The following is a 114,256-nucleotide window of genomic DNA, read 5'->3' on the forward strand; positions in this document are numbered from 1 at the left end:
TTCCATTCTTCGTCCGACACATCCGTCGGGTAGGGTTTGCGTTTTGCCATCCAGCCAGGATACCAGGTCTGGCCGGAAGTGCCTAACACGCTCTAGCCGTGCGGCGAGCGCGCGCAATGCTGTTTTTTGAATTTTTCCCGTTGAGGCCTTCGGAATTTCGTCGATGAATTCCACCGCGTCAGGCAGCCACCAAGACGTGAAGTGTGTCGCCAAACGGCCGATTAGCTCATCAGCCGTCGCACTGCGGTCAGCTCGAAGTTTCACAAACGCAAACGGCCGCTCTTGCCACTTGGGATCGGGCATCGCCACTACCGCCGCCTCCTGCACGGCGGGGTGGCTCAGTAGAGCGTTCTCAAGTGCCACCGAGCAGATCCATTCCCCGCCGGACTTGATCAAATCCTTGAGCCTGTCGGTGATCTGGATATAACCCTCTGTGTCAATATGCGCGGCGTCTCCTGTTCGCAGCCACCCGTCGCCGCTCCACGAATCCGGTGAGACCGTGTCGTAATATCCTGCTGCGACCCATGGTCCACGAACATGCAGCTCGCCGACGCTCTCGCCGTCCCAACGGGCCGCGCCCTGCCCGGTCATGATCCGCACGTCGACGAACGGAAGTGGCAAGCCCTGCTTCAGCCGATAACGCAGCGAGTGACCGGTATCGGCACCGCCCGCTTGCGTCAAATGCGGTTTGAGCGTCGAGAACGCGCCGACCGGCGACAGCTCGGTCATGCCCCAGGCGTGCGTGGCGCGGATGCGGTGCCGGTCCAACGCGACCATCATCGATTCCGGGCAGGCGGATCCGGCAACGACAAGACGCAGCGACGGCGAAAGCCGCTCACGGAGTTCCGGCGCTGAATCCAGCTTGTCGATCAGGCCATGCCATAACGAAGGCACGCCAGCGGAAAGTGTCACCTGCTCGCTAGCCAGCAGATCGAACAGGCTCCCGGCGTCAAGGCGCGGGCCGGGCAGTACCATCCGGGTGCCTGTCAGCATGGCCGGCAAACGGTAGACACCAGCCATTGACATGAAACATCGGCACCACGGGCGCCAGAGTCTGCCGCATTGACAGATCGAACACGTCGGGTAACGAGATACAAAACGCGTGAAGCACCAGCGCTCGATGACTGTAGACGACGCCCTTCGGCCGCCTGGTCGTGCCCGACGTGTAGCACATGCTTACCGGTGCGTTTTCGTCGGGCCGCCGAGAGGCACGACGATCACGTGCTCGAATCGCGTCGATGTGCGGATTCGCCTGTAGAGCGACAGCAAAACGTCGGCGATGATCAGAATGCGCGCACCCGCGTGATTCGCGATGTAGGAGATGTCGTTCGGAGCGAGCCGCAAATTCAGCGCATTGAGTACGCCGCCCGCTGCAGGCACGCCGAAATATGCCTCGATGTGCGCATAGTGATTCCACATCAGCGTCGCTACCCGCTCGCCCGGTCGAAGCCCCAGATCGCGCAGAGCACCTGCGAGCCGCGCGACGCGGCTCGCCAGATCGGCGACGCAACACCGGTGCGCGCCGCCATCCGGCATGCGCGAGACGATCTCCATGCGGCCGTGCACATTTGTCGCGTGAGTCAGAGTCCCGCGGACGGTGAGCGGAAAATCCATCATCGTGTGTTGCATCATCCGTTCACCCCTTCGTCATATTGAGCACCGGCACCAGCGCCGGCTCGGCATCGGCCGTCGCCGACGCAGCGTAGACTCCGGCCAGCTCCCGCCAGTTCTCGCACCCATCCCCGCGCGCCCTGCCCGGCGACGCGCGTCACACCGACCATACCGGTCGCCATCACTGCACAACGCTGGTCCGATTCCAGAAGCCTGGCCTCAAGAAACACGACGCCTGACGCACGACGCACCGCATGGCACTCGACCATCTGCGCTTTGCAGCGCACCGGCTTCATGAAATGAAGCGATAGCTGTACGGTGCCGCAGGTGCGGCCGCGAAAGTGCAGAATGCCCGCAATCGACATCGCGCAATCCATCATGCCTGCGATCATCGCTCCGTTCAGCCGCTCGGTGCCCAGCCCGCCTGCATGCGCGGGCGTGCCGGCGCTCGAGCACGAGCCGCACCGCGACGTCGTCGGCGAGGTCGAGCCGGACGCCCAGGTGATCGAGGACCGCCATCCGGGAAAGGCGCGCCTGCCAATCTGCCCGCTGCACCGTGGACATCGGAATGGAGAGAGCCGCACCCCCTTCAGGCCTGGCACTCATGCTGGCACACGCTCGACAGCCAGTTCCGTCGGCGTCTGAGCATCGACGAGCGCCGTCGCGGCACGATACGGTGACCAGATGAACCGACGCCAATAGCTCTCCGCAACGTCGACCCACAGTCGCAGCACATCGAGACTTTCGACGGAATTCGCGAGGCTCACCATCAGCCAGCTATAGACCGCCTGTCTGTCGCGACAATCCTCGCAATGTCCCGATGTGCAGCAGCGCTCGAGCGTCTGGAGGTCCGCTTTCCAGGTGTTGAATAACGGCAGCGTCGGGTGGCCATTTTCCATGCGCCGCGCGTTGTCTGGATGATTCTGGCTAACGCTCGGGCACGTGTGGCGACCGAAAGCGCCGGGCCACGCCTTGCCTGTCACCATCGCCTCGATGTGGGCCGGATGGTTGACGACAACCTCGGGATAGGCCGCCTGCACGCGCAGCATTTCGGCGAGCAGCCGTCGCTCGTTCAGCATCTTGAGCGGGTGGCCGGTATTGTATTTGCTGTAGAAGTTGAAGCTGACCACATTGCCATTGTCGCGAATGCGCCTGACCGTAGGCTCGATATGCGTGATGTCGTCCTCGGTGGCTGCATACACGAACGTCGCGCGCGCGTCCTGATAATAGTTCTCAAGCGCGGTGTCGAAGAGTCCGGTGAACGGCACGCCGCTCGGCTTGATCGCGCGCAGCTTGTCGTCGAGCGGGCCGCCGCCGAAAAGCGAGATGAACACCGTCACGTTGCGGAATGGCTCGGCGTTTGGGAACGGCTTCAGCCCGTTAGTCGAGATCGAGACGAAGCGCATCGCGGTCACGAATGCCTCGATACGCTCGGGAAACAGCGTCGGCTCGCCACCGATCAAGAGTGCCGTATTCACGCGATGCTTGCGCTGCGCGTTCGCGAACTCGCGTCATGCGTCTATATCCTTGTTCTCCTTCGCATGCTTGTCGTGGCCGAACTCGAAGAACCAGCATCCCTTGCAGCGGATATGCATAGTACGGCCGCTCCCGGAAGGGCTGCGCGAGCATGTTGCTCGTGTCAACGCCGATGTCCGCCAGCACTTCGGCACTCAGCTGATAGTGCTGCACTTCTTCAGCGGCGCGCGCTCGCAGCAGATAACCTTTTCGTAGGCGTTCGGCGCCAGGCTGTAGAACACCTGTGTGTAATCGTCGGCCCCCGTCAACTCGCCTTCCGTATGCACGAGCATCAGGTGCGTGACGAGTTCCTGGTACTCCTTCGGCATGTTGCGTAAGTCTTCCGGCGTCTTGACCGCATGTTCTCCGAGCGTGGATTCAATCTTTGAGGAATTCATTTCTATTTGAGTTGCCATCGTGGTGGTTAGAATTCGGGAGGATGCTCCAGCAGAAGCCGGGGCTGGCGCATCCACATCGCCGCAGAACCGACAAGAGCATCATCAATAAAAAAGTAGTCCGAACTTATTTGATAGGGTACCGGTCTATCTGCATGTCAATTTTTGCGTTTGAATAAATTCGTCTACTTGCAGGAGTCGGCTAACCAGCACCGATGCGCTCACACTACCGCTGTTCTTTCGCGTGCCCAGGGCCTGAACGTGAGCCAAAGCAACAGGCCGGGGCATTGCAGCGCGAGATTGATGCCGAACGCCCATTGATACGCCTGTACAGGATACGCACCGCCCTGCGACGGCCAGTGCGCGATGACGGCGCCCAAGGCGGCCTGGATCACAAATGCGAGCAGGAACACGAGCAGATTGAATGAGGTGCTGACGCGCCCCGTCAGATGCGCCGGCACGCTCTGCGCGATGATCGCGTAATTCATGGTAGCCGCCGTGCCGAAGAACGTGAACCCGCAGGCGAGCAGTAGCGGGCTCCGCCCGTGGCCCCAGATCATGAGCGCCTGACAGACGAGAAAAACGGCGATGCCCCCTCCGCACACCGTGATCGGATTGACACCGAAGCGCTTGAGCCAGTCGGTCAACCAGCCGAAGCAAAGCGACCCGGCGATCATCGTCACGGTACCGGCAAGCAGCACGTCGGCCGCGCGAGCGCTATCCAGCCCGCCGGCATCGCGCAGCCATGCGCCCATCCACAGACCCTGCACGGCCATGTAGGTCGCGTGCGCGAAAATTGAATAGAGCGATATACGCCAGAACGAGCTGCTGCGAAATAGCTGCCCGATGTCGCGCCACATGTCGCCCAAGCGCGCTGTTTGTGCGACCGGGCGCGGCTCGGGCACAGCGAAGTAGATCAGCGCGCTGACGGCGACTGTACACATGCCGAGGACGACGAACACCTGCCGCCAATCGAGGTGTCGCAGCGCGACTTGCATCGGCGTCGTCGATGCCATCGCGCCAAAGCCGCCGACCGCGAGCAGCGTCGCGGTCGCCAGCGACAGGCGTTCGCGCGGTAACCATTGCGAGCTGGCCTTGATCGCGGCCATCAGCGAGCCGGCGACGCCGAAGCCGATCAGTCCGCGTCCGATTGCAAGCATGGAGAGGCTGTGCGCATACGCGAACACTACCGAGCCGGATGCCGCGATCAGCATCAACGGCGCTTGTCCGCGGCGGCAGCCATAGCGGTCGAGGGCGACGCCGATCGGCAATTGCGCGAGCGCGAAGGCGAGCAGATAGGCGCTCGTCAGCCAGCCGAGTGCGTTGGCGTTCAGGCCGAGTTCACGCGCCAGATCGGGATACACGACGGCGTTGACGTTGCGGTAGAGGTAGGACAAAAAGTGCGCCAGCGTGAAAGGCAGCAGAACGAAGACGACGATGGCCGCTTGCGAGCGGCCGCCGGGTTGCGCGGACGTGTCGGGTGAGGAAGGTGCAGACAGGTTCTTCATGACGTTTGCGTTCCTGTTTCCTGTGTCGAATGTTTCACGCTGCTCCCTCGCGCACTTCGGTGGCCTGCCACGCTGGATCGGCAAGACACACGTGCGAGGTGCGGAATTCGCAGCAGTAGCGCCCGTTCTCGTCGGCGAGCCACAGATCGCCAGGCGCGGGCTGCATCTCGGAGAACAGCAGCGGCTCCCTTTTTCTCGCCCACTTAGCGAGCAGATCGATTGCGAACGGGTTGTAGAAGTCAACGTAGATCGGCTTCGGCTCGCTCGCGCACTTCACGAACACGTAGCGCGGCAAGCCGCTCGCAGCGCCCCAGCCGCGCCACGCGAGGTAGTGACCGGCGTTTTCGAACGAATCGTCAGCCGCCTCGGGAAAACCGCCATCGATGCGCCACATGCGGCGCTTGAGCAGCACGCGGCCGAACGTCAGACGCCGTGGCTCGCTCTGGCCGATCAGCTCGCCCGCCAGGGCAAAACCCAGCCGGTGGAGCTCGGTGGGCATCACCGTAAGCAGGTCCTGCTCCGCTCGCGCGGTGCCGGTATGTCAGAATCCCGTCGCGCAAGGCAACCTCGCCCGCGCCCGCCCGCAAACGCCGCTTGCGGGCCACATGGTCGCCGCCGCTCGGTCGCGACTTGGGCAAGCTCATCGACATCGAGCCAGTCGATGTGCGAGCGCTGATAGTGCCTCGGCGAGTCGGCCGCCACGATCGTCGTGGGCGAAAGCGCCGCCGCGACCTCTTCTCGAATCGCCTCCGCGTACGGGCAGAAGGGTTGAGCTACGGGCTGCGATACCGTATGCACGGCCGGGTGCACCTCACCGATCACAATCTGGAAGTCGCCGCACCCTACCGCTTCGAGGCTTGGCGACGCGACCATGAAATCGGGCGAATGGACCCGCGCAGCGGCCAGCGTAAAGTGCTTCGCGCGCGGTTCGTGCCGATCCGATGCCGCCATCAGGACCTCGAAGTCCGCGCTCGTCAGCGCGATCTGATCCGGTGTCGTGTGCCGCACCGAGACTTGCCCCCACGCATCGCGCACCATCGCGCGAACTGCTTCGGCAATCGGCTCGCATCCGAAAGCCGCAGCACAACCCAGTGCTCGAAGAACGTCTTGCGGGACGTGAGCCGGGGGCCAGGCGCTGTGTGTATGTCGAGGTTCGGCGCGGCGGCGCCCGCAAACCGGCCCCACGCGATCGGGCCGAAGAAGCTCGACGTATCGTTTTTCGCGCACAGCTGCTACAGGTAGTTCCATGCGAGCCGATATCGCTGGCGCGCGCGGCTGTCGTTACGCGCGGCGCCGTGTTCAACTAGCGCGTCGACGCGCAGCATCGACTCCGGATTCGAGAGGTACAGCGCTTCACGCGCTTTGGGCGAACGGAAGAAATCAATGATGCGTTGCCGGCGCTCGGACAGCTCGCGCTCGTACGCTTTGTGCAACGCCGCTTCGCCTACGGCGAGCGGCGCCAGCTGAGCGTCGCACACATCGAGCAGGGGCGCCGCTCCAGCTTCGCGACCGATTCCGGCGCGGCCTTGCGCGCCACCTCCAGCAACGCGTGCTCACCTTGGGCCAACGCGGTCCGCGACTCGTCAACGCCCGCAATGTCGTCCGCACCCTCTCGAACAGCAGAAATGCGCCACCCCAATTCAGCGACTGGTAGATGCGATCGAGCAATTGTTGCCGCACGCGCGGCGCGATGAACTGCACGGTGTAGTACGCAACGATCAGATCGCTCGGCTCGTACTCGAAAGACAGGGCGTCGCCGACGAGATACTGGACGTTGTCCGGCTGCGGCGACACCTGCGTCAAATAGCGCTTCGCCTGATCGATCATGTTGGCTTCGATATCGATCCCCACCCAACGCACCGTGCCAGCATGGCACTGTGCGAGCTGACGCGTAAGCGTGCCTGTCGAGCAGCCGATTTCATAGCAGACCGAATCGCGCTTGACGAAGAAATCGCTCAGCCCGAGGACGATGCGATGACCGTCCGCATAGCGCGGCACCGATTTCGACACATGGGCTTCGAAATGGCGGGAAGTGTCCCCGCCGAAGCTCCATGAGGCATTGCCGGTCACGATGCCGTCACCGGCAATGAGCGGCTTCTCGACAGCGGGGGCTTGCGGTATCTCTTCCATATTGGGCTCGTTTCGAAATCGTCGTCATTCAAGCCGACACAGATTAATCTGCAATCCAAATCGAAACCTAGTCAAAAATTGCCGTAACCCAAAGAATGTTGAAGCGATTTTCGACGGCGAATACGCGCGGCGCCTCGACCCGGCCAGCGCTCAGGATAACCGCGCGAGCGCCGCCGCAAGCTGCGCCACGCCCTCCTCGATGCGCGGCGGCGGCACGGTGACAAACGACAGGCGCAGCGTATGGGTATCGGCTACACCGGCGTAAAACGGAGAGCCGGGCACGAACGCGACGCGCGGTCCGCTCACCGGCGCCAGCGTTGTTTCGAGCAGGCGCGTGACGTCGACGGCGTCGAGAACGCGAGCCCACAGGAACATGCCGCCTTCGGGCACGTTCCAACTCATGCGCGACGCGCAGTGCGACGCGAGCGACGCCAGCATTGCATCGCGCTGCCCCACATAGAGCGCGCGGATCTGCTTCACGTGCGCATCGAGAAAACCCGTGCGCAGCATCTCGTAAACCATGCGCTGCACGAATCCGGATGTGTGCAGATCGGACGCCTGCTTCGTCTGCACAAGCTTCTTCATCAACGGCTCGGGCGCAATCGCGTAGCCGACGCGCAGGCCGGGCGCAACGATCTTCGAAAACGACCCGAGATAGATGACGCCTTCGCCATTCATCGACAGCATCGTCGGCAGCGGCTCACCAATATAGGCCAACTCACCATAGGGGTCGTCTTCCACGATCACGACGTTGGCCTCCCGCATGGCTGCGACGAACTCACGGCGCCGTGCCAACGGCAAGCGCCGACCTGTCGGGTTCTGGAAATTCGGCATCGTATAGACGAAGCGGGCGCCGCGAATCGCCGCCCCTGTCAGCGCTTCGGGTACGATGCCTGCGTCGTCGCACTCGATCGGGACCAGGGCCGGCTCGGACAGCGAAAAGGCCTGCAGCGCGCCGAGATAGGTCGGGTTCTCGACGAGAATCCGGCTACCCGGGTCGACGAGGACTTTCGCAAGCAGGTCGAGTGCCTGCTGCGAACCGGTGGTGATCAACACCCGGTCTGGAGTCACGTCATGACGATCGGCGATCCATTCGCGCAGCGGCGTATAGCCCTCGGTCGGTGCATATTGAAGCGCGGCATCCGGTGCCTCATCAAGGATTCTTGCGCACGCTTCCTTCATCAAGCCGACCGGAAACGTTTGTGGCGAGGGGATGCCACCGGCAAACGAGATAACCGATGGATCTTCGGTGATTTTCAGTATTTCGCGAATAGCTGACGAAGTCAGACGCTGTGCTCGCTGGGAGATATCGAAATGCATATATACGTCTCATGTTTGAGCCGTGGGGCGTTCGGTGACAAGCCCGCAGTGGGCCTGTCACTGTGGATTTCACAAGCCTAATTGCCGCGTCGAGACGCGCCCTAGTCAAAATTTGCGGCGTCTTCGCTTTTTTGCGCTATCCGAGACGGTAGTGAAACGATAGAAGCGGAGCCGGCGCGATGCATCAAGTGATCGAGACGAAGGCGGCACCTTTGCTGACGTGGCGGGCGCGATAGACAGACGGCGTAAAACCACAAGCGCGCCGGAACTGCTTCGAAAACTGCACCGGGTCGCCGAAGCCGCTTGCGAACGCCACGTCCTGAATCGACATGTCATCGCGTTTCAGGCACGCACAGGCGTGCTCGATGCGCTTCTTCAACAGATACTGGTACGGAGACGTACCAGTGGCCTGCTTGAAGCTGCGGCAGAAATAGTATTCGCTGAGCCCCATCTGGCTCGCCAAATCGGCGAGGCCAATCGGCAACGCGATATTTGCCTCGATAAACCGGTCGAGACGGCCGAGTTTCACTGCGTTGATCGACGGCAGCTTGCTGTTCGTCTTACCAGCTCCACGGTAGCGCGTGACAATGTACCCGGCCAAGGTCCGTGCGAACGTTTCCGCGAACAGCTTGCCATGCGGATTTCCGTTTGCCAGCTCGGCGTCGATAAGTTCTGCGGCCTCAAGCACGAAGTGGTCCTCTTCGATAGCGAAGTGCGGCGCGAGGTTCACGCGGCCAAGGCCCATCTCCGAGGCCACGGTGTCAACGATCGACTGCTCGAGTGTAATCAGATGCAGGCTTCCAAGCGCTGTCGAGTACTGCACGCGATGCGAACAGCCGCTGGGAATGAAGGCCGTGGTCCCCCGTCGCTGAATTTCCAGCCGCCGCGTTCCGTCCAGCACCCGATTGGCCTTCGACATAGGGTTAAGCTTAACCATCAGATAGTGCTCCAGGATCACGTGCTCGACTGTCTCGAACAGGCCATCCTCACGATGCTCGAAATATAGGGATCGCCACCCGGATAATGCGCTCGCCCGCACAGCCTCGGAACGCAGAACAGCTAAGCGGCTCGTATCATCGCGGAAATTGAGGATCGGGATCGGCTTGCTCACTAAAATGGCCATCCTTTATGTTGAACAGGTTCCGAATGTTGGAAATGCAAGCTAGAGCTCATGCGCCAGGACATGCGTACCCGTTATGGGGCAATTTGGAAAAAAGATAAACATTATTCTTTGCGAAATAAAGTCGCCGTCCCATGCTGGCCGACCTATCTCCGTGCTTATTCCAATAACGCGACGCACTACATCACATGCAAAATTTTTGGTTGGTAACATTAACTTTCTGCATCAGCCAATTTATATTTAAATATAATTATATGAATCGGGAATTTAATATGCGTCAACATCCCGTTGTGTCGCCATGTTCTCGCGCTAAAAGGGAGTAATTTAGACGAATATATTTAAGCGACAAACCTATCGATTGAGATAGGTTGTTATAAGATAGATATGTGGATTGAAACTGGCCTCAGTGAGCGGGGATAAGTTTACTTTATCAAAAAAAGAACCAATGTGTTGAGTAGTCGCGGAACGGCGAAATGTCGATGCGCAGGTTTTTATTTGGAATAGCTGATTAAGATCTTGAAACGTTCGCCCCGTCGCTCGCAGCTGTCTCTACATGGGAGGGCGTCCGCTGCTACGCGCGGATCGCAGTTCCTCCGCTACGCATCGACTAATTCCCGATAAATCAAAAACTAACAATAAAAAAAAGACCCATAAGCTTTTCAACTTATGGGTCCCAGATTCTCAGGTTATGCGGCTATCTACAACACAAATCAAACGTCAATATTCCCCGCCCGCAATGCATTGCTTTCGATAAACGCGCGACGCGGCTCCACGTCATCGCCCATGAGCGTCGTGAAGATGCCATCGGCGGCAATCGCGTCTTCGATCTGCACACGCAGCAAACGCCGCACGGACGGATCCATCGTCGTTTCCCACAGCTGCTCGGGGTTCATCTCGCCAAGCCCCTTGTAGCGCTGCTTCGACACGTTGCGCTCGGCGTCGGCAATGAGCCACTTCATCGCGCTCTTGAAGTCGTTCACGGCCATGCTGCGCTCGCCGCGCTTGATCACGGCGTTCTTGCCGATCAAACCCTTGAACGTATTGGCCGTGTTCACGAGCTGCTGATAGTCGGCGGTGAGCTGGAACTCCTCGTCGATGACCGACACCTTCACGTTGCCGTGATGGCGGCGCTCCACGCGCAGCGAACGTTGCTCGCGCACCTGGTCGTACATCGGCACCACGCTCACTTCGGGCTTCAAAGGATCGTCGCGCAACTGCGCTTCGAGCGCGCGCGCCGAAACTTCCGTCGACACTTCGGTCGACAGGTCGATCGCCACGCCGTCCATGATCGCTTCGAGCGCGCGCTCGTCGTAGAGGCGCGAGAGACGATCGACCACGCCGCGCGCAAGCTGGTACGAACGTGCAAGCTCACCGAGCGCGTCGCCCGAAATCGGCGTCGCGCCTTCGTTCGGCACGAGCTCCGAGCCTTGCAGCGCGAGGCGCAGCATGTGCGCGTTCAGGTCGGCGTCATCCTTCAGATAGCGCTCGTCCTTGCCCGCCTTGAGCTTGTAGAGCGGCGGCTGCGCGATATACACGTAGCCGCGCTCGATCATCTCCGGCATCTGGCGGTAGAAGAACGTGAGCAGCAGCGTGCGGATGTGCGCGCCGTCCACGTCCGCGTCGGTCATGATGATGATGCGGTGATAGCGCAGCTTCTCGAGGTTGTAGTCGTCCTTGCCGATGCCGCAGCCCAGCGCCGTGATCAGCGTGACGATCTGCTCGGAAGACAGCAGCTTGTCATAGCGCGCCTTCTCGACGTTGAGCACCTTGCCGCGCAGCGGCAGGATCGCCTGGAACTTGCGGTCGCGGCCCTGCTTGGCGGAGCCGCCTGCCGAGTCGCCCTCGACGATATAGATTTCCGACTTCGCCGGATCCTTCTCCTGGCAGTCCGCAAGCTTGCCCGGCAGGCCCACGCCGTCGAGCACGCCCTTGCGGCGCGTCATTTCGCGCGCCTTGCGCGCGGCGTCGCGCGCACGCGCGGCGTCGACGATCTTGCCGCAAATGGTCTTGGCGTCGTTCGGCGTTTCGAGCAGGAACTCTTCGAGCGCCTTCGCCACGACTTCTTCCACGGGCGCGCGCACTTCCGACGAAACGAGCTTGTCCTTCGTCTGCGAGCTGAACTTCGGCTCCGGTACCTTCACCGAGAGCACGCACGAAAGACCTTCGCGCATGTCGTCGCCCGAGGTTTCGACCTTGGCCTTCTTCGCGATCTCGTTGTCGGCGATGTACTTGTTGATGACGCGCGTCATCGCGGCGCGCAGGCCGGTGAGGTGCGTGCCGCCGTCGCGCTGCGGAATGTTGTTCGTGAAGCACAGCACGCTTTCGTTGTAGCTGTCGTTCCACTGCATCGCCACTTCGACGCCCACGCCTTCCTTTTCGCTCTGAACGTAGAAGATGTTCGGGTGCAGCACCTGCTTCTGTTTGTTGATGTACTCGACGAAGCCCTTCACGCCGCCCGCGAACGCGAAATCGTCTTCCTTGCCGGTGCGCTGGTCGGTCAGGCGGATGCGCACGCCGTTGTTCAGGAACGAAAGCTCGCGAATACGCTTGGCGAGAATGTCGTAGTGGTACTCGACGCTGCCGAAGATCGTTTCGTCGGCCATGAAATGCACTTCGGTGCCGCGGTTTTCCGTGTCGCCGAGCAGTTGCATGGGCGACACGGCATGACCGTCGCGCTCTTCGAGCATGCGGTTTTGCGGCACGCCGCGGTGGAACTCCATGAAGCGTTTCTTGCCGTCGCGGCGCACCGTGAGGCGCAGCCAGCTGGAAAGCGCGTTCACGCACGACACGCCCACGCCGTGCAGGCCGCCCGAGACCTTGTAGCTGTTCTGGTCGAATTTGCCGCCCGCGTGCAGTTCGGTCATCACGATTTCGGCGGCGCTGCGCTTCGGATCGTGCTTGTCGTCCATCTTCACATCCGTGGGAATGCCGCGGCCGTTGTCGGTGATCGAGATGGAGTTGTCCGCGTGTATCACCACGCGGATGTCGTTGCAGTAGCCGGCGAGGGCTTCGTCGATCGAGTTGTCCAGCACTTCGAAGACGAGATGGTGCAGACCGGTGCCGTCCGACGTGTCGCCGATGTACATCCCGGGACGCTTGCGCACCGCCTCCAGACCTTCGAGGATCTGGATCGACGAGGCGCCGTAGCTGTTGTCGGGTTGCGAGTTGTTCGTATCAGTCATGGATGTTTTCCGGTTCTGCGTACTGCCTGTGTTACTGCTCTGGACTCTTTCGAAAAGCCATAAAAACGCCAAAGGGGCGCAGCGCCCCCTGGTGTTCTTCTTCTGTCGCGCTTTTTAGATGCGCATCGGCATCACCACGTACTTGAATTCCTCGTTCTCGGGAATCGTGATGAGCGCGCTGGAGCTGGCGTCGCCGAGGCTCACTTCCAGCGTGTCGACCTTCAGGTTCGCGAGGACGTCGAGCAGATACGTGACGTTGAACCCGATGTCGATGGTGTCGCCCTGGTAGGCGATTTCCAGTTCTTCCTGCGCCTCTTCCTGGTCGGCGTTGGTCGACATGATCTTGAGCTGGCCCGGCTCGATGATGCAGCGCACGCCCTTGAACTTGTCGGACGTGAGGATCGCCGCGCGCTGCAGCGAGCGCTGCAGCTCTTCGCGGCCGATCTGGAAGGTGTTCTTGTGCGCCTTCGGAATCACGCGCTGGAAGTCGGGGAACTTGCCTTCCACGAGCTTCGAGACGAGTTCGACCTGGCCGAACGTGAACTTCACCTGCGTGGAGCCGATGTCGATCTTCAGTTCGTCGTCGATGTCTTCGAGCAGGCGCTGGAGTTCGAGAATGGTCTTGCGCGGGATGATGACTTCCTGGCGCGCGAACGCGCCCTCGATCTTCATCGACGAAAACGCGAGACGGTGGCCGTCGGTCGCGACGGCCATGAGCTGGTCGCCGTCCACGACGAGCAGCATGCCGTTCAGGTAATAGCGGATGTCCTGCTGCGCCATGGCGAAATACACCATGCCGAGCAACTGGCGGAACGTCTTTTGCGGCACCGAAAGGCTCGCGCCGAAGTCCTTGGCCTGCGCCACCGTGGGGAACTCGTCCGCGGCGAGCGTTTGCAAGGCGAAGCGGCTCTTGCCCGACTGCACCGTGAGGCGCTTGTCGGCGAGGGTGAGCGTGACCTGGCCGTCGGGCATGGCGCGCAGGATGTCGAGCAGCTTGCGGGCGGCGACCGTCGTGGCGACCTGGTCGTTGCCGACGCCGAAGTCGGCGGTCGTGGTGATCTGCAACTCGAGGTCGGTCGACAGGAACGAAACGTCGGAACCGGTTTTGGTGATCAGCAGATTGGCGAGGATCGGCAACGTGTGGCGGCGTTCGACAATGCCGCTTACCGTTTGCAGCGGCCTCAGCAGGTTATCGCGTTCGGTCTTGACCAGTTGCATAGAGTTCCTTCGTTGATATGACGGTCTGCGCCCGCCTGGCGCCGGTTTTGCCGGCATGCATGACCCCACGAACGTCACGCGGCGAGAGGCGCCGCTCAGGCGGTTGATGCAGCACAGGCCGCGGCGTGGTTACCGCCCCGGACCGCCGGGCGGTTAAACCCATATTGTGCCTGAAAACCGACCGCTTCCCTAAATTGGGGGCGATCCGCAAAATAAACAGGGCAAACCGGCCGGGTTACGGCCTTCGGTCCCGTCATTCGCCGCTGCTCGCCCGCCGTTACCCCTTCAGCGTCTGCTCGAGCACGTGCAGCTCGTGATTGAGCTGGGCGTCCTTGGTACGTTCGTCGGCGATCTTGCGCACGGCGTGCAGCACCGTGGTGTGGTCGCGGCCGCCGAACAGCTCGCCGATTTCCGGCAGGCTCTTCTGCGTCAGTTCCTTGGCCAGATACATGGCGATCTGGCGCGGCCGCGCGATGTTCGCCGGACGCTTTTTCGAATACATGTCGGCGACCTTGATGCTGTAGAAGTCGGCGACCGTTTTCTGGATGTTTTCGACCGAAATCTGCCGGTTCTGCACCGTCAGCAGGTCCTTGAGCGCTTCCCTGGTCAGCTCGATGGAAATGTCGCGGCCGTGGAATTTCGAGTATGCGAGGATCTTGCGCAGCGCGCCTTCGAGTTCGCGCACGTTCGAGCGCAGGTGCTTGGCGACGAAGAACGCGACGTCCTCGTTCAGGCTCACGCCTTCCGATTGCGCCTTGCGCATCAGGATCGCCACGCGCATTTCCAGCTCGGGCGGCTCGATCGCCACGGTCAGGCCCGAGTCGAAGCGCGAGATCAAGCGGTCGTCGATACCCGAGATTTCCTTCGGATACGTGTCGCTCGTGATGATGACCTGCGCCTTGTTCGCGACGAGCGCCTCGAACGCGTAGAAGAATTCTTCCTGCGTGCGCGACTTGCCCGAAAAGAACTGAATATCGTCGATCAGCAGCAGGTCGAGCGAATGGTAATAGCGCTTGAAGTCGTCGAACGCCTTGCGCTGGTAGGCCTTCACCACGTCGGACACATACTGCTCCGCGTGGATGTAGCGGATGCGCGCGCCCGGCTTGTCGAGCAGCAACTGGTTGCCGATCGCGTGGATCAGATGGGTCTTGCCGAGGCCCACGCCGCCGTAGAGGAACAGCGGGTTGTACGAGATGCCGGGATTGTCGGCGACCTGGATGGCGGCCGCGCGCGCGAGCTGGTTCGCCTTGCCGGTCACGAAGTTGTCGAACGTGAGCACCGGGTTCAGCTTCGAGCGCTCGTAGGTCGGGTCGGCTTCGCTGCCCGACGCCGCAGCGGCCGCGCCTTGCCCCGGGCGCCAGGTGCGTCGGCCGGCGGCGGCTTCGTTGGCGTCGAGGCTCGGCAGGTCGAGGTCGGCGGCGTCTTCGGCGGTTGCATGCGCAGCGGCGGCCGAAGCCGCCTGAACCATGCCGGCGAGCCCCGTTCCCCCCGCCACGGCAGCCGGTTGAGGCGCTGCGGCGCTCACGGCGGCAGGCGCGGCCGCCAGCGCCGTGCGTGGCGCGGCGGGCGGCGCCACGTGTGGCGCACGCATGCCCGCCTTCGGGTCGAGGACGAATTGCACGTCGACGGGCATCTGCCAGAAGTCGCGCGCCAGATCGGTGATCCGGCCCGAAAACTGGCTCTTGACCCAGTCGAGTTTGAAGCGGTTGGGAGCGGCTATCTGCAGCGTGTTCGCCGCAGCATCGAAGGCAACCGGGGCCAACGGTTTAATCCACGTCACGTACTGCTGGGGCGTCAGCTCACGCTCCAGCAGTGCGGAACAGTGTTGCCAGAAATCGTTCATCGAGTTGCTGTGGTCGTTTTGTTTGCATGCATTGTTGCGACCGCCCCGCTCTTGCCGCACACATGCGACGAGGCCCTGACGAGGCGACAGCAAATGCTCCGGACGCCCGCGCGGCAAGGGTTTTGCGGCAAGCAGGCGGGCCGGAGCGGCATGCAGGATTCTTGGGATAGCCGAGATTCTAACGCCGAAATCCCCTCGCCAGGAAGTTATCCACAGGGACGGATCAACGCACGGGCGTTCGGCTCGCACGGTAGCCAATCCGGCCTTCGCAGACGGCTCAATCGCCTAACCTATTGACGGCCAACGAAAAACCGGCTTAAATAGCGGGTTCCGCGAAAACCAATCCCTAGTACCACCGGCCATTGCTTTTTTCCGCGATGCTCGCCGCGGTCAAAACTCAACAGTGAGAGCAACATGAAACGTACTTTCCAACCTTCCGTTACCCGTCGCAAGCGTACCCACGGTTTCCGCGTGCGCATGAAGACCGCAGGTGGCCGCAAAGTGATCAACGCACGCCGTGCGAAGGGTCGCAAGCGCCTCGCCGTCTAAGTCGGGCAGCATCGCCATTAGCGAAATCACGGGTAGCGGTCCGCTCGCGGACAAGGCGAACAGGGCGAACCCGGTAACTGATCGGGGCGTCATGCCGTCGCGAACGCAAGCCGCTTTTCCGAAAGCCGCAAGGCTACTGAAAACGGATGAGTTCTCATCCGTTTTTCGTTTGCGCCCCTGGCGCCGCACCGAGCACTTCGTCGTGTATGGGCGGCCCACGGGCAACGAGGCGCGGCTCGGGCTCGTGATCGGCAAGAAGTTCGCGCCGCGCGCGGTCACGCGCAATCTGGTGCGGCGTCTCGCCCGCGAGGCGTTTCGCGTGCGCCGCGCGCAGTTCGAAGGTTTCGACCTGCTCTTGCGCCTGCATACGAAGTTCGACCGCAAGGCGCTGCCGGGTGCGTCGTCGCCGGGGCTCAAGGCTTTGTGCCGCGGCGAGATCGAGACGCTGCTCGAAAAGGCCGCGCGCGAAGTCGCGCGACGCGGCAGCGCTTCGCCTGCGGCAACTGCGCGCACCCCTTGCGCAACGCAGACGCCGGCACCAGTTGCAGAACCGGCGCGTGACCAGGCCGGTAAAGATTTGCCGCCGGACCACGGCAATTCCCGCACATCATGAGCGGGGCGCGCGAGTCCGGCATATCCGACGTAGCTGCCGCGCAAGCGGTATGTCGTCCGTCATCGAGCGCGGCGCAGTCCGGCCGCAACGCCATGCAAACGGTTCTGATCGCACTGCTGCGTTTCTACAAGCTTGCCGTGAGCCCACTCCTCGGCAGCCGGTGCCGTTTTTATCCTTCCTGTTCCGATTACGCGCGCGAGGCAATCCAGTATCATGGCGCCGCGCGTGGGACTTACCTCGCCGCGCGGCGGCTGTGCCGCTGCCATCCGTTTTCGGCGGGCGGCATCGACCTCGTCCCGCCTGTATCTCCGAAAAAGCGCTGACGCGCCATTCCATCGACACTGAGACAACGCATGGATATCAAACGCACCGTCCTATGGGTCATCTTCTTCATGTCAGCCGTCATGCTGTACGACAACTGGCAGCGCGACCATGGACGCCAGTCGATGTTCTTCCCGAACGCGACGCAGACGCAAACCGCCGCCAGCGGCCCTGCGCCCGCTAGCGCCGCCAATGGCGCGTCCGACCTGCCGGCCGCCACGGCCACGGGTCAGGCGCCGACGAACACCGCCCAGCCGGCCGCAGCCGCAGCCCAGCTCGTGCACTTTCGCACCGACGTCTACGACGGCGTGATCGACTCGCGCGGCGGCACGATCGTGAAGCTGGCGCTCGTGAAGGAAAGCGCCGACGGCAAGGGTCCCGAGCAGTACATCACGCTGTTCGACCACACGAAGGACCATACGTACCTCGCGCGCACCGGCCTGCTCGGCGGCGACTTCCCGAACCACAACGACGTGTTCACGGTCGTCGACGGCCCGCGCGAGCTGACCGGCGACGCCAACGCCTTCCAGGTCACGCTCCAGTCGCCCGAACGCGGCGGCGTGAAGGTCACCAAGACCTACACGTTCACGCGCGGCAGCTATGTGATCGGCCTCGATACGAAGGTGCAGAACGTCGGCGGCACGCCGGTTTCGCCTACGCTCTACATGGAGCTCGTGCGCGACAGCCAGCCGGTCGAAACGCCGCGCTTCTCGCACACGTTCATCGGCCCGGCGGTGTATTCGAACGAGCACCACTTCCAGAAGATCACGTTCAGCGACATCGACAAGAACAAGGCCGACTTCGTGAGCCAGGCCGATAACGGCTGGGTCGCGATGGTGCAGCACTACTTTGCGACCGCGTGGATTCCGCAGCAGGGCGCCAAGCGTGACATCTACGTCGAGAAGTTCGACAACGACCTCTACCGCGTGGGCGTGAAGCAGCCGCTCGGCACGATCGCGCCGGGCGCCACGCAAAGCGTGCAGTCTCGTCTGTTCGCCGGTCCGCAGGAAGAGCGCATGCTCGAAGGGGTCGCGCCGGGTCTGGAACTCGTGAAGGACTATGGCTGGGTGACGATCATCGCCAAGCCCCTCTTCTGGCTGCTCGAGAAGATTCACAGCTACGTGGGCAACTGGGGCTGGTCGATCGTGCTGCTCACGCTGCTCATCAAGGCCGTGTTCTTCCCGCTCTCCGCCGCGAGCTACAAGTCGATGGCGCGCATGAAGGAGATCACGCCGCGTATGCAGGCGCTGCGCGAGCGCTTCAAGAGCGATCCGCAAAAGATGAACGCCGCGCTCATGGAGCTTTACAAGACCGAGAAGGTCAATCCGTTCGGCGGCTGCCTGCCGGTCGTGATCCAGATTCCGGTGTTCATCTCGCTGTACTGGGTGCTGCTCTCGTCGGTGGAAATGCGCGGCGCGCCGTGGATTCTCTGGATTCACGACCTCTCGCAGCAAGACCCGTTCTTCATCTTGCCGGTGCTGATGGCCGTCTCGATGTTCGTGCAGACCCGTCTGAACCCGACGCCGCCGGACCCTGTCCAGGCCAAGATGATGATGTTCATGCCGATCGCGTTCTCGGTCATGTTCTTCTTCTTCCCGGCGGGCCTCGTGCTGTATTACGTCGTGAACAACGTGCTCTCGATCGCGCAGCAGTACTACATCACGCGCATGATGGGCAAAGGCAAGAAGAAGGCAGCCTAAGACACATGGGCGGCGGTGATGCCGCCGTCTGAACCAGGGCTCGAAAAAGCCGTCCGGTGCGAACCGGACGGCTTTTCGCTTTTGGGGAGCGGGTTTTGTCTTTTGTTTGACGGCGCAGAGCGCGGTGTGCGCGGACGCGCGTTAATTCTTGTCCGCGTCCCCGTAAAATTGGGCGACCAGTTCCTGCACGAGATAGCGGTGATGCGGGCTGAGCGACTCGATCTTCGAAGCCAGTTCGAGCGTTTCCTCGGAAAGCGGATATTTTTCGTCCGGCTTGCGAGGTCTCGGCACGGACGAAGCCGTGTTGCCGGGCGGCCCGTAGTGCAGCCAGTGGAGATCGACGTCGAACCATTTCGCGAGCGTCTCCAGCTTGTCATGCGTGGGAATGGTGCGGCCGCTCAGCCATTTATGCGCTGTTTGCGGCGAGACCGGATGTTCGCCGTGATGGCGCAGGTTGAACCGGTTGGCCAGATCGGTGCTGCCTCGCAGTTTTTCGGGCGCGCGCTTCATTGCGAACTTCAGACGTTCGGCAAAGGCGGCTTTTTCTTCGGGTGTCGGCATGGGCCAGATTGTGCCGCCGCGGATAGACGAAGAAGACAACCAGTTGAGCTACATTTAACGTGTAAAAGCGATAATTCGCCCGTTTTTGCAAGCTTTGTGACTTTGGTCGGATCACCTCGAATTCCTTTATGAGATTGGAATCCACCCGACAAAGCGAATCTCTCTTAGCAAAACCGACAGAATCTCTTAAGATCAATCTTATCTAATTTGAGATAAGGCGCGATCGTTCCGAAGGCGACAACTGCCCAAAGTTCGCCGTATCGCCGCGTTACAATGCCTCGCGCTTCGCGACCGCGATCAACTTCGATTTCCGCCCTGCCTCACGATCCACTTCCGCCATGCTCGCCACCGATTCCGATCCCATCGTCGCCATTGCCACTTCGCCCGGACGCGGCGGGATCGGGGTCGTGCGCGTCTCGGCCGGGCGTGCTGGCGCGGCGGCCACCGAAGCGCTGATGCAAGCCCTCATCGGCCAGACACTGGTCGCGCGCCACGCGAGCTACGCGCCGTTTCTCGACGGCAGCGGAACGGTGCTCGACCGGGGCATCGCGCTCTCCTTCCCCGCGCCGCATTCGTACACCGGCGAGCACGTGCTCGAACTCCAGGGCCACGGCGGTCCGATCATCCTGCAGCTTGTCCTGCAGCGCTGCATCGAGGCGGGTCGCGCGTTCGGACTGCGCCTCGCGGAACCCGGCGAATTCACGCGCCGCGCGTTCCTCAACGACAAGCTCGATCTGGCCCAGGCGGAAGCGGTGGCCGACCTGATCGAGGCGAGCACCGAGGCCGCGGCGCGCTCGGCGGGCCGTTCGCTCGACGGTGCGTTCTCGCGCGACATCCACGCGCTCGTGGACGACGTCGTCACGCTGCGCATGCTCGTGGAGGCGACGCTCGATTTCCCAGAAGAAGAAATCGACTTCCTCGAAGCCGCGGATGCACGCGGCAAACTCGCGCGCATTCGCGATCAGCTCGACCACGTGCTTTCGGAGGCGCGCCAGGGTGCACTGCTGCGCGAGGGGCTCGCCGTCGTGCTCGCGGGGCAGCCCAACGTGGGCAAGTCGTCACTGCTGAATGCGCTCGCGGGCGCCGAACTGGCGATCGTGACGCCCGTAGCCGGGACCACGCGCGACAAGATTTCCCAGACGATCCAGGTCGAAGGCATTCCGCTGCATATCATCGACACGGCGGGTCTGCGCGACACCGAGGACGAGGTGGAAAAGATCGGCATCGAGCGCACGTGGAGCGAGATTGGTCGCGCCGACGTGGTGCTGCATCTGCTCGACGCACGCACTGGCATGAACGCCGAAGACGAAGCGATCGCCGCACGCTTTCCGGCGGGCGTGCCGGTCGTGCGCGTGCTCAACAAAACGGATTTGACCGGCGTGCCGCCCGAAGTGGAGAAACACGTGTCCGCGGATGGCGCCGAGGTCTGCGAGCTGCGTCTTTCGGCGAAACAGGGCGATGGCATCGGGCTGCTGCGCGCCGAACTTTTGCGCATCGCGGGCTGGCAGGCGGATGCGCAGAGCGTCTATCTCGCGCGCGAGCGGCATCTGATTGCGCTGCGCACCGCGCGCGAGCATCTCGAACAAGCGGCGGCACACGCCGACCAGCATGCGCAACTGCTCGACCTGTTTGCCGAGGAGTTGCGGCTCGCGCAGGAGTCGCTCAATTCGATCACCGGCGAATTCACCTCGGACGACCTGCTCGGCGTGATCTTCAGCCGGTTTTGTATCGGGAAGTAATCCTCCGCCCCGCCCGTTGCAGGAGCCGCGCAAAGAAACGCAAGCCGACGGCTAGCGGAATGTTCGGGTTCGTGCGGCTGTAGATAACCAGGGTCACATCGTTTTGTTGGCACTACTGGCTCACTCCATTCTTCCTCCGCCTGGAACAATGCTTTCGAAGCATAGGGGTTAACCCTCGGCATCGATCGGCCTAGACTTTCACTTGTCGGATGCAGACACGTTGTCGCTCCGAACTAAAAGTCAATGGAGGTAGTTAGCATGAAGTCCCTGATCCAGACCGTAGCCGTTGCCGTTGCACTCGTCGTGCCGGTGGCGTCGTTCGCGCAATCGAATGCGCCCGTCACTCGCGCCCAGGTGCGCGCCGAACTCGTGCAGCTCGAGAAAGCGGGCTGGCGTCCGGGCGCGGGGGCCGATCCGCACTACCCTGACGACATTCTCGCCGCCGAAGCCAAGGTAGCGGCCGCCAACGGCGCAACGAGCGGCTATGGCGGCACGGCAGCCGGTACCTCGGACGCCGGACGCCCGGCAGTGTCGAAGGCCGACTGGAACGCGATGTATAACCATCCGTAACACGGCAACTTTGCGCAAGCGCTTGCCATGAGCCCTGCAAGCGCTTCGCATATCTAAACGAATACCTCCGCCGTCGTTGACTCGACGGCTTCGCTCGGGCCTTCTGGCCTGGGCGCTTTTTCCGGCCACCTTTCCCCGTGACCGTCAGCGCGTGCGGCGCCCGTCTTGAAAGCACGCACATTCACGCGCATCCGCGCACTACGAGCTAACTGCATCGCCATTTAGTTCGTAGTGCCATTCATCCCGATTCATTTCGATTCTTCCAGCGCCGACAACCCCTCCGCGCCCACCGCGAGCGGTATGGCAGCCTGGTTCCCCATCGCGGCCACCGCATGCCGCTGTAATTTGCAGACACACATCGTTGCGATTCCAAACGCTCGCCGCCACGCCGATCGACGACAATTTCAGGCATAGGAGAACGACGATGAAAACACTCTTCTGCGCAATGGCTCTGGTTGCCTTGTCTGCTGGCCTGTCGGGTTGTGTCGTAGCGCCGCCGTATGCTTACGCCCCGGCGCCGGCGTATGGCTACGCGCCGGGCTACTATGCCGCCCCGTCCGTGGATATCGGGGTTGGCGTGGGCGGCTATTATGGCCGCGGCTGGCGACATTAAGGGAACCGTATCAAGGCGGTTGAAAGACTGCTGCCCGACCTATCCGATGTGATAGCTGTACACGTGCAGCCGCCGCACTAAAGTGGTGAGACACGTTCGGACAACACGCTGGACCATCGCACGGGGGCGGTCATGAAATTCATCGACGGAGAAATCGCGCACATCACGCGCGCAATGGCGCCCTCATTGTCCGCCGGCACGACGCCAGCGGTTTTCTCGTTCGACTACTGGTACAAGCGCCTTTCCGCGCTGCTCGACCTCACGCAGCTCACACAGACCCAGTTCAAGACGATCGACGCTCTCATGGTCGAGCTCGAAGCAATTCAGCTCGCTCTCGATACCGTCGGCACCGATGCGGTGGAGATTCTGGCCGCCTGACCCAGCGGTCCGGAATTTCGATCCGCGCTCGCCTGGCGCCGCGAATCCCACCGACCAACCTCGCCATGTCACCCGAGCATGGGTTAGCCCGCGCAAGCGGGCTTCTTTCTTTGCGGGCCACAAGCCGCGAGGCAGGCCGCGGACGAAAAAAAACCGCGGCAGGGGCCGCGGTCAAGAGCTTGCCATTTACTTCATACACGGCGCCGGGGGATGTCGCCGCTCAACCATTCTCATGGCTCCCCCGCGCCGCGGCAACGGCAAACGTCCAGGTTTGACAATCGTTAACCCTTCGGGCGAACTCGCGCCTCCTCTTGAAAACGTCTTGCGCCCCCTGCATGTAGAGCCCACTTTTCCCGGAGATTCGGATCGTGGGCAGACGACCTTCCTTCATTGACGATCTGGCTCGCGGCGTCCCGTCCGGCGGCGCGGACCAGCGTCCGGGCATCGACGACGACGCGCTTCTCGATGCCTATTCGCGAACCGTGATCGGCGCGCTCGAGCGCGTCCAGCCGGCCGTCGCGCACATTGCCGTCGCGCGCCGCCCGTCCGGCCAGGCCGGCGCACGAAGCGGCAGCGGCTCAGGCTTCCTCTTCACCCCCGACGGCTACCTGCTGACGAACAGCCACGTCGTGCACGGCGCGAGCAAGCTGAGCGTCACGCTCACGGACGGCTCGACCCAGGCAGCCGACCTCATCGGCGACGACCCGAGCACGGATCTCGCCGTGCTGCGCATCGGCGCGCCCGAGGCGCTGCCGCACGTGCAACTCGGCGACTCGGCGCGCCTGCGCGTCGGGCAGATCGCGATCGCCGTGGGCAGCCCGCTCGGCCTCGCGCAGACGGTGACGACGGGCGTGGTGTCGGCGCTCGGCCGGTCGCTGCGCTCGGAGTCCGGACGCATGATCTACGACGTGATCCAGACCGACGCGGCGCTCAATCCGGGCAACTCGGGCGGACCGCTCATCAATTCGGCCGGTCAGGTCATCGGCGTGAATACGGCCATCATCCCGGGCGCGCAGGCCATCTGCTTCGCAACGGCCATCGACACCGCGAAATGGGTCATCACGCAGCTCTTCGCGCATGGCCGCGTGCGGCGAGCCTACGTCGGCATTGCCGGCACCACGGTGCCGATCGCGCGCAAGGTGCAGCGCTACTTCGACCTGAGCGCGGCGACCGGTGTACGGGTGATGGAGATCGTCAAGGGCAGTCCCGCCGGTGTCGGCGGCCTGCGCGTGGACGACATGATCGTGACGATCGACGGCGTGCCCGTGGACGGGATCGACGCGCTCCAGCGTCTGCTCGACGCATCGCGCATTGATCGCGCAGTGGAAATCGGTGTAATCCGCTTGACGCAGCGCCTGAACCTGCGTGTGACGCCCGTCGAGCAGACAAGCTAGAAAACGGCGTAGGCGTGGTCGATGCGAGCGCGCCAACCTTGCTCGGGTCTGGCGCGCCTATGGCTGAACTACCAGCCGTAGCCAGGCTGTGCGTAAGCCGGCTGTTGCCCGTAGCCGTCGTCGTATTGCGGCGGCGGTGGCGGCGCGGGCTGTGCCGGAGCGCAAGCCACGTAGCGGCCGGAATACTGGTCGTAGCACGCTGCGCCGCCCGGGGCGGCCGCGTAGACCGGGGCGGGCTGCGCATAGACAGGCGCGGGCTGCACGTAGGCCGGCTGTGCCGGATACGCCACCGCCGGGCCGCCGTTCAGCACCGCGCCGACCGCGGCGCCGATCAGTGCGCCGCCAACCAGCGCTCCCACCACGTCGCCGCCGTGACCGTGCGCGCTCGCCGGCCCGGCCGCGACCGTACAACCCGCCAGCACCAAAACGGCCGCCATCTTTCGCATGTCGTTCTCCCTGAGAACCTTTGAAAACATGCGAGCAATTGTCGGCTCGATCGGTGGATACAGGTGCTGCAAGTGGTAACGACGAATTACGCGGCGCGCGCGCGTGCGCACGCCTCGTCGGCGCCTTGCCGCTAGTGTGCGTGCGCGTCGTCGTCAGTGATGCAGGAAGCTGCGTACCGGATGACGCCAGTCCACATGATGTCCGGCCCCCGCTTCCACGCGCTGTCTGTGCTCCTCGATAATTTCGTCGGAAAACAGGAAGACGACAATGACAAGGGGAATGACCAGAAACGCACCCAGTATTACGTGTTCGATCACGATAACCTCCTGGTTGTCAAGCGGTTTGCAACTGCATTGTAGCCGGGACGCTACAGTTTGCACATCAGGGTACACCGACGCGCGAAAAGAAATGTTCGCCAACCATCAAAGGCGACGCAGAGCAGCGCGCATGCCCGGCGTCCACGGCGACTTGCGCAGCCCGGACAGCCGCTAGACAACAGGGGCGGGACTGGCGCCGGCAGCACCTTAACTTTACGCCCCCGCCTTTCTCCACGCTGCGGCGAAGAGCCCCGCGCCGATGAGCAGCGTGCCGCCCGTGCGATTGATCGCGCGCTGCACGCGCGGACTGCGCACGAGCTTGCGCGCGGCGGCCGCAAGCATGGCGTAGCCGAACGCATTGAGCGTGGCGAGCACGAGGAACGTCGCTTCGAACACGACAATCTGCGGCGCGATGGCCATATGCGGATCGATGAACTGCGGCACGAAGGCAACGAAGAAAATGATGCTCTTCGGGTTGAGCGCGGTGACGGCGTACGCGTGCGCAAAGATCCGGCCGGTACGCGTTTCGGAAGTGTCAGCGGCCGGGCCTTCGCCGGCGGGCGCGCGCCAGAGCTTCACGCCGAGGTAGACCAGATAGGCCGCGCCGATCCATTTGAGCGCCGAGAACAATGCGGCGGATGCCGCGAGGATCACGCCAAGGCCAAGCATGGAAGCGGTCATCGACGTGAAGTCGCCGAGCGCGACACCGGCCGTGGTCGCGAGCGCGTAGCGGCGGCCGTGGCCGAGCGCATAGGAAACGACGAGCAGCACGGTCGGACCAGGAATGGCAACGAGAATCGCCGATGCGATCGCGAACGGCAGCCAGTGAGCGAGAGTCATGGGGGTTCCTCCAGCGGGAAGCCCGATTTATCCATGAAGCCCGGCGCCGCGCAAGCGTGTCGCGCGACGGCATGTCGCGAGGCGCGGTAACGCCATTGGCATCCTTTTTATTCGGCAGACAGTTCATTAACCGGCCTGCTTTCAAACCGCACATTGCCGACTTTAGGTGCGGCGCGTCATTCGCCGATTGGCGCGCTATTAAATCGCTTAAATCACTACAAGCGTGACCGCCCTATTTCCGATATAACCTGCGGCGCCTTGTCGAACAAGGCGCCGGGCTTGGTAATCGATGCTTCGGATTGCTCTCGAAGGCGGGTCAATGCGGCCGCTCGCGGTATGGATAGGCGCTGCGCCACGGTTGCACATCGCACGGCTGTTGCGAATGCACACAAGTCGGGCTTGCAGTCTTTCAGCAGTTATCTATTTTGGAAGACGCGGGTTCGGCATGAGCGTTAAATACATAGCTAACCTGAGTTAAAACCCGCAGGAGGCAAAACATGAAAATGCTATCCGGAATGGTCGTCGTGGCGGCAAGCCTTGCTTGCGCCGCAGCCGTGCAAGCTCAGGATGCCGTGGTCAAGCCTCAGCAAACGGTGCAATTCAAGCCCGGTTCCTATGGCTGTCTGTCGAAGGACAAGCTCGATGCGGTCGCGCTGCACGAGCAGGCCGGCGAGCATCAGCAGATGCAGGAATACTTCAGCGGGTTCCAGTGCCTTTCCACGCCGGATAACCAGTCGTTCCGCGTGGTACAGGTGGTTGGCCACGACGTCGAATTCGTGAACGCGGCCAACGCCGACGAACAAGGTCTCTGGACCAACGACCGCTTCATCAAGCAGTAGCGCCGCCTCCACCGCAGGTTTTACGCGCGCCGTCCCGGAATCCGCCGATACGCCCCTCGCAACATGGCCCGGCGCACGCGCGCCGTGACGTCACATCAAACGCGACGTAGATCGCCGTGCGCCGCTGTCAAACCACCGTCATTTTCGCGTCAGACCATCCGCATTGCGTCGCGCATGCGGTGCGCCGCGCGCGTTGCGCGCCCGTTCAAGCGGCACATGGCTTGCTCCAAATTTCGCTATCATGTGCGGCTTTTGCGCGCCCGGAATCCGGCATGGCACTCAAATCGACCATCTACAAGGCAGAACTGCAGATCGCGGACATGGACCGGCACTATTACGCCGACCATGCGCTCACGATCGCGCGCCATCCGTCCGAAACCGACGACCGCATGATGGTCCGCATCGCCGCGTTCGCACTGTTCGCGAGCGAGCGGCTCGAATTCTGCAAGGGCCTCTCCGATACGGACGAGCCCGACCTCTGGTGCAAGGACTACACCGGCGCGATCGAAACGTGGATCGAGGTCGGCCAGCCCGACGAGCGCCGTATCGCCAAAGCCAGCGGCCGCGCGGGCGAGGTCATCGTGATCGCCTATGGCGGACGCACGTCCGACATCTGGTGGCAGGGCGTGCGCGGCAAGGTGGAGCGCCTGCGCAACGTCACGGTCTGGTCGCTGGGCGAGGGCGTTGCCGCATCCCTGGGTGCGCTGGCCGAACGCACCATGCGTCTGCAGTGTACGGTTCAGGACGGCGCCGCATGGATCGGCAATACGAGCGCCGAGCCGGTCGCAGTCGAATGGACCGTGTTCAAGGCGCCCGAAAACGTCTAGGAGCGTCTGGCTTGCGTGGCGCGCCCGCCGCGGTCACGCGCGCGGCGGCCCCTTGAGTTCCACCATGTTGCCTTCCGGGTCGAACAGATACAGCGACGGTCCCAGCCCCTCCGCACCGTAGCGCTCGACAGCATTCCCGGGACGCGCGCCGTGCCGGTTCAAATGCGCCCGGAGTGCTTCGGCGTCGAACGGCTCGACGCGCAGACAAAGATGATCCATGTTGCCGCCCGAGCCGTCGGCCGGCGCGCCGGCGCCGCGATCCAGCGGCCCGCCTATCGTCACGAGATCGATGAGCGAACGCCCCGCGCGCAACTGCACGAGGCCGAGGTCGCGCTGCTCGCGCTCCGGTTCGCAGCCGAGCACTTCGCAATAGAAGCGCGTCATCGCGGCCGTATCGGCCGTACGGATTACGACGTGATCGATCTCGCGAATGTGGATCCGCATGGCGTCCTCCGGGGCGTGCAGAGTTTTCCATCATGAACCCGAAGGCGAACGACTGCGCGTCATGCGTCCACGGGGAACGCGAGCAGGATGCGAGCGGCAAAAACGAACGGAACGAACCGGCCGAAAATAGCCGCGGTGGCTGTGACCGTGATGGATGATACGAAGCGGTGATACCAAGCGCGGCGAAACCGGCTCGACACGCGCGCAAAATTGCTGGACGAAAAAAAGCCCGCTGCTGTGAGCGGGCTTAATCCATATCAGGAGGAGACATGGAGGAGACAGAAACCACTATACACAGCCGTCTGACGCAACGCAACAACTTTTTAAGGGAAAACCCGCAATTTGTGCATTTCGTCGCACGGGAGCCCGCAAAGCGCCACCAGGGATTCACCGAAGGCCGAAAAAAGTGCCAGTGCGACAGGGTGTCGGCGGTAATGACAGCGCAAGATCCGGCGCGCCGTCGCCCGGAAGCGGGGCTACAGTGAAGCTATCCAGAAGGCCCTACGAGGAGTTGTGAGATGAGCGCCGTCCCCAACAGGAAACCGGCCACGAAACCCGCCGACGATACCCCCGGCGGCGCGTGGACGAGCGACGCCGACCGCTGGCAGGCCGTCACTTCGCGCGACGCCCGCGCAGACGGCGCGTTCTTTTACGCCGTGCGCACGACCGGCGTGTTTTGCCGTCCGTCGTGCGCGTCGCGGCTGCCGCGGCGCGAGAATATCGAATTCTTCGCCGTTGCCGACGCCGCGCGCGCAGCCGGCTACCGCGAATGCAAGCGCTGCCGTCCGGGCGGCCTGCCGCGCGAGCTCGAAATCGTGCGGCGCGCCCGCGCGGCTCTCGAAGCCGATCCACAGCAGCGCCTTACGCTCGCGCAACTGGGCGAGGCCGTGCACCTGAGCCCGTTTCACCTTCAACGCCTCTTCAAGCGCGTGCTCGGCGTTTCGCCGCGCCAGTACCAGGCGGCGCGCCGCGGCGCCGTGCTGCGCGACGCGCTGGGCGAGGGCGCCGACGTCACGCGCGCGAGCGCCGACGCGGGCTTCGGCTCGTCGTCGCGGCTCTATCACAGCGTGCCGGGCGAACTCGGCATGGCGCCCTCGGCCTACCGCCGCAAGGGTGCCGGGCTGACGATCCGCTACGCCGCAACCCCCACGCCGATCGGCTTCGTGCTCATCGCCGCGACCTCGAAAGGCATCTGCCGGATCGCGTTCGGCGACGATGCCGCAACGCTAGCCGCCGCGCTCACCGAAGACTTCTCGAACGCGCGATGCATCGAAGACCATGCGGCGGTCGCGCCGTTCGTCGCCCAGGTCGATGCCTATCTGCACGGCCGGCGCGAACGCTTCGACCTCCCGCTCGACATCGCCGCGACGGCGTTCCAGCAGCGCGTCTGGGACGCACTTCAGCGCATTCCCTACGGCGAGACGCGCAGCTATACGCAGATCGCCGAGACGCTCGGCGCGCCGCGCGCGGTGCGCGCCGTCGCGAGCGCGTGCGCGTCGAACCCCGTGGCGCTGGCGATTCCCTGCCATCGCGTCGTGCAGAAGAGCGGTTCGCTGGCCGGCTATCGGTGGGGACTCGAGCGCAAGGCGGCACTGATCGACGCCGAAGCGCGCGCGGGCGAGATCCAGCCAGGCGCTCCGCGCGCCGATGCCGCGCAAGCGGGCGGCCGCGGCGCATCGGGAACGGCAGCGAAGGAAACCCGTTCGGCCACGGACCGCGCCGGCACCCCGGAGACCGCCGCTTGAGCGCCGTCGCCCAGCCGTCCGACGCCCGCTGCCCGGCGCTGACGGAAAGCGCCACGCTCGAACTGCCGTTCCGCGCGCCTTACGACTGGCCGCGCGTGCTGCGCTTTTTCAGCGGCCGCGCGACGCCGGGCGTCGAGGCGGTGGAGGACGGCGCCTGGCTGCGCGCCATCGACTTCAACGGCGCGAGCGGGACGCTCGCGGTGCGCCGCCACGCGCGCAAGCATTGCCTCGTCGTACGAATCGACGGGCCCGTCTGCGCGCATGCGGCGGCGCTCGCCGTGCCGCTCTCGCGCATGTTCGATCTGCAGGCCGATCCCGCCACGATCGCCGCGCATTTGCGCACCGACCCATGGCTCGCGCCGCTCGTCGCCGCCGTGCCCGGCCTGCGCGTGCCGGGCGCGTGGTCCGGCTTCGAGCTCGTGGTGCGCGCGATCGTCGGCCAGCAGGTCAGCGTGAAAGCGGCGACGACGATCGTCGGACGCCTCGTCGAGCGCGTCGGCAAGCGCATCGACGACCATGCGCACGCCCGCACCGCGTGGCGTTTTCCGACACCCGCCGCGCTCGCTGCCGCCGATCTCGCAGGCATCGGCATGCCGGGCAAGCGCGTCGCCGCGTTGCAGGGCTTCGCGCAGGCCGTGGCGGGCGGCGCGGTGGTCATCGAGCGCGACTACGGCGCGGCGGATACGCTCACGCCGCGCGGCAAACGTCAAAGCAGACAAATCGACGCCACCGCGACCGCCGACCTCGACGCGATGCGCGCCGCGCTGCTCGCCTTGCCGGGCATCGGGCCGTGGACCGTCGAGTACGTCGCGATGCGCGCGTGGCGCGACGCGAACGCGTGGCCGGCCACGGATCTCGTGCTCATGCAGGCGATCGCGGCGCGTGACCCGGCGCTCGCGCGCGCGACGCAACAGCGCACTCGCACCGACGCATGGCGCCCCTGGCGCGCGTACGCCGCCATGCATCTGTGGAACGAGATCGCCGACCGCGCGGGCGCGGCGCGCGGCGGATAAGGCCACGCGAGGACGAGGGCGCGCGCCAGCCGCCATTGCCCCTGCGAGACAGCGCGCGAGCCGGGCAAAACCCGCCCGAAGCCGCCCCGAGCAGGTCTCCCGGCGAGATGTTAAAGTGCCCGCTACCGAAAAAAATCCCGGCCGGCGAGCGCGTGCAGCACCGCGGCGCCGGCCCGAGCCCGACTTGCCTCAATGTCCGACACGACCTCTACACGCACGAACGACGTTCTCGCGCAGCGCCTTTCCGTGCTGGGCGACGGGCCACATCGCGACGCGCTCACGCGCGGTCTGCGCGGCATCGAGAAAGAGAGCCTGCGCGTGACGCGCGACGGCCGTCTCGCCATGACGGCGCACGCGGCGGCGCTCGGTTCCGCGCTCACGCATCCTTCGCTCACGACCGACTACTCGGAAGCGCTGATCGAAATCATCACGGCCGCCGAGCCCGATGCGTCCATCACGCTCAGCAAGCTCGACGAACTGCATCGCTTCGTCTACGCCGTGCTCGCGCGCGACGGCGAAATGCTCTGGAACGAATCGATGCCGGGACTCTTGCCCGACACCGACGACGGCATCCCCATCGCGCGCTACGGCAGCTCGAACATCGGCCGTCTCAAGCACGTGTACCGGATGGGGCTCGCGCTGCGCTACGGTCGCACGATGCAGTGCATCGCCGGCATTCACTACAACTATTCGCTCAGCGAAGACGTGTGGCGCGTGCTGCATGCGCATCATCAGTCCACGGCCACGCTCACCGACTACCAGTCGGAGCGCTACCTCGCGCTGATCCGCAATTTCCGCCGCACGAACTGGCTGCTGATGTACCTGTTCGGCGCGTCGCCCGCGCTCGATGCGCGCTTCCTGCGCGGCCGCGAGCACAAGCTCGAAGCGTTCGACGCCGACACGCTCTATCTGCCGTATGCGACAAGCCTGCGCATGAGCGACCTCGGCTACTCGAACACGACGGGCCAGTCCGCCTTGCGCGCCGACTACGACACGCTCGCGGGCTATCTCGACGCGCTCGCGCAGGCCGTGAGCCAGCCGTATCCGCCGTACGAGGCGATCGGCACGCATCGCGACGGCGAGTGGGTGCAGATCAACACCAACGTCCTGCAGATCGAAAACGAGTTTTATTCGACGATCCGCCCCAAGCGCGTGACGCGTCCGGGCGAACGGCCGCTGCATGCGCTCGCCGCGCGCGGCGTGCAGTACGTGGAAGTGCGCTGCATGGACATCGACCCGTTCGAGCCCACCGGCATCTCGCTCGAAACTGCGCGCTTTCTCGACGCGTACCTGCTCGCGTGCGCGCTCGACGACAGCCCTTTCCTGTCCGCCGGCGCCTACGCCGAATCGAATGCGAATTTCGGCCTGGTGACGAAAGAAGGGCGCCGCCCGGGTCTCGCGCTCAAGCGCGATGGCGAGGACGTGCCGATGCAGGACTGGGCCGAAGAACTGCTCGAGAAGATCGGCCGTGCCGCCGCCACGCTCGACGCGGCGCGCGGCGGCGACGAGCATGCGCGCTCGCTCGCGACGCAACGCGCGAAGCTCGCCGACCCTGTGCTCACGCCTTCGGCGCGCGTGCTGCAGACCATGCGCGACGGCAGGCAGTCCTTCCTGCAGTTCGGGCTCGCGCAGAGCGAGCGCCATGCGGCGCATTTCCTCGCGCGTCCGCTCGACGCCGCGACCACGGCGGAGTTCGAAGCGCTCGCGCGCGACTCCCTTGTCGAGCAGGCGCAACTCGAACGCGACGAAGTCGGCTCGTTCGACGCCTTCGTCGCCGCATACCGCGCCTACACGCTCAACCGCTTCAGCGTCTGAACGCGGCGCGCTCGTCCTGTCGGCGCTATCGGCGCTCGTCCCAGGCACCGCATTTGCTCGCAACGCCAGCGTGCAAATGCGGTCCAACCAGGGTGGGTGGTGCGTTGTCCGTGCGTTGACATACGGCGGCCTCACCGGGCGAACCGCGCCATGAACATCAAAAAATGCACGGGCCGCGCCACGCGGCTTACTCTGGGAGGAACCCACGCGATGAAACGAATCCTTGCGATCCTGCTGTGCGCGACGGCTGCGGCCTGCGCGTCGCGCGGGCAGGTCAATCCCGACGTCATGCAGATCGCAACCGCGCCGCTCACCTGCGCGAACAAGGCGGAATGCGATCTCTGGTGGCAACGCGCCGAGGACTGGGTGCGCAGTCATTCGAAGTACGAAGTGCAGACCGTGACCGACACGTTGATCCAGACCTCGGGCCCCGGAGGCGGGCGGCGTCTGCTCGCCTACGAAATCACGAAGTCGGCGAATAGCGACGGCACCGCCACGATCGGCTTCGCCGCGCACTGTGACAGCTCGCTCGGCTGCAAGCCGAACCCCTGGTCGGCGGGTGCCGCGTTCAAGCAATACGTGCGCAGCGGCGTCGACGCGCCCATTCCCGGCGACACCTCCACGGGCAGCGGCGGCGACACGGCCGGCGTGAGCGGCGCGGCCGTTGCGGAGCCCGCGTCCAGCGCGCATTGATCGTGTCGAAGATCCTCGCCGCCGCTGGTTGGCGGCGAGATCGCAAATCAGCGGGTTTCGAACCGTATCGGCCGACGATGCAGCTCGTCGCGCATCGCACGGCGCAACGTTCGCGGGGCGATCAATGCCCCATTGCCGGTCCCGCGCCTTTTCTCGGCTTCGTCACCCACACCAGCACGGCCAGTGCGATGAACACCACGCTGGAAATGCGGAAGAAGTCGTTGGTGGCCATCATGTAGCCCTGCGTCGTCACGACGTCGTTGAGCCTGGCAGTCAGGCTCTGGCCCGCGTAACCGAGGCTCGCGAGCGCATCCTGGTAGGCGACCGTGTTCTGCGAATACGGGCTCACCGATTCCGACAGCACGGCGTGATGGTAGATCGCGGCGTCTTCCCAGAACGTCGTGCTCACGGCCGTGCCGATCGCGCCCGAGAGCGTGCGCAAGAAGTTCGACAGACCCGAGGCGCTGGCAAGACGCTCGTCGGGAATGCTCGAGAGCGTGATGGTCGTCATCGGCACGAAGAAGCAGGCCACGCCGATACCTTGCACGAGACGCGGCAAGATCACGTGGTTGAACGGCACGTCCAGCGTGAAGGTGGAGTTCCAGAGCGAGACGAGCGCGAACACGATGAAGGCCAGGCTTGCGACCATGCGCAGATCGAGCCGGTGCATGTTGCGCCCGATGAGCGGCGAGAGCACGAGCGCGAGCAGTCCGACAGGCGCGGTGGCGAGGCCCGCGAGCCCGGCCGTGTAGCCCATGACCGTCTGCAGCCAGAGCGGAAAGATCACGACCGAGCCGAAGAACGCCATGAAGCCGAACGAGATGATCATCGCGCCGAGCGCGAAGTTGCGATCGCCAAAGAGCGATAGATCGACCACGGGCTCTTTTTCCGTCGCCTCCCAGACGAGCATGAACGCGAGCGACACCGCCGCGACGATGGCGAGCGTGACGATGAACTTCGAGTTGAACCAGTCGCGGTCCTTGCCGAGGTCCAGCATCATCTGCAGGCACGACACGCCGATCACGAGCAGCGCAAGACCGACGGCGTCGATGCGCTGCTTCGTCGTCTTCGTCTCGCGGCCGCGCAGCAGCAGGAACGCGCAGGCGCCCGAGAAAAGACCGATCGGCACGTTGATGTAGAAGATCCACGGCCAGGTGTAGTTGTCCGTGATCCAGCCGCCCATCACCGGGCCGAAAATGGGCGCGACGATCACGGTCATCGCCCAAAGTCCGAGGGCGAGGCCGCGTTTGGCGGGCGGGTAGGAGCGCATGAGGATGGTCTGCGAGAGCGGCACCATCGGCCCGGAAACGAGCCCTTGCACGAGACGGAACGCAATGAGCGTCTCGAAGTTCGTCGCGAAACCGCAAGCGGCCGACGCCACCGTGAAGAGCAGCACGGAGAGCGTGAAGAGGCGCACTTCGCCCACGCGGCGCGCGAGCCACCCGGTGAGCGGCACCGCAATCGCGGAAGCGACTGAATATGACGAGATGACCCACGTGCCTTCGCTATTGGCGACGCCGAGGTTGCCCGAGATGGTCGGCACGGCCACGTTCGCGATCGAGGTGTCCAGCACTTCCATGAAGGTGCCGAGCGCGAGCCCGACCGTGAGGAGCGCGAGCGTGCCGCCGGAAAACGATGCGGATTCGGCCTGCGCGGGCGCCGCGGGGGAAGCTGCCATGTTCCGTGTCCTTGTTTGACCGGCTGGCGCGGTTGCATCAAAGCGGCCGCGCGGGCCGGTTGCCATTTCGTGTCTGTGCATTCTCTGCCCAGACAGTGAAATTTCCAAAATAAAGCGCGTGCTGCGCTGCCGCGCGACGCGCCGTTTTTATCCGTCTATGCTAGCGCTCGCCGTCTTCCTTCCCCGGCGCTTGCTCGCCGTGGCCGGGTTCATCGATGGACGCGCAGAGCGGCGTAGTCGAGCCGTCATTGGCGATGAAGCGCTGCAGCAAGTGAACGAGCGTCGCGACTTCCTCGGGGGCGAAGCCGCGCAATTGCTCGGTCATCACCGACGCGATCAGATCGGGCAGTTGCTGCGCCGCTTCGCGGCCTTGCCCGGTGAGCGCAAGTTCCACCACGCGCCGGTCCGACTGGCTGCGCTGGCGCACAAGAAACCCCTTCTTCTCGAGACGGTCGAGCATGCGGGTCATGGAGCCGGTGTCATAGGAGAGCACGCGCGACATCTCGTTGGGCGTGCGGGCGCGCTCGAACCACAGCAGAAGAATCACGCCGATTTGCGACGACGTGAGCCCGAGCGGCGCAACCGCGCGGTCCATGCGCCCGGCGAGCACATTGCGCGCGGTCGAGAGGAAATAGCCGAGACTCGGCTCCACGCCCATCCTGGCCGGAACGGAAAGACCGTCGCTCATGGCATCGCCTGGCTGCATCTCAAAAAAACCGGCGAATTATAGCCGGTTGCTTCCCTGCTCAGGCAGATAAATCGGGGGACGGATCGCAAGAACCCGAAGAGGCGATGGTTGCCACATCGGCGCGAAAAAACAACAGATCGATTGATGCAATGCAAAGTATGTTGTGACTTGATTGCATAGTCAATATTATGACAGGCAAGCACTCGCAGGCTTTTCCATTCTCCGCCGCGCCTTCATTCCTTCACTCGCCACACCATGCTTTATCTGATCAACGCGCTCGGCGGTCTTGGCCGCTCCGTCACCGGCACCGCCCGTCTCGCGTTCGCGAAGGCCGGCGCGTCGTCGCGCTGGCGCAAGCTCGCGTTGTATGCAGCCATGTTCGCGCTGCCGGGCGGCTCGATCGCCGTGGTCGCCATGGTCTGGGCACGACGCCGGCGCGCGCGGCATGAAACGGCGTCCGCGGGGGCAGTCGTTCCGGCTGCGGCCGCGGCGCCCGTATGCGGCGGCGGACAGCTCGCGTGTCGTGTGTCCAAACGCCGTCGTAACGACGCGTAACCTGTGCGTGTCGTCGCGTAACACCCGCGAACCCCTCTCGCGCGTAAGCTTCCGGATTCCGCGTAACAAATAGCACGTGCGCTACCATTGCCGCAGCGCGACAACCCCGTGCGCGCCCGGCCGCCTGACCGTGCGCCGGTTGCATCGACAGGAATCCTTGCATGCCTTGCCGTTTCGTCCGCCCCGGCGCAGCCGCCGGGGCCGTTGCGCGCCGCGCGCCCACGTCTTTTTTCACACTGGCCTTGCTGGGCGCGGCCGCCGCACTCGCGTTTGAGCTGACGGGCTGCGCCGTCGGCCCCGACTATCATCGGCCCGCCGCCGACGTGCCGGCTTCCTACAAGGAAGCGCCCGAGGGCTGGAAGGTCGCGCAGCCAGCCGATACCGCCGACCGCGGCGCCTGGTGGCTCGTCTACGACGACGCGCAGCTCAATGCGCTAATGGATCAGCTCAACGCCGGCAACCAGACCGTCGCGCAATACGCTGCCGCCTGGCGCCAGGCGCGCGCGCTCGTGGGCGAGGCGCGCGCGGCGTACTTCCCCGTGATCAGCGGCTCGTTCTCGGGCACGCGCTCGCATACGCCCACGCGCGTGTCCAACTCGAGCGGCGGACTCTCGAGCGGCGACATCGCGAACAACGTGAACCTCGGACTCGACGCCACCTGGGAACCCGACCTGTGGGGCAAGGTGAGCCGTACGGTCAGCTCGCAGGAGGCGAGCCAGCAGGGCGCGGCCGCCGATCTCGCGAATGCGCGTCTGTCGGCCCAGGCCACGCTCGCGCAGACGTACTTCACGCTGCGCTCGCTCGACGCGCAGCAAAAGCTGCTGGACGACACGGTCGTGGCCTACCAGAAGTCGCTGCAGCTCACGCAGAACCAGTACGCACAGGGCGTGGCGGGCCGCGCCGACGTGATCCAGGCGCAAACGCAACTGCAGTCCGCCCAGGCCGCCGCGATCGACAATGGCGTCGCGCGCGCGCAGGACGAGCATGCGATCGCCGTGCTGGTTGGCCAGCCGGCTTCCACCTTCTCGATCGCGCCGTCGCCGCTCGCCGCCACGCCGCCCACGGTGCCGCTCGCAATGCCTTCGGCGCTGCTCGAACGCCGGCCCGACATCGCCTCGGCCGAGCGCAAGGCGGCCGCCGCCAACGAGCAGATCGGCGTCGCCATCGCGGCGTACTTCCCGACGCTCACGCTTTCCGCGAGCGGCGGCTTCGAAAGCTCGGTGTTCTCGCAGTTGCTGCAGATGCCTTCACGCTTCTGGACGCTCGGGCCTTCGCTTGCCGGCACGATCTTCGATGCCGGCCTGCGCAAGGCGCAGACCGAGGCCGCGCGCGCCGCCTACGACCAGCAGGTGGCCGCTTACCGGCAAACGGTGCTGGCCGCGTTCCAGGACGTCGAGGACAACCTCGCTTCGCAGCGCATCCTCGCTCAGGAAATCGTCGTGCAGCAACAGGCGGTGGAGTCGGCGCAGCACGCGCTCGCGATCGTGACGAACGAGTACAAGGCCGGTACGACCGATTTCCAGAACGTGCTTTCCTCGCAAGCCACGGCGTTCACCGCGCAGCAAAAGCTCGTAAGCATTGGCGGGCAGCGGATGGTGTCGTCGGTGGGGCTCGTGAAGGCGCTGGGCGGCGGCTGGGATGTCTCGCAGATGGACCGCGAAACCGGCAGCGTGGCCGCGCCGGCCGCGGCTTCGGCAACTTCGGCGGCCTCCGTGCCGGTGTCCGGCACGCAATCGCAGTGACACGCGCGAGCCCGCTCACGCGGGCGCGCACCGAAGTCAGCGCATGAACGTCAGCGCGACGGTTCCCGGCGAGACCGGCCGGCCGAGCAGGTTGAGCAGCCCGGCGAGGTTCTCGCGCTGATCCGGCGACGCGCTCGCGGTGCCCAGAAACGACGCCGACGCGCGCGAAAACGTGCCGTGCCCGTCGAGCATGAGCGGTCCTTTCCGTGTCGAGAGATCGAGCGTCGACGACGCGCCCTGCGCCTGCAGCACCACCTGGTACGTGCCGAGCGGCTTCACGAGCGACACGCGCGAGCTCATGTCGGCGAGCGACACGGTCAGGCGGCCGAACGCGTCCGTGCCGAAGATGCGCCACGGGCTCCATTCGAGGCGCACGTTGCCATCCAGATCGAGCGTATTGAACGGCGCGCCGAGGCCCGCGAGCAGCGAAGCGGGCACGGCGATCGCGCCCGCGCTCACGTTCGCGCCGCGCGGCGACGCCTCGACCGTCACCGCATCGGGCATCGCCTCGGTTTGCGACATCTCCATGCGCACGCGCGCGACGAAAAGCGGCCAGAACGCCGTGCGCCAGACAATGCGCCCCGGCAGCAGCGTCGCGCCGCTCGCGTCGCGGCCGGCGGCGAGCATCAGCGTCGCCGAGCCGTGCCAGAGCGAGCCTTGCGGATCGACGAGATTCACGTGCCCCTGGGTCGCGCGCGCGAACTGCGGCGCGATCCAGGCCGCCGGCAGACGGGCGAGCAGCACCGCGCCGCTCGACAGCACGCCCACGATCAGCCAGGGCAACGCGGCGCGCAGGCGCCGCATCCAGTCACTCATTGCGTCGTTCTCCGGGCAGGCGTCAGCGCGTGTTCGCCGGTTGCAGCGAGGCCGTGATGTCGACCTGGCCGTCAGCCTTCAGCGCGCTCACGTGCGCCTCGACCACCTGCACCTTGAACTGCTTGCGCACGTCGTCGAGCCACGCGGTCCACGCCGCAAACGACGCGTTCTTCATCTGCACCTGCACCGTCGCGCCGATCAGCTGGACCTGGGCAGCCGTCAGCGCGTGATCGGACAGCGAGGCCGTCAGCGCGTCCTTGAGCGCCTGACCGCCGGGCGCCACGCTCGCCGCGGCGCCGGCAAGCGCGCGCGACTCGTCGGCCTCGGCCGTCATCTGCGCAAGCTCGCGCTGCATGCCGGGCAAGCTCTCGCGCAAGCGGGCGCGGCCGTCGGATGCCGGCTGCCACAGCACCGACCAGCCTATCGCCAGCGCCAGCACCGCGCCGCCCCACGTGAGCAGCGTCTTTTCGCGCACCGAGCGCGCCTCCCAGAACCCGGTCCAGGCCTCGGACCAGGCACCGCCCACAGCCGTTGTCTTCACGATGCGCTCCTGATGGTCCATTTGCCGGTGCTCGCGTCCGTCGTGCCCGCGAGGCCGTTGCGCGCGAGGCGCTTGACGAGATCCGCGTCGACGTTGACGCCGGGCTTGAAGGTCACGTCCAGACGCCGGTCGTGATAGTCGAGCGCCGCGATGCCGTTCGAGGGCACCGGGCCAAGCGAGCGCGCGAGGCCGTCGGAGAGCGCGAGGAAGTCGTCGCGCGAGGGCTCGCCCGCGGCGAGGCGCAACTGCTGGAGCTGGCGCGCCATCTGGCCGGCGGGGTCGAGCACGACCGTCGTTTTCGGGAACGCGTTGAGGAGCAGTTCGGTCATCTGCGCGCTGATGGCGTCGCGCTGACGCGCCATCATGAGCCACTGCACGTTCGCGCCGACGATGGCCACGACGAGCGACGCCGCCACGAGCGCGATCGGCACGCGCAGGCGGCGCAGCGTCGCGCGGTCGAGCCGCCACGGCTGCGAGGCGAACTCGAACTGGCACAGGTCGAAGCGGCAGGCCAGGGCGCGGCGCGCGAGCGCCTCGAACGTGAGCGTTTGCGCGCCGGGCAGCGCGGCGGACAACGACGCGCGTGCGGCGGCGCTGGCCGGCTCGCCCGGCAGACTGGCGAGGACGTAGCCCGAGACCGGCGCCGCGCCGGCGAGCGCCGAAACGGTCGCGGCGACGCTCGCGGCCGGCACCGCGAAACCCTCGGCCAGCGCGCCGCGCACGATCGCCAGTTCGAGCGCCGCGTCCGCCGTGGCGGCCGCCGGCTCCGGCGCGGCGCCGGGCAGGAGCGCCGGCGCGGTCGATACGACGTGTCCAAGCACGCAGGCGGTCACGGGTTCGAGGGCGGGAACGTCGGCACTCCCGGCACCCTCGGCATCGGTGGCGATCGAGCCCGGCTCGGCGGGCCCGGCCGTCTTTGGCGCCTGCGCCAACGGCAGGCAGCGCGCCACCGGCACCGCGCGCAGATTGCGGTGCCCCGCGGCGGCGAAGCCCTCCACGAGAAAGCGGAACCAGCCGCGATCGATGGCGACGACGACCTGGCGTCCGTCGGCGAGGCGCTGCGGATCAAGCGCGAGGTGGCAGGTCTGCGCGTCCTGGATCAGATGATCCTCGACCACGTTCGGCAACGCCTGGCGCAGCCGGGGCCCCTTGAGCGGCGGCACGGCGGCGGCGAGCGTGAGCAGGTCGCGCGCGGCGATCAGCAGGACGGTGGCCGAGGCCTTGGGCAGCAGCCCGAGCGACGCACGGCCCGCACGCTGCGTGTTGCCCGCCTTGTCGAGCAGCACGAACGGCAGCTCCGGCAGTTGCCATTCCTGCGAGTGGACCGCCGGGTCGCGCGGCGGCATGAGAACGATCAGCGTGCTCAAACGCACCTCTTTTCGATGTTGATCGGGGACGGGTTCATGGTTCGTCGCTGACGCGCACGATGCGCGTCGTATGGGTGAGCGGGTCGCGCCAGACGAGCGTCGTGCGGTCCACCTCGGCGCGCTCGTGCTGCACGCGCCCATGCACGAGAAAATAGCTCGTGTTGACGTCCATCTGCGTGGTGTCGATCGAGACCTGGTTCACGCCGACGCCTTCGAGCGCGAGCTGCACGTCGCCCACATTGCGGAAAAACACGTTCTGGCGGTGCGCGACGAGAGCTTGCGCGCTCGACAGACTCATGCCCGTCACCATGGAGGCGATCACCTCGGCGCTCGCCGTGTTCATGTTCACGGGCGTCACCGTGGGCAGCACCGTCACGAACGGGCGCAGCCGCGCGACGGCTTCGGGCGTGAAACCGGGCACGTCGAGCAGGGAATCCACGCTCGTCATGAGGAGCGGCGCGACGCCGTTGTTGTTGTCGGCGTCGGCAAGGCCGGGGTTGTCGGTGAAGTTGCCGCCACCCGCCGAGCCGCCGCCCGCCAGAAGCTGGGTTTGCGAGGCGCCGCTCGCCGCCGTGCTTTGCGTCTGGAAGCGCGTCGCCGAGTAGGCAAGGCCCGCGCGCAGGTATGCCGCGGCGTTCTTCGCGAGTTGCGGGTCGATGCCGAGAATCTGCAGGAGGCGCGCGAAGGCCTCGATTTGCGTAACGTTCAGCTGCAGCGAGCCGGGCGACGTGGTCGCCACGAGATCGCGCAGATTGAAGCGCGCCTGCGCGTCCTCGATCGCGCCCGAGAGCCACGTTTCGGCGCCTTCTTCCGCGCGCACCTCGCCGATCTGGCCGAGAAAGTCGGAGAGCCGCGTTTTCGCGAGCGGCACGCCCCACGCGCCGCCCAGATAGGTGATGCCCGCCGACGTGTCCGCTTCGGAGCGCAGCACGAGGCGCGTCCAGTCGAGCGACGCGCGCGCGATCCATTGCGCCTGCGCCAGCAGCCGCTGGTTCTCGATGCGGCGCAACTGCACCTGCTGACGCCAGAGCATGCCCGAGACGAGAATCGCGGAAAGCGCCACGACGAGCAGCGCGCTGATAATCGCCGCGCCGCGCCGTCGCCTGCTTGCCGGCGCGTGAGCGCGCGTCGATCGCCTGTGAGGAGCTCGTTGTATGCGCAACGTCATTCTCCCACCAGGAAGATGCGCGTCACGGGCCGCTCGAGCGAGCGCGAACTCACGCTCACCTGCACGCCCGTCACCGCGCGCGGCAAGGGGGCGTTGCCGAGCTGCGGCACCTTGAGGCTGTTGGCGTTGCCGTTGAGCTGCGAGCGCACGTCCTCCATGTTCGAGGTCCAGCCGGTCTTCGGCACGTAAAGGCGCGCGCTGATGGCACCCACGCCGCGCATCATCGGCAGCGCGCTCCAGTCGTCGCTCTCGCCGCCGCGCAACGCGCGCCGCAGCTCCCCGAGACTGGCCAGCGGCGGCGACGCATAGCGCACCACCTGGCCGCCCGTCACGCGGTAACGCACGACCTGGAGCCGCGGCGCGGCGCCGGGCGGCACCGCGAATGCGCGCACGATCTGCAGCGCGCCGCCGCCGAGCGAAATGGCGGGGCCCGCTGCTTCGTCGTCGGAAACCGCCTCGCGTGCGTCGATGCGCATCTGGTCGAACATCTGCGCGAATACGCGTTCTTCGGCCATCGAGCGCGTGATGGTCTCGCGCCCGCGCACGATTTCGTCGAGCCCGCGCCACGAGAGGATCGCCACCACGGCCATGATGGCGATCGCAACGAGCAGCTCGATCAACGTGAAGCCGCGCGGGCGCCGCGCGCGGTCACAGCGAGCGGTTCGTCTCATTGGCGAGCACCGTGACGAGTTGCGCGAGATTGCCGGAGCGGCCGGGCGTCGTCACCGACACCTCCACGCGGCGAAACACAGGATTGGGCGTGGTCGCCACGTGCTGCGTGCAGGTGAGCTGCAGATTGCCCTGCGAACAGTCGAAGCGGCTTTCGCCCACGTCGGGCCACGCATGCGCGAGCCGCAGCTGCGCGAGCGCGTTGTCGGCGCTCCAGCCCGCGAGCAGGCGGTCGTGCAGGTCGGCCTCGCTCGCGGCGAGGCTGCCCACGGCGCGCAGCGAAGCGGCGAGGGCGATCGCGATGATTGCGAGCGCAACCAGCACTTCGATCATCGTGAAGCCGCGCCCGTTGCGCGCGCGCGGCGGGCGACCCCGCCGGGCGCTGCGGCGGCCCTGGCTCGCACGCGTTTCGCTACGCATCGGAAAGCGCATCTCAGCGCACCTCGAAGCGGCCCGTGCCCGTGCCGACGATCGTCGCGCGGCCCGCTGCCGAAAAGAGCGTTACCTGCACCGGTACGTCGACGGCTTCGGTGCCGAAAACGAGGCGGTCAGCCTGCGTGTCGCCGCCGCCGGGATAGGTGATCGCCACGCCCGTCACGCCGCCTTCCCACTGGCGCTGACCGAGCAGATCGTCGCGCAGCGGACGCCAGCCGTCCTCGGTGCGAACATCGAAGCGAAACCCGCCGGCGAGCGGCTGCCAGGCGATGGGCCGCGCGCGCACCTGCGCCTCGTCGCCCGCCGACTCGAACAGCAGCGCGAGACGCTGCGCTTCTTCGTTCAGGTCGGTGCGCGGATTGCGCGACAGCGAAAGCGAAGCGAGCGAGATGAGCAGCCCTGCGATCAGCAGCACCACGAGCATTTCAAGCAGCGTGAAGCCCGCCCCACGCGAACGGAGGTTCGCGTGGGGGTATCGGCGGTCCCGGCAAGGGGAAGGGCGGTGCGGTTGCATGATTGCGGGGCGCGGGGCGGCCGGTGAATTACTGCCAGGACCCCACGTCGGCGTCGTTGCCTTCGCCGCCGGCCTTCCCGTCGGCGCCGTAGCTGAAGACGTCGATCTCGCCGTGCACGCCCGGGTTCAGATACTGGTACGGATTGCCCCACGGATCATTCGGCAGACGCTCCAGATAGCCGCCGTCCTTCCAGTTGTTCGGCACGGGGTCGGTGGTCGGCTTTTGCACGAGCGCCTGCAATCCCTGGTCCTGGGTCGGGTAGCGACCGTTGTCGAGCCGGTAAAGCTTCATCGCCTGCATGATCGTGCCGATGTCCTGACGCGCGGCGACGCGGCGTGCTTCATCGGGACGACTCATGATCTTCGGCACGATCAGCGCGGCCAGAATGCCGAGGATCGCGATCACGACCATGATTTCGATGAGCGTGAAGCCGCGTTGACGGCGCGCGCGCATTGCCTGGATTTCGCCACGGCGTTGAGCCCACATGGACATGAGTTCCTTCCTCCCTCTCTAGATATGGTTGCGGAGCACGCCTGTGCGCCGCGCTTCGTCCCGCCTGCCGGGGCGGCCCGCCGGTTCCGCCGGCGGGGCCGCTGCACGCGTGACGGGTCATTGTAATGTCACACGATGACGCCTTTTCGGCGCCGTGCCGGCACCGCGAACGCGCACATCAAAAATCTCATAAACCTTCGTACAATGAGCGCATGAACCCACTGCAAATCCGACTACTTTCCCTCGCCGCATTTGCGGTGTTCTGCGCGACGGCCACATGGTGGACAATCACCCTCGCCACCGATCGCGCGGCGCCGGTTCAGGCCGCCGCCGCGCAGGCGCCGGTTTCGGTCGACCAGGCCGGCACGCTGTTCGGCGGCAAACTCGAGCGCAACCCCGTGCAGGACGTCCACCTCTTCGGCATCCTCGCGCTCGCGCAGGGCGCCGCGGCCATCGTGAGCGTGGGCGGCGAACCGCCGAAGGCCATTTCGCTCGGCGGCCCGCTCGACCAGAATTCCAGGCTCGCCGAAGTGCGTGCCCGCTCGATCGTCATCGACCGCCACGGCGTGCACTCGGAAATCTTCCTGCCGCCCAACGCAGCCGGTCCCACCATTTACATGCGCTAGCTCCCGCCGCTTCGTGCGGTTCGTACGCCTTACTGCACGAGGTTGTTCAACTCGATGATCGGCAGCATCACCGCGAGCACGATCACGAGCACCACGCCGCCCATCGCCAGAATCAGCAGCGGTTCGAGCAGGCTCGTAAGGAACATCGTGCGGCGCTCCAGTTCGCGCGCTTCGCCTTCGGCGGCGCGATCGAGCATGGTCGTCACGTCGCCGGTCGCCTCGCCCGAACGGATCAGATGCACGAGCACGGGCGGAAACGTCTTCGTATTGCCCAGCGCGCGCGACAGCGACGTGCCTTCGCGCACGCGCACGATGGCTTCGTCGATGTTCATGCGCATCGCCTTGTTCGAGAGCGTTTCGCCCGCCGCCTGCAGCGCGCGCAGGATCGGCACGCCCGCCGCGCTCAGAATGCCGAGCGTGCTCGCGAAGCGCACCGTGTTGTAGCCGCGCACGAGCTTGCCGGCGAGCGGCGCCGTGAGCATCCAGCGGTCGAAGGCGAGCCGCGGGCCGGGCCGGCGCAAGGTCGCGCGCGCGATCCACGAAAGCACGGCCACCGCGATCAGCACCGCCCACCACCACTGCCGCACGAACGCCGAGAGCGCCATCATCACGATCGTGAGGAAAGGCAACTGCTGTTTGGTGCTCGCAAACACGTTCACGACCTGCGGCACCACGTAGCTCAGCAGGAACGTGACGATGCCGAACGCGATGATCGTGACGATCGTCGGGTACGTGAAGGCGAGCACGATCTTCTGCTTGAGCGCGTTGCGCTGCTCGATGTAGTCGGCCAGCCGCGACAGCACGATGCCGAGCTTGCCGGTGTGCTCGCCTGCGGCCACGAGCGCGCGGTAGATATCGGGAAAGTCGCGCGGATGCTGTTCGAGCGCGCTGGCGAGCGAATGGCCGCCCAGCACCTCGGCGCGAATCGCCGCCATCAGTTCGCGAATGTAGTCGCGCTCCGCCTGCTCCGTGAGCACCGCCAGCGCTTCGCCGAGCGGCAGCCCGGCCACGAGCAGGCTCGCGAGCTGGCGCGTGAGGATGGCCTGTTCGCGCTGCGAGAGCTTGCGCCCGAGCGCGAGCCGCTGCGCGCGCTCGCCGCGCGTGCGGCTCGCAGCCGGTTCGACCACGAGCGGCGTGAGGCCCTGGCCACGCAACTGCGCGCGCGCGCCGCGGGCGCTGTCGGCGTCGAGCACGCCTTTTTGGGGCTTGCCCGTGGCGTCGATGGCTTCGAAGCGAAATGCCGGCATGTTGCTGATCGCCCTCGCGCTTATTGTGAGTCCGTCTTGCGGTCCATCATGCGCCGCCCGTCACGCGCAGCACCTCTTCGAGCGACGTCGTGCCGGCGTTCAGCCAGCGCTCGCCGTCTTCGCGCAGCGTGCGCATGCCTTGCGCGCGGGCGGCCGCGAAGATTTCCGCATCGGCCGCATTGCGGTGGATGAGCGCGCGAATCGGTTCGTCGATGAGCAGCAGCTCGTACACGCCGCGCCGCCCGGAATAGCCCGAATGGCCGCAACGATCGCAGCCCACCGGATGCCAGCGCTTCCTGCCGTCGTCTTCCACGCGCTCTTCCTTGCAGGCAGGGCAGAGCTGGCGCACGAGCCGCTGCGCGAGCACGCCGAGCAGCGACGAGGCGAGCAGATAGGGCTCGACGCCCATGTCGGTGAGACGCGTGACGGCCGAGGCCGCGTCGTTCGTGTGCAGCGTGGCGAGCACGAGGTGGCCCGTGAGCGAGGCCTGCACGGCGATCTGCGCGGTTTCGAGGTCGCGGATTTCGCCGATCATGATGATGTCCGGGTCCTGGCGCAGGATCGAACGCAGCGCGCGCGCAAACGTCATGCCGATGCGCTCGTTCACCTGGGTCTGGCCGATGCCCGAGAGGTCGTACTCGATCGGGTCTTCTACGGTCATGATGTTGGTCGTCGCGGTTTCGAGCCGCGACATCGAGGCGTAGAGCGTCGTGGTCTTGCCCGAGCCCGTGGGGCCCGTCACGAGCACGATGCCGTGCGGCTTCGCGATCAGCTGGTCGAACTTCGCGAGCGTGTCGGCGGCCATGCCGAGCGCTTCGAGGTTCAGGCGCTGCGCGTCCTTCTCCAGCAGACGCAGCACCGCGCGCTCGCCGTGGCCCGTGGGCAGCGTGGAGACGCGCACGTCCACCGGGCGCCCGCCGACGCGCAGCGTGATGCGGCCGTCCTGCGGCAGCCGTTTTTCGGCGATGTCGAGCTGCGCCATGATCTTGATGCGCGAGATCAGCGCGCCGTGCAGCGCCTTCTTCGGCCGCACGACGTCGCGCAGCGTGCCGTCCACGCGAAAGCGCACGACCGAGGCGTTCTCGAACGGCTCGATGTGGATGTCCGACGCCTGCTCGCGCGCGGCCTGCGTCAGCAGCGCGTTGATCATGCGGATGATCGGCGCGTCGTCTTCGGACTCCAGCAGGTCTTCCACCTCGGGAATGTCCTGCATGAGACGCGAGAGATCGACTTCGCCTTCGACTTCGCCCACCACCTGCGCGGCGCTGCCGTCCTGGCGCGCATACGCATGGTTGATGGCCTGCGCGAGTTCGTCGGCGGGCACGCGCACGAGCGAAAACGCGCCGAAGTTGCGCGCCACCTCGGCGATGGCCGCCTGCGACGTGCGCTCGCTGATCCACACTTCGAGGCCCTCGGCGCGCTGCTGGGCGACCAGAATCTGGCCGCTCCGCGCAAAACCGTACGGCACGAGGCGAGCGGCGAGCGGCGAGGGCGGCTCGCGATCCGCAGCGCCCGGCGCGTGAGGCGTGCTCACGGCTGAATCCTCGTCGTGCTCGTGGCCGGCTGCTGCACGGGCGCGGTTTGCACGGGCTCGGCGGGCTGCATCTGCGTGGCGGGCGAGCCGGGGCTTGCCGGGCTTGTGGGCGCGGCCGGCAGCGCTCTGATCGCCTGTTGACGCCGCATCTGGTCGAGATCGAACAGGTTCAGCGCCGATCCGCCCTGGCTCGGGCCGAGCGGCATCGGCGGCAGGACCGGGTCGTCGTTGTCCTTGATCAGGTTGTTGTCGGACCGGTACGCGCCCGTCACGCCCTGAATGTAGTCGTAGCGGTTCGACGTCACGGCTTGCGCCGTGTCGCGGTCGTTGATGATCACCGGACGCAGGAACACCATCAGGTTGGTCTTCGCGCGCGTCTTGTTCTCCGAGCGGAACAGCTGGCCGAGCCAGGGGATGTCGCCGAGCAGCGGTACCTTGCTGTTGCTGACCTGGTAGTTGTCCTGCATCAGGCCGCCGAGCACTATGATCTCGCCGTTGTCGGCCAGCACGGTCGACTGGATGGAACGCTTGGTGAACTCGGGGCCGGCCGGATTCGTCGCCACGTTGGTCGTGCCGGTCACGATCGCCGAGTCCTCCGTATACAACTGCAGCTTGAGGATGCCGCCGTCGGTGATCTGCGGCTTGATATGCAGCGTCAAACCGACGTCGACGCGATCGAACGTGTTGAACGCCGTGCTCGCCGTGGCGCTCGTGAGATTCGAATACGAGCCTGTCTGGATCGGCACGTTCGTACCGACGACGATCTTCGCTTCCTGGTTGTCGAGCGTGATGAGGTTCGGCGTGGACAGCACGTTGGCGTCGGCCGTCTGCGAGAGCGCCTGCAGCAGCGCGCCGAGCCCCTGCACGCCGAAGATATTCTTGATCCAGCCGACGTTCAGGCCCTGCTGGAGATTGGACGCCCCGAGCGCGTTTGCGAGGCCGCCGGTACTGGCGGCGGCCGCCGCTGCTTCCGTCAGGTTGACGATGCTGTTGCCGTTGCCGGTGGCGAGATTGGTGCCCGCGTACACATTGCCGCTCGCGACCTGCCACTGAATGCCGAGGTTCGCGTTCGTGTTCGAGTTCAGCTCGACGATCAGCGCTTCGATGTAGACCTGCGCGCGGCGCGCGTCGAGCTGGTTGATGACGGCGCGCAGGTTGCGGTACACGGGGTCCGGCGCCGTGACGATCAGCGAGTTGGTGGCCGCATCCGCCTGGATCATGCCGCCCGCCGTGTTGTCGTCGCCCTTGTCCTTGTCGCTGCCGAGGAACGGCGCGTCGTTGTTGCCGCCCGAGGAACCGCCCGACATCGAATTGCCCGACGACGAGCTGCCGCCGAGCGAGCCGGGCAACGGCGGCGTGCCCGAAAGACCTGTCGAGGTGCTGCTGCCGGAGTTGTAGCCCGAGCCACCCGCGCCCTGGTTGAACGAGTTGGCACCGTTGCCCGACGACGACGACGTGTCGTTTCCGCCCTTGCCCAGCATGCCGCGAAGCGTCTTGGCGAGCTGCACTGCGTCGGCGTTGCGCAGCGGCACGACGTGCATGTTGCCCGGCATGCTCGTCGGCGCGTCGAGCTGCTTCGACAGCTGAACCGCCGAGGCGAGGCGCTGCGCGTTCGAGGCGCGCAGCATCAGCGAGTTGGTGCGCGGGTCGGCGATCACCGAGACCTTGAGCGACGGGTCGGAAGCGCCGATCGCGCCCGGATCGAGCATCTTCGCGATCTGCGGCGCGATGTCGAGCGCATTGGCGTTGTGCAGCGGCACCACCTGGACCTGCTGGCCCGCGGCCGTGTCCACGCCCGCGATGATCGACGCGATGCGGCGCACGTTGTCCGCATAGTCGGTCACGACGAGCGTGTTGTTCGACGGGTAGGCGGCAATGGTGTTGTTCGGAGAGATGAGCGGACGCAGCACCGGCAGCAGGTTGTTCGCCGACTCGTTCCTGAGTGTGAACACCTGGGTCACCACCTGGTCGCCGCGCCCGGTGGGCGCGTTGCCGACGTAGGTGGGCACGCCCTGCAGCTTGGCGTCGGCCTCGGGCACGACTTTCAGCACGCCGTGATCCTGGACGAGCGCGAAGCCTTGCATGCGCAGCGCCGACTGCAGCGTCTTGAGCGCCTGGTCCTCGGGCACCGGGTTCTCGGAGACGAGATTGAGCTGCCCCTTCACGCGCGGGTCGACGATGATGGTTTTGCCCGTGGCGGCGCCAATGGCCTTGGCCACCTGGTCGATGTCGGCGTTGACGAAATTGAGCGTGACCTGCGCGTGTGCGAGCTGCGCCGTAATGAGTCCGCTCACGAGCAGCGCCGTGGCGACGCGGCGCAAAGCCATACGATTTCTTCTCATGGATGTCATATCGAAGCCGGCGGCTGGCGCGCGCGGCTATTCGTCCTCGACGCACGGCCGACTGGCCGGCTCGCCTGTGCTTTTCCGACCCCTGCCGGCGCCGGCTCTCCTCAACCGGACATCCGTGGTCAACAAAAGATGGAACAGTAGCAGTTTTTCGTGTCGAATTTGTCACAAAAAAAGGCGCTCAGGGGAATTCTTCTAATCCCCAAACCCTTGCCGCCCGCCATCCCCAAGCTCCCTGTAAGCATCTGCCCACCTCGCAGGCAGCGAGGATGGGCGGGCTTTCGCTTGCGGCGCAGCGCTTGTCCAATCGGCCAGCTTGACGCGTCGTCGGTGACCGGTATCATACGAGCGGCCCGAAGCACGGCTAGCCTCGCTTTCCCGTTTCCATGCGGGGATGACGCAACGCTCGCCGACTTCAGGCAAGCAAGCATGAGTGGGCGCCGTTGTTCAAGCTGCACGGGCCAACTCGATGACCGCGCGTCGCCCGTCCACGATGGGCTGCCGCCGGTCCGAACCCTCCAACCGCATTTGCCAGCTTTCCCGCGAGTCGCCATGCAAAACGTCTGGTCCGCCACGCTTGCCGCCGCCGTGGTGCTCGCCCTCGCGAGCGCCAGCACGCTCGCCCGCGCGGATTGCTTCGACGAGGCCGCGCGCTACCAGAAAGTCAATCCGCTGATCCTGCGCGCCATTGCCTGGCAGGAATCGCACAACCGGCCCGACGCGCTACACAGGAATGCGAACGGATCGACCGACTACGGCGTCATGCAGATCAATTCCGTGCATCTGCCCACGCTCTCGCAATACGGCATCTCGTCGAGCACGCTCATGGAGCCGTGCAAGAACGTCTATATCGCCGCGTGGCATCTGCGCCAGAAGATGAACAAGTACGGCAACAGCTGGGCCGCCGTCGGCGCTTACCACTCCGAAACGCCCGCGCAGCGCGACCAGTACGCGCGGCAAATCGCCGACATCCTGCGCAAGTGGCATCTCATGCAGTAGGGCGGCAGTAGGGCGGTGAGCGTGCGCGGCCTGCGCGGCGCGCGTGCATGGTGCAAAATGCTGGCTGGCGCGGCGCGCATTCCCGCTTTGGGCGCGGCGCTTCCCCCCGTTTTCACTTTCTGCACCACACTGCGATGAACCAGCCGCCACTGCCCGTCACCGTGCTCTCCGGTTTTCTGGGCGCGGGCAAAACCACGCTGCTCAACCATATCCTCTCGAACCGCGCGGGCCTGCGCGTGGCGGTGATCGTCAACGACCTCGCCTCGGTGAACATCGACGCCGCGCTCGTGCGCGACGCCTCGGCGCTCTCGCGCGTCGAGGCGCGCGTGGTCGAGATGTCGAACGGCTGCATTTGCTGCACGCTGCGCGACGACTTGCTCACCGAAATCCAGCGCCTTGCCGATCCGGCGCGCGCCGGGCAGCGCTTCGACGCCATCGTGATCGAGTCGACCGGCATCGCCGAGCCCATGCCGATCGCCGAGACCTTCACGTTCGCGGCCGACAACGGCGTGGCGCCCGGCGAATTCGCGCGCCTCGACACGATGGTGACGGTGGTCGACGCGTTCAACTTCCCGCGCGACTACGCGAGCGCCGACCAGCTCGCGGAACGCGGCGTCGCGGCGAGCGACGAAGACGACCGCGCGATCGTCGAGCTGCTCGTCGAGCAGGTGGAGTTCTGCGACGTGCTCGTGCTGAACAAGGCGGACCTCGTGAGCGAGGACGAGCTCGCGCGCCTGCAGCACATTCTCGCGCGCATCAATCCGCGCGCGGTGCAGGTGGTGAGCCGCTTTGGCGCCGTGCCGCTCGAGGAAGTGATCAATACGGGCCGCTTCGATTTCGACGCAGCATCGAGCGCGCCGGGCTGGCTCGCTTCGCTGCACGACCACGACCATTGCGACGATCCCGCGCATTGCCACGATCCCGCGCATTCGCATGCGGCTCGCAACCAGGCGGACGAATACGGCATCAGCAACTTCGTTTATCGCGCGCGCCGCCCGTTTCATCCCGAACGCTTCTGGGCGCTGCTCAACCAGGAGTGGAAGGGCGTGCTGCGTTCGAAGGGTTTTTTCTGGCTCGCCACGCGCAACGAAGTGACCGGCACGCTCTCGCAGGCGGGCGGCGTGTGCCGGCACGGACCTGCCGGCACATGGTGGGCGGCGCTGCCACGCGAGGCGTGGCCGCAGGACGCCGAGCTCGAAAAGGAAATTGCCGCGGACTGGTACGGCCACCTCGACGACGCCAGCATCGGCGACCGGCGCCAGGAACTGGTGATGATCGGCGTGGATCTCGACCGCGAGGCGTGGCGCGCGAAGCTCGACGCGTGTCTTCTCACCGATGCGGAATACGCGGCAGGCCCCGGCGCCTGGCAGGGCTACGCCGACCCGTTCCCGTCCTGGGAGCTGGACGACGACGATCACGACCACGACGGCCACGACCACGGCAATGCGCAGGGCGAAATCGTCCGTCGACCCGACTGACCGCAACGACGCGACCGCAACGAACGACGGCGCCGCAAATGCGGCGCCGTCTGCTTTTGTGCCTGTTTTTGCACCTGAAGCGAGCGAGCCGCGCAAGCGAAAAAAAACCCGCCAGGGGCGGGTGTCAACTTAAAGCGGCAATGCTTTAGCGCTTGTTGACGGCGTCCTTAAACGCCTTGCCAGCCGTGAACTTGACGGTCTTGGCTGCGGGAATCTTGATGGTTTCGCCGGTCTTCGGGTTGCGGCCCGTGCGGGCGGCGCGCTTGCCCGAACCGAAGCTGCCGAAGCCGATTAGCTGAACTGCGTCGCCCTTCGACACCGACTTCTTGATCACCTCGAGGAGCGTGTCCAGCGTCTCGCCGGTTTGTGCCTTGCTAGCGCCCGTCTGTGCTGCGACGGCGTCGATCAGTTCCTGTTTATTCATTGAGAAGTTCCTTTCTGTGTTTAGGTTGACACGAACAGCGCGAACGCGCCGATTATACGGACGCGTGCCGCGCCGTCGAGCAGCGACGGACCCGGAGCACCCCGGCGTTTTCGCGTTGCGGCGGCTAGCGTGTGTCCTGTGCCGCAACGGCCGTGCTGCCGCTTCCCTGGGCGGCGCTTGCTATGATAGCGCAGCGCAAACCCAATAACGACAAGGGTTTCGAAGAATTCGCAGCGGAAATACGTGTTTTTTGGGGCGTGCAGATGTTTTTGAGCCGCGCACCCATGCAAATCGCTCCGCCAGCGACGTTTTTCCTGCTGCCACGCGTTGCGCCGCGCCAACGCGGCATGACCGCAAACGCCGGCCAGACAAGCGTTTGCGACGGCGCCGCCACGCTGCGCCAGATGCTTTTTCCAGCTTCGTTTCTTCCTCACTGCTCGCTTCGCGCTTCTCATGACCGCCATCCTGACACCCGCCACGCTCGCCTTCCGGGAAGACGGCACACCGTTTTCGCCCGCTTATGGCGACGTCTACCACAGCACCGCCGGCGCATTCGCCCAGGCCGAAGCCGTCTTCCTGCATGGCAACGACCTGCCGCGACGCTGGCAAAGCCGGCGCATCTTCACGGTGGTGGAAACGGGCTTCGGCATGGGCGTGAATTTCCTCGCTACGTGGTCCGCCTGGCGCGACGATCCGGCGCGCTGCGAGCGGCTCCACTTCGTATCGGTGGAAAAACATCCGTTCTCGCGCGACGACCTGCGCACGGCGCTCGACGCGGTCGTTGCGCGTGCAAGCGAAGCGCCGCTCGCGCGCGAACTCGTCGACGCCTGGCCGATGCTCGTGCCCGGCACTCACCGGATCGAATTCGCGGGCGGGCGCGTGACGCTCACGCTCGTTTTCGGCGACGCGCTCGACGCATTTCCCAAAATGTGGATGCGCGCCGACGCGATCTACCTCGACGGCTTCGCGCCCGCGAAAAATCCCGAGCTGTGGTCGCCGATCGTCTTCAAGGCGCTCGCGCGCATTGCCGGCGATGACGCCACTTTCGCGACCTGGAGCAGCTCCGGCGACGTGAAGCGCGCGCTGCTGCAAAACGGCTTCGAATACCGCAAAGTGCAGGGCTTCAGCGGCAAGCGGGCGATGCTGGTCGGACGCTTCGCGCCGCGCTGGCGCGTGCGCCGCCACGAACCGCCGCTGCCGCTCGCGCTACGCGAGCGGCATGCTGTCGTCGTGGGAGCGGGACTAGCCGGTTGCGCGCTCGTCGAGCGGCTTGCCGCGCGCGGCTGGCGCGTGACGCTCATCGAGCGCAACGCCGCGCCCGCGCTCGAGGCCTCGGGCAATCCGGCCGGCGTATTTCATCCGCTGATTTCGCGTGACGACAGCAGCGCCTCACGCATCACGCGCGCGAGCTTTCTCTATGCGCTGCGACGCTGGGACGCGCTCGAGGCAGCGGGGCACGCGCCGCGGCGCTCGCGCGCCGGCTTGCTCCACCTCGCCACCGACGACGAATCGCGCGCCGTCGCCGCGGCGCTCGATTCGTTCTGCTATCCCAACGAATTTGTGAGCGCCGTCACGCGCGAAGCCGCCGAAGCGCTGGCCGGCGTCGCGCTCGGACAAGGTTGGGAAGGCGGCTGGTTCTATCCGCGCGGCGGCGCGATCGACCCGGCGTCGCTGTGCCGCGCGCAATGCGCGTTCGCGGCCGCGTTGCCGGGCGCGCAAGTCGAGACGCGTTTCGGTGTGCGTATCGGTCGCATCGCGCGCGCCGGCGGCGAGGGATCCGGCGAATGGCAGGTATTCGACGAAGCAGGACAGCTCGTCACGCAGGCGGGCGCGGTGATCTTCGCGAATGCCCACGACGCCTCGCGCACCGCTGCGCTCGCCCATGCGCCCACGCGCATCGTGCGCGGCCAGCTCACGCTCGTCGATCCGAGCCCGCTCGCGAACCTGCGCGTGCCGGTGATCGGCGAGGGCTATGCGATACCGCTGGCCGGCGGCGTGACGCTAGCGGGCGCCACCTATGAAGTCGACGACGCCGACCACGCGCTGCGCGCCGCCGGCCATGCGGAAAACCTGGAGCGCGTCGCACACATGCTGCCGGAGCTTGCCGGCGCGCGAGGCGACTTCACGGGCCGTGTGGGGTTTCGCTGCGTCACGAGCGACCGCATGCCGATGCTTGGCCCGCTCGCCGACGAAGACGCCGCCCGCCGCGACGCGCAGCGCCTCGCCGGTGCGTGGCCGCTCGATCTGCCGCGCGCTCCGGGCCTCTTCGGCGCGTATGCGTTCGGCTCGCGCGGGCTCGTGTGGGCGGGGCTGGGGGCGGAACTGATCGCGTCGCAACTGGAGGGCGAACCCTGGCCGCTCGAGCGGGAACTCGCGGACCAACTGGATCCCGCGCGGTTCCTCCAGCGTGCCCTGCGTCAACGCAGTCTTTGAGCGCCGCGCGCGAGCAAGGGCTCAGGTTATCCCCGCCCGTCTGTGGATAACCGCGCGAATTGCCAGCGAATCGAATGTGGACGCGATGTGGACGTAAACGGGGTAACTCCGTGTGCCCCGAACCGGTCCCAAAAGTTACTCTCCGAAGCGCTCGCTGGCCGCACATGCTTTGCGCGCGGTTGTGCGAACGCCAACTTGCTGATCCTTTTGGGTAAACACCGGTTATCCACAGGAAAACCGGCCTCTTGTTAACTTCTACTACGTATACATACGGTAAACCGTAAACCCGAAGCTGATGCTATCGCCATCGGCAAATACGACCTCGCAGAAATCGAAAACTTCAGTCGAAAGCCTTCGGCCGATGCGGTCATTTTTTCCGCATGTCCTGCCAAAAGTGCGCAATGAGGACGCAATTACCGACTTCGTCGATGCTTTCGGGAAGCCAGGGGCAATTGCAAAAAAGCTATGGCACAATCGCCGTTCTTTCCGCGTCGACCGCCGCGCAGACGGCCGACGTATCCAAGGAACGGTTGCCCCTCATCCTGAATCTGAGTGCTCAGGGAAGACGGCAGCGTTCGTTCATCCAACGCGGGCGCAGCCACACCGCACGCAAAGCGCCCGTACCGGCTGTTCGCCGCACCTCAATGTGCCGGCGCATGGTGTCCCGCACTCGCCGCAGGAAACGCAGTTCATGTCGGCTCGCCGCATGGGCGCGCCCGCCGGCGCATCGAATCCCGCGATCCGCGTGCGCGAGGGCGAGGAAGCAGCGCCGAACCGGAATAGAGGCGCCGTTCGCCTCGCGCGGCACGCGGCTTGCCTGAGTGCCAGTCGTTTGTCGATCCAACGTCGGACAGCCGGGTTCGATCCCACGCAAGTCGTTGTTGCCAAGGAGAAGCCACCACGATGAAGTCGGCGTTTTCGTTTTTTCCCGCCTGGCCGTTCCAGCTCGACGGTATTTTCTGGGCCGGGCTCGCGCTGCTCGCCGCCGGTTTGTGCGGCGAGCTTTGCTATCGGGCGTGGCGCTTGCCGCGTATTTCCGGCTACGGGGTGATCGGGCTCATTGCCGGATCGGCCGGGTTCGGCGTGATCGACGCCAATGTCGGCACAGCAGCGCGGCCGCTGCTCGATGTCGCACTCGGCCTGCTGCTCTTCGAGCTGGGCAGCCGGCTCGATTTGCGCTGGATTCGCCGCAATCCGTGGCTGATCCTTTCGAGTCTCGCCGAAGCGTCGCTCACGTTCGTGCTCGTGCTCGCGGTGATGCTGTTCCTCGCCGTGCCGACGATGATCGCGCTCGTCGTGGCCGCGATCGCCATGGCCACGTCGCCCGCGATGGTCATCCAGCTCAAAACCGAGTTGCGCGCCGAAGGCCAGGTCACGCAGCGCCTGCTCACGCTCACGGCGCTCAACAGCATGTATGCCGTGATCGTCGAAAAGCTCGCCTCGAGCTGGCTGCACCAGGAAATCTACGGCAACGTCTTCGCCACGATTCTTCAGCCGCTTTACCTGCTGATCGGCTCGCTGATCCTCGCGTTCGTGCTCGCCCGTGCGTGCACGCTCTTTTACCGGCGCCTGAGCCCGCAGGACGAGCACTCGTTCGTCGCGCTGTTCGGGCTCGTGCTGCTCGCCATCGCCGTCGCGCACCTGCTCAAGCTTTCGACGATCCTGAGCCTGCTCGCCGCAGGCATCATCGTGAAAAATCTCGAGCCGCGTCCGCAGCTGTGGCCGCAGCACTTCGGCACGGCCGGGTGGCTCCTCACGGTGATTCTCTTCGTGCTCACGCTCACGACCTTCGAGTGGCGCGACATTCTCGTGGGCGGCGTCGCGGCGGCGGGACTGATCGTCGCACGGCTCGTCGCGAAACTCGTCGGCGTGCTGATGTTCGCCAAGCCGAGCGGGCTGCACTGGAAGCAGGGCGTGGCGCTCGGTATCGCGCTTACGCCGATGTCGGCGCTCGCGCTCCTGCTCGTCGAGGACACCTACGAGCTTTATCCGACCTTCGACCCGCGCCTGCGCGCGATCGTCCTTTGCGCGATCGTCGTGCTGCAGCTCCTCGGGCCGTGGCTCGTCTATCGCGCGCTTGCGCTCGTCGGCGAACGCGGCGAAAAATGAAACGCGGCGCGCGCGGCGCAAGTGTGCTGCGCGCGCCGAACAGCAACCGGCACGCCCTTGCGGGCGTGGGACCAGAGCGAACGGTATCGGACCGGAGCAAGCGCTAAAACGCCAGCTTTGGCCGATACGCCGATTCCGGTCGACAAGGGGACGCCATGTCACTTGAAACGTTTGTCGATTCGAAGCCGTTCACGTTCGGCATCGAACTCGAAATGCAGATCGTCAACACGCACGACTACGATTTGACCAAGGCGGGTAGCGACCTCATGCGTCTCGTCAAAGATCAGGAGATTCCGGGCAACATCACGCCCGAAATCACCGAAAGCATGATCGAGCTTTCCACCGGCATCTGCACGACGCACGAGCAGGCGGTGGCCGACCTGCGCAAGATTCGCGACGTGCTCGTCGCCGCGGCCGATCGCCTCAACGTCGGCCTGTGCGGCGGCGGGACGCACGCATTCCAGCAGTGGAGCGACCGGCGCATCGTCGATACACCGCGCTTTCAGTACCTTTCCGAGCTCTACGGCTACCTCGCGAAGCAGTTCACGGTGTTCGGCCAGCACGTGCACATCGGCTGTCCCGACGCGGACAGCGCGCTTTTCCTGCTGCACTCGCTTTCGCGCTTCATCCCGCACTTCATCGCGCTCTCGGCGTCTTCGCCCTACGTGCAGGGCGTGGACACCGGCTTTCACTCGGCACGACTGAATTCGGTGTTCGCGTTTCCGCTCTCGGGCCGCGCGCCGTTCGTGCTGAGCTGGGAGGAGTTCAAGCAGTACTTCTCGAAGATGGTGCATACGGGCGTTGTCAACAGCATGAAAGACTTCTACTGGGACATTCGCCCGAAACCCGGCTTCGGCACGATCGAGGTTCGCGTGATGGACACGCCGCTTTCGGTGGAGCGTGCGGCCGCGATTGCCTGCTACATCCAGACGCTCGCGCGCCATCTGCTCACCGATCGCCCGATCGCGCCGCTCGAGGACGACTATCTCGTGTACACGTTCAACCGCTTCCAGGCGTGCCGCTTCGGTCTTGCCGGCACCTGCGTGAATCCGCAAACGGGCGAACGCCGCACGATTTCCGAAGACATCCTCGAAACGCTGGACCAGATCGCGCCACATGGCGCGGCGCTCGGCTCGACGCGCGCGCTTACCGAAGTCGGCACGATCGCCCGCGCGCAAACCAACGACGCCACCTGGCTGCGCAGCGTGGTGGCCGAGGAAAAATCGCTGCACGAAGCCGTGCGGCAGCAATGCCTGCGCTGGCGAGCTTGATGGACGTTCGCGCGGGGCGCACGCTTACATAGAGGACCACTGACCGAATTTGCGCGGAACGCCGGTAAAGCCGCGCGCCGGATGGGACAACGCATGAGGGCAGCTTTCGGGCTGCCTTTCATTTTTGCGGGAAGCATGCAAAGCATGCGGAATTCAGGCTGAGCCGGGCCATCGGGCCACTTTTTTCGCGGCCTGGCAAAAAATTTTCGCCGGCTTCGAGGTACCTGGGGGTTCTTATTTTTTTGACCTCGGTCCCGGCGTGCGCCATATTCATCGGCGGGCGAGCCGCTGCGCTGCGGGCAATTTTCGTTTTTCCCGCAAATTCAATGGACTGCGTAATGATCGGCGCGCGACGATCGAGCAGATTCCAGTTGCGTTCGGCACAGAAATCCGCGATAACGCTGCAAGCATCCGAAGCGCAAAGATTATGCGCCGTCAAGAAGCTGTGCACAGCAATGGCGTCTTTATCAACGGGTTATCCACAATTCGCGCTGGATAAGTTAGCTGTGCGATTTGCCACTCTCGCATAGAATGGCGGTTTGCTGCGCTGGTGTCGGAACAGGAAGGATGTTTCCGCCGCCCGCGGCAAGAAACATGACAGCGCAACGCACACCATGGCGTACGCGAAGCATGATTTTTTTGAGATGGTGCGGCGTTCGGTATGACGGGACGCCGGCGTTCCCACAGGTCGTCGGTCAAAGCGGCGGCTGACGATGCAGCGCAAGCTGCCAATAACCAGCGAAAGACTATGAGCGAAGGCGTATACGGAGAGCAGGCAGCCGGGCGGGTGACCCATAGCCTGCTGCGACTTAGCACGGCAATGCGGAGCCAGGCGTGGGACTGGGCCGAAGGGGCAGGACTCACGCCTACCCAGGGCGAAATTCTCGTGCTGCTGATGCAGCGCAAGGGGCCGATGCGCCTCGGCGAAATCGCGCGTGAAACGGCCCTCACGGCCGCGACGACCAGCGATGCGGTGAGCACGCTCGAAACCAAGGGGCTCGTCGAAAAGCGCCGCGCGCTCGACGACGGCCGCGCACTCGCGGTGCGCCTCACTACGCGCGGCCGCACGGCGGCGAAGAAGGCGTCGCAATGGCCGGACTTCCTTTCGAAGGCAGTCGGCACGTTGAAGGCCGACGAGCAGTCCACGCTCTACCGCACGCTGCTCAAGACGGTTTATCTGCTCGAGTCGCAGGAAACCAGCCCGCAACACCGCATGTGCCTGACCTGCTCGCATTTCGAGCCGAGCAAGAACCCGAAGAAGACGCCGCATCATTGCCAGCTTCTCGGCATCGATATGGCCGATACCGATCTGCGCCTCGACTGTTCGGTGTACGAACAAGCCGACGCGACGACCCAGAAGAAGAACTGGAAGATCTTCGCGGTATAAAGCCGGCGCCACGCGGCCGTCCCGAGGGCGGCCGCGCGCGTTCGAGTCTGCTCGCGCGTCGTGCATGTGACGCGTGGTAATGCGGCGCATCCGATGGTGATCGCGACATGACGCGTGCGTGTCAGTTCGCGTAGTTCCAGTAAGTTTTTGCCACGGCGCGTTGGCGCAAACGTCGGTCAGTCGCCATGCGCGAGCGACGACGCGCACGGCGACTGACAAGCGGCCAGCTGCCGACCCGGGAATTTGCCGATGAATCGCGAAGTATTGGCTGTGCGCCATGTCTATTTCGAGGACCTCGGCAGTCTGGAGCGCGTGCTCGGCGACCGCGGACGTCCCGTGCGCTACGTCGATGTCGGCTTCGCTCGCATTGGCGCGCTCAATCCCTTGTCGGCGTCGCTCATGGTGATCCTCGGCGGCCCGATCAACGCGTGCGACGACGCACGCTATCCCACGCTCGGCCCCCTCGTCGCGATGATCGAAAAGCGCATCGCGGCGGGACTCCCCACGCTCGGCATCTGCCTCGGCGCCCAGCTCATCGCGCGCGTGCTCGGCGCGCGCGTCTATGCGGGGCCGCAGCCCGAAATCGGCTGGACGCCGCTCACGCTCACCGACGCCGGCCGCGCCTCGCCGCTGCGGCACGTGGATGGCGCCGCGACCTCCATGCTGCACTGGCATGGCGATACCTTCGATCTGCCGCACGGCGCGACGCGTCTCGCTTCCACGCCGCTCTGCGAGAACCAGGCGTTTTCGTGGGGCACCAGCGTGCTCGGTCTGCAATGCCATCCCGAAGTGCGCGCCGACCGCTTCGAGCCCTGGCTGATCGGCCATGCCGCCGAAATCGCCGCGGCGGGCGTCGACGTAAATACGCTGCGCGACGATACGGCGCGCCATGGCCCGCTTCTCGAAGCGCAGGCGAGCCGCATGTTCGGCGAATGGCTCGACGCCGTCCCGGCTAACACGGCCGCACGGCAACCCTGACACGCCTCGCTCGGCCCCGTGCCGCACGCGCTGATCGCTGTCGAGCGCGTGAAAAAGCCGCGTGCTATTCTCGGACGCTTCCGCCCAACCGTCCGTGGACCTCCCCATGAGCAAGCTTTTCACTCCGCTCGAACTGCGTGGCGTGACGCTCGCCAATCGCATCGTCGTCTCGCCGATGTGCCAGTACTCCGCCGTGCGCGGCGAAGCCACCGACTGGCACATGATCCATCTCGGGCACCTCGCGCTCTCGGGCGCCGCGATGCTCTGCATCGAAGCGACGGCGGTCGAGCCTGACGGCCGCATCACGCCGGGCGACCTCGGTCTCTGGGACGACGTGACCGAAGCCGCGCTCGAGCCCGTCATCGCCGCGATTCGCCGCCATTCGCCGATTCGCATCGCAATGCAGATTTCGCACGCTGGACGCAAGGCGTCGAGCCATGTGCCCTGGGAAGGCGGCCAGCTGATTCCGGTCGCCGAGGGCGGGTGGCTGCCGCATGCGCCGTCGGCGCTTGCGCACAAGGACGACGAGCCGCCGCCGCTCGCGCTTGATGTCGCGGGTCTGAATCGCGTGCGCGCCGCGTTCGTGGCCACGGCGCGCCGCGCCGCGCGTCTTGGCATCGACGCGCTCGAAGTGCACGCGGCGCACGGTTATCTGCTGCATCAGTTCCTCTCGCCGATCGCTAACCAGCGCAGCGACGAATACGGCGGCTCGCTCGAGAACCGCATGCGCTTTCCGCTCGAGGTGTTCGACGCCGTGCGTGCGGAGTTTCCCGCCGACCGTCCGGTCGGCGTGCGCGTTTCCGCGACCGACTGGGTCGATGGCGGCTGGACGCCCGACGACACCGTTGCGTTCGCGAACGCGCTCAAAGCGCGCGGCGCGGACTGGATCGACGTGTCGTCGGGAGGGGTGTCGCCGTTGCAGAAGATTCCGCTCGAGCCGGGCTACCAGGTGCCGTTCGCGCGCAAGGTGAAGGCCGAAACCGGCATGACCACGATTGCGGTGGGCCTCATCACCGACGCGCTGCAGGCCAACCAGATCATCGAAGACGGCGAAGCCGACATGATCGCGATGGCACGCGCGATGCTCTACGATCCGCGCTGGCCATGGCACGCGGCCGCGCAACTCGGCGCGAGCGTGAGCGCGCCGCCGCAGTACTGGCGTTCGCAGCCGCGCGAGCTGAAGAAGCTGTTTGGCGAGACGACGCTCGGCCAGCGCTGATGCCCCGCTGTTGACCCTCGTTGACCGTGTGCGCCGCGTGGTTTGCTCGGTGCATACGGGTTGAACGAAAGAGGCGCGAGCGTGTACGATGCCGTCTGTGGCGCGCCGGGCGTCGCACGAGCGCGGCGCCAATCGGCGCCGCGTTTGCGTACGGGCCGGCGCAGGAGCGGATGCAAGGCTTGATGCAATACGCCACAGACCGTCAGGCACGCTTCGCTGGAAGGCCGCGAGCGGCGTGCAAGCGGATCTGTCTCGCAGCGCTTGCCATGACCGGGGCAGTCTCCCCCAGGACTTCACAAGGATTCATTCAATGAGTGTACGCAGGATCGTCGTGCGCCAGTCGGGCGTGCACGGCAAGGGCGTGTTTGCGGCGGTCCCCATCGAGACCGGTCAGCGGCTGATCGAATACAAGGGCGAGCGCATCTCGTGGAAGGAAGCGCTGCGGCGTCATCCGCACAATCCTGCTGATCCGAATCACACGTTTTACTTCGCGCTCGACGACGGCGGCGTGATCGACGGCAAGGTGAACGGCAACAGCGCGCGCTGGATCAATCACTCGTGCGCGCCGAACTGCGAAGCCGAAGAAGTCGACGGGCACGTCTACATTCACGCGTTGCGCGATATCGCCGAGGGCGAAGAGCTGTTCTACGACTATGGCCTCGTGATCGACGCGAAGCAGACGAAGAAGCTCAAGCGCGAATACGAGTGCCGCTGCGGCGCGCGCAAGTGCCGCGGCACGATGCTCGCACCGCCCGACGGCGAGAAGCCGGCGAAGGGTGCAAAGGCTTCGAAGGGCAAGAGCAAAAAGAAGCGATAAGCGCACGCTTCGTGCGTGATACGGCACGCCGTATTGCACGCTATCGCGCAAACGACAGGGGCCGCTCATGCGGCCCCTGTCGTTTCCTTCGCGCGTGCGGATTCAGAGATCGATGCTCGCCTGCTGTGTCGGCTTCCTGTCATCCGGCGGCTGACCGGCAGCGGCCGTCTGAAAATTCGCGGTTTCGGCGGGCTCGGCATTCCGGTTGTCTTTGGCGTCCCGGGCGTCCCTGCCGGCGCCTGGCGCACGGCGATTCGCTAGCGGCACGCGCACGATGAAGCGCGCGCCGCCTTCGGGCGCATCTTCGTAATGCACGCTGCCGCGATGCAGCGCCATGATGTCGTGGACGATCGCGAGGCCGAGGCCGGCGCCGCTGTCCACGCCGCTCTCGCTCTGACCGTCGCCGCGGAAGAACCGCTTGAAGAGGTCCGCTTGTTGCGCAGCCGGCACGCCACCGCCGTTGTCCTCGACGATGATCTCGGCCATCGGTACGCCGTCGGCCGATGTCTGCGAAACGGTCACGGTGATGCGTCCGCCTTCGAGTCGCGCGGGCGGCAGGTACTTGAGCGCATTGTCGAGCAGGTTCGCGATGACCTCGTGCAGCAGCACGGGATTGCCGCGCACCATGAGCGGCGTGTCGTTCTCGGGGTCGTCGAGACGCTGGAAGCCGAGATCGACATGGCTCGCCAGCGCGCGCGGCACCCATTCGGCGCCGGTTTCGAAGGCGAGCGCGGCCATGTCGATATCGACGAAACGTGCCGCCTGCTCACCGGGCTCCGCGCGCGCGAGCGAAAGTAGCTGATTCGACAGACGCACCGCGCGATCGGCGGCCGCGCGCAGTTCCCGCACGGCGTCGCTGACCTTTTGCGGCTCGCGCGCGTTCACGGCCTGCTCGGCGTGCAGCTTCACGGCCGTGAGCGGCGTGCGCAGCTGGTGCGCGGCGTCGGCGATGAACTTGCGCTGCGCGTCGAGCGCGCTCTTCAGGCGGCCGAGCAGCGCGTTGAGCGCGCCGGTGAGCGGACGGATCTCGACCGGCACGTAGGTTTCGTCGACGGGCTCGAGCGAGGTGTGCGTCTGCCGGTTGAGCGAATCGGCGAGCGCGGTGAGCGGGTTGAGCTGCTGGTTGACCACGCGCCACACGATGACCCAGCCGGCGAGCAGCAGGAGCAGGAGCGGCATCATGATCGCGACGAGAAATTCGGCCGCGATGCGGAAACGATGGTGCACGGGTTGTCCGACTTCGACGACGATCGGATTGCCGTGCGGCTGCGACACGCGCACTTGAGCGACGCGAACGCTCACGCCCTCATACATCGTTTCGAACACGTACGCGTAGTGCATGCGGCGCACGTTGGTGCCTTGCAGCGGCAGGTTGTGGTCGCCCGCGATTTCGGTTTCACCGTTGCTGATGCGATAGACGAGATGCTCGACCGGATCGGAGAACATCGCCTGCGCGAGCGGCGGCACGGTCCTGGGCGCATCGGCGCCGGCGATCTGGATTTGGCGGGAAATCGCGGTGGCGAGATCTGCGAGGGAGCGGTCGACCACGTGCTGCGTGTACTGCCACGCAAGCCAATAGGCGATCAGGCCGCTCATGAGCGCGAGCAGCGAAAGCGGGGCGGCGAGGCGCCGCAGCAGCGTGCGCCGCAGGCTCGTTGCGGCTGGCAAGGGCATGATGGGCTTTGGGGCGAATGATGAATCGTGGGTGCGGCGGCGTGCGCCGCACGGGATCGATCCATTGTACGCGGGCCGCAGGGGAGGCGGCGCAAGTGCCAAGGACGCCAGGAGGCGCTACCGGGCACCGTCAGGCGAAAGGGGGGCGGAGCGCGCCGCCTTCTCGCCCTCGCACCGTCTTCGAGCGAGGCGGATCAAGCCGCCTGGCGGATTTCCTGAAGCAGATAGCCAAAGCCGCGCACCGTGACGATTTCGACGCGGCAGCTCTCGAGCTTCTTGCGCACGCGGTGCACGTAGACCTCGATCGCGGTGTCGCCCAGGTCGCCGCCGAAGTGCGTGAGGTGATCCTGCAGTTGCGCCTTGCTCACCACGCGGCCATGACGCAGCAGCAGCATTTCGAGCACGGCGAATTCGCGCGGCGAGAGTTCGAGCGGCTTGTCGTCGTTGAAGATGCGGCGATCGACGCCGGACAGACGCACACCGCCAAGCGACACTTCGGGGCGCGGCACGTCGCCGTGCGGTCCGCTGCGGCGCATCACGGCGCGAATGCGCGCCTCGAGTTCGGCCGGTTCGAACGGCTTGAGCATGTAGTCGTCCGCGCCCGAATTGAGGCCCTGAACGCGGTCGTTCAGTTCGTCGCGGGCGGTGAGCACGATGACGGGCGTGTGCCGGTTGCTTTGACGAAAGCGCGACAGCAGCGTCATGCCGTCGATGCCCGGCAGCCCGAGATCGAGGATCACGAGCTCATGGCGATTTTGCGTGAGGGCTTGTTCGGCGAAGATGCCGTCGTGGACCATGTCGACCGTGAAGCCGGCTTGTTCGAGGCTGGACTGGATGCCGCGTGCGATGGGGCGGTCGTCTTCGATCAGAAGGAGTCGCATGGGATTCGCTCAAGTACAATGGGTTTAGCGTTCAGGCACGCAGTTCGCGAAGCGTCGCTCGCAAGATTCGAAGCGCAGCGACTGAGCGGCGCCGCGTGCGACGGTTGCACGGTCACGATCCACATGTCCGATATTTCGATCACCGAACTCGAAGCCGCGATCAACTTCTGGCGCAACCGCTCGCCTTCGAGCGGCGACGAACTTGCGTTGTGCCAGGAGGCGAGTGCGCTCTCCAAGCCGTATGCGCTGCTGATTGTACAGCGTCGCAACGCCATATCGCCGGAACGTTTGGACCCGATCGCCCGCACTGCCTGGGAGTCTTACGTATTCTTCAAGAATAGCCTTCAAAGCTGAAGGTTTGAAGATCTGGCACCCTGCATTCTGCTTTCACGACGCGATGCGCGCTCGCCGTGCGCGCATCGCGTGTTCATGATTTGTGCGCGATTCGCAGCGCGGCTTATGCGCTGAGCGGGCCCGGTGCGATCGAATCGATGAAGCGCGCGAGTTCGATGTCGCGCGAGGTGAGGCCGTCGGCTTCGTGCGTCGAGAGCGTGATCTCCACGCGGTTGTAGACGTTGAACCACTCGGGGTGATGGTTCATTTCCTGCGCCTTGATCGCCACGCGCGTCATGAAGCCGAATGCTTCGTTGAAGTCGGCGAAGCGAAAATGGCGCTGGATCGCATCGCGGCCCGCAACGGCTTGCCAGCCGCGCAGGTCGGCGAGTTGCGATGCGCGCTCTTCGGATGTGAGTCGGTTGATCATCGTTGCACCTTTATTGAGCTTGGGGCCCGGCATGCGCCGTTAGCCGATCACCCATTTTTTCACGGATGGGGCGGGTGCGCTTGCGCACTCGTCGAGGAACGGGTGCATGCCGCGGCGCAAGGCGCCCCGCTCGAAACTTCCGCTCGTGCGTTGCCCAGACGTCTGCGTCATCGAGCCAGCCTTCGCGCGTTCCGCGCGTGATGATCGTGTCGCCGTGCAGCACGTGGCCGGCGGCATGCGGATGCGCCGCGCTGAGCGCCGACGGGTCGGCGAGGCGCGCAGCGATGCCCGTGCCGGGCGCGTCGAAGAGCTGCGCGAACGAGTCGATCAAGAAGTAAGTTTTCTGGAACGTGCCGATGCGATAGCGCATGCGCAGGGCGCGCTGGCGACGGTATAGAAGGTTCCAGACGGCGTGATCGACGGCGCCGTAGCGCTCGAACGGTTGGTCGATCGTGAAATCGGGACGGGTGGCGAGACCGGCGTCGAACTGCTCCTGCTGTTTCGCGGTGACGGCAACCATGTTTTTGAGGCTCCACTAAAGGGGCCTGCTGTCATGCAAGTGTAGAGCGGGTAGTGTGCGATAAGTACGCGAATCGGGCGAAATTCCGCTCCTATGTGCGATAATCGAGCACAGATAAGCTAAATCATGCGAATTTAATTCATGCTCGAACTCGACCATTTCGACCTGGCGCTTCTCGACGTACTGCAACGCTTTGGCCGCGCCACGCATCAGCAGCTTGGCGAGCAGGTTCCGCTGTCGCCTTCGCAGATCGGCAGGCGGCTGCAGCGCCTGGAGGCGTCGGGGGTGATCGACGGCTATCGCGTGGTGCTCCGGCCCGAAAAGCTCGGCCTTGGCGTGACCGCGTTCACGAGCCTCAAGCTCAAGCATCACGGCGATTCGATCATCGAGCAGTTCCAGCAGCAGATCGACGTGCTGCCCGAAGTGCTCGAATGCCACGCCGTGGTCGGGGACGCCGACTATTTGCTGCGCATTGTGGCGCCCGACCTGAACGCGCTCTCGACCTTCGTCATGAAAAAGCTCATGCGCGTGCCCGGCGTGGACAGCGTGCGCTCGAACATCGTGCTCACCACGTTCAAGCGCAACGGGCCGTTGCCGCTCGGGCATCTGGAACCGGGCGCGCCGGCCGCGTGAGCGGGCGCGACGCGTTAGGAGGAGAACGGGCTGCCAGGGCCCGCCATGTAGAGGCTCGACGTATCAGGCCGCGGTGGCCGTGTTGAGCAGGTCGACATACGCCACGGCGACGAGATCGCTCTCGTCCACGCCCAGCTTAGCGAAGACGGCGTGCGCTTCGGCTTCGCCGCCTTGCTCGTCATCCTCGGGGCCGAGCACCACTTCGAGCTCGACGAAGTCGCCGAGGCCGTCCACGCGATCGAGGTGAATGCGCGTGCGACCCGCCAGGTACACGTGGCGCTCCTTCGAAACGATGCCGCGCGTGGTGAGCGCCGTGGCGAGCAGCGAGTGCATCGCCTCGGCGTTGGTGACGGGGCTGCGCGTGTAGTACGAAGCCTTCGGGCCGTCGCGGTCGTCGCGCTGGTAGAAGATCAGCTCGGGCGGCGTGCCGTCGTCGAACTGGCGCAGCTTCAGACGGCCGCGCGGCACGTCATAGAAGAAGTCCTGCTGGCGAAAGATCAGCGGCGCTTCGGAGGTGAGCTCGGCAGCGCGCTCGCGCAGGGCGTCGAATTGACGGGCGCGGGCTTTGATTTCGATGTTGCGGGCCATGCAGGGCTCTCCTGTCAAACGGGAAACGAGGGAACGATGGACGAGGTCGGGAATGCGCCGCGCGGGTAGACAGGCCGGCGAGCGTGTCCAAAACGCGGAGCGGATTCCCAATCTATCAAAACTCGTGTGACAGCGCTGTTACGTGCTCACTTCAGACAAATGCACCGCGCGCCTCTCATGAGCTGGGCTCATATCGCCCACAGCGTTTCGATGGCTTTCCGCGCCGCCGCGATGGCAGGCTCGTCGCGGCGCGCGGCGAGCGCGATGAACGTGAGCTCGGTGGGCACCGTCACGCCTTCGACGATGGTGAGCCCGTGCGCATGCGCCTCGGCGATGGCCGTCGAATCGCGCGCGAGCGAGAGGCCCACGCCGGATTTCACGAGATCGAGCATCGACGGCTCCTGATCCACTTCAGCGACCTTCACGGGCTTCGCGTGCGCGGCTTCGAAGAGCCCGGTGAGCAGGCGGTTGTGCGCCGAGGCGGGCGGCGTCCAGATCCAGGGCAGCGCGGCTAGCGCGCGCCAGTCGCGCGCATCCTTCACGCGGTCCTTCCAGCCCGCGGGCGCGAGCACGCGGTACTGGAAGCGCGTGAGCGTGGTGACGTGAAAGGTCTCGGGGTCGGGCGCGGGCTGACCGATGTAATAGCCCACGTCGAGCTCGCGCGAGCGCACCTCGTCGAGCACCCAGCCCGACATGCCGTGGCGCAGCGCCGTTTCGACCCGCGGCCAGGTTTCGACGAGCTGGCGCAGAAAGCCGCCAAGGCGCAGGAACGCGGGATCGAGAATCGTGCCGATGCGTAGCCGCCCGCGCACCTCGTGCCGCAAGGCGGCCGCCGCGCGCTGCACGTCGCCGGCTGCGGCGAGCGCGCGCTCGGCGTGCGGCAGCAGCGCCTGGCCGTCGCGCGTGAGCGCGAGGCCGTGCGAGGCGCGTGTGAAGAGGGCGACGCCGAGCGTCTCCTGCAGATGCTTGATCTGCAGGCTCACGGCCGGCTGCGTGAGATGCAGATGCGAGGCCGCGCGCGTCAGATTGCCTTCACGCGCGACCGTGACGAAGGCGCGAAGCAAGGTCAGGTCCATGGCCTGATATTAAACCGCCTTATATCGCAGTTGAGCATTAATCATTGGATGGCGCCTGCGTCTCCCGATTACGCTAGCTGTCTCAAGGCTTCATCACCAAAAGAGGTGCACATGGGCGAGACACATCAGGGCGAAGCCGGCGTGCGCACGCTGACGCACTTCGTCAACGGCAAGCCGCTGGCCGGCACGAGCGACCGTTACGGCGATGTCTTTAACCCGGCCTTCGGAAAGGTGAGCGCCCGAGTGCCGCTCGCGAGCGTGGCCGAAGTCGACGCTGCCGTCGCCGCCGCGCAAGCTGCGTTTCCCGCGTGGGCCGAGACCGCGCCTGTCAAGCGCGCGCGCATTCTCTTCAAGTTCAAGGATTTGCTCGACCAGCATCACGACGAACTTGCCGGGCTGGTCACGCGCGAGCACGGCAAGGTGTTCGCCGACGCCAGGGGCGAGGTGATGCGCGGCATCGAAGTGGTCGAGTTCGCGTGCGGCATTCCGAACTTGCTGAAGACGGACTTTACCGACCAGATTGGCGGCGGTATCGACAACTGGAATTTGCGCCAGCCGCTCGGCGTCGTGGCGGGCATCACGCCGTTCAACTTCCCGATGATGGTTCCGTGCTGGATGTTCCCCATCGCGATCGCGTGCGGCAACACCTTCGTGCTCAAACCTTCTGAACGCGATCCGTCGGCGGCGCTGCGCCTTGCCGGGTTGCTCAAGGAAGCGGGCCTGCCCGACGGCGTGTTCAACGTCGTTCACGGCGACAAGGTGGCCGTCGACGCGCTGCTCGCGCATCCCGACGTCACCGCGCTTTCGTTCGTGGGCTCGACGCCCATTGCCGGGTACATCTACGCGGAAGGCACGAAGCACGGCAAGCGCGTGCAGGCGCTAGGCGGCGCGAAGAATCATCTCGTCGTGATGCCCGACGCCGATCTCGACCAGGCTGTCGACGCGCTCATAGGCGCGGCCTACGGTTCGGCCGGCGAGCGCTGCATGGCGATTTCCGTGGCCGTGGCCGTGGGCCACATCGCCGACGAACTGGTCGAGCGCCTCGCGCCGCGCGTGAAGGCGCTGAACATCGGCAGCGGCATGGACGGCGCTTCGGAAATGGGGCCGCTCGTCACGGACGCGCATCGCGAGAAGGTGCGGGGTTATATCGAAGCGGGCGTGAGCGCCGGGGCGAAGCTCGTCGTGGACGGGCGCGGCCACACGGTGGAGGGTCACGAGAACGGCTTCTTCCTGGGCGGCACGCTATTCGACGACGTGAAGACCGACATGACGATCTATCGGGAAGAGATCTTCGGCCCGGTGCTTTCGGTCGTGCGGGTGCCCGATTTCGCGAGCGCGGTCGAGCTCGTCAATGCGCACGAGTTCGCCAACGGCGTCTCGTGCTACACGTCCGACGGCGGCGTGGCGCGCACATTTTCGCGGCAGATCAAGGTGGGCATGGTGGGCATCAACGTGCCGATTCCGGTGCCGATGGCGTGGCATTCGTTCGGCGGCTGGAAACGTTCGCTCTTCGGCGATCACCATGCTTATGGCGAAGAAGGCGTGCGCTTCTATACACGCTACAAGAGCATCATGCAGCGCTGGCCGGACAGCATCGCCAAGGGCGCGGAGTTCACGATGCCGGTGGCGAAGTAGCGCAGGTTTCGCCCGGCGGGTTCACAAGGATGCCGAAGTAATGGCGACGCCGGGCGCGGCAACAGTGGCACGAAGCGCACCATGACAAAGAAAGCAGCAGCAAGAACAGGAGACACATCATGCCTGCAACGAGCCCATCCTCCGGCGGACGCAGCACCTCCACGCGTCGCCTTGAAGGCGAATTCGATTACGTGATCGTCGGCGCGGGCACCGCGGGCTGCGTGCTCGCCAACCGCCTGACCGAAGACGCGGACGTTTCCGTGCTGCTCATCGAAGCGGGCGGCAAGGACGACTATCACTGGATCCATATTCCCGTCGGCTACCTGTACTGTATCGGTAATCCGCGTACCGACTGGCTGTACAGGACGGCCGCCGAGAAGGGCCTCAACGGCCGCGTGCTTGCCTATCCGCGCGGGCGCGTGCTCGGCGGATCGTCGTCGATCAACGGCATGATCTACATGCGCGGCCAGCGCGAAGACTACGATAGCTGGGCGCGCGAAACGGGCGATTCCGGCTGGTCGTGGGACAGCGTGCTGCCCGTGTTTCGCCGCAGCGAGGATCACCATGGCGGCGCGAGCGAATTTCACGGCTCGGGCGGCGAGTGGCGCGTCGAGAAGCAGCGCCTGACGTGGCAGATTCTCGAGTCGTTCGCGAAAGCCGCGCAGGAGCAGGGCATTGCCGCCACCGACGACTTCAATCGCGGCGACAACAGCGGCGTCGGCTATTTCGAAGTGAACCAGAAACGGGGCGTGCGCTGGAATGCGTCGAAGGCGTTTTTGCGCGCGGCGATGAAGCGGCCCAACCTCACGGTCGTCACTGGCGCGCTCACGCAACGCGTGATTTTCGAGGGCAAACGCTGCGTGGGTGTCGAGTATCGCGGCGACGTCGACTACGTCGCGCGGGCGCGCTGCGAAGTGGTGCTGAGCGCGGGCGCGGTGAACTCGCCGCAGCTGCTGGAGCTCTCCGGCATCGGCGACGCGCAGCGGCTTGCGCAACTCGGTATTGGCGTCGTGCAGGATCTGCGCGGCGTGGGCGAAAACCTCCAGGATCATCTGCAGCTACGCATGGCGTATCGCGTGGACGGCGTGCGTACGCTCAACACGGCTTCCGCGCACTGGTGGGGCAAGCTGATGATCGGCATGCAATACGCGTTCCTCCAGAGCGGGCCGATGTCGATGGCGCCCTCGCAGCTCGGCGCCTTCGCGAAATCGGACCCGAACGATCCGGCGCTCACGCGGCCCGACCTCGAATATCACGTGCAGCCGCTTTCGCTCGACCGCTTTGGCGAGCCGCTGCATCGCTTCAACGCGTTCACCGCTTCGGTGTGCAATCTGCGGCCGACGTCGCGCGGCAGCATCCACGCCGTTTCGGCGGACCCGTTGCAGGCGCCCGCGATCGCGCCCAATTATCTTTCGACCGATCATGACCTGCGCGTCGCGGCCAATTCGTTGCGGCTGACGCGGCGCATCGCGGCCTCCGCGGCGCTCGCGCGTTATCAGCCGCACGAAATCCTGCCGGGGCTCGCGTACCAGAGCGAGGAGGAGTTGCGCGAAGCGGCGGGCAACGTCGGCACAACGATCTTTCACCCCGTGGGCACCTGCCGCATGGGCCGTGCAGACGACCCCGACGCCGTGGTCGACGCGCGCCTGCGCGTGCGTGGCGTGTCGGGACTGCGTGTGGTGGATGCCTCGGTCATGCCCGCCATCACCTCTGGCAACACGAATTCGCCGACGCTGATGATCGCGGAGCGCGCCGCCGGGATGCTGCGCGCGGATCGCCGCGAGGGCGTGCGCGCGCCAATGGAGGCCGCCACGAGGGCGACGCTGACGACTGCCTGAGAGCGTAGGGCGACACGCGGAAAGGCGTCGCTTTGACGACTATGTGGGACGCGCGCGGAATGGCTTCGCGCGCGTGTTTTGTTACGCCCATGGTCTTTGTGTCTTCGCCTATCTTTCGCGGAACGTGCGCTCATCTTGCGTTCATCTGTCGCGAACGGCGTGATGTTGCATGGGGCGTCTTGTGGCGCTCCCTTAAGTGCAAATCCCAATGATTGCGCTGCATCATTGGCGCGACAATGTTGCGGAAGTCGGGCGCGCGTTGCGCGCATCGGGAGGCGCGCCGGAACGTCCGCGCCGGACCCCACCGTGCAACAGGAGGCACGGACGGTCTGCAGTGTTACGCCTTATCACGCTCGGAAGGGGACATGATTCTCGGCGACACGATTCTGGAGACGCGCGGCCTCACGAAGCAGTTCAAGGGCTTCACGGCCGTGAACGGCGTGAACCTGCGCGTGTGCCGCGGCTCGATCCATGCGCTGATCGGACCGAACGGCGCAGGCAAGACCACCTGCTTCAATCTCCTCACCAGGTTTCTCGTGCCTAGCGCGGGGCGCATCGTTTTCAACGGCATCGACATCACGCACGAGCGGCCCGCGCAGATCGCGCGGCGCGGCATCATCCGCTCGTTCCAGATTTCGGCCGTGTTTCCGCACCTCACGGCGCTGCAGAACGTGCGCGTGGGGCTGCAGCGCTCGCTTGGCACCGCGTACCACTTCTGGAAGAGCGAGCGCACGCTCGCCGAGCTCAACGACCGCGCCATGGATCTGCTCACGCAAGTGGGCCTCACCGACTTCGCCGACGTGCCCACCGTCGAGCTGGCCTATGGCCGCAAGCGCGCGCTGGAAATCGCCACCACGCTCGCCATGGAACCCGAACTGATGCTGCTCGACGAACCGACCCAGGGCATGGGCCACGAAGACGTGGACCGCGTGACCGCGCTCATCAAGAAGGTGTCGAACGGGCGCACCATCCTCATGGTCGAGCACAACATGAACGTGATCGCGGGCATTTCCGACACCATCACGGTGCTCCAGCGCGGCGAGGTGCTCGCCGAAGGCAGCTACGCGGATGTTTCGAAGAACCCGCTCGTCGCCGAAGCCTACATGGGCAGCGCGGACGCGGCGCTAACGGGGGCACACGCATGAACACGGTCGCCGAACGCGAGACGGCCGCGGCCGCCGGCGTGGCCGGGGGTGCCAACGCGCTGGAAATCGCCGGTCTGCAGACCTGGTACGGCGAGTCGCACATCCTGCATGGCGTCGATCTCTCCGTGGCGCGCGGCGAAGTCGTGACGCTGCTCGGGCGCAACGGCGCGGGGCGTACCACGACGCTGCGCGCGATCATGGGGCTCACGGGGCGGCGCACGGGGTCGATCCGCATCGGCGGGCGTGAGACCATCCAGATGCCGACCTATCGCATCGCGCATTGTGGCGTCGGGTATTGCCCCGAAGAGCGCGGCATCTTCGCGAGCCTCTCGTGCGAGGAGAACCTGCTTCTGCCTCCGCACATCGGGGCGAAAGGGGGGAAGTCGGCCGAGGGCATGTCGCTTGACGAGATCTACGCGATGTTTCCCAACCTCGCCGAGCGGCGTCACAGCCAGGGCACGCGGCTTTCGGGCGGCGAGCAGCAGATGCTGGCCGTGGCGCGCATCCTGCGCACGGGCGCCAACCTGCTGCTGCTCGACGAGATTTCCGAAGGCCTCGCGCCCGTGATCGTTCAGGCGCTCGCGCGCATGATCGTCACGCTCAAGGCACGCGGCTACACGATCGTGATGGTCGAGCAGAACTTCCGCTTCGCGGCGCCGCTCGCCGACCGTTTCTACGTGATGGAGCATGGGCGCATCGTCGAGCATTTCGGCACCGCCGAGCTCGAAGCAAAGATGCCGGTGCTGCACGATCTGCTGGGCGTTTAACCCTTTTTTTGCATTGCGCGCGACGTCGGGCGCGCCGCGCGTATCGTCTTGCCTCCGTTTGTTCATGGAGTGTTCCTGAATAACAACGTAACCATATGAAGGAGACTGCAATGAAGAAAACCACGTTCGCGCGGCTCGCGGGCCTCTTTGCCGCCTCGGCGGCTGCAATGGCGTTCAGCGCGGGGAACGCGCAGGCCGCCGCCGACGCGGTGAAGATCGGCTTCATCACCGATATGTCCGGCCTTTATGCCGACGACGACGGACAGGGCGGCCTCACCGCGATCAAGATGGCGGTGGCCGACTTCGGCGGCAAGGTGCTCGGCAAGCCGATCCAGATCATGTACGCGGACCACCAGAACAAGGCCGACATCGCGGCGTCGAAGGCGCGCGAATGGATGGACCGCGACGGCCTCGACATGCTGCTCGGCGGCACGAACTCGGCGACGGCGCTGTCGATGAACCAGGTCGCGCAGGAGAAGAAGCGCGTCTACTTCAACACCGGTGCGGGCTCCGACGCGCTGACCAACGAGCAGTGCACGCCGTACACGGTCCACTATGGCTACGACACCGTCGCGCTCGCGAAGGGCACGGGCCTTGCGGTGCTCAAGCAGGGCGGCAAGAGCTGGTTCTTCCTGACGGCCGACTACGCGTTCGGAAAGTCGCTCGAGAAGAACACCGCCGACGTCGTGAAGGCGAACGGCGGCCAGGTGCTCGGCGAGGTGCGGCATCCGCTCTCGGCGTCGGACTTCTCGTCGTTCCTGCTGCAGGCGCAGGCGTCGAAGGCGCAGATCCTCGGCCTCGCGAACGCGGGTGGCGACACGGTCAACGCGATCAAGGCCGCGAAGGAATTCGGCATCAACAAGACGATGAAGACTGCGGCGCTGCTGATGTTCCTGCCCGACGTGCACAGCCTCGGTCTCGATACGACGCAGGGTCTCGTGCTGACCACCGGCTGGTACTGGGACCAGAACGACGACACGCGCAAATGGGCGCAGCGCTACTACGACCAGACGAAGAAGATGCCGTCCGAGCTGCAGGCAGCCGATTATTCGGCGGTGACGACGTATCTGAAGGCGGTGCAGGCAGCCGGCACGACGGACGCCGACAAGGTCATGGAGCAGTTGAAGAAGACCAAGGTCAACGACTTCTATACCAAGGGCGGCTATATCCGGCAGGACGGCGTACTGATCCACGACATGTATCTGGTCGAGGTGAAGAAGCCGTCCGAATCGAAGAAGCCGTGGGATTACTACAAGGTGCTGCAGACGATCCCGGGCGAGCAGGCGTATACGACGAAGCAGGAATCGAAATGCGCGCTGTGGAAGTAAGCGCTGCGGCGCTCTAGTGGCGCGCGGCACGGTTGCCCGGTGCACCGTGCCGCGCGCCGCACGAATGCGATCTTGAGGAGATGGCGGCTTTCATGACGATCTTTGGCATTCCGCTTCCGGCAATGCTGAGCCAGTTGCTGCTCGGGCTCGTGAACGGCTCGTTTTACGCGATCCTGAGCCTCGGTCTCGCGGTGATCTTCGGCATGCTCAACGTGATCAACTTCGCCCACGGCGCGTTGTTCATGCTGGGCGCGATGCTCACGTGGATGGGGCTCGCATATTTCAATCTGCCTTACTGGGCGATGCTTGTCGTCGCGCCGCTCGTGGTGGGCGCGTTCGGCATCGTGATCGAACGCTCGATGCTGCGCTGGCTCTACCGGCTCGATCATCTGTACGGACTCCTGCTCACCTTCGGCCTGACGCTCGTGGTGGAGGGTGTGTTCCGCTCGATCTACGGGGCGTCGGGCCAGCCTTACGATGTCCCGGATCTGCTTGCGGGCGCGACCAATCTCGGCTTCATGTACCTGCCCAACTATCGCGCGTGGGTGGTGGTGGCTTCGCTCACCGTGTGCTTCGCCACGTGGTTCGTGATCGAGAAGACGCGCCTCGGCGCCTATTTGCGCGCGGGCACGGAGAACCCGAAGATGGTCGAGGCGTTCGGCATCAACGTGCCGCTCATGATTACGCTCACGTACGGCTTTGGCGTGGCGCTCGCGGCGTTTGCGGGCGTGCTCGCCGCGCCCGTGATCCAGGTCTCGCCGCTCATGGGACAGTCCATGATCATCACGGTGTTCGCCGTGGTCGTGATCGGCGGCATGGGCTCGATCATGGGCTCGATCCTCACGGGTCTGCTGCTGGGCGTGATCGAGGGTTTTACGCGCGTGTTCTGGCCGGAGGCCTCCGCGACGGTGGTGTTCGTGATCATGGCGATCGTGCTGCTGATTCGCCCCGCTGGCCTCTTCGGCAAGGAACGATGATGCAAAGAAAAGCGCTTTATGGTGTGTTGCTGATTGGCTTGATCGTAGGGCCGTTCGTGGGCATGTACCCGCTCTTCGTGATGAAGGTGCTGTGCTTCGCGCTCTTCGCAGCGGCCTTCAATCTGCTGATCGGCTATACGGGGCTGCTCTCGTTCGGCCACGCGATGTTCCTCGCGAGCGCGGGCTACACGGCCGGCTATGCGATCCAGTCGCTCGGCGTCACGCCCGAGCTCGGCGTGCTTGCGGGCACGGCGGTGGCCACGCTGATCGGCCTCGTAGTGGGCATCTTCGCAATCCGGCGCCAGGGCATCTACTTCTCGATGGTCACGCTCGCGCTCGCGCAGATGGTCTACTTCGTGTTCCTCCAGGCGCCGTTCACGCACGGCGAGGACGGCCTGCAGGGCGTGCCGCGCGGCAAGCTGTTTGGCCTGCTCTCGCTCGATCCGGATCTCGCGCTCTACTACGTCGTGCTCGTGGTGATGGTGCTTGCGTTCATGCTGATCGTGCGCGTCGTGCATTCGCCGTTCGGGCAGGTGCTCATTGCGATCAAGGAGAACGAGCCGCGCGCGGTCTCGCTCGGCTATGACACCGACCGCTTCAAGCTGCTCGCGTTTGTGCTTTCGGCGGGTCTCGCGGGTCTCGCGGGCGCGCTCAAGGTGCTCGTGCTCGGCTTCGAAACGCTCGGCGACGCCTACTGGACCATGTCCGGCCTCGTGATCCTCATGACGCTCGTGGGCGGCATGGGCACGCTGTTCGGGCCGCTGCTCGGCGCGGCGCTGATCGTCGCGCTGGAGGACCGGCTGGGCGACATTGGCAGTGCGCTCGCCTCGGTCACCGGCGTGGACTGGTTCCGCTCGCTCGGTGAGTCCGCAACGATCGTCACGGGGCTCATCTTCATTGCCTGCGTGCTGGCGTTCCGGAGGGGCATTGTCGGCGAGATCGTGGCGCGCGTGCGCCCTTTGCGCGCTTGAGCGGCGTCGCCGCGAGCGTGGCAGCGAGGCTCGCACGCCAAGTTCCTGGGACTGCGATAGAATCGCGTTGCTTTTGCGCGGGCATGTTGCGGCATGCCGGGTCGCCCCGAAGTGCGACAGCGATATGGCAGAGCGCCCCATTTCGGTGCCGCACTGCACCACTAGGGTAAATGCTAGTTGCCGCTTCAAGGGGTGAAGTTTAAAGTTTCACCTAGTTCTGATGCACCGAATTTGCAGGTGGAGAACGAGGAGACAACTGAGGCACCAAGTGCCCGGACAAGGAAGCGCTGTTGGATGAGAGTCCAACAGCGCTTTTTATATTTCTGCCGCGCTTTCATCGATTATCACTTCCCCACGATGGAGCGTTCGATTTATCCGCCTTCGCCCGCGCGGATTTTTTCTTCCTTTATTACGCAAATCTCGTCGCCGGCTGTCGGGTGCCCGCAGCGCAAGCCTTCGCGCGTTACGCAATTCGATGACCGCGTCATGCTCATTGTAAGCGGATGGAAAGCGCTTGCCATTTGAATACGCAGACCGCTAAACTCGCCATTCACCGACCATGCGGTCAGCATTTGTGCGTTGATTTCCGGCAACCGATTATCGGTCTGCGCATGAGGTAATCGGCCGCGGCGCGCCACAAAATCCGGTGCAATAAAGAAAACGATTATCGAAGGAGTGGAGATGCAGTTGGTTTGGCGTTGGATGGGGGCGGCTTGCGTCGCGACCGGGGTGCTCGCGGCGACGGCCAGCGGGGCATATGCAGACGTGAAGATCGGTGTGACGCTGTCGGCCACGGGGCCGGCCGCCTCGCTCGGGATTCCGGAAAAGAACACCGTTGCGCTGCTGCCGAAGGAAATCGCGGGCCAGAAAGTCGATTACATCGTGCTCGACGACGCCACCGATTCCACGCAGGCCGTGAAGAACGCGCGCAAGCTGACGAGCGAAGACCACGTCGACGCGTTGATCGGCTCGACCGTCGTGCCGAACTCGCTTGCCATGATCGATGTGGCCGCTGAAACCTCCACGCCGATGATCTCGATGGCCGCCGCGGCCAGCATCGTCGAGCCGATGGATGCGAAGCGCGCCTGGGTCTTCAAGACACCGCAGAACGACGCGCTAATGGCGGGCGCCATTGCGCAGCACATGGCTGCCCACGGCGTGAAGACGGTGGCCTTCATCGGCTTCGCGGATGCCTATGGCGAGAGCTGGTACAAGGAGTTTGGCGCGGCCGCGGCGAAGCGGAACATCAAGATCGTCGCAAACGAGCGCTTCGCGCGTAACGATGCCTCGGTCACGGGGCAGGTGCTCAAGATGATCTCGCAGCACCCCGACGCCGTGCTGGTCGCGGGGGCGGGTACGCCGGCCGCGCTGCCGCAGAAGACGCTCAAGGAGCGCGGCTACGCGGGCAAGTACTACCAGACGCACGGCGTCGCCAACAACGACTTCCTGCGCGTGTGCGGCAAGGATTGCGACGGCACGTATCTGCCCGCGGGGCCGCTGCTCGTCGCCGACCAGTTGCCGGATTCGAATCCCGTGAAGCAATCGGCGCTTGCCTACAAGGCCGCTTATGAAAAGGCCTACGGCGCGGGCTCGATCTCGACGTTCGGCGGTCATGCGTGGGACGCGGGCCTGCTGCTCCAGCACGCCATTCCGGTCGCACTGAAGGCCGGTCAGCCGGGCACGAAGGCGTTTCGCGAGGCGCTGCGCGCCGCGCTTGAAAACTCGCGCGACGTGGCGGGCGCACACGGCATCTTCGACATGAGCGCGACCGATCATGCGGGCCTCGACCAGCGGGCTCGCGTGATGGTGGAGATCGTCGGCGGCAAGTGGAAGCTCGCCGGCGACTGAGCGCCGGCTGAACGTCACACGGAACAAAAAAGGCACGCTCATTCGAGGTGCCTTTTTTGTTGCCGGTACAACGGCTTTGCAGCAGCAGGGAAGGCAGCAACGGCAGGGGCGTCTTGCACGGAATCGGAACAAGCGCGAAGCGCCGGTTCCGCCCGGCAAGGCGGAAGTCGATAAAGCGGAACGCGCGCCCTTTGGCGCGGTGGCTTGTGCAGCGCCGCAGGCAGGGAAAACCATGCATCACACGCGCGTTCCCGATTACTACACTCAAAGGCCGGCGTCGATTTACGAACATCGTAGTGATTTCGTGACAAAAGCGGCGCAGGATCAATCGACAGCACGCAGACAAAGCGTTTGGAGACGCGCAATGAAAACGAAGAATTGGGTTTTGAGGTCGGTTAGTGCCGGACTCGCAGCGGCGCTGATGGGCACGGCGGGCCTTGCCGCCGCGCAGGTGAAGATTGGCGTGACGCTCTCGGCAACGGGGCCGGCGGCGTCGCTCGGCATTCCGGAGAAGAACACGATCGCGCTGCTGCCCAAGGAGATTGCGGGCAAGAGCGTGCAGTACATCGTGCTCGACGATGCTTCGGACACGAGCAAGGCCGTGCAGAACACGCACAAGCTGATCGACGAAGACCACGTGGACGCCATCATCGGCTCGTCGGTCACGCCGAATTCGCTCGCGATGCTAGACGTCGTTTCGCAGGGCAAGACGCCGATGATCTCGCTCGCCGCGTCGGCGGCGATCGTCGAGCCGATGGACGCCAAGCGCCAGTGGGCCTTCAAGACGCCGCAGAACGACAGCCTGATGGCCGACGCGCTCGCGAGCTACATGGAGAAGCACGGCGTGAAGACAGTGGGCTTCATTGGCTTCACCGACGCCTATGGCGACAGCTGGTACAAGGAGTTCAGCAACGCGGCCGCGAAGCACAACCTCAAGATCGTCGCGAACGAACGCTATAACCGCACCGATTCGTCGGTGACGGGCCAGGCGCTCAAGCTGATGTCGGCCAATCCCGATGCGGTGCTGATCGCGGGCTCGGGCACGCCTTCGGCGCTGCCCGCGACCACGCTCAAGGATCGCGGTTACAAGGGCAAGATCTATCAGACGCACGGCGTGGCGAACAACGACTTCCTGCGCGTCTGCGGCAAGGACTGCGAAGGCGAGCTGCTGCCCGCGGGCCCGATCCTCGTGGCCGATCAACTGCCCGATTCCAACCCGGTGAAGAAGTCGGCGCTGGCCTATAAGGCGGCTTACGAGAAGGCGTATGGCGCCGGCTCGGTGGCGACCTTCGGCGGTCATGCCTGGGATGCCGGCCAGATGCTCGAGCGCGCGATTCCGGTCGCGCTGAAGGCGGGCCAGCCGGGCACCGAGGCGTTCCGCGTGGCGCTGCGCGGTGCGCTCGAGAACGTGAAGGAACTGCCGCTCTCGCACGGCATCATGAACACGACGGCCACGAACCACAACGGCCTCGATGAGCGCGCACGCGTGATCGTCGAAATCGTCGACAGCAAGTGGAAGCTGCAGAGCGAGTAATTCGCGACGCTCGGGAAAGCGCTGCGCGTTTTCCCGTGAAACACGCGCGCGTACCACAGCGTCATTCTGGCCGCTGAGAATTGCGGCCGGCATGGCGACCGGTGTGCGGCCAACGGGCTGCGCGCCGGTTGCGCACCGGCTGTTCATACACGAAATCCGAACCGCGCGTTCGCCGGTTCTTTCCCGCATTGCCGCTTTTTCGACGTTGCTGTTTTCCGGGTTCCAGAAGGTTTCAGGAAGAGGGGAGTATGGATTTATCGATCGCCGCGATCCTCGCGCAGGACGGCATCACCACCGGTGCGATCTACGCGTTGCTTGCACTCGCATTGGTGCTGGTGTTTTCCGTCACGCGGGTGATCTTCATTCCGCAGGGCGAATTCGTTTCGTACGGCGCGCTCACGCTTGCCGCGCTGCAATCGCAGAAGTTTCCGGCCACGTGCTGGCTGCTCGTCGCGCTCGGCGCGGCGTGCTTCGTTGTCGAGACAGCCGGGCTCGTGCGCCACGCCGAGCGCCGCCGTCACGCGGCGCGCACGCTCGTCGCGCTCGCGGGCAAATATCTGCTCTTTCCCATTGCGCTCTATGCGATCACGCGCGGCGTGGCGAGCCAGCAATTGCCCATGGTCGTGCAGATCGCTCTCACGCTTGCGATCGTCGTGCCGATGGGGCCATTCATCTACAGGCTCGCCTATCAGCCCATTGCCGAGGCGACCACGCTGCTGCTGCTGATCGTGGCAGTGGCCGTGCACTTCGCGATGGTGGGGCTCGGGCTCGTGATGTTCGGCGCGGAAGGCTCGCGCACCAATGCATTCTCCGACGCCACGTTCAACATCGGCAGCCTCTCGATTTCGGGGCAAAGCCTCTGGGTGATCGGCACGGCAGCCGTGCTGATCGTCGCGCTGTATCTGTATTTCGACCGCACGATTTCGGGCAAGGCGCTGCGCGCGACCTCGGTGAACCGGCTCGGTGCGCGGCTCGTCGGCATCGGCACCACGCAGGCCGGGCGGCTCGCGTTCACGCTGGCCGCGGGACTCGGCGCGCTGTGCGGCATTCTCGTCTCGCCGCTCACCACGATTTACTACGACTCGGGCTTCCTGATCGGCTTGAAGGGCTTCGTGGGCGCGATTATCGGTGGGCTGGTGAGTTATCCGCTGGCTGCGGCGGGCTCGGTGTTCGTGGGCCTGCTGGAATCGTACTCGTCGTTCTGGGCGAGCTCTTACAAGGAAGTGATCGTGTTCACGCTGATCATCCCCGTGCTGCTGTGGCGCTCGCTCTCGACGCCGCACGCCGAAGAGGAAGAGGAGTGACGCGATGAAACGAATCGTCATGCACAACCGCTTCTTCTGGCTGTTCCTCGTGGTGGTGTTCGCGCTGCCGGTGCTGCCGCATCCGCTGCACGTGCCCGAGTACTGGATCACGCTGCTCAACTATATCGGCCTCTATTCGATCGTCGCGATCGGACTCGTGCTGCTAACGGGCATCGGCGGAATGACGAGCTTCGGGCAGGCCGCGTTCGTCGGATTGGGCGCCTATGCGACCGCGTACCTGACGACGCAGTACGGCGTTTCACCGTGGCTCGCGCTGATCGTCGGCGTGGTGCTCACGGGGCTCGTGGCGCTCGTTCTGGGGCTCGTCACGATGCGGCTCTCGGGGCACTTCCTGCCGCTCGGCACGATCGCCTGGGGCCTTGCGCTGTTCTTCCTGTTCGGCAATCTCGACATGCTGGGCAAGTACGACGGCATTAACGGGATTCCCGTGCTGAACGTGCTCGGCGTCGACCTGGAGTCCGGCCGCCATATCTATTACCTGATCTGGTTTGTAGTGCTCGCGTCCGTGCTTTCTGTTCAAAACCTGCTTAATAGCCGCATGGGCCGGGCGATCCGCGCGCTGCGCGGCGGCGGCATGATGGCCGAGGCCATGGGGGTGAACACCGGCTGGATGCGCGTGGTGATTTTCGTCTATGCCGCTGTGCTCGCGGCCGTGTCGGGCTTCCTCTACGCGCATTTGCAGCGGGCTGTGAACCCGACGCCGTTCGGCCTGAATCACGGCATCGAGTATCTCTTCATGGCCGTAGTGGGCGGCGTGGCACACGTCTGGGGCGCGGTGCTCGGCGCGGCGATCCTGACCGTGCTGCAGGACTGGCTGCAGACGCTGCTGCCCAAGCTGCTCGGCGAGAACGGTAACTTCGAGATCATCGTCTTCGGCATTTTGATGGTGCTGCTGCTGCAATACGCGCGGCGGGGCGTCTGGCCGTTCGTGGCGCGCTTCTTCCCGCGAGGTCCACAGGCGCATGTGCCCGAGCACGCGGAAGCATTGCCGCAGCGCAGCAAGCCTGCGGCGAGTGAAATGCTGCTGAAAGTTGATAAGGCGCGTAAGCAGTTCGGCGGTCTCGTGGCCGTGAACGATGTGAGCTTCGAGGTGAAGGCGGGCCAGATCATCGGCCTGATCGGACCCAACGGCGCGGGCAAGTCGACGACGTTCAATCTCGTGACGGGCGTGCTTCAGCCGACCAGTGGAGAGATCACATTTCGCGGGGAGCGCATCGACCGCCTGACTTCACGTGAAATCGTGGCACGCGGCATCGGCCGCACGTTCCAGCACGTCAAGCTGCTTCCGACGATGACGGTGCTCGAGAACGTCGCCATTGGCGCGCATCTGCGCGGCCACGCGGGTGTGCTGCGCAGCGTCGTCAAGCTCAACGGGGCGGAGGAGGGGCGGCTCATGAGCGAAGCGGCGAAGCAGATTCGCCGTGTCGGGCTTGAACAGCATATGTATGACGAAGCGGGTAGCCTTGCGCTCGGCCAGCAGCGGATTCTGGAGATTGCGCGCGCGCTGTGCTGCGATCCGACCTTGCTGCTGCTCGACGAGCCGGCCGCCGGGCTGCGCTACCAGGAAAAGCAACAACTCGCAGCGCTGCTGCGCAAGCTCAGAGAAGAGGGGATGAGCGTGCTGCTCGTCGAACATGACATGGATTTCGTGATGAATCTCACGGATCGGCTAGTGGTGATGGAGTTCGGTACGCGTATCGCGGAAGGTTTGCCGGAGGACGTGCAGAAGGATCCGGCCGTGCTCGAAGCGTATTTGGGCGGAGTGGAATGATGACGGCACCTGTACTGGAAGTCTCCGGGCTCGCGGTTCGCTACGGCAAGATCGAGGCGCTGCACAAGGCGGCGATCAAGGTGGGCGCTGGGCAAATCGTCTCCGTGATCGGTCCGAACGGCGCCGGCAAGTCCACGTTACTCAACGCCGTCATGGGCGCACTGCCCGTAACCGGGCACGCGAGCGGCCGCGTCGCTTATATGGGCGAAGAGATCGGCGCATTGCCGATCGAGCGCCGCGTCGCGCGTGGCATGTGCCTCGTGCCGGAAAAGCGCGAGCTGTTTGCCTCGATGACGGTAGAGGACAACCTCGTGCTCGGGGCCTATCGACGCAAGCGCGCGGGTGAACGTAATTTCCTCGACCAGCTCGAGCCGGTATTTGCGTTGTTTCCGCGGTTGAAGGAACGTCGTGCGCAGGCGGCGGGGACGCTGTCCGGCGGCGAACGGCAGATGCTCGCGGTGGGCCGCGCTCTCATGGGCAAGCCGGATCTGCTGATGCTCGATGAACCGAGCTTGGGTTTGGCGCCGCTGATCGTGAAGGAAATCTTTCACATTATTAGTGCGCTGCGGCAAACCGGTGTCGCGACACTGCTCATCGAGCAGAATGCACGGGCTGCCTTGCAGATTTCCGACTATGGCTATGTGCTGGAAACCGGTGATCTGGCGCTTGAAGGGGCTGCCGATGACTTGGCGCAGAATCCCCGAGTTATCGAGACGTACCTCGGCTTGGCCAAGAAGCCGGTCTAATCTCATCAATCGCTGTAGAAATGGGCGGCGTGTTTCACGTGAAACACGCCGTTTTTTTGCGCCCTATGGCCCTTGGAGCGTGCTGCCGTGGAGCCACAAAATTCGGGTGTGAACGGCGCAAAACCTGAAACCGTTATAATTCGCGTATACCACTTTTTCTGAGAAGGCTCACGCGGTCGTTTCCGTCCATGCGTGAGGTCCCCGCCATGCTTTATCCCACAGAGTTTGACGTAATCGTCGTCGGCGGCGGCCACGCCGGAACCGAGGCTGCACTTGCTGCCGCCCGTATGGGCGTCAAGACGCTTCTGCTTACGCACAATATCGAAACGCTCGGCCAGATGAGCTGCAATCCGTCGATTGGCGGCATTGGCAAAGGCCATCTGGTCAAGGAAGTCGATGCGCTGAGCGGTGCCATGGCCGCCGCGACGGACGAGGGCGGAATCCAGTTCCGCATCCTCAATTCGTCCAAGGGCCCAGCCGTCCGAGCCACGCGCGCGCAGGCCGATCGCATTCTTTACAAGGCGGCGATCCGTCGGCGTCTCGAAGATCAGCCGAATCTCTGGCTGTTCCAGCAGGCCGTCGAAGATCTAATGGTCGAGGGCGACCGCGTGGTCGGCGCCGTGACGCAAGTCGGAATTCGCTTCCGTAGCCGCGCAGTTGTGCTGACGGCCGGAACCTTCCTCGACGGCAAGATCCATGTGGGCCTGAACAACTACACGGGTGGTCGCGCCGGCGATCCCGCCGCCGTGACCCTTTCGTCGCGCCTTAAAGAACTGAAGCTGCCGCAGGGCCGCTTAAAGACGGGAACTCCACCGCGCATCGACGGCCGGACGATCGACTTTTCGGTGCTCGAAGAACAACCGGGTGACCTCGATCCCGTGCCGGTGTTCTCGTTCCTCGGCCGCGCGGAGCAGCACCCACGGCAGATTCCCTGCTGGGTTACGCACACGAACGAGCGCACGCACGACATCATTCGCGGCGGCCTCGACCGTTCGCCGATGTACACAGGGGTGATCGAAGGGGTGGGGCCGCGTTATTGTCCGTCGATCGAGGACAAGATTCATCGCTTCGCCTCGAAGGCATCACATCAGATCTTTCTCGAGCCGGAAGGCCTGACGACGAACGAGTTCTACCCGAACGGAATTTCGACGAGCCTACCGTTCGACGTGCAGCTGGAACTCGTGCATTCGATGCGCGGGCTGGAGCACGCACACATCCTGCGTCCGGGCTACGCGATCGAGTACGACTACTTCGATCCACGTGGGTTGAAGGCCTCGCTCGAAACGAAAGTGATCGACGGGCTGTTCTTTGCGGGCCAGATCAATGGCACGACCGGTTACGAAGAGGCAGCAGCGCAAGGTCTACTTGCTGGTATCAACGCGGGCCTGCAGGTACAGGGCAAGGATGCCTGGTGCCCGCGTCGCGATCAGGCTTATCTCGGCGTATTGGTCGACGATCTGGTGACGCGCGGTGTATCCGAGCCGTATCGCATGTTCACGAGCCGCGCCGAATACCGTTTGAGCCTGCGCGAAGACAATGCGGATATGCGTCTGACCGAAATCGGGCGCGAGCTGGGCGTTATCGATGACGTTCGGTGGGATGCGTTCTGCCGCAAGCGTGACGCTGTTTCACGTGAAACAGAGCGTCTGAGGTCGACCTGGGTGAATCCCAAATCGCTTTCCGCTGAAGAGGCGACCGCGCTGCTCGGCAAGCCAATCGACCGCGAATACAATCTCGCCGACTTGCTGCGTCGTCCAGGCGTGACCTACGACGGCGTCTGTGGACTGCGGGAGGGCGTCTGCGCACCCGATGCGCCGCTCGCCGAAGATGAGGTCCTGCTGGCTCAGATCAAGGAGCAGATCGAGATTGGCATCAAATATCAGGGCTACATCGACCGCCAGGCCGACGAGATCGAGCGCAACGGCGCAAACGAGAATACCCGTCTGCCGGAAGGGATCGATTACGCAGAAGTGCGCGGTTTGTCGTTCGAAGCACGCCAGAAGCTGAACCAGTTCCGTCCCGAGACCATCGGCCAGGCGTCTCGCATTTCGGGTATCACGCCCGCCGCAATTTCGCTGCTGATGGTGCACATCAAGCGCGGCCTCGGCCGCCGTCGCCAGAATTCCGGCGATACAGGCACCGACTCGACGCCGGTGACGCAATGACGGGGCGCGCAAGGCAACCCGGCATCACGGACCGGGACGCGCTCGCTCGTCTGCTGAAGGATGGCGCGCAGGCGCTCGGCGTCAATTTGAGCGAGCACCAGCACGAGCAACTGCTCGACTACGTTGCGCTGCTCGCAAAATGGAACGCCGTTTACAACCTGACGGCGATTCGCGATCCGCGCCAAATGCTGATCCAGCACATCCTGGATTCGCTTTCGATACTGCCGCACCTGCCGGCGCGCAGCGACGCGGCCGTGCTCGATGTCGGCTCAGGCGGAGGCCTGCCGGGCGTCGTGATCGCGATTGCGCGTCCCGATTGGCAGGTTACGCTCAACGACATCGTGCAGAAGAAGTCTGCGTTCCAGTCGCAAGCGAAGGCTCAGCTTGGTCTGACCAATCTCTCGGTAGTCACAGGACGGGTCGAATCGCTGCGTCCTGGCGTCGAAGTGGCGAAAAAATTCGATTTGATCGTCTCGCGGGCATTCGCGGATCTCGCTGATTTCGTTACACTGGCCCGTCATCTCGTTGCGGATGGCGGCGCGATCTGGGCGATGAAGGGCGTGCACCCCGAAGGCGAGATCGAGCGCTTGCCAGCCGGCACCAAGGCGCTGAATACGATCCGCCTGAACGTGCCGATGCTCGACGCCGAGCGTCATCTGATAGAAGTATCGGTCGATCCGGTCGCGGCGGCCTGAACCGGGCTGTCGATAGCCAATTGGCCGAATGGCGTCGCAGGTGAGTACGCCGTAACGTAAGCAAACTTTTCAAGGCAGTAAAAAGGGACACCCAAAAGATGGCAAAAATCTTCTGCGTTGCGAACCAGAAGGGCGGCGTCGGCAAGACGACGACAACGGTCAATCTCGCCGCGAGCCTCGCATCGCAGGGACAGCGTGTCCTTCTCATCGACCTCGATCCGCAGGGCAACGCCACGATGGGCAGCGGCATCGACAAGGCAGCGTGCGAGAACACGGTGTACGAGGTGCTCGTCGACGGCGTCACGGTGAACGACGCGCGCAAGCGTCCGGAGCAGGTGGGTTACGACGTGCTCCCGGCCAACCGCGAACTGGCTGGCGCCGAAGTCGAACTGGTGACGGTCGAGCAGCGCGAGCGGCGCCTCAAGACCGCGCTCGCCGAAGTCGACGATCAATATGATTTCGTGCTGATCGATTGTCCGCCGGCCCTGTCGCTGCTCACGCTCAACGGCCTGTGCGCGGCGCACGGTGTGGTGATCCCGATGCAGTGCGAATACTTCGCACTCGAAGGCCTGTCGGACCTCGTCAACACGATCAAGCAGGTGCACGCGAACATGAATCGCGACCTGAAAGTGATCGGTCTTCTGCGCGTGATGTTCGACCCGCGCATCACGCTACAGCAGCAGGTTTCCGAGCAATTGAAGGAACACTTCGGCGACAAGGTCTTCGACGCCGTGATCCCGCGCAATGTCCGCCTCGCGGAAGCGCCTAGCTACGGTTTGCCCGGCGTGGTATTCGATCGTGCCTCGCGCGGCGCGCAGGCCTATGTGCAGTTCGGCGCGGAAATGATCGAGCGCGTGCGCGCACTCTGACGAGAGACTGGGGAAGCACGATGAACGCAGTAGCACGGAAGAAGGGGCTGGGCCGAGGGCTGGAAGCATTGCTCGGCGGCAGCGCGGACATCACCGAGGCGGTGAAGATCGACGGCGCGCCTAACACGCTGGCGCTCACGCAGATGCAGGCCGGCAAGTACCAGCCGCGTACGCGTATGGACGAGGGCGCGCTGCAGGAGCTGGCCGCGAGCATCCGCGCGCAGGGCCTGATGCAGCCCATTCTTGTGCGCCCGATCGCGACGGGGCGCTACGAGATCATCGCGGGCGAGCGGCGCTTTCGTGCGGCGCACCTCGCCGGGTTGACCGAAGTGCCGGTGCTGGTGAAGGACGTGCCCGACCAAGCCGCCGCGGCAATGGCGCTGATCGAGAACATCCAGCGTGAGGACCTGAATCCGCTGGAAGAGGCGCAGGGTATCCAGCGCCTGCTCGACGAATTCAGCTTCACGCACGAGCAGGCGGCCGAGTCGGTCGGACGCTCGCGTAGCGCGGTGTCGAATCTGCTGCGCTTGCTCAATCTCGCGGCGCCCGTGCAGACCATGCTGCTGGCCGGCGATCTCGACATGGGCCACGCGCGCGCGCTGCTCGCCGTGGACGCCGCTACGCAAATCACGCTGGCGAATCAGGTGGTCAACAAGCGGATGTCGGTGCGTGAAACAGAGAAGCTCGTTTCGGCCACGACCAAGGCCGCTCCGGCGGTGAAGGCGAAGGCGACGCATGACGGCGGCCGCGACACGCGCCGCCTTGAGGAAGAGTTGTCGGACCTGCTCGCCGCGACGGTGAAGATCAAGCTTGGCCGGCGCGGGCGAGGGCAGCTCACGGTCGACTTCGGCGATCTTGACGCGCTCGACGGCATTCTGCTGCGCTTGCGCGGCGAAACGGCGGCGTGATGCGCGTCGCGGCAAACGCGCACACCGGCGCATAAAGCCGGTGCACGAATTCGGGCACGGCACGCGCGGGTCCCTGAGCCTGATGCGCCATATCGCCGCATTTGCAGCATCGGAACCGGTGCTCGCGATCCTCATTGTGGCGCTCGCGGCGTTGCAGATCTTCGCGCCGCGTCCGCTTGCCACGCTGCCCGCACTCGTCGACTGGCAAACGGTCATGACGCTTGCGGGCCTGCTCATCCTGACGAAGGCGATCGAATATTCAGGATTGCCGACCTGGCTCGCTCACAAGCTCGTTCATCATATTCACACCGAGCGCGGACTCGCACTGCTGCTGGTCGTGCTTGCGGCCGCGCTTTCGACGATCGTGACCAACGACGTCGCACTATTCGTCGTGGTCCCGCTCGTGCTCTCGCTGCACAAGCTCACGCCGTTGCCGCTCAAGCGACTCGTCATTGTCATCGCACTTGCGGTGAACGCCGGGTCGGTGCTGACGCCTCTCGGCAATCCACAAAACCTGTTTCTCTGGCAGGTGAGCGGCGTATCGTTCGGCCGCTTCGTGGTGGGACTCGCGCCGCTGTGCGCGTTTCTGATGGCGATGCTCATCGTGCTCACTGCGTGTCTTTTCAAATCGAGCGCGCTGGATCTTTCGAAAGACGCTGCGCCCCAGCGCGTCGATCGCCCGCTGGCCGGCGTCGCGGCAGTGCTCTTCGCCGCATTCGTCCTGCTCGCCGATGCGCACCACGCAGGCGTCGCGCTGGCCGCCGTCGGCGCCGGTTTCGCGATCTGGCGCATCCGCATCGTGCTCAAGATCGACTGGCTGCTTCTGCTGATCTTCGTGCTGATGTTCATCGTGCTGCGCAGTGTTGCCGCGCTGCCTTGGATTCATCACGCGCTGACATCGCTATCGCTGCAAACGCCGATGCGTGCTTTTGCCGCAGGCGCCGTGCTGTCACAGGTTATCAGCAACGTGCCGGCCGCCATCGTGCTTGCCGGATTCACGCACGACTGGCGCGCGCTCGCCTTCGGCGTGAGCGTCGGTGGTTTTGGGGTCGCTGTCGGCTCGCTCGCGAATCTCATCGCGGTGCGGCTTTCAACCGAGCGCGGTGTTTGGCTGCCATTTCATCTCGTCTCCGTGCCGTTCTGGATCGCGGCCTTTTTGGGCGGCGCATTGCTACTGCGCCTATTTTGACGCCGTCTGTCCCATATTCTGAATTACTCGGCGAATGTGCCGAATTTACCCGGTCCTCCTGGCGACTCTTCGTTCCCTTACAGTTACCGGTCGCATTTTTTTGGCGTCAGGTTTTTCGCATCATGAAGTCGCATTTCATGGGTGTTATTGAACGGCCTAAAGTCTTGAATTGCCTGCAACTATCGCTTACAATCGCCCGGATTTATTTGGTTGGCGGTGCCGTAAGCGCGTTGTAATAAAACGCGCGCAAGGCGAATTTTTCGGAATAACGCGATGGTGGGTCAGAGGCCAGACGAAGCGCCGCAGGCGCATGAAGGGCCCGATGTTCCGCCGGGCGCGGCCGAGGCATCCAGCCAGGAGCAGGATGTGGCGGCAAAAACTTCCGGGCGCGTCGATCACAACGCGCGCTGGGATGAGCTGGACGCCAGCCAGCAAGATAACAACAATATCGTTCCGCTCACCCGCGTCGAAGCCGAGCAACTCTTCGGCGCGCAGGTGAGCCGCCCATCGCGCGTCACGCCGTTTCGTGTCGTGGCGGCGCAAGTGGTTTTGTCCCTGGTTGCAACGTTGGCGTGGTGGCTGTTCTATAAGCCGCCGGGTGGTGCTGCGCCGGGCGGCGTTCCACTGTCTGCGTTCCTGGGCGGAGCGATCTGCTGGTTCCCCGGCGCGCTGTTCGCGGCGCGCCTGAATCAGTTGAGCAAGGCCGGCACCGTGCTGAACTGGATGCTCGGTGAGGCGTTCAAGATGGGGGCGACGATTGCGATGTTCGTCGCCATCGCGTTCTGGTATCGCGACGTGCAGTGGATTCCGCTGCTCGTTACCTACCTGATCGCACTAAAGACGTACTGGATCGCGCTCGCATTGCGCTGACCCGCCAACATCGCGCCGCCCTTGTGCATCCTCGGGGCGTAGAGGCGATGCAGGTAGAAGTCGGCAGGTCGATGCGAAGAACATAAGACGCGATTCGCGGCGGTGCGTTCCCGCAATAGAGTATTGCGGCGGGAGCGGCCGAAAACGATTTTCGACAATTTGGGTGGCTTTAACGATATGGCAGCTAGCGAAGGAACGCGCGCTCTGGATCCGTCCGAGTACATTGCGCACCACTTGCAGAACTTTTCCACCTCGCACCAGACGTCGATCGTCGACTTCAGCGTCTGGAACATCGACACGCTGTTCTGGTCGATCCTGTGCGGCCTCGTGACCATCTTCGTGCTGCGTCTCGCCGCGCGCAAGGCTACGTCGGGCGTGCCGGGCCGCTTCCAGTGCGCCGTCGAGATGCTGGTCGAAATGGTCGAAGACCAGTCGAAGTCCATCATCCACGGCAACCGCAAATTCATCGCGCCGCTCGCGCTGACCGTATTCGTCTGGGTCGCGCTCATGAACTCCCTCGACTTCATTCCAGTCGACCTGCCCACGCGCGTGATCGGCTGGCTGGGCCTGTCCGAGGTGCTGCCGCACCAGCGTATCGTTCCGACCGCCGACCTCAACGGCACGTTCGGCATCGCGCTCGGCGTGTTCGTGCTGATGATTTACTACAACCTCAAGATCAAGGGTCCCGGCGGCTTCGCCCATGAGCTGCTCTCGGCCCCGTTCGGCGCGCATCCGCTGCTGTGGATCCCGAACCTTGCACTCAACATCATCGAGTTCGTCGCCAAGACGGTTTCGCTCGCCCTGCGGTTGTTCGGCAACATGTACGCAGGCGAACTGCTGTTCCTGCTGATTGCCCTGCTGGGCAGTCTGTGGACCTTCGGCGCGGACACGACGGTGCTTGGCTTCATCGGCCACGTGATTGCGGGCAGCGTCTGGGCGATCTTCCACATCCTGATCGTTCTGCTGCAGGCGTTCATTTTCATGATGCTGACGCTGGTGTACATCGGCCAGGCACACGACAGCCACTAAGCGGTTGTCGAACCACGAATTGCAGTTTTAAATCCCCAGTTCCAGAAAATCTCACAAAGGAGTGATCATGCAAGCTTTCATCGCCAACATCCAGGGTTTCACGGCCATCGGTATCGGCATCATCATCGGCCTGGGTGCAATCGGCGCCTGTATCGGTATCGGCCTGATGGGCGGCAAGTACATCGAAGCCTGCGCACGTCAGCCTGAACTGATGAACCCGCTGCAGACGAAGATGTTCCTGCTGGCTGGTCTGATCGATGCAGCGTTCCTGATCGGCGTGGGTGTTGCAATGCTGTTCGCGTTCGCTAACCCGCTGCTCTCGAAGCTCGCGGGCTAAGTTCCCTGGAAGGTTGCGCCTGACCTATAACGGGTAGTGGGCGCATGGCGGAACGGGAGACGAGGCGCTGATCGAGTTCACAACCGATGAGCGCCTTGCCGTTTCAATTCCCCGGAATAGCAACGATTAAGGAAACACCGTGAATCTCAACGCAACCCTGTTTGCGCAAATGGTCGTGTTCCTGATCCTCGCGTGGTTCACGATGAAGTTCGTGTGGCCGCCGTTGATCAACGCCCTCGACGAGCGCTCGAAGAAGATCGCAGACGGCCTCGCCGCTGCGGAAAAGGGCAAGGCGGAACTCGAAGCGGCGCACAAGCGCGTCGGCGAAGAACTCGCTACGGCCCGTAACGAGGGTCAAAGCCGTATCGCCGACGCCGAAAAGCGCGCGCTGGCCGTCGCAGAAGAAATCAAGGCCCAGGCACACGCCGAAGCGGCACGCATCATCGCCCAAGCGAAGGCCGATGCCGACCAGCAGGTCGTCAAGGCACGCGAAGCGCTGCGCGCCGAAGTCGCCGCCCTCGCTGTGCAAGGCGCCGAGCAGATCCTGAAGCGCGAAGTCGATCAGTCGGCCCACGCCGAACTGCTGAATCAACTGAAAGCCGAGCTCTGATCATGGCCGAACTTGCAACCATCGCCCGCCCGTACGCAGAAGCACTGTTTGGCGTGGCCGAAGCTGGTGACACCGCCGCCTGGTCCACGCTCGTTGCGGAGCTGGCACAGGTTGCGGCCTTGCCCGACGTGCTCTCGGTCGCATCGAGCCCGAAGGTGAGCCATGCCCAGGTCGTCGAGCTGCTGCTCGCGGCGGTGAAGTCGCCGGTCAAGGAATCGGCCGAGGTGAAGAACCTCGTGCAGATGCTGGTCGAGAATCACCGCCTCGCGCTGCTGCCGGAAATCCACGCACAGTTCGAAGCGCTCAAGAACGCCAAGGCAGGCGCCGCGGATGCGGTGATCGTCAGCGCGTTCCCGCTCGAAGGCGCGCAGCTGAACGATCTCGTCGCCAGTCTCGAACGCAAGTTCAAGTGCAAGCTGAAGCCGACCGTCGAAATCGACAAGTCGCTGATCGGCGGCGTGCGCGTCACGGTCGGCGACGAAGTGCTCGATACCTCGGTCCGCGCGCGGCTCGCCAGCATGCAGGCGGCTCTGACCGCCTGAGCGCCTCCACCGGGCGCCGCGGCTGGCACGCAACAGAATTGAACATCAGGAGCGAATAATGCAACTCAATCCCTCTGAGATCAGCGAGCTGATCAAGAGCCGGATCCAGGGCCTTGAAGCGAGCGCGGACGTTCGCAACCAGGGCACCGTGATCTCCGTGACCGACGGTATCGTGCGTATCCACGGCCTGTCGGACGTGATGCAGGGCGAAATGCTCGAATTCCCGGGCAACACCTTCGGCCTCGCGCTGAACCTCGAGCGCGACTCGGTCGGCGCCGTGATTCTCGGTGAGTACGAGCACATCTCGGAAGGCGACATCGTCAAGACGACGGGCCGCATTCTCGAAGTGCCGGTTGGTCCCGAACTGATCGGCCGCGTGGTCGATCCGCTCGGCAACCCGATCGACGGCAAGGGCCCGGTCAACGCCAAAATGACCGACGCGATCGAAAAGATCGCTCCGGGCGTGATCTGGCGTGAAGGCGTGTCGCAGCCGGTGCAAACGGGCCTGAAGTCGATCGACTCGATGGTGCCGATCGGCCGCGGCCAGCGCGAGCTGATCATCGGCGACCGTCAGTGCGGCAAGACCGCGGTGGCCGTCGACACGATCATCAACCAGAAGGGCAAGGATCTCATCTGTATCTACGTCGCCATCGGCCAGAAGGCGTCGTCGATCCAGAACGTGCTGCGCAAGCTCGAAGAAACGGGCGCGATCGAATACACGATCGTCGTTGCCGCCTCGGCTTCGGAATCGGCCGCGCTGCAGTACCTCGCGCCGTACGCCGGCTGCACGATGGGCGAATACTTCCGCGACCGCGGTCAAGACGCCCTCATTATTTACGACGACTTGACCAAGCAAGCCTGGGCATACCGTCAGATTTCGCTGCTGCTGCGCCGTCCGCCGGGCCGCGAAGCTTACCCCGGCGACGTGTTCTATCTGCACTCGCGTCTGCTCGAGCGCGCCGCGCGCGTGTCGGCCGACTACGTCGAGAAGTTCACGAACGGCGAAGTCAAGGGCAAGACGGGTTCGCTCACCGCGCTGCCGATCATCGAAACGCAAGCCGGCGATGTGACCGCGTTCGTTCCGACGAACGTGATTTCGATTACCGACGGCCAGATCTTCCTGGAAACCGACCTCTTCAACGCAGGCATCCGCCCGGCAATCAACGCCGGCGTTTCGGTGTCGCGCGTGGGTGGCGCGGCACAGACGAAGGTCGTCAAGAAGCTGTCGGGCGGTATCCGTACCGACCTCGCGCAGTACCGTGAACTGGCGGCGTTCGCCCAGTTCGCATCGGATCTCGACGAGGCGACCCGCAAGCAGCTCGAGCGCGGCCGCCGCGTGACGGAACTGCTCAAGCAGCCGCAGTACCAGCCGCTGCAGGTTTGGGAACTGGCCGTGGCGCTGTTCTCGGCCAACAACGGCTATCTCGACGACCTCGACGTCAAGGACGTCCTGCCGTTCGAAAAGGGCTTGCGCGAATACCTGAAGTCGAAGCACGCGGACCTCGTCGCGCGCATCGAGGACAAGAAGGACCTGTCGAAGGACGACGAGAACGCGCTGCACGCGGCTCTCAAGGACTTCAAGAAGTCCGGCGCATATTGATCCGTCCGGGAATCAACCTAGATAAACGGACTGGGACCCGAGTAAGCGCTGAGGCGCAAACTCGGGTCGACAAAGGAGCAAGCAATGGCTGGAATGAAGGAAATTCGCGGCAAGATCAAGAGCGTGCAAAACACGCGCAAGATCACCAAGGCGATGGAAATGGTCGCGGCGTCCAAAATGCGCCGCGCCCAGGAGCGCATGCGCGCCGCCCGCCCGTATGCCGACAAGGTCCGCGACATCGCTGCGCACATGAGCCGGGCGAACCCCGAGTATCGCCACCCGTTCATGGTGGAAAACAACGATGCGAAGGTCGCCGGCGTGATTCTCGTCACGACCGACAAGGGGCTGTGCGGCGGGATGAACACCAACGTGCTGCGCGCGACGCTGCAGAAGTTCAAGGATCTGGAAGCATCCGGCAAGTCGATCGAGGCAACCGCGATTGGCAGCAAGGGGCTCGGTTTCCTGAACCGTCTGCGCGCGAAGATCGTCTCGAACGTCGGGCAGCTCGGCGACACGCCGCACCTTGAAAAGCTGATCGGCGCGATCAAGGTGCAGCTCGACCAGTACTCGGAAGGCAAACTCTCGGCGGTGTATCTCGCGTACACGCGCTTCGTCAACACGATGAAGCAGGAGCCGGTGATCGAGCAACTGCTGCCGCTGTCGAACGAGCGCCTCGAAGGCAACGACGACGGCACGACGCCGAAGTCGGCATGGGACTACATCTACGAGCCGGACGCGCAAACCGTCGTGGACGAACTGCTCGTCCGTTATGTCGAGGCACTGGTCTATCAGGCCGTGGCGGAAAACATGGCTTCGGAGCAGTCGGCCCGTATGGTGGCGATGAAGGCGGCGTCGGACAACGCGAAGACGGTTATCAACGAACTGCAGCTCTCGTACAACAAGAGCCGCCAGGCCGCGATTACGAAGGAACTTTCGGAAATCGTCGGCGGCGCAGCAGCGGTCTGACCGGGCAAAGCCGAACGCGAAACCGCGCCGCTGCGCCATACACGGCTAGCGGCGGCCGAGTGAAGAATTCAGGTATCTAAAGGAAAATCGATGAGTACAACTGCTTTGGTAGAAGGCAAGATCGTACAGTGCATCGGCGCGGTGATCGACGTGGAATTCCCGCGTGAGCACATGCCGAAGATCTACGACGCGCTGATTCTCGAAGGGTCGGAGCTGACCCTCGAAGTGCAGCAGCAACTGGGTGACGGCGTTGTCCGCACCATCTGTCTGGGTGCTTCGGACGGGCTGCGCCGCGGCGTGATCGTGAAGAACACGGGCAACCCCATCAGCGTGCCGGTCGGCAAGCCGACGCTCGGCCGCATCATGGACGTGCTCGGCCGCCCGATCGACGAAGCGGGCCCGATCGTCAGCGAGCACACGCGCTCGATCCACCAGAAGGCTCCGGCGTTCGACGAGCTGTCGCCGTCGGCGGAACTGCTCGAAACCGGCATCAAGGTGATCGACCTGATCTGCCCGTTCGCAAAGGGCGGCAAGGTCGGTCTGTTCGGCGGCGCCGGCGTGGGCAAGACCGTCAACATGATGGAGCTCATCAACAACATCGCGAAGGAGCACGGCGGCTACTCCGTGTTCGCGGGCGTGGGCGAGCGTACCCGTGAGGGCAACGACTTCTACCACGAAATGAAGGACTCGAACGTGCTCGACAAGGTCGCGCTCGTGTACGGCCAGATGAACGAGCCGCCGGGCAACCGTCTGCGCGTCGCGCTGACCGGCCTGACGATGGCCGAGCACTTCCGCGACGAGGGCCTCGACGTGCTGTTCTTCGTCGACAACATCTACCGTTTCACGCTGGCCGGTACCGAAGTGTCGGCACTGCTCGGCCGTATGCCGTCGGCAGTGGGCTATCAGCCGACGCTGGCTGAAGAAATGGGCAAGCTGCAAGAGCGCATTACGTCGACGAAGAAGGGCTCGATTACGTCGGTCCAGGCCGTGTACGTCCCTGCGGACGACTTGACCGACCCGTCGCCGGCTACGACCTTCGGCCACCTTGACGCAACCGTCGTGCTGTCGCGTGACATCGCCTCGCTCGGTATCTATCCGGCAGTCGATCCGCTCGACTCGACCTCGCGTCAGATCGACCCGAACGTGATCGGCGAAGAGCACTACTCGATCACGCGCGGCGTGCAGCAAACGCTGCAGCGCTACAAGGAGCTGCGCGACATCATCGCGATTCTGGGCATGGACGAACTGTCGCCGGAAGACAAGCTGACCGTCGCCCGCGCGCGCAAGATCCAGCGTTTCCTCTCGCAGCCGTTCCACGTCGCGGAAGTCTTCACGGGCTCGCCGGGCAAGTACGTACCGCTGAAGGAAACCATCCGCGGCTTCAAGATGATCGTCGACGGCGAATGCGATCACCTGCCGGAGCAGGCGTTCTACATGGTCGGCACGATCGACGAAGCCTTCGAAAAGGCCAAGAAGATCCAGTAAGGGTCGAGTTGCGGACAAAGAGGCGAGATTCGTCGCGCGGTATCGGTCAGCGTTGACGAGTCTCGCCACTGCAACCCATTGACCCCAAGGAGTCGATACATATGGCAGCAACCATCAAGGTAGACGTCGTCAGCGCCGAAGAGAGCATCTTCGACGGCCAGGCGAAGTTCGTCGCGCTTCCGGGCGAGGCGGGCGAGCTGGGCATTCTGCCGGGTCACACGCCGCTCATCACGCGTATCCGTCCGGGTGCGGTGCGTATCGTCGCGGAAGACGGCGATGAGGAATTCGTGTTCGTCGCGGGCGGCATTCTCGAAGTGCAGCCGGGCGCCGTCACGGTTCTCGCCGACACGGCGATCCGCGGCAAGGATCTGGACGAGGCGAAAGCCACGGAAGCGCGCAAGCGCGCCGAAGAGGCGCTGCAGAACTCTGGCTCGAACCTCGAGTACGCCACCGCTCAGGCCGAACTGGCTTACGCGGTCGCGCAACTCGCGGCGATCCAGCGCCTGCGCAAGATGAATCAGCACTGATTCCGGCGCGCGCCTTCGTGGCGCGGCGTCCGAAGCAAAAAGGGCTCCCCAGGCGGGGAGCCCTTTTTCATTGGGCGCGGGAAAAGAGCGGTGAGCGAAAGGGCCGTGAATAAAAGAACCCTGAACGAAGCGCACTGCTGGATGGCATCGCGATGAAAAAAGCAGCGTAAATGGCATGAACCGACGTGACCGACCAAAACGCTCCGACATACTTGACGTTTACGGAAAGGTAATGCCAAATCATGCGTTCGTGCCCGGCGAGCCGGGAAACGCTGGGCACGACGCAAGGGAATGCGCTGCGGGTAAGACTTGATGCCGCCCCGGGGAAAGCAGGTGGCACAATGTTTTTCAAATTCATTTCAAGCGGGAGTGACGCTCCCCAGGAGACAGCCATCATGGCAATCGACGCAGCAGGCGCGACCGCCGCGCCCGGGGAACATGAAGCGCTCATCGCGCCGAAGGACGGGCTTTCCTATGTGCGAGGCACGACCGACGCGCGGCTCAGCGACGCGACCCTCGGCGCGTTCCTGCTGGAGACGGCGAACCGGTTTCCCGAGCGCCCTGCCGTGGTGTTTCGGGAGCAGAGCATTCGCTGGACGTGGCGCGAGTTCGCGGCCGAGGTCGACGTGCTCGCGGCCGGCTTCGCCGCGCTGGGCATCGTCAAGGGCGACCGCGTGGGCATCTGGTCGCCCAATCGCGTCGAATGGCTGCTTACGCAGTTCGCCACGGCGCGCATCGGCGCGATCCTCGTCAACATCAATCCCGCTTACCGCCTCGCCGAACTCGAATACGCGCTGAACAAGGTCGGCTGCAAAGCCATCGTTTCCGCCGAGAGCTTCAAGACGTCGAAATACCTCGAAATGCTGCAAACGCTCGCGCCCGAACTCGCGAGCGCCACGCCCGGCCAGCTCCAGTCCGCGCGCTTGCCCGAGCTGCGTGCGGTCGTGCGCATGTGCGATACGGCGACGCCCGGCATGTTCTGCTTCAGCGAGCTCGTGGACATGGGACGCGAGCGCATCGCCCGCGAAGGCGCGGCATGGCTCGACGCCATCGGCGCGACGCTGTCACCAGACGACGCGATCAACATCCAGTTCACGAGCGGCACGACGGGCAACCCGAAGGGCGCGACGCTCACGCACCGCAACGTTCTCAACAACGGGCGTTTCATCGCCCAGGCGATGCGCCTTGCCGAAGCGGATTCGCTCTGCATTCCGGTGCCGCTCTATCACTGCTTCGGCATGGTGCTCGCGGTGCTCGCGTGTGTCTCGGTGGGCGCCAACATGGTGTTCCCCGGCGAGGCGTTCGACCCGCGCGCGACGCTCGAAGCCGTGTCGGAGGAAGGCTGCACGGCGTTGCATGGCGTGCCCACGATGTTCATCGCGGAGCTCGACCACCCCGAGTTCGCGCGCTTCGACCTTTCGCGGCTGCGCACCGGCATCATGGCCGGCTCGCCGTGTCCGATCGAGACGATGAAGCGCGTCGTCTCGAAGATGCATCTCGCTGAGATCACGATCGCCTATGGCATGACGGAGACGAGCCCGGTGTCGTTCCAGAGCTCGACCACCGATCCGCTCGACAAGCGTACGACGACGGTCGGCCGCATCCAGCCGCATCTCGAAGTGAAGATCGTCGATGCGCTCGGCAACATCGTGCCGGTGGGCGAGACGGGCGAGCTTTGCACGAAGGGCTATTCGGTGATGCAGGGCTACTGGAACGACGAGGCCCGGACGGCCGAGGCCATCGTCGACGGCTGGATGCATACCGGCGATCTCGCGACGCTCGACGCCGAGGGGTATTGCAACATCGTGGGCAGGCTCAAGGACATGCTCATTCGCGGCGGCGAGAACATCTACCCGCGCGAGATCGAAGAGTTTCTGTTCCGCCATCCGAAGGTGCAGGCGGCGCAGGTGTTCGGCGTGCCGGATGCGAAATACGGCGAAGAAGTGTGTGCGTGGATCGTGCTGCGCGCGGGCGAATCGGCCACGGCCGAAGAGATCCAGGCGTTCTGCCAGGGGCAGATTGCGCATTACAAGATTCCCAAGTACATCCGCTTCGTCGACGAACTGCCGATGACGGTGACGGGCAAAGTGCAGAAGTTCGTGATGCGCGCGCGCATGATCGACGAACTCAAGCTCAGCGAGCAGAAAACGGCTTGACGGGCGGTGGCCGCGGCGTGCGAGCGAATCGCGCCGCGGCGGCGGCTTTTCCGGGGCATGCGCAACAGGCTCGGGAGACCGGAGACGGTTATCTGGATGGCAGCGGGGCCGCTCGGGCGCGGCGAGCCCGGGGAATGGGGCGTTGAGGAAAATGAGGACGAAAAAAAAGCGGGCCTGGAGCCCGCTAAAAACCACACGCTACGGGGTTAGCGCGAGGAGACCAAAGGAGGAGCCGGGTCATGAAACGTCCTCGACGCCGGTCACGGCTCCAGCAAGGATGCCCCTCAAGAGGGCTTCGGCGTAGTGCCGACCGGCTGGTGTTTTGTGTCCGCTCACACTGGCACCGGGCCACATCCGTGTTGAAACCGTTGAAGGCATTGTGGGCGAATTAGAGCGGCTTCGCGGTAACAAAGTGTTTCAGGTTGTAACGCCCGCCAGATAAGGCTTCGCGGGATTTCTTGCCATCCTTGGCGCTTCGCGGAGGTCATTTTTACTTCTATTTTCGGTGGTGCCGGGCCGCTCAGGCGAAGCGTTACGAGCGAAGATTCGTCTCGCATGAGCAAAGGCCCGCCGCGCGGGCATTGCATGCGCGACGTCGATCGCGAGCGTTCGAGGCCTGCGCACATGCACAATGCGTCGCCGTGAGCCTGTGCGCCACCTGCACGCTTCGCGCTGCCGACACGCCTGCAACTCATCGTAGCAATTTGAGGGGCCACAACGAAGCGGAGAGAAGGGCGGCGACCGCAATGCGAAGCGCGGTTGCGTCGCCGCGCCCGAGCGTTCAGCGCCTCACTTCAGCCACTTGTCGGAGATTGCCTGATATTCGCCGCCCGCGCGCGCAAGATGCAGCCACTGGTCGACGTATTGCTGGAACACCACGTCGCCGCGCGGCACCATCCACGCCTTTTCGCCGTACTGGAACGGCTTGTCCGGATGCACCGAGCACAGGCCGGGGTTGAGCTTCTGCTGCAGCAGGGTTTCGGACGCGTCGGTCACCATCACGTCGGCTTTGCCCGCGAGGATCTGCTTGAAGATCGTTACGTTGTCCGGATACATGATGAGATTCGCGTGCGGAAAGAACTGCTTCGCGAAGCGTTCGTTCGTCCCGCCCGGATTCATGATCACGCGCACCGACGGCTGGTCGATCTGCGCGACCGTCTGGTACTTGCTCACGTCGTCGCAACGCACGATCGGCGTCTTCCCGTCGACCTGATAGGCCTCGGTGAAGAACGCGCGCTTCTGACGGTCAAGCGTGGTGGAGACGCCGCCAACGGCCACGTCGCACTTCGCGAGGAAGTCGTTCATGAGATTGGACCATGACGTCTTCACGAACTCGGCCTTCACGCCCAGCGACTTCGCCAGCGACTCCGCCATGTCGATGTCGATGCCCTCGAACGTGCCGTCCTGTCTGTAGAACGAGTAGGGCTTGTAGTCGCCGGTCGTGCAGGCACGCAGTGTGCCGCGCGCGATGATTTCGTCGAGCCGCGAAGGTGTGGCGGCGGCCGGCGCACCGGAGGACTGAGCGAATGCGCTTGTGCCGAGCAATGCGGCGGTCAGGGCGAAGGCGGCTATTTTCATCGTGTCTCCTTTGTCGGCCGGAGCTGACGCTTCGGCGCTTTCTGCGGTCCCGTACCGCGTTGGCGGTACGAATCGGGTTCTGTTGATGTAATCGTTCGGAAAGCCGCTCGATCATAGCGCCCGCGTGCGCCATGGTTAAGCGTGGACTTACCTGGGTAGGCGGAACTTGCGTGTCGCGGGCTTTGTGCTTCGGGTCCCGTTCATCGGCGGCATGGCGGGGCGGCCGCTCCGGTTAAAATGAACGCTTGCTTCCGAACCTTGGCGCGATTTCGCGCATTCCGCACGTGGCACACAACCTCCTGAACGACACTTTCCTGCGCGCGCTGCTGCGCCAGCCGACCGAGTACACGCCGATCTGGCTGATGCGCCAGGCGGGCCGCTATCTGCCGGAGTACAACGCCACGCGCAGCCGCGCAGGCAGCTTCCTCGGCCTCGCGAAGAATCCCGACTACGCAACCGAAGTCACGCTGCAACCGCTGGAGCGCTATCCGCTCGACGCCGCGATTCTGTTCTCGGACATCCTCACGATTCCCGACGCGATGGGCCTCGGCCTCTCGTTCCAGGCGGGCGAAGGGCCGAAGTTCGCCCATCCCGTGCGCACCGAAGAAGACGTGGCGCGCCTCGCCGTGCCCGATATCGGCGCGACGCTCGGCTACGTGACCGACGCGGTGCGCGAGATCCGCCGCGCGCTCACCAATGCGGAAGGACGCCAGCGCGTGCCGCTCATCGGCTTCTCGGGCAGCCCGTGGACGCTCGCGTGCTACATGGTCGAAGGCGGCGGTTCGGACGACTTCCGCACGGTGAAGTCGATGCTGTACGCACGGCCCGATCTCATGCAGCGCATTCTCGAGGTCAATGCGCAGGCGGTGGCCGCTTACCTGAACGCGCAGATCGAAGCCGGCGCGCAGGCCGTGATGATTTTCGACACCTGGGGCGGTGCGCTTGCTGACGGCGCCTACCAGCGCTTCTCGCTTGCCTGGATCGCGCGGGTCGTGGCGCAGCTCAAGCGCGAGCACGACGGCGAGCGCGTGCCGGTCATCACGTTCACGAAGGGCGGCGGCCTGTGGCTCGACGAAATCGCCAATACGGGCGTGGATGCGGTCGGCCTCGACTGGACCGTCAATCTTGGTCGCGCGCGCGAACTCGCAGGCGATCGCGTGGCGTTGCAAGGCAATCTCGACCCGACCGTGCTGTTTGCTTCGCCGGCCGCGATTCGCGAGCAGGCGCGCGCGGTGCTGGACAGCTTCGGCGCGCATTCCGGCCACGTGTTCAACCTCGGCCACGGCATTTCCCAGTTCACTCCGCCCGAAAACGTGGCCGAGCTCGTGGACGAAGTGCATCGCTACAGCCGGACCATCCGGGCGGTCGGCGCGTGACATTTTTGTTGCGTTGCAGCGAGCTGGGCTCCGGGCATCAGGGTATGACCGGGCTCCAGAGGCCATGCAGACGCCATTGCGGTCCTGTCAAGACTTGACTTATACACACTTGTCTCGTTGCGGCGCGCAAGAGGGAAAGGTTGTCGCCGATGCCTGTTCAGGTCTGCGCAGAATCAATCAGACCCTTGACAGACAAGGCTTTCGGCGCTCCATGGCTCTGTGTGCGGTATCCCACATAGCGGCCATGCGCGGGCACGCAGCGGCGGCGCCCGGCGAGTTCTCAACAAAGTTATCCACAGCCGCCGGATCGGGGGCGCGATTGTTCTGCGGAATCCAAAACTTAGCGCGGAATTTCAAGTATTACTTTAGGTTCGCATGTCGGTGCGCTAGCGTACGGAACCTTCCTGGGAGCCAGGCGTGACGGGACGTTACGTGCGCGTGGCGCTGGACCATCCGCTGGACGCGCTCTACGACTACCGCTATACGCTGGACGCCTGCGAGCCCGAGCCAGGCATGCTCGTGCGCGTGCCGTTCGGGCGTCGCGAAGCCGTTGGCCTGATCTGCGAAGTGAACGCTCACAGCGACGTGCCGGCCAACAAGCTTCGCGACGTGGGCGCGATCTGCGCCGCCTGCCCGCCGCTTTCGGCACCGTGGCTCGCGCTGGCGGGTTTCGCCGCCGATTACTACCAGCGCGGTTTGGGCGAAGTCGCTTTGCCCGCGCTGCCGCAGGCGCTGCGCGATCCGTCGCGCTGGGCACGCCTGCTTGCGCCCGAGGAGCGCTATCGTCTGCTGCCGGAGGGGCGTGCCGCGCTGCCCGACGCCTTGCCGGCGCGCGCCCAGGCGTTGCGCCGGCTTGCGCGGGCGCTGGCCGATGCCGGCGAACTCGAAGCGGCCGAAGCCCGCGCGCTGCATCCGAAAGCGATCGCAACGCTCGACGCGTGGTGCGAGGCCGGCTGGGTCGAACACGAATGCATCGAATTCGGCGCGGCCGCCGGTGCGGCAGGCCGCGTGCCGGCGGCCGGCGCCGCAGTCGAGGCACCGCGCCTGAGCGACGAACAGGCGCAAGCTGTGGAAGCGATCGGCGCGGCGAGCGGCTTCGCGTCCTTCCTGCTGCACGGCGTGACGGGCAGCGGCAAGACCGAAGTCTATCTGCGCGCGCTTGCCGCCCTGCTCGAGCGCGACCCTGGCGCCCAGGCGCTCGTGCTGGTTCCGGAAATCAATCTCACGCCGCAGTTCGAGGCGGCCTTTCGCACGCGCTTTGCGGCCACGCTCGCCGACGAGGCTATCGTCACGCTCCACAGCGGCCTCGCCGAAGGCGAGCGCGCCCGCAACTGGCTCGCGGCGCACACGGGCCGCGCGCGCATCGTCCTCGGCACGCGGCTCGCGGTACTTGCCTCGCTGCCGCGCCTCGCCATGCTCGTCGTCGACGAGGAGCACGACCCCGCCTACAAGCAGCAGGAAGGGCTGCGCTACTCGGCGCGCGATCTCGCGGTGTGGCGCGCGAAGCAGCTAGGCGTGCCGGTCGTGCTGGGCTCGGCCACGCCGTCGCTCGAAAGCTGGTGGCAGGCTGAGCAGGGCCGCTACACGCGCCTCACGCTGTCACGCCGCGCGATCGCCGACGCGGCGCTGCCCACCGTCAGGCTCATCGATCTCGAAGAGGAGCGGCGGCGCGGCCGTGCGTCGTTCGAAGGGCTTTCGGGGCCGCTGGTGGCGGCGATGAAGGCGCGCCTCGAACGCGGCGAGCAGAGCCTCGTCTTCCTCAACCGGCGCGGCTATGCGCCCGTCCTCTCGTGCGACGCCTGCGGCTGGGTGGCGGGTTGCCCGCGCTGCAGCGCCTATGTCGTGCTTCACAAGCCCGAACGGGCGCTGCGCTGCCACCACTGCGGCTGGGAATCGCGCATTCCGCATTCGTGCCCCGACTGCGGCAACGTCGACATCGCGCCGATGGGACGCGGCACGCAGCGCATCGAAGAGGCGCTCGCCAGCGCGGTGCCGGGCGCGCGCGTGCTGCGCATCGATGCCGACAGCACGCGCCGCAAGGGCAGCGCGCAGGCGCTGTTCTCCGACGTGCACGCCGGCGACGTCGACATTCTCGTCGGCACGCAGATGATTGCGAAGGGGCACGACTTCCAGCGCGTGTCGCTCGTCGGCGTGCTCAACGCCGACAATGCGCTCTTTTCACACGACTTCCGGGCGAGCGAACGGCTTTTCGCGCAGCTTATGCAGGTGAGCGGGCGGGCAGGGCGCGCCGGGCTGCCCGGCGAGGTGCTTGTGCAGACGCGCTATCCGCGCCACGCGCTTTATCACGCGTTGGCGCGTCAAGACTACGTGGGGTTTGCGAATGCGCAGCTAGGCGAGCGGCGCGACGCGCATTTGCCTCCCTTCGTCTATCAGGCGCTGCTGCGCGCCGAGGGACGCACGCTGGAGGCCGCGCTCGCGTTTCTCGCCGAGGCCGCCGGCGCGCTCGCGGCCGTTCCGGCCGCCGAGCGCGTGACGGTCTACGACGCAGTGCCGCTGACCATCGTGAAAGTGATGAACGTCCATCGCGCGCAACTGCTCGTGGAGAGCCAGTCGCGCGCCGCGCTGCAGGCAACGCTGCGTGCGTGGCAACCCGCGCTGCGCGCCCTGCGCGGCGTGCTGCGCTGGAATCTCGAAGTCGATCCGCTCGACATCTAGCAGCGCTGCGCAGGGGCAGGCGCCATTCTGCGCTTATCGGCCGGCGCTGTCGGCCACGTCATTGGGCGCCGCGCGCCTGAGGTTCATGCGGCGCTCGTCGGGCGCCGTCGCGCCGCGAATGAAAAACACCGCGCACAGCGCGCACATCGTCCAGATTCCTGCGATCACCAGCACCTTTTCCATTTTTCGGTCCCTTGCGCCATCTCTTTTATCAACAGCCCCCGCTCTGTTTGTATAACGGCACGGCGACGGAATCGATTAGGGTTGTCCAGAGCGTTGCGGGCCAGGGAAAATACCGAGCGCAACCCGAGTAGCCCAGCCGGCGGTCATCGGCCGCAAAGCCCGGCTGCACAAGGCTTCGGGCGTGGTGCAACCATTCCGGTCAGATGGTTGCACCTTTTTATTTGTAGCGGTACGATTCGCCAACTTTTTAGTCACCGCCGGTGCGGGTCTGCCGGCATACGAAGGAAACATGGCTAGCACCACACTTGGCGTCAAAGTCGACGATCTCCTCCGCTCCCGTCTCAAGGACGCCGCCACGCGCCTCGAGCGCACGCCGCACTGGCTCATCAAGCAGGCCATCTTCGCTTACCTCGAGAAGATCGAGCACGGTCAACTGCCCCCCGAACTCAACGGCCACGTCGGCGCGACCGATCTCGCCGACGGTGCCGCCACGGACGACGACGAAGCCGCGTCGCACCCGTTCCTCGAATTCGCGCAGAACGTGCAACCGCAGTCGGTGCTGCGCGCGGCCATCACGGCCGCGTACCGCCGTCCCGAGCCCGAGTGCGTGCCGTTCCTGATCGGAGAGGCGCGCCTGCCCGCCAATCTCACCGGCGACGTCACGAAGCTCGCCACGCGCCTCGTCGAGACGCTGCGCGCGAAGCGCTCGGGCGGCGGCGTCGAAGGGCTGATCCACGAGTTTTCGCTGTCGAGCCAGGAAGGCGTCGCGCTGATGTGCCTCGCCGAAGCGCTGCTGCGCATTCCCGACCGCGCCACGCGCGACGCGCTCATTCGCGACAAGATCAGCAAGGGCGACTGGAAGTCGCACGTGGGCCACGCGCCGTCGCTGTTCGTGAACGCCGCCACCTGGGGCCTCATGATTACCGGCAAGCTCGTCACGACGAATAGCGAGACGGGCCTTTCGTCGGCGCTCACGCGCATGATCGGCAAGGGCGGCGAGCCGCTGATCCGCAAGGGCGTGGACATGGCGATGCGCCTGATGGGCGAGCAGTTCGTCACGGGCGAGAACATCTCCGAGGCGCTCGCCAACAGCCGCAAGTTCGAGGCGCGCGGCTTCCGCTACTCGTACGACATGCTCGGCGAGGCGGCCACGACCGAAGCCGACGCGCAGCGCTACTACGCCTCCTACGAGCAGGCGATCCACGCCATCGGCAAGGCCGCGGGCGGCCGCGGCATCTATGAAGGCCCGGGCATCTCGATCAAGCTTTCGGCGCTGCACGCGCGCTACTCGCGCGCGCAGCACGAACGCACGATGAGCGAGCTGCTGCCGCGCGTGCGCGCGCTCGCCGTGCTCGCGCGCCGCTACGACATCGGCCTCAATATCGACGCCGAGGAAGCCGACCGTCTCGAAATCTCGCTCGATCTGCTCGAAGCGCTGTGCTTCGACCCGGAACTCGCCGGCTGGAACGGCATCGGCTTCGTGGTGCAGGCCTACCAGAAGCGCTGCCCGTTCGTGATCGACTACATCGTTGACCTCGCGCGCCGCAGCCGTCACCGCATCATGGTGCGGCTCGTGAAGGGCGCCTACTGGGACACCGAAATCAAGCGCGCCCAGGTGGACGGACTCGAAGGCTACCCGGTCTACACGCGCAAGATCTACACGGACGTCTCGTACCTCGCGTGCGCGAAGAAGCTGCTCGGCGCGCCCGACGCCGTCTATCCGCAGTTCGCCACGCACAACGCCTACACGCTTTCCGCGATCTATCACCTCGCCGGCCAGAACTACTATCCCGGCCAGTACGAGTTCCAGTGCCTGCACGGCATGGGCGAGCCGCTCTACGAAGAGGTCACGGGTCCGCTCTCGGCCGGCAAGCTCAACCGTCCGTGCCGCGTCTACGCGCCGGTCGGCACGCATGAAACGCTGCTCGCGTACCTCGTGCGCCGCCTGCTCGAAAACGGCGCGAACACCTCGTTCGTGAACCGCATCGCCGACGAAACCGTGCCGGTGAGCGAACTGGTCGCGAACCCCATCGACGAAGCCGCCAAGGTCGTGCCGCCCGGCGCGCCGCACGCGAAGATTCCGCTGCCACGCGAACTGTACGGCAAGGAGCGCCTCAATTCGATGGGCCTCGATCTCTCGAACGAGCATCGCCTCGCGTCGCTTTCGTCGGCGCTGCTGGCGAGCGCGCATCATCCGTGGCGCGCCGCGCCGATGCTCGCCGACGCCGATGCGGCCGTCGGCACCGCCGCCAATGCACGCGATGTGCGCAATCCGGCCGATCATCGCGATCTCGTCGGGACCGTTGTGGAGGCAACGAGCGAACACGTGAGCGCCGCGCTCGCGCACGCCGTGGCCGCCGCGCCGATCTGGCAGGCGACGCCCGTGGAAGCCCGCGCCGACTGCCTCGCGCGCGCCGCCGACCTGCTCGAAGCGCAGATGCACACGCTGATGGGCCTGATCGTGCGCGAAGCCGGCAAGTCGCTGCCGAACGCCGTTTCGGAAATCCGCGAGGCGATCGACTTCCTGCGCTACTACTCCGCGCAGATCCGCGAAGAGTTCTCGAACGACACGCATCGTCCGCTCGGTCCCGTGGTGTGTATCAGCCCGTGGAACTTCCCGCTCGCGATCTTCATGGGCCAGGTGGCCGCCGCGCTCGCGGCCGGCAACACGGTGCTCGCGAAGCCCGCCGAGCAAACGCCGCTGATTGCCGCGCAAGCCGTGCGCATCCTGCGCGAAGCCGGCGTGCCGGCCGGCGCCGTGCAACTGCTGCCGGGCAGCGGCGAAACGGTGGGCGCGGCGCTCGTCGCCGACGCGCGCACGCGCGCCGTGATGTTCACGGGCTCGACCGAGGTCGCGCGCCTCATCAACAAGACGCTCTCGGAGCGGCTCGACTCCGAAGGCCGTCCGATTCCGCTGATCGCCGAAACCGGCGGCCAGAACGCGATGATCGTCGATTCGTCGGCGCTCGCGGAGCAGGTGGTGGCGGACGTGCTGCAGTCGGCGTTCGATTCGGCCGGCCAGCGCTGCTCGGCGCTACGCGTGCTGTGCCTGCAGGACGACGTCGCCGGCCGCACGCTCGAAATGCTCACGGGCGCGATGAAGGAGCTCGCGGTGGGCAACCCCGACCGTCTCTCGATCGACGTCGGCCCCGTGATCGACGTCGACGCGAAGCGCGGCATCGATACGCACGTCGCCGCGATGCGCGAAAAGGGCCGCGCGGTCACGCAGATGCCGATGCCCGAAGGCTGCGCGCAAGGCACGTTCGTGCCGCCCACGCTCATCGAGATCGACAGTCTCGACGAGCTCAAGCGTGAAGTGTTCGGTCCGGTGCTGCACGTGGTGCGCTACCGCCGCAGCCAGCTCGACAAATTGCTCGAACAGATCCGCGCGACGGGCTACGGCCTCACGCTCGGCATCCACACGCGTATCGACGAGACGATCGCGCACGTGATCGGGCGCGCGCACGTTGGCAACATCTACGTGAACCGCAACGTGATCGGCGCGGTGGTGGGCGTGCAGCCGTTCGGCGGCGAGGGGCTCTCGGGCACCGGTCCGAAGGCGGGCGGCGCGCTCTATCTCTCGCGTTTGCTCGCCAAGCGCCCGACCGGCCTGCCGAAGTCGCTCGCCGCGGCGCTCGTGGTCGACGCGCCGCAAGGCGCCGCGGACGACAACGGCGCGCCGCAGTCGGCGCACGCCGCGCTCACGACGCTGCGCGACTGGCTCATCGCCGAGCGCCAGCCCGCCCTCGCGGCGCGCTGCGACGGCTACCTCGAATACGTGCTCGCGGGCGCCACGGCGGTTCTGCCGGGCCCGACGGGCGAGCGCAACACCTACACGCTTTCGGCGCGCGGCACGGTGCTGTGCGTGCCCGCCACGGCGACGGGCGCGCGCGCCCAACTGGCCGTTGCGCTCGCAACGGGCAATCGCGCGCTGTTCCAGGGCGCGGCGGGCGAAGCGCTCGTCAACGCCTTGCCGGCGGCGCTGAAGGCGCACGTGGCGATCAGGAAGGCGGCCGACGCCGACTTCGACGCGGTGCTCTTCGAGGGCGACAGCGACGAGCTGCTTGCGCTCGTGAAGGAAGTGGCCAAGCGGCCTGGCCCGATCGTCTCGGTGCAGGGCGTGGCGGCTCACGCGCTCGCCAACGGCGATGAAGATTACGCGCTCGAACGACTGCTCGCGGAGCGTTCGGTCAGCGTGAATACGGCGGCAGCAGGCGGTAATGCAAATTTGATGACGATCGGTTGAGCACAAGCCATACTGTCGGTCGTCTCAAGACAAGGAAGCGGCAAGGCCTTCGCCGAAGCCGCTCATTCGATACCTGGTACCAAGGAGAAGCAATGCAACACACGATGAAGCAGCTGGCAGGCGCAACGCTTGTTGCGGCCGTGTCGCTGGCGGGGACTGCGCACGCACAACAAGCCGAAGACGTGAAAATCGGTTTTGCCGGTCCGATGACGGGTGCGCAGGCGCACTACGGCAAGGACTTCCAGAACGGCATCACGCTCGCAGTGGAAGAGGAGAACGCAACCAAGCCCGTGATCGGCGGCAAGCCGGTTCATTTCGTGCTCGACTCGGCCGACGACCAGGCCGACCCGCGCACGGGCACGACGGTCGCGCAGAAGCTCGTTGACGACGGTATCAAGGGCATGCTCGGCCACTTCAACTCGGGCACGACGATCCCGGCTTCGCGCATCTACGCGAACGCGGGCATTCCGCAGATCGCCATGGCGACGGCGCCGGAATACACGCAGCAAGGCTTCAAGACGACGTTCCGCATGATGACCTCGGACACGCAGCAAGGTTCGGTGGCGGGCACGTTCGCGGTGAAGAGCCTCGGCTTGAAGAAGATCGTCGTGATCGACGACCGCACGGCTTACGGCCAGGGTCTCGCCGACGAGTTCTCGAAGGCGGCGAAGGCCGCGGGCGGCACCATCATCGACCGCGAGTACACCAACGACAAGGCCGTCGACTTCAAGTCGATCCTGACGAAGGCGAAGTCGCTCAATCCCGACCTGGTCTACTACGGCGGCGCCGATTCGCAGGCCGCGCCGATGGTCAAGCAGATGAAGTCGCTGGGCATCAAGGCACCGCTCATGGGCGGCGAAATGGTCCACACGCCGACTTTCCTGCAGATCGCGGGTGACGCGGCGAACGGCACGGTGGCGTCGCTCGCAGGCCTGCCGCTCGAGCAGATGCCGGGCGGCAAGGACTACGTCGCGAAGTACAAGAAGCGCTTCAACGAAGACGTGCAGACCTACTCGCCGTACGCCTACGACGGCGCAATGGCAATGTTCGCGGCCATGAAGAAGGCCAACTCGACGGACCCGGCGAAGTACCTGCCGTTCCTCGCGAAGACCAGCATGCCGGCTGTCACGACGTCTGAACTCGCGTACGACTCGCGCGGCGACCTGAAGAACGGCGGCATCACGCTGTACAAGGTCGTCGACGGCAAGTGGACGACGCTGCAAAGCGTGGGCGGCAAGTAAGCGCCTGACGCCGCACAGTCGTCAAAAAGCCCCGCAGGCTCATCGGACCTGCGGGGCTTTTGTTTTCGCGCTCGCCACGAAAGGCGCGTCTGGTCAGGATTCCTTTCCAGTCATTCTCCGCGCGATTTTTTCCCCGCTTCGCGAATCTGGTCGAGCGTCGCGGCGGGCGTGCTCGCTTCTTTCGGCACGCGGATCTCGATCAGCGCGGGCTTGCCGGCCGTGAGCGCGCGCTCCAGCGCGCTCGCGAATTGCGCCGTCGTCGTGACGACTTCGCCGTGTGCGCCGAACGACTGCGCGAACGCGGCGAAGTCTGGGTTCGTGAGCTGCGTACCGTGCACGCGGTTCGGATAGTGGCGTTCCTGGTGCATGCGGATCGTGCCGTAGTGCGCGTTGTTCACGACGATGAACACGACGTTCAGGCCGTACTGCATGGCCGTGGCGAGTTCCGACGACGCCATCATGAAGCAGCCGTCGCCCGCGAGCGCGACCACGGTGCGCGAGGGATAGAGCGACTTCGCGGCGATCGCGGCCGGCACGCCGTAGCCCATCGCTCCGCTCGTGGGCGCGAGCTGCGAGCGGAAGTGACGGTACGCGAAATGCCGATGCAGCCAGGTCGCATAGTTGCCCGCGCCGTTCGTGACGATGGCGTCGTCGGGCAGGCGCGCGCGCAGTTGCTGCATTACTTCGCCCAGTTGCACGTCGCCGGGCATCGGCAGCGGCTTGCGCCAGTCGAGCCAGGCCGCGTGTGCTTCGGCGGCGGCGCCGGACCACGCGGGTTGAGCGGGCGCGGGCAGCGCGGCGAGCAGCGCCGCGATTTCGGCGAGGCCCGAGACGATCGGCAGATCGGCTGCATAGACGCGGCCCAGTTCCTCCGCGCCCTGATGCACGTGAATGAGCGTCTGTTTCGTCTTCGGGATGTCGAAGAGCGTGTAGCCGCCCGTCGTGGATTCGCCCAGACGCGGGCCGAGCGCGAGCAGCACGTCGGCTTCGCGGATGCGTTTTGCGAGCGCCGGATTCACGCCGAGGCCCACGTCGCCCGCGTAGTTGGGGTGCTCGTTGTCGAGCGTGTCCTGGAAGCGGAACGCGAGACCCACCGGCAACTGCCAGTTCTCGATGAAACGCTGGAAGTCCGCGCATGCCTGCGCGGTCCAGCCATGGCCGCCCGCGATCACGAACGGCTTTTTCGCGCCCGCGAGCAGCTCGCGCAGGCGCGCCATCTGCGCAGCGGAAGGCGAGGCCTGCACGCGTTGCGCAGGCGGCGCGACGGGCTGCGCAGCGGCTGCCGGAATCGCGCCGCTCAACATGTCTTCGGGCAGGGCGAGCACGACCGGCCCGGGCCGCCCCGACATCGCGACGTGGAACGCGTGGCTCAGGTATTCGGGCACGCGGCGCGCGTCGTCGATTTGCGCGACCCACTTCGCCATCTGCCCGAACATGCGGCGGTAGTCGATCTCCTGGAACGCTTCGCGGTCCATCTGGTCGCGCGCGACCTGGCCGATCAGCAGGATCATCGGCGTGGAGTCCTGGAACGCCGTGTGCACGCCGATGGACGCATGCGTGGCCCCCGGCCCGCGCGTGACGAGCGCAATGCCCGGCTTGCCTGTGAGCTTGCCGATCGCTTCCGCCATGTTCGCCGCCGCCGCTTCGTGGCGGCACACCACGGTTTCGATCTGCGCGGTTTCGTCGGACAGCGCGTCGAGCACCGCGAGATAGCTCTCGCCCGGGACGCAGAACACGCGCTCGACGCCGTTGGCGACTAGCGCATCGACGACGAGGCGCGCCCCGGTGGTGGCGGCTGCGGTGGCGGAATCGTTCGGCTGCTGCATGGCGGTCAAGTCTCCTTCAATCGTTGCGTGAATGCGTCCGGATAGGTCGGGCAGAGCCTCGGCACAGCACAATCAGCACTCGACGATGTTCACCGCGAGGCCGCCACGCGAGGTTTCCTTGTACTTCGTCTTCATGTCGGCGCCGGTCTCGCGCATCGTCTTGATGACGGAGTCGAGCGAGACGTAGTGGGCGCCGTCGCCGCGCAGCGCCATGCGCGCGGCGTTCACGGCCTTCACCGAGGCCATGGCGTTGCGCTCGATGCAGGGAATCTGCACCATGCCGCCCACGGGGTCGCAGGTGAGGCCGAGGTTGTGCTCCATGCCGATTTCGGCGGCGTTTTCCACTTGCAGCGGCGTGCCGCCGAG

107 protein-coding genes and 1 pseudogene (1 of these 108 cut by a window edge) are annotated in these 114,256 nt (G+C 65.0%); 61 read left to right on the top strand and 47 right to left on the bottom strand.

What is annotated here, in order from left to right:
• The 15 genes from BLU17_RS34415 to dnaA all read right to left on the bottom strand — a co-directional run.
• Positions 1-993 (bottom strand): AMP-binding protein (locus tag BLU17_RS34415; RefSeq protein WP_218137030.1); only part of this gene is annotated, 993 nt, incomplete at its 3' end.
• Positions 950-1,174 (bottom strand): AMP-binding protein, encoded by a 225-nt coding sequence (locus tag BLU17_RS34420; RefSeq protein ID WP_425434109.1) that lies wholly within the window; start codon positions 1,172-1,174, stop codon positions 950-952. The genes BLU17_RS34415 and BLU17_RS34420, both read right to left, overlap by 44 nt.
• A gap of 2 nt (positions 1,175-1,176) precedes the next feature.
• Positions 1,177-1,632, bottom strand: coding sequence for an AMP-binding protein (locus BLU17_RS34270; RefSeq protein ID WP_281247847.1), 456 nt, complete (start codon positions 1,630-1,632; stop codon positions 1,177-1,179).
• Positions 1,629-2,003 carry a hotdog domain-containing protein gene (locus tag BLU17_RS32460; protein ID WP_143189287.1) on the bottom strand — a complete coding sequence of 125 codons (375 nt, stop codon included), beginning with the start codon at positions 2,001-2,003 and terminating at the stop codon, positions 1,629-1,631. Before BLU17_RS32460 ends, BLU17_RS34270 begins: the two co-directional genes overlap by 4 nt.
• 210 nt (positions 2,004-2,213) lie before the next feature.
• On the bottom strand, positions 2,214-3,089 hold the full coding sequence (locus BLU17_RS19130; protein WP_245746928.1) for a radical SAM protein: 876 nt from the start codon (positions 3,087-3,089) through the stop codon (positions 2,214-2,216).
• 192 nt (positions 3,090-3,281) lie between these two features.
• Positions 3,282-3,524, bottom strand: a complete 243-nt coding sequence (locus tag BLU17_RS19135) for a hypothetical protein (protein ID WP_245746929.1) — start codon at positions 3,522-3,524, stop codon at positions 3,282-3,284.
• 218 nt (positions 3,525-3,742) lie between these two features.
• Positions 3,743-5,029, bottom strand: a complete 1,287-nt coding sequence (locus tag BLU17_RS19140) for an MFS transporter (protein WP_091999725.1) — start codon at positions 5,027-5,029, stop codon at positions 3,743-3,745.
• 34 nt (positions 5,030-5,063) lie between these two features.
• Entirely contained in the window at positions 5,064-5,528 is a 465-nt protein-coding gene (locus BLU17_RS19145; RefSeq protein ID WP_091999728.1) for a hypothetical protein, read from the bottom strand.
• Positions 5,528-6,067, bottom strand: coding sequence for a hypothetical protein (locus tag BLU17_RS19150; RefSeq protein ID WP_091999730.1), 540 nt, complete (start codon positions 6,065-6,067; stop codon positions 5,528-5,530). Before BLU17_RS19150 ends, BLU17_RS19145 begins: the two co-directional genes overlap by 1 nt.
• A gap of 342 nt (positions 6,068-6,409) precedes the next feature.
• Positions 6,410-7,099, bottom strand: a complete 690-nt coding sequence (locus BLU17_RS19155) for a methyltransferase domain-containing protein (protein WP_218137032.1) — start codon at positions 7,097-7,099, stop codon at positions 6,410-6,412.
• Between the two features lie 210 nt (positions 7,100-7,309).
• Positions 7,310-8,479 carry an aminotransferase-like domain-containing protein gene (locus BLU17_RS19160; protein ID WP_091999737.1) on the bottom strand — a complete coding sequence of 390 codons (1,170 nt, stop codon included), beginning with the start codon at positions 8,477-8,479 and terminating at the stop codon, positions 7,310-7,312.
• A gap of 184 nt (positions 8,480-8,663) precedes the next feature.
• Positions 8,664-9,590 (bottom strand): AraC family transcriptional regulator, encoded by a 927-nt coding sequence (locus BLU17_RS19165; RefSeq protein ID WP_176929143.1) that lies wholly within the window; start codon positions 9,588-9,590, stop codon positions 8,664-8,666.
• A gap of 719 nt (positions 9,591-10,309) precedes the next feature.
• The gene (gene gyrB, locus BLU17_RS19170; protein WP_091999742.1) at positions 10,310-12,781 is read right to left on the bottom strand and encodes a DNA topoisomerase (ATP-hydrolyzing) subunit B; all 2,472 of its coding nucleotides are present in this window, start codon (positions 12,779-12,781) and stop codon (positions 10,310-10,312) included.
• 114 nt (positions 12,782-12,895) lie between these two features.
• Positions 12,896-13,999 (bottom strand): DNA polymerase III subunit beta, encoded by a 1,104-nt coding sequence (gene dnaN / locus BLU17_RS19180; protein ID WP_091999745.1) that lies wholly within the window; start codon positions 13,997-13,999, stop codon positions 12,896-12,898.
• Between the two features lie 277 nt (positions 14,000-14,276).
• Positions 14,277-15,842, bottom strand: coding sequence for a chromosomal replication initiator protein DnaA (dnaA, locus tag BLU17_RS19185; protein WP_218137033.1), 1,566 nt, complete (start codon positions 15,840-15,842; stop codon positions 14,277-14,279).
• Between the two features lie 414 nt (positions 15,843-16,256).
• Here dnaA and rpmH point away from each other — a divergent pair, with 414 nt between their 5' ends.
• The 4 genes from rpmH to yidC all read left to right on the top strand — a co-directional run bounded on the left by rpmH (position 16,257) and on the right by yidC (position 19,025).
• Complete coding sequence (gene rpmH / locus BLU17_RS19190; protein WP_026120950.1) at positions 16,257-16,391, top strand: 50S ribosomal protein L34; 135 nt, start codon at positions 16,257-16,259, stop codon at positions 16,389-16,391.
• A 91-nt stretch (positions 16,392-16,482) separates the two neighbouring features.
• Complete coding sequence (gene rnpA / locus BLU17_RS19195) at positions 16,483-17,004, top strand: ribonuclease P protein component (RefSeq protein WP_091999747.1); 522 nt, start codon at positions 16,483-16,485, stop codon at positions 17,002-17,004.
• A 92-nt stretch (positions 17,005-17,096) separates the two neighbouring features.
• Positions 17,097-17,327: a membrane protein insertion efficiency factor YidD gene (gene yidD, locus BLU17_RS19200; protein WP_091999750.1), complete on the top strand. Its 231-nt coding sequence runs from the start codon at positions 17,097-17,099 to the stop codon at positions 17,325-17,327.
• Positions 17,328-17,357: 30 nt separating this feature from the next.
• The gene (yidC, locus tag BLU17_RS19205; protein WP_091999753.1) at positions 17,358-19,025 is read left to right on the top strand and encodes a membrane protein insertase YidC; all 1,668 of its coding nucleotides are present in this window, start codon (positions 17,358-17,360) and stop codon (positions 19,023-19,025) included.
• Between the two features lie 141 nt (positions 19,026-19,166).
• Here yidC and BLU17_RS19210 read toward each other — a convergent pair whose 3' ends face one another.
• Positions 19,167-19,586 (bottom strand): helix-turn-helix domain-containing protein, encoded by a 420-nt coding sequence (locus BLU17_RS19210; RefSeq protein ID WP_091999756.1) that lies wholly within the window; start codon positions 19,584-19,586, stop codon positions 19,167-19,169.
• 338 nt (positions 19,587-19,924) lie between these two features.
• Between BLU17_RS19210 and mnmE the strand changes: the two genes are divergently transcribed.
• From mnmE to BLU17_RS19235, 5 genes are all read left to right on the top strand, one after another.
• Complete coding sequence (mnmE, locus tag BLU17_RS19215; RefSeq protein ID WP_091999760.1) at positions 19,925-21,325, top strand: tRNA uridine-5-carboxymethylaminomethyl(34) synthesis GTPase MnmE; 1,401 nt, start codon at positions 19,925-19,927, stop codon at positions 21,323-21,325.
• Positions 21,326-21,583: 258 nt separating this feature from the next.
• Positions 21,584-21,895 (top strand): DUF4148 domain-containing protein, encoded by a 312-nt coding sequence (locus BLU17_RS19220; RefSeq protein WP_091999763.1) that lies wholly within the window; start codon positions 21,584-21,586, stop codon positions 21,893-21,895.
• Positions 21,896-22,319: 424 nt separating this feature from the next.
• Positions 22,320-22,508, top strand: coding sequence for a hypothetical protein (locus BLU17_RS19225; protein WP_092000028.1), 189 nt, complete (start codon positions 22,320-22,322; stop codon positions 22,506-22,508).
• Between the two features lie 132 nt (positions 22,509-22,640).
• Positions 22,641-22,886 (top strand): hypothetical protein, encoded by a 246-nt coding sequence (locus tag BLU17_RS19230; protein ID WP_091999767.1) that lies wholly within the window; start codon positions 22,641-22,643, stop codon positions 22,884-22,886.
• Between the two features lie 368 nt (positions 22,887-23,254).
• Entirely contained in the window at positions 23,255-24,280 is a 1,026-nt protein-coding gene (locus tag BLU17_RS19235) for a S1C family serine protease (protein WP_091999769.1), read from the top strand.
• Between the two features lie 68 nt (positions 24,281-24,348).
• Here the strand turns inward: BLU17_RS19235 and BLU17_RS19240 are convergent, their stop codons facing one another.
• The 3 genes from BLU17_RS19240 to BLU17_RS19245 form a co-directional block, all read right to left on the bottom strand.
• On the bottom strand, positions 24,349-24,726 hold the full coding sequence (locus tag BLU17_RS19240) for a hypothetical protein (protein WP_092000032.1): 378 nt from the start codon (positions 24,724-24,726) through the stop codon (positions 24,349-24,351).
• Between the two features lie 153 nt (positions 24,727-24,879).
• Positions 24,880-25,044, bottom strand: a complete 165-nt coding sequence (locus tag BLU17_RS33225; protein ID WP_176929144.1) for a hypothetical protein — start codon at positions 25,042-25,044, stop codon at positions 24,880-24,882.
• Between the two features lie 213 nt (positions 25,045-25,257).
• Entirely contained in the window at positions 25,258-25,884 is a 627-nt protein-coding gene (locus BLU17_RS19245; protein WP_091999772.1) for a LysE family translocator, read from the bottom strand.
• A gap of 497 nt (positions 25,885-26,381) precedes the next feature.
• Here BLU17_RS19245 and sap1 point away from each other — a divergent pair, with 497 nt between their 5' ends.
• Positions 26,382-26,723: a surface attachment protein Sap1 gene (gene sap1, locus BLU17_RS19250; RefSeq protein WP_091999774.1), complete on the top strand. Its 342-nt coding sequence runs from the start codon at positions 26,382-26,384 to the stop codon at positions 26,721-26,723.
• Positions 26,724-26,995: 272 nt separating this feature from the next.
• Complete coding sequence (locus tag BLU17_RS19255) at positions 26,996-27,550, top strand: YaeQ family protein (protein WP_091999777.1); 555 nt, start codon at positions 26,996-26,998, stop codon at positions 27,548-27,550.
• A gap of 33 nt (positions 27,551-27,583) precedes the next feature.
• Here the strand turns inward: BLU17_RS19255 and BLU17_RS19260 are convergent, their stop codons facing one another.
• The gene (locus tag BLU17_RS19260) at positions 27,584-27,994 is read right to left on the bottom strand and encodes a VOC family protein (protein ID WP_091999779.1); all 411 of its coding nucleotides are present in this window, start codon (positions 27,992-27,994) and stop codon (positions 27,584-27,586) included.
• Between the two features lie 269 nt (positions 27,995-28,263).
• Here BLU17_RS19260 and BLU17_RS32465 point away from each other — a divergent pair, with 269 nt between their 5' ends.
• From BLU17_RS32465 to BLU17_RS19280, 5 genes are all read left to right on the top strand, one after another.
• Positions 28,264-28,479 carry a hypothetical protein gene (locus BLU17_RS32465; protein ID WP_143189288.1) on the top strand — a complete coding sequence of 72 codons (216 nt, stop codon included), beginning with the start codon at positions 28,264-28,266 and terminating at the stop codon, positions 28,477-28,479.
• Between the two features lie 33 nt (positions 28,480-28,512).
• Positions 28,513-29,739 (top strand): bifunctional DNA-binding transcriptional regulator/O6-methylguanine-DNA methyltransferase Ada, encoded by a 1,227-nt coding sequence (ada, locus tag BLU17_RS19265; RefSeq protein ID WP_091999781.1) that lies wholly within the window; start codon positions 28,513-28,515, stop codon positions 29,737-29,739.
• Positions 29,736-30,752, top strand: coding sequence for a DNA-3-methyladenine glycosylase family protein (locus tag BLU17_RS19270; RefSeq protein WP_425434110.1), 1,017 nt, complete (start codon positions 29,736-29,738; stop codon positions 30,750-30,752). The genes ada and BLU17_RS19270 overlap by 4 nt, the downstream gene beginning before the upstream one ends.
• Before the next feature lie 192 nt (positions 30,753-30,944).
• Positions 30,945-32,567, top strand: a complete 1,623-nt coding sequence (gshA, locus tag BLU17_RS19275; protein WP_091999783.1) for a glutamate--cysteine ligase — start codon at positions 30,945-30,947, stop codon at positions 32,565-32,567.
• Between the two features lie 210 nt (positions 32,568-32,777).
• Positions 32,778-33,260, top strand: coding sequence for a hypothetical protein (locus BLU17_RS19280; RefSeq protein ID WP_091999786.1), 483 nt, complete (start codon positions 32,778-32,780; stop codon positions 33,258-33,260).
• A gap of 121 nt (positions 33,261-33,381) precedes the next feature.
• Here the strand turns inward: BLU17_RS19280 and BLU17_RS19285 are convergent, their stop codons facing one another.
• Both BLU17_RS19285 and BLU17_RS19290 read right to left on the bottom strand, forming a co-directional pair.
• The gene (locus BLU17_RS19285) at positions 33,382-34,938 is read right to left on the bottom strand and encodes a DHA2 family efflux MFS transporter permease subunit (protein WP_091999788.1); all 1,557 of its coding nucleotides are present in this window, start codon (positions 34,936-34,938) and stop codon (positions 33,382-33,384) included.
• A gap of 160 nt (positions 34,939-35,098) precedes the next feature.
• Positions 35,099-35,626, bottom strand: coding sequence for a MarR family winged helix-turn-helix transcriptional regulator (locus tag BLU17_RS19290; RefSeq protein WP_091999790.1), 528 nt, complete (start codon positions 35,624-35,626; stop codon positions 35,099-35,101).
• Between the two features lie 255 nt (positions 35,627-35,881).
• Between BLU17_RS19290 and BLU17_RS19295 the strand changes: the two genes are divergently transcribed.
• Positions 35,882-36,181, top strand: coding sequence for a hypothetical protein (locus BLU17_RS19295; RefSeq protein WP_091999793.1), 300 nt, complete (start codon positions 35,882-35,884; stop codon positions 36,179-36,181).
• A 161-nt stretch (positions 36,182-36,342) separates the two neighbouring features.
• Positions 36,343-37,923, top strand: a complete 1,581-nt coding sequence (locus BLU17_RS19300) for an efflux transporter outer membrane subunit (RefSeq protein ID WP_091999796.1) — start codon at positions 36,343-36,345, stop codon at positions 37,921-37,923.
• Positions 37,924-37,959: 36 nt separating this feature from the next.
• Here BLU17_RS19300 and BLU17_RS19305 read toward each other — a convergent pair whose 3' ends face one another.
• From BLU17_RS19305 to gspG, 8 genes are read right to left on the bottom strand one after another with little or no spacing between them, the layout of a single operon-like run.
• A complete protein-coding gene (locus BLU17_RS19305; RefSeq protein WP_091999799.1) occupies positions 37,960-38,739 on the bottom strand; it encodes a type II secretion system protein N in 780 nt (259 codons plus the stop codon).
• Positions 38,740-38,761: 22 nt separating this feature from the next.
• A complete protein-coding gene (gene gspM / locus BLU17_RS19310) occupies positions 38,762-39,301 on the bottom strand; it encodes a type II secretion system protein GspM (protein ID WP_091999801.1) in 540 nt (179 codons plus the stop codon).
• A complete protein-coding gene (gene gspL, locus BLU17_RS19315) occupies positions 39,277-40,647 on the bottom strand; it encodes a type II secretion system protein GspL (protein ID WP_091999803.1) in 1,371 nt (456 codons plus the stop codon). Before gspL ends, gspM begins: the two co-directional genes overlap by 25 nt.
• A 34-nt stretch (positions 40,648-40,681) precedes the next feature.
• A complete protein-coding gene (gspK, locus tag BLU17_RS19320) occupies positions 40,682-41,815 on the bottom strand; it encodes a type II secretion system minor pseudopilin GspK (protein WP_091999806.1) in 1,134 nt (377 codons plus the stop codon).
• Positions 41,812-42,486 (bottom strand): PulJ/GspJ family protein, encoded by a 675-nt coding sequence (locus BLU17_RS19325; RefSeq protein ID WP_091999808.1) that lies wholly within the window; start codon positions 42,484-42,486, stop codon positions 41,812-41,814. The genes gspK and BLU17_RS19325 overlap by 4 nt, the downstream gene beginning before the upstream one ends.
• The gene (gene gspI, locus BLU17_RS19330; RefSeq protein ID WP_092000038.1) at positions 42,464-42,904 is read right to left on the bottom strand and encodes a type II secretion system minor pseudopilin GspI; all 441 of its coding nucleotides are present in this window, start codon (positions 42,902-42,904) and stop codon (positions 42,464-42,466) included. Before gspI ends, BLU17_RS19325 begins: the two co-directional genes overlap by 23 nt.
• Before the next feature lie 13 nt (positions 42,905-42,917).
• Positions 42,918-43,433, bottom strand: a complete 516-nt coding sequence (locus tag BLU17_RS19335) for a GspH/FimT family pseudopilin (RefSeq protein ID WP_091999811.1) — start codon at positions 43,431-43,433, stop codon at positions 42,918-42,920.
• 28 nt (positions 43,434-43,461) lie between these two features.
• Entirely contained in the window at positions 43,462-43,926 is a 465-nt protein-coding gene (gspG, locus tag BLU17_RS19340; protein ID WP_091999815.1) for a type II secretion system major pseudopilin GspG, read from the bottom strand.
• Between the two features lie 212 nt (positions 43,927-44,138).
• Here gspG and BLU17_RS19345 point away from each other — a divergent pair, with 212 nt between their 5' ends.
• The gene (locus BLU17_RS19345; protein WP_091999817.1) at positions 44,139-44,552 is read left to right on the top strand and encodes a general secretion pathway protein GspC; all 414 of its coding nucleotides are present in this window, start codon (positions 44,139-44,141) and stop codon (positions 44,550-44,552) included.
• 29 nt (positions 44,553-44,581) lie between these two features.
• On the opposite strand, the gene gspF is transcribed toward BLU17_RS19345, so the two are convergent.
• From gspF to gspD, 3 genes are read right to left on the bottom strand one after another with little or no spacing between them, the layout of a single operon-like run.
• The gene (gspF, locus tag BLU17_RS19350) at positions 44,582-45,799 is read right to left on the bottom strand and encodes a type II secretion system inner membrane protein GspF (RefSeq protein WP_091999819.1); all 1,218 of its coding nucleotides are present in this window, start codon (positions 45,797-45,799) and stop codon (positions 44,582-44,584) included.
• A 46-nt stretch (positions 45,800-45,845) separates the two neighbouring features.
• Positions 45,846-47,333: a type II secretion system ATPase GspE gene (gspE, locus tag BLU17_RS19355; RefSeq protein ID WP_091999822.1), complete on the bottom strand. Its 1,488-nt coding sequence runs from the start codon at positions 47,331-47,333 to the stop codon at positions 45,846-45,848.
• Entirely contained in the window at positions 47,330-49,660 is a 2,331-nt protein-coding gene (gene gspD, locus BLU17_RS19360; RefSeq protein ID WP_091999824.1) for a type II secretion system secretin GspD, read from the bottom strand. Before gspD ends, gspE begins: the two co-directional genes overlap by 4 nt.
• 573 nt (positions 49,661-50,233) lie before the next feature.
• Between gspD and BLU17_RS19365 the strand changes: the two genes are divergently transcribed.
• Complete coding sequence (locus BLU17_RS19365; RefSeq protein WP_091999827.1) at positions 50,234-50,680, top strand: lytic transglycosylase domain-containing protein; 447 nt, start codon at positions 50,234-50,236, stop codon at positions 50,678-50,680.
• Positions 50,681-50,814: 134 nt separating this feature from the next.
• Positions 50,815-52,158 carry a GTP-binding protein gene (locus BLU17_RS19370; RefSeq protein ID WP_091999830.1) on the top strand — a complete coding sequence of 448 codons (1,344 nt, stop codon included), beginning with the start codon at positions 50,815-50,817 and terminating at the stop codon, positions 52,156-52,158.
• A 145-nt stretch (positions 52,159-52,303) separates the two neighbouring features.
• Here BLU17_RS19370 and BLU17_RS19375 read toward each other — a convergent pair whose 3' ends face one another.
• Together BLU17_RS19375 and BLU17_RS32470 are read right to left on the bottom strand one after the other, a co-directional pair.
• Positions 52,304-52,582, bottom strand: coding sequence for an HU family DNA-binding protein (locus tag BLU17_RS19375; protein ID WP_091999833.1), 279 nt, complete (start codon positions 52,580-52,582; stop codon positions 52,304-52,306).
• Positions 52,583-52,602: 20 nt separating this feature from the next.
• Entirely contained in the window at positions 52,603-53,037 is a 435-nt protein-coding gene (locus BLU17_RS32470) for a hypothetical protein (RefSeq protein ID WP_143189289.1), read from the bottom strand.
• Between BLU17_RS32470 and mnmC the strand changes: the two genes are divergently transcribed.
• The 3 genes from mnmC (at position 53,036) to BLU17_RS19390 (ending at position 58,395) form a co-directional block, all read left to right on the top strand.
• The gene (mnmC, locus tag BLU17_RS19380) at positions 53,036-55,015 is read left to right on the top strand and encodes a bifunctional tRNA (5-methylaminomethyl-2-thiouridine)(34)-methyltransferase MnmC2/FAD-dependent 5-carboxymethylaminomethyl-2-thiouridine(34) oxidoreductase MnmC1 (RefSeq protein WP_091999838.1); all 1,980 of its coding nucleotides are present in this window, start codon (positions 53,036-53,038) and stop codon (positions 55,013-55,015) included. The two genes, BLU17_RS32470 and mnmC, sit on opposite strands and share 2 nt — an antisense overlap.
• A gap of 903 nt (positions 55,016-55,918) precedes the next feature.
• Positions 55,919-57,124: a cation:proton antiporter gene (locus tag BLU17_RS19385; RefSeq protein ID WP_091999840.1), complete on the top strand. Its 1,206-nt coding sequence runs from the start codon at positions 55,919-55,921 to the stop codon at positions 57,122-57,124.
• A gap of 155 nt (positions 57,125-57,279) precedes the next feature.
• The gene (locus BLU17_RS19390) at positions 57,280-58,395 is read left to right on the top strand and encodes a YbdK family carboxylate-amine ligase (RefSeq protein WP_091999843.1); all 1,116 of its coding nucleotides are present in this window, start codon (positions 57,280-57,282) and stop codon (positions 58,393-58,395) included.
• A 118-nt stretch (positions 58,396-58,513) separates the two neighbouring features.
• On the opposite strand, the gene BLU17_RS32475 is transcribed toward BLU17_RS19390, so the two are convergent.
• Positions 58,514-58,846: a hypothetical protein gene (locus tag BLU17_RS32475; RefSeq protein WP_143189290.1), complete on the bottom strand. Its 333-nt coding sequence runs from the start codon at positions 58,844-58,846 to the stop codon at positions 58,514-58,516.
• Between the two features lie 297 nt (positions 58,847-59,143).
• Here BLU17_RS32475 and BLU17_RS19395 point away from each other — a divergent pair, with 297 nt between their 5' ends.
• The 4 genes from BLU17_RS19395 (at position 59,144) to BLU17_RS19410 (ending at position 62,796) form a co-directional block, all read left to right on the top strand.
• Positions 59,144-59,782, top strand: a complete 639-nt coding sequence (locus BLU17_RS19395) for a MarR family winged helix-turn-helix transcriptional regulator (RefSeq protein WP_091999845.1) — start codon at positions 59,144-59,146, stop codon at positions 59,780-59,782.
• 249 nt (positions 59,783-60,031) lie between these two features.
• Positions 60,032-60,760, top strand: a complete 729-nt coding sequence (locus BLU17_RS19400; RefSeq protein WP_091999848.1) for a glutamine amidotransferase — start codon at positions 60,032-60,034, stop codon at positions 60,758-60,760.
• Between the two features lie 106 nt (positions 60,761-60,866).
• Positions 60,867-61,979, top strand: a complete 1,113-nt coding sequence (locus tag BLU17_RS19405) for an NADH:flavin oxidoreductase/NADH oxidase (RefSeq protein ID WP_091999851.1) — start codon at positions 60,867-60,869, stop codon at positions 61,977-61,979.
• 310 nt (positions 61,980-62,289) lie between these two features.
• The gene (locus tag BLU17_RS19410) at positions 62,290-62,796 is read left to right on the top strand and encodes an SET domain-containing protein (protein WP_091999854.1); all 507 of its coding nucleotides are present in this window, start codon (positions 62,290-62,292) and stop codon (positions 62,794-62,796) included.
• Between the two features lie 102 nt (positions 62,797-62,898).
• On the opposite strand, the gene BLU17_RS19415 is transcribed toward BLU17_RS19410, so the two are convergent.
• Together BLU17_RS19415 and BLU17_RS19420 are read right to left on the bottom strand one after the other, a co-directional pair.
• Positions 62,899-64,470 carry a sensor histidine kinase gene (locus BLU17_RS19415; RefSeq protein ID WP_091999857.1) on the bottom strand — a complete coding sequence of 524 codons (1,572 nt, stop codon included), beginning with the start codon at positions 64,468-64,470 and terminating at the stop codon, positions 62,899-62,901.
• A 194-nt stretch (positions 64,471-64,664) separates the two neighbouring features.
• Positions 64,665-65,351 (bottom strand): response regulator, encoded by a 687-nt coding sequence (locus BLU17_RS19420; protein WP_091999860.1) that lies wholly within the window; start codon positions 65,349-65,351, stop codon positions 64,665-64,667.
• Positions 65,352-65,474: 123 nt separating this feature from the next.
• On the opposite strand from BLU17_RS19420, the gene BLU17_RS19425 reads away from it, so the two are divergent.
• The gene (locus BLU17_RS19425; protein WP_092000040.1) at positions 65,475-65,705 is read left to right on the top strand and encodes a DUF3717 domain-containing protein; all 231 of its coding nucleotides are present in this window, start codon (positions 65,475-65,477) and stop codon (positions 65,703-65,705) included.
• 103 nt (positions 65,706-65,808) lie between these two features.
• Here BLU17_RS19425 and BLU17_RS19430 read toward each other — a convergent pair whose 3' ends face one another.
• Both BLU17_RS19430 and BLU17_RS34565 read right to left on the bottom strand, forming a co-directional pair.
• Positions 65,809-66,114, bottom strand: coding sequence for a 4a-hydroxytetrahydrobiopterin dehydratase (locus BLU17_RS19430; RefSeq protein ID WP_028203284.1), 306 nt, complete (start codon positions 66,112-66,114; stop codon positions 65,809-65,811).
• A gap of 373 nt (positions 66,115-66,487) precedes the next feature.
• A pseudogene (locus tag BLU17_RS34565) lies at positions 66,488-66,634 on the bottom strand (phenylalanine 4-monooxygenase); the annotation flags it as partial.
• A 141-nt stretch (positions 66,635-66,775) separates the two neighbouring features.
• Between BLU17_RS34565 and BLU17_RS19440 the strand changes: the two are divergent.
• A complete protein-coding gene (locus BLU17_RS19440) occupies positions 66,776-67,267 on the top strand; it encodes an Lrp/AsnC family transcriptional regulator (protein WP_028203286.1) in 492 nt (163 codons plus the stop codon).
• Positions 67,268-67,330: 63 nt separating this feature from the next.
• Here the strand turns inward: BLU17_RS19440 and BLU17_RS19445 are convergent, their stop codons facing one another.
• Positions 67,331-67,855: a class IV adenylate cyclase gene (locus BLU17_RS19445; protein WP_091999865.1), complete on the bottom strand. Its 525-nt coding sequence runs from the start codon at positions 67,853-67,855 to the stop codon at positions 67,331-67,333.
• Positions 67,856-68,043: 188 nt separating this feature from the next.
• Positions 68,044-68,931: a LysR family transcriptional regulator gene (locus BLU17_RS19450; RefSeq protein WP_091999868.1), complete on the bottom strand. Its 888-nt coding sequence runs from the start codon at positions 68,929-68,931 to the stop codon at positions 68,044-68,046.
• Between the two features lie 111 nt (positions 68,932-69,042).
• Between BLU17_RS19450 and BLU17_RS19455 the strand changes: the two genes are divergently transcribed.
• The 7 genes from BLU17_RS19455 (at position 69,043) to BLU17_RS19485 (ending at position 77,592) form a co-directional block, all read left to right on the top strand.
• Positions 69,043-70,566 (top strand): CoA-acylating methylmalonate-semialdehyde dehydrogenase, encoded by a 1,524-nt coding sequence (locus BLU17_RS19455; protein ID WP_091999869.1) that lies wholly within the window; start codon positions 69,043-69,045, stop codon positions 70,564-70,566.
• A 119-nt stretch (positions 70,567-70,685) separates the two neighbouring features.
• On the top strand, positions 70,686-72,404 hold the full coding sequence (locus tag BLU17_RS19460; protein ID WP_091999872.1) for a GMC family oxidoreductase: 1,719 nt from the start codon (positions 70,686-70,688) through the stop codon (positions 72,402-72,404).
• A gap of 365 nt (positions 72,405-72,769) precedes the next feature.
• Positions 72,770-73,549 (top strand): ABC transporter ATP-binding protein, encoded by a 780-nt coding sequence (locus tag BLU17_RS19465; protein ID WP_091999875.1) that lies wholly within the window; start codon positions 72,770-72,772, stop codon positions 73,547-73,549.
• The gene (locus BLU17_RS19470) at positions 73,546-74,316 is read left to right on the top strand and encodes an ABC transporter ATP-binding protein (protein ID WP_091999877.1); all 771 of its coding nucleotides are present in this window, start codon (positions 73,546-73,548) and stop codon (positions 74,314-74,316) included. The genes BLU17_RS19465 and BLU17_RS19470 overlap by 4 nt, the downstream gene beginning before the upstream one ends.
• Before the next feature lie 110 nt (positions 74,317-74,426).
• Positions 74,427-75,644 (top strand): ABC transporter substrate-binding protein, encoded by a 1,218-nt coding sequence (locus BLU17_RS19475; protein ID WP_091999880.1) that lies wholly within the window; start codon positions 74,427-74,429, stop codon positions 75,642-75,644.
• Between the two features lie 92 nt (positions 75,645-75,736).
• A complete protein-coding gene (locus BLU17_RS19480) occupies positions 75,737-76,621 on the top strand; it encodes a branched-chain amino acid ABC transporter permease (protein WP_092000044.1) in 885 nt (294 codons plus the stop codon).
• Positions 76,621-77,592 carry a branched-chain amino acid ABC transporter permease gene (locus BLU17_RS19485; RefSeq protein ID WP_176929149.1) on the top strand — a complete coding sequence of 324 codons (972 nt, stop codon included), beginning with the start codon at positions 76,621-76,623 and terminating at the stop codon, positions 77,590-77,592. Before BLU17_RS19480 ends, BLU17_RS19485 begins: the two co-directional genes overlap by 1 nt.
• Before the next feature lie 371 nt (positions 77,593-77,963).
• Here the strand turns inward: BLU17_RS19485 and BLU17_RS33235 are convergent, their stop codons facing one another.
• Positions 77,964-78,386: a hypothetical protein gene (locus BLU17_RS33235; protein ID WP_176929142.1), complete on the bottom strand. Its 423-nt coding sequence runs from the start codon at positions 78,384-78,386 to the stop codon at positions 77,964-77,966.
• Here BLU17_RS33235 and BLU17_RS19495 point away from each other — a divergent pair.
• From BLU17_RS19495 to BLU17_RS19590, 20 genes are all read left to right on the top strand, one after another.
• Positions 78,295-79,440 (top strand): ABC transporter substrate-binding protein, encoded by a 1,146-nt coding sequence (locus tag BLU17_RS19495; RefSeq protein WP_425434113.1) that lies wholly within the window; start codon positions 78,295-78,297, stop codon positions 79,438-79,440. The genes BLU17_RS33235 and BLU17_RS19495 overlap by 92 nt on opposite strands.
• Positions 79,441-79,804: 364 nt before the next feature.
• On the top strand, positions 79,805-80,974 hold the full coding sequence (locus tag BLU17_RS19500; protein WP_091999891.1) for an ABC transporter substrate-binding protein: 1,170 nt from the start codon (positions 79,805-79,807) through the stop codon (positions 80,972-80,974).
• A 248-nt stretch (positions 80,975-81,222) separates the two neighbouring features.
• A complete protein-coding gene (locus BLU17_RS19505) occupies positions 81,223-82,278 on the top strand; it encodes a branched-chain amino acid ABC transporter permease (RefSeq protein WP_091999893.1) in 1,056 nt (351 codons plus the stop codon).
• Between the two features lie 4 nt (positions 82,279-82,282).
• Positions 82,283-84,070 (top strand): branched-chain amino acid ABC transporter ATP-binding protein/permease, encoded by a 1,788-nt coding sequence (locus BLU17_RS19510; protein WP_091999896.1) that lies wholly within the window; start codon positions 82,283-82,285, stop codon positions 84,068-84,070.
• Positions 84,067-84,816 carry an ABC transporter ATP-binding protein gene (locus BLU17_RS19515; RefSeq protein ID WP_091999899.1) on the top strand — a complete coding sequence of 250 codons (750 nt, stop codon included), beginning with the start codon at positions 84,067-84,069 and terminating at the stop codon, positions 84,814-84,816. The genes BLU17_RS19510 and BLU17_RS19515 overlap by 4 nt, the downstream gene beginning before the upstream one ends.
• 206 nt (positions 84,817-85,022) lie before the next feature.
• A complete protein-coding gene (gene mnmG, locus BLU17_RS19520) occupies positions 85,023-86,981 on the top strand; it encodes a tRNA uridine-5-carboxymethylaminomethyl(34) synthesis enzyme MnmG (protein WP_091999901.1) in 1,959 nt (652 codons plus the stop codon).
• Complete coding sequence (gene rsmG / locus BLU17_RS19525; RefSeq protein WP_091999904.1) at positions 86,978-87,676, top strand: 16S rRNA (guanine(527)-N(7))-methyltransferase RsmG; 699 nt, start codon at positions 86,978-86,980, stop codon at positions 87,674-87,676. Before mnmG ends, rsmG begins: the two co-directional genes overlap by 4 nt.
• A gap of 98 nt (positions 87,677-87,774) precedes the next feature.
• The gene (locus BLU17_RS19530) at positions 87,775-88,545 is read left to right on the top strand and encodes a ParA family protein (protein WP_091999906.1); all 771 of its coding nucleotides are present in this window, start codon (positions 87,775-87,777) and stop codon (positions 88,543-88,545) included.
• Between the two features lie 20 nt (positions 88,546-88,565).
• Positions 88,566-89,453 carry a ParB/RepB/Spo0J family partition protein gene (locus tag BLU17_RS19535; protein WP_091999912.1) on the top strand — a complete coding sequence of 296 codons (888 nt, stop codon included), beginning with the start codon at positions 88,566-88,568 and terminating at the stop codon, positions 89,451-89,453.
• Between the two features lie 82 nt (positions 89,454-89,535).
• Complete coding sequence (locus BLU17_RS19540) at positions 89,536-90,642, top strand: SLC13 family permease (RefSeq protein ID WP_091999915.1); 1,107 nt, start codon at positions 89,536-89,538, stop codon at positions 90,640-90,642.
• A gap of 273 nt (positions 90,643-90,915) precedes the next feature.
• Entirely contained in the window at positions 90,916-91,512 is a 597-nt protein-coding gene (locus tag BLU17_RS19545) for an ATP synthase subunit I (protein WP_091999918.1), read from the top strand.
• A gap of 177 nt (positions 91,513-91,689) precedes the next feature.
• Complete coding sequence (gene atpB / locus BLU17_RS19550) at positions 91,690-92,541, top strand: F0F1 ATP synthase subunit A (RefSeq protein WP_091999922.1); 852 nt, start codon at positions 91,690-91,692, stop codon at positions 92,539-92,541.
• A 67-nt stretch (positions 92,542-92,608) separates the two neighbouring features.
• Positions 92,609-92,878 carry a F0F1 ATP synthase subunit C gene (atpE, locus tag BLU17_RS19555; protein ID WP_028203308.1) on the top strand — a complete coding sequence of 90 codons (270 nt, stop codon included), beginning with the start codon at positions 92,609-92,611 and terminating at the stop codon, positions 92,876-92,878.
• Between the two features lie 139 nt (positions 92,879-93,017).
• Positions 93,018-93,488 carry a F0F1 ATP synthase subunit B gene (locus tag BLU17_RS19560; RefSeq protein ID WP_028213229.1) on the top strand — a complete coding sequence of 157 codons (471 nt, stop codon included), beginning with the start codon at positions 93,018-93,020 and terminating at the stop codon, positions 93,486-93,488.
• Positions 93,489-93,490: 2 nt separating this feature from the next.
• Complete coding sequence (locus tag BLU17_RS19565; RefSeq protein WP_091999925.1) at positions 93,491-94,030, top strand: F0F1 ATP synthase subunit delta; 540 nt, start codon at positions 93,491-93,493, stop codon at positions 94,028-94,030.
• Positions 94,031-94,088: 58 nt separating this feature from the next.
• On the top strand, positions 94,089-95,630 hold the full coding sequence (atpA, locus tag BLU17_RS19570) for a F0F1 ATP synthase subunit alpha (protein WP_091999928.1): 1,542 nt from the start codon (positions 94,089-94,091) through the stop codon (positions 95,628-95,630).
• Between the two features lie 84 nt (positions 95,631-95,714).
• Positions 95,715-96,596: a F0F1 ATP synthase subunit gamma gene (gene atpG, locus BLU17_RS19575; protein WP_091999931.1), complete on the top strand. Its 882-nt coding sequence runs from the start codon at positions 95,715-95,717 to the stop codon at positions 96,594-96,596.
• Positions 96,597-96,686: 90 nt separating this feature from the next.
• The gene (gene atpD / locus BLU17_RS19580) at positions 96,687-98,081 is read left to right on the top strand and encodes a F0F1 ATP synthase subunit beta (protein WP_091999934.1); all 1,395 of its coding nucleotides are present in this window, start codon (positions 96,687-96,689) and stop codon (positions 98,079-98,081) included.
• A 101-nt stretch (positions 98,082-98,182) separates the two neighbouring features.
• Positions 98,183-98,608 carry a F0F1 ATP synthase subunit epsilon gene (locus tag BLU17_RS19585; RefSeq protein WP_091999937.1) on the top strand — a complete coding sequence of 142 codons (426 nt, stop codon included), beginning with the start codon at positions 98,183-98,185 and terminating at the stop codon, positions 98,606-98,608.
• A gap of 395 nt (positions 98,609-99,003) precedes the next feature.
• Positions 99,004-100,764: an AMP-binding protein gene (locus tag BLU17_RS19590; protein ID WP_091999941.1), complete on the top strand. Its 1,761-nt coding sequence runs from the start codon at positions 99,004-99,006 to the stop codon at positions 100,762-100,764.
• 789 nt (positions 100,765-101,553) lie between these two features.
• On the opposite strand, the gene BLU17_RS19600 is transcribed toward BLU17_RS19590, so the two are convergent.
• Positions 101,554-102,342 (bottom strand): transporter substrate-binding domain-containing protein, encoded by a 789-nt coding sequence (locus tag BLU17_RS19600; protein WP_091999944.1) that lies wholly within the window; start codon positions 102,340-102,342, stop codon positions 101,554-101,556.
• A gap of 284 nt (positions 102,343-102,626) precedes the next feature.
• Between BLU17_RS19600 and hemE the strand changes: the two genes are divergently transcribed.
• Positions 102,627-103,718, top strand: a complete 1,092-nt coding sequence (hemE, locus tag BLU17_RS19605; RefSeq protein ID WP_092000048.1) for a uroporphyrinogen decarboxylase — start codon at positions 102,627-102,629, stop codon at positions 103,716-103,718.
• 417 nt (positions 103,719-104,135) lie between these two features.
• Positions 104,136-106,394: a primosomal protein N' gene (locus BLU17_RS19610; RefSeq protein ID WP_091999948.1), complete on the top strand. Its 2,259-nt coding sequence runs from the start codon at positions 104,136-104,138 to the stop codon at positions 106,392-106,394.
• A gap of 33 nt (positions 106,395-106,427) precedes the next feature.
• Here BLU17_RS19610 and BLU17_RS33240 read toward each other — a convergent pair whose 3' ends face one another.
• Entirely contained in the window at positions 106,428-106,577 is a 150-nt protein-coding gene (locus BLU17_RS33240) for a hypothetical protein (RefSeq protein WP_176929146.1), read from the bottom strand.
• A 289-nt stretch (positions 106,578-106,866) separates the two neighbouring features.
• On the opposite strand from BLU17_RS33240, the gene putA reads away from it, so the two are divergent.
• Both putA and BLU17_RS19620 read left to right on the top strand, forming a co-directional pair.
• Positions 106,867-110,823, top strand: a complete 3,957-nt coding sequence (gene putA / locus BLU17_RS19615) for a trifunctional transcriptional regulator/proline dehydrogenase/L-glutamate gamma-semialdehyde dehydrogenase (RefSeq protein WP_091999951.1) — start codon at positions 106,867-106,869, stop codon at positions 110,821-110,823.
• A 92-nt stretch (positions 110,824-110,915) separates the two neighbouring features.
• A complete protein-coding gene (locus BLU17_RS19620) occupies positions 110,916-112,064 on the top strand; it encodes a branched-chain amino acid ABC transporter substrate-binding protein (protein ID WP_091999955.1) in 1,149 nt (382 codons plus the stop codon).
• Positions 112,065-112,174: 110 nt separating this feature from the next.
• Here BLU17_RS19620 and BLU17_RS19625 read toward each other — a convergent pair whose 3' ends face one another.
• The gene (locus BLU17_RS19625) at positions 112,175-113,890 is read right to left on the bottom strand and encodes a thiamine pyrophosphate-binding protein (protein ID WP_091999958.1); all 1,716 of its coding nucleotides are present in this window, start codon (positions 113,888-113,890) and stop codon (positions 112,175-112,177) included.
• A gap of 72 nt (positions 113,891-113,962) precedes the next feature.
• Positions 113,963-114,256, bottom strand: the 3' end of a protein-coding gene (locus BLU17_RS19630; protein WP_091999961.1) for an L-serine ammonia-lyase. It continues 1,095 nt past the right edge of the window; the window shows 294 of its 1,389 coding nt (coding positions 1,096-1,389); the start codon falls outside the window, past its right edge; it ends in the stop codon at positions 113,963-113,965.

This window comes from Paraburkholderia lycopersici, from assembly GCF_900096975.1.
In the GTDB taxonomy this organism is placed as follows: Bacteria; Pseudomonadota; Gammaproteobacteria; order Burkholderiales; family Burkholderiaceae; genus Paraburkholderia; species Paraburkholderia lycopersici.

Coding starts and splice junctions, on each gene's coding strand:
- BLU17_RS34420 (WP_425434109.1), bottom strand. CDS start 1,174: ATGTGCTACACGTCGGGCACGACCAGGCGGCCGAAGGGCGTCGTCTAC.
- BLU17_RS34270 (WP_281247847.1), bottom strand. CDS start 1,632: ATGATGCAACACACGATGATGGATTTTCCGCTCACCGTCCGCGGGACT.
- BLU17_RS32460 (WP_143189287.1), bottom strand. CDS start 2,003: ATGATCGCAGGCATGATGGATTGCGCGATGTCGATTGCGGGCATTCTG.
- BLU17_RS19135 (WP_245746929.1), bottom strand. CDS start 3,524: ATGAATTCCTCAAAGATTGAATCCACGCTCGGAGAACATGCGGTCAAG.
- BLU17_RS19140 (WP_091999725.1), bottom strand. CDS start 5,029: ATGAAGAACCTGTCTGCACCTTCCTCACCCGACACGTCCGCGCAACCC.
- BLU17_RS19145 (WP_091999728.1), bottom strand. CDS start 5,528: ATGCCCACCGAGCTCCACCGGCTGGGTTTTGCCCTGGCGGGCGAGCTG.
- BLU17_RS19150 (WP_091999730.1), bottom strand. CDS start 6,067: ATGGTGCGCGATGCGTGGGGGCAAGTCTCGGTGCGGCACACGACACCG.
- BLU17_RS19160 (WP_091999737.1), bottom strand. CDS start 8,479: ATGCATTTCGATATCTCCCAGCGAGCACAGCGTCTGACTTCGTCAGCT.
- gyrB (WP_091999742.1), bottom strand. CDS start 12,781: ATGACTGATACGAACAACTCGCAACCCGACAACAGCTACGGCGCCTCG.
- dnaN (WP_091999745.1), bottom strand. CDS start 13,999: ATGCAACTGGTCAAGACCGAACGCGATAACCTGCTGAGGCCGCTGCAA.
- dnaA (WP_218137033.1), bottom strand. CDS start 15,842: ATGAACGATTTCTGGCAACACTGTTCCGCACTGCTGGAGCGTGAGCTG.
- rpmH (WP_026120950.1), top strand. CDS start 16,257: ATGAAACGTACTTTCCAACCTTCCGTTACCCGTCGCAAGCGTACCCAC.
- rnpA (WP_091999747.1), top strand. CDS start 16,483: ATGCCGTCGCGAACGCAAGCCGCTTTTCCGAAAGCCGCAAGGCTACTG.
- yidD (WP_091999750.1), top strand. CDS start 17,097: ATGCAAACGGTTCTGATCGCACTGCTGCGTTTCTACAAGCTTGCCGTG.
- yidC (WP_091999753.1), top strand. CDS start 17,358: ATGGATATCAAACGCACCGTCCTATGGGTCATCTTCTTCATGTCAGCC.
- BLU17_RS19210 (WP_091999756.1), bottom strand. CDS start 19,586: ATGCCGACACCCGAAGAAAAAGCCGCCTTTGCCGAACGTCTGAAGTTC.
- mnmE (WP_091999760.1), top strand. CDS start 19,925: ATGCTCGCCACCGATTCCGATCCCATCGTCGCCATTGCCACTTCGCCC.
- BLU17_RS19220 (WP_091999763.1), top strand. CDS start 21,584: ATGAAGTCCCTGATCCAGACCGTAGCCGTTGCCGTTGCACTCGTCGTG.
- BLU17_RS19225 (WP_092000028.1), top strand. CDS start 22,320: ATGAAAACACTCTTCTGCGCAATGGCTCTGGTTGCCTTGTCTGCTGGC.
- BLU17_RS19230 (WP_091999767.1), top strand. CDS start 22,641: ATGAAATTCATCGACGGAGAAATCGCGCACATCACGCGCGCAATGGCG.
- BLU17_RS19240 (WP_092000032.1), bottom strand. CDS start 24,726: ATGCGAAAGATGGCGGCCGTTTTGGTGCTGGCGGGTTGTACGGTCGCG.
- BLU17_RS19245 (WP_091999772.1), bottom strand. CDS start 25,884: ATGACTCTCGCTCACTGGCTGCCGTTCGCGATCGCATCGGCGATTCTC.
- sap1 (WP_091999774.1), top strand. CDS start 26,382: ATGAAAATGCTATCCGGAATGGTCGTCGTGGCGGCAAGCCTTGCTTGC.
- BLU17_RS19255 (WP_091999777.1), top strand. CDS start 26,996: ATGGCACTCAAATCGACCATCTACAAGGCAGAACTGCAGATCGCGGAC.
- BLU17_RS19260 (WP_091999779.1), bottom strand. CDS start 27,994: ATGCGGATCCACATTCGCGAGATCGATCACGTCGTAATCCGTACGGCC.
- BLU17_RS32465 (WP_143189288.1), top strand. CDS start 28,264: ATGGAGGAGACAGAAACCACTATACACAGCCGTCTGACGCAACGCAAC.
- ada (WP_091999781.1), top strand. CDS start 28,513: ATGAGCGCCGTCCCCAACAGGAAACCGGCCACGAAACCCGCCGACGAT.
- gshA (WP_091999783.1), top strand. CDS start 30,945: ATGTCCGACACGACCTCTACACGCACGAACGACGTTCTCGCGCAGCGC.
- BLU17_RS19280 (WP_091999786.1), top strand. CDS start 32,778: ATGAAACGAATCCTTGCGATCCTGCTGTGCGCGACGGCTGCGGCCTGC.
- BLU17_RS19285 (WP_091999788.1), bottom strand. CDS start 34,938: ATGGCAGCTTCCCCCGCGGCGCCCGCGCAGGCCGAATCCGCATCGTTT.
- BLU17_RS19290 (WP_091999790.1), bottom strand. CDS start 35,626: ATGAGCGACGGTCTTTCCGTTCCGGCCAGGATGGGCGTGGAGCCGAGT.
- BLU17_RS19295 (WP_091999793.1), top strand. CDS start 35,882: ATGCTTTATCTGATCAACGCGCTCGGCGGTCTTGGCCGCTCCGTCACC.
- BLU17_RS19300 (WP_091999796.1), top strand. CDS start 36,343: ATGCCTTGCCGTTTCGTCCGCCCCGGCGCAGCCGCCGGGGCCGTTGCG.
- BLU17_RS19305 (WP_091999799.1), bottom strand. CDS start 38,739: ATGAGTGACTGGATGCGGCGCCTGCGCGCCGCGTTGCCCTGGCTGATC.
- gspM (WP_091999801.1), bottom strand. CDS start 39,301: ATGGACCATCAGGAGCGCATCGTGAAGACAACGGCTGTGGGCGGTGCC.
- gspK (WP_091999806.1), bottom strand. CDS start 41,815: ATGACGTTGCGCATACAACGAGCTCCTCACAGGCGATCGACGCGCGCT.
- BLU17_RS19325 (WP_091999808.1), bottom strand. CDS start 42,486: ATGAGACGAACCGCTCGCTGTGACCGCGCGCGGCGCCCGCGCGGCTTC.
- gspI (WP_092000038.1), bottom strand. CDS start 42,904: ATGCGTAGCGAAACGCGTGCGAGCCAGGGCCGCCGCAGCGCCCGGCGG.
- BLU17_RS19335 (WP_091999811.1), bottom strand. CDS start 43,433: ATGCAACCGCACCGCCCTTCCCCTTGCCGGGACCGCCGATACCCCCAC.
- gspG (WP_091999815.1), bottom strand. CDS start 43,926: ATGTCCATGTGGGCTCAACGCCGTGGCGAAATCCAGGCAATGCGCGCG.
- BLU17_RS19345 (WP_091999817.1), top strand. CDS start 44,139: ATGAACCCACTGCAAATCCGACTACTTTCCCTCGCCGCATTTGCGGTG.
- gspF (WP_091999819.1), bottom strand. CDS start 45,799: ATGCCGGCATTTCGCTTCGAAGCCATCGACGCCACGGGCAAGCCCCAA.
- gspD (WP_091999824.1), bottom strand. CDS start 49,660: ATGGCTTTGCGCCGCGTCGCCACGGCGCTGCTCGTGAGCGGACTCATT.
- BLU17_RS19365 (WP_091999827.1), top strand. CDS start 50,234: ATGCAAAACGTCTGGTCCGCCACGCTTGCCGCCGCCGTGGTGCTCGCC.
- BLU17_RS19370 (WP_091999830.1), top strand. CDS start 50,815: ATGAACCAGCCGCCACTGCCCGTCACCGTGCTCTCCGGTTTTCTGGGC.
- BLU17_RS19375 (WP_091999833.1), bottom strand. CDS start 52,582: ATGAATAAACAGGAACTGATCGACGCCGTCGCAGCACAGACGGGCGCT.
- mnmC (WP_091999838.1), top strand. CDS start 53,036: ATGACCGCCATCCTGACACCCGCCACGCTCGCCTTCCGGGAAGACGGC.
- BLU17_RS32470 (WP_143189289.1), bottom strand. CDS start 53,037: ATGAGAAGCGCGAAGCGAGCAGTGAGGAAGAAACGAAGCTGGAAAAAG.
- BLU17_RS19385 (WP_091999840.1), top strand. CDS start 55,919: ATGAAGTCGGCGTTTTCGTTTTTTCCCGCCTGGCCGTTCCAGCTCGAC.
- BLU17_RS19390 (WP_091999843.1), top strand. CDS start 57,280: ATGTCACTTGAAACGTTTGTCGATTCGAAGCCGTTCACGTTCGGCATC.
- BLU17_RS19395 (WP_091999845.1), top strand. CDS start 59,144: ATGAGCGAAGGCGTATACGGAGAGCAGGCAGCCGGGCGGGTGACCCAT.
- BLU17_RS19400 (WP_091999848.1), top strand. CDS start 60,032: ATGAATCGCGAAGTATTGGCTGTGCGCCATGTCTATTTCGAGGACCTC.
- BLU17_RS19405 (WP_091999851.1), top strand. CDS start 60,867: ATGAGCAAGCTTTTCACTCCGCTCGAACTGCGTGGCGTGACGCTCGCC.
- BLU17_RS19410 (WP_091999854.1), top strand. CDS start 62,290: ATGAGTGTACGCAGGATCGTCGTGCGCCAGTCGGGCGTGCACGGCAAG.
- BLU17_RS19415 (WP_091999857.1), bottom strand. CDS start 64,470: ATGCCCTTGCCAGCCGCAACGAGCCTGCGGCGCACGCTGCTGCGGCGC.
- BLU17_RS19420 (WP_091999860.1), bottom strand. CDS start 65,351: ATGCGACTCCTTCTGATCGAAGACGACCGCCCCATCGCACGCGGCATC.
- BLU17_RS19425 (WP_092000040.1), top strand. CDS start 65,475: ATGTCCGATATTTCGATCACCGAACTCGAAGCCGCGATCAACTTCTGG.
- BLU17_RS19430 (WP_028203284.1), bottom strand. CDS start 66,114: ATGATCAACCGACTCACATCCGAAGAGCGCGCATCGCAACTCGCCGAC.
- BLU17_RS19440 (WP_028203286.1), top strand. CDS start 66,776: ATGCTCGAACTCGACCATTTCGACCTGGCGCTTCTCGACGTACTGCAA.
- BLU17_RS19445 (WP_091999865.1), bottom strand. CDS start 67,855: ATGGCCCGCAACATCGAAATCAAAGCCCGCGCCCGTCAATTCGACGCC.
- BLU17_RS19450 (WP_091999868.1), bottom strand. CDS start 68,931: ATGGACCTGACCTTGCTTCGCGCCTTCGTCACGGTCGCGCGTGAAGGC.
- BLU17_RS19455 (WP_091999869.1), top strand. CDS start 69,043: ATGGGCGAGACACATCAGGGCGAAGCCGGCGTGCGCACGCTGACGCAC.
- BLU17_RS19460 (WP_091999872.1), top strand. CDS start 70,686: ATGCCTGCAACGAGCCCATCCTCCGGCGGACGCAGCACCTCCACGCGT.
- BLU17_RS19465 (WP_091999875.1), top strand. CDS start 72,770: ATGATTCTCGGCGACACGATTCTGGAGACGCGCGGCCTCACGAAGCAG.
- BLU17_RS19470 (WP_091999877.1), top strand. CDS start 73,546: ATGAACACGGTCGCCGAACGCGAGACGGCCGCGGCCGCCGGCGTGGCC.
- BLU17_RS19475 (WP_091999880.1), top strand. CDS start 74,427: ATGAAGAAAACCACGTTCGCGCGGCTCGCGGGCCTCTTTGCCGCCTCG.
- BLU17_RS19480 (WP_092000044.1), top strand. CDS start 75,737: ATGACGATCTTTGGCATTCCGCTTCCGGCAATGCTGAGCCAGTTGCTG.
- BLU17_RS19485 (WP_176929149.1), top strand. CDS start 76,621: ATGCAAAGAAAAGCGCTTTATGGTGTGTTGCTGATTGGCTTGATCGTA.
- BLU17_RS19495 (WP_425434113.1), top strand. CDS start 78,295: ATGGGGGCGGCTTGCGTCGCGACCGGGGTGCTCGCGGCGACGGCCAGC.
- BLU17_RS19500 (WP_091999891.1), top strand. CDS start 79,805: ATGAAAACGAAGAATTGGGTTTTGAGGTCGGTTAGTGCCGGACTCGCA.
- BLU17_RS19505 (WP_091999893.1), top strand. CDS start 81,223: ATGGATTTATCGATCGCCGCGATCCTCGCGCAGGACGGCATCACCACC.
- BLU17_RS19510 (WP_091999896.1), top strand. CDS start 82,283: ATGAAACGAATCGTCATGCACAACCGCTTCTTCTGGCTGTTCCTCGTG.
- BLU17_RS19515 (WP_091999899.1), top strand. CDS start 84,067: ATGATGACGGCACCTGTACTGGAAGTCTCCGGGCTCGCGGTTCGCTAC.
- mnmG (WP_091999901.1), top strand. CDS start 85,023: ATGCTTTATCCCACAGAGTTTGACGTAATCGTCGTCGGCGGCGGCCAC.
- rsmG (WP_091999904.1), top strand. CDS start 86,978: ATGACGGGGCGCGCAAGGCAACCCGGCATCACGGACCGGGACGCGCTC.
- BLU17_RS19530 (WP_091999906.1), top strand. CDS start 87,775: ATGGCAAAAATCTTCTGCGTTGCGAACCAGAAGGGCGGCGTCGGCAAG.
- BLU17_RS19535 (WP_091999912.1), top strand. CDS start 88,566: ATGAACGCAGTAGCACGGAAGAAGGGGCTGGGCCGAGGGCTGGAAGCA.
- BLU17_RS19540 (WP_091999915.1), top strand. CDS start 89,536: ATGCGCCATATCGCCGCATTTGCAGCATCGGAACCGGTGCTCGCGATC.
- BLU17_RS19545 (WP_091999918.1), top strand. CDS start 90,916: ATGGTGGGTCAGAGGCCAGACGAAGCGCCGCAGGCGCATGAAGGGCCC.
- atpB (WP_091999922.1), top strand. CDS start 91,690: ATGGCAGCTAGCGAAGGAACGCGCGCTCTGGATCCGTCCGAGTACATT.
- atpE (WP_028203308.1), top strand. CDS start 92,609: ATGCAAGCTTTCATCGCCAACATCCAGGGTTTCACGGCCATCGGTATC.
- BLU17_RS19565 (WP_091999925.1), top strand. CDS start 93,491: ATGGCCGAACTTGCAACCATCGCCCGCCCGTACGCAGAAGCACTGTTT.
- atpA (WP_091999928.1), top strand. CDS start 94,089: ATGCAACTCAATCCCTCTGAGATCAGCGAGCTGATCAAGAGCCGGATC.
- atpG (WP_091999931.1), top strand. CDS start 95,715: ATGGCTGGAATGAAGGAAATTCGCGGCAAGATCAAGAGCGTGCAAAAC.
- atpD (WP_091999934.1), top strand. CDS start 96,687: ATGAGTACAACTGCTTTGGTAGAAGGCAAGATCGTACAGTGCATCGGC.
- BLU17_RS19585 (WP_091999937.1), top strand. CDS start 98,183: ATGGCAGCAACCATCAAGGTAGACGTCGTCAGCGCCGAAGAGAGCATC.
- BLU17_RS19590 (WP_091999941.1), top strand. CDS start 99,004: ATGGCAATCGACGCAGCAGGCGCGACCGCCGCGCCCGGGGAACATGAA.
- BLU17_RS19600 (WP_091999944.1), bottom strand. CDS start 102,342: ATGAAAATAGCCGCCTTCGCCCTGACCGCCGCATTGCTCGGCACAAGC.
- BLU17_RS33240 (WP_176929146.1), bottom strand. CDS start 106,577: ATGGAAAAGGTGCTGGTGATCGCAGGAATCTGGACGATGTGCGCGCTG.
- putA (WP_091999951.1), top strand. CDS start 106,867: ATGGCTAGCACCACACTTGGCGTCAAAGTCGACGATCTCCTCCGCTCC.
- BLU17_RS19620 (WP_091999955.1), top strand. CDS start 110,916: ATGCAACACACGATGAAGCAGCTGGCAGGCGCAACGCTTGTTGCGGCC.
- BLU17_RS19625 (WP_091999958.1), bottom strand. CDS start 113,890: ATGCAGCAGCCGAACGATTCCGCCACCGCAGCCGCCACCACCGGGGCG.